At 47.4% G+C, this 114,370-nt stretch carries 119 protein-coding genes, 2 tRNA genes and 4 riboswitches (1 of these 125 cut by a window edge); of the genes, 43 read left to right on the top strand and 78 right to left on the bottom strand.

Features of this window, described 5'->3' with window-relative positions; all coding sequences use genetic code 11:
• The 25 genes from H6A12_RS03690 to H6A12_RS03570 form a co-directional block, all read right to left on the bottom strand.
• A protein-coding gene (locus H6A12_RS03690) for a hypothetical protein (protein ID WP_204444879.1) crosses the window boundary here: on the bottom strand, positions 1-595 show its 5' portion. 710 nt of this gene lie to the left of the window's left edge; the window shows 595 of its 1,305 coding nt (coding positions 1-595); it begins with the start codon at positions 593-595; the stop codon falls past the left edge of the window.
• A 43-nt stretch (positions 596-638) separates the two neighbouring features.
• Complete coding sequence (locus H6A12_RS03685; RefSeq protein ID WP_204444877.1) at positions 639-1,919, bottom strand: hypothetical protein; 1,281 nt, start codon at positions 1,917-1,919, stop codon at positions 639-641.
• Positions 1,920-2,417: 498 nt separating this feature from the next.
• Positions 2,418-2,930 (bottom strand): cob(I)yrinic acid a,c-diamide adenosyltransferase, encoded by a 513-nt coding sequence (locus tag H6A12_RS03680; protein ID WP_204444875.1) that lies wholly within the window; start codon positions 2,928-2,930, stop codon positions 2,418-2,420.
• A gap of 1 nt (position 2,931) precedes the next feature.
• Entirely contained in the window at positions 2,932-4,410 is a 1,479-nt protein-coding gene (locus tag H6A12_RS03675) for a cobyric acid synthase (RefSeq protein WP_204444872.1), read from the bottom strand.
• Positions 4,407-5,492: a pyridoxal phosphate-dependent aminotransferase gene (locus H6A12_RS03670; RefSeq protein WP_204444870.1), complete on the bottom strand. Its 1,086-nt coding sequence runs from the start codon at positions 5,490-5,492 to the stop codon at positions 4,407-4,409. The genes H6A12_RS03675 and H6A12_RS03670 overlap by 4 nt, the downstream gene beginning before the upstream one ends.
• 69 nt (positions 5,493-5,561) lie before the next feature.
• Positions 5,562-6,545: an adenosylcobinamide-phosphate synthase CbiB gene (cbiB, locus tag H6A12_RS03665; RefSeq protein WP_204444867.1), complete on the bottom strand. Its 984-nt coding sequence runs from the start codon at positions 6,543-6,545 to the stop codon at positions 5,562-5,564.
• Complete coding sequence (locus H6A12_RS03660) at positions 6,542-7,168, bottom strand: histidine phosphatase family protein (RefSeq protein WP_204444865.1); 627 nt, start codon at positions 7,166-7,168, stop codon at positions 6,542-6,544. The genes cbiB and H6A12_RS03660 overlap by 4 nt, the downstream gene beginning before the upstream one ends.
• Complete coding sequence (locus H6A12_RS03655) at positions 7,165-7,503, bottom strand: bifunctional adenosylcobinamide kinase/adenosylcobinamide-phosphate guanylyltransferase (protein ID WP_204444863.1); 339 nt, start codon at positions 7,501-7,503, stop codon at positions 7,165-7,167. Before H6A12_RS03655 ends, H6A12_RS03660 begins: the two co-directional genes overlap by 4 nt.
• Complete coding sequence (locus H6A12_RS03650; protein ID WP_204444861.1) at positions 7,491-8,276, bottom strand: adenosylcobinamide-GDP ribazoletransferase; 786 nt, start codon at positions 8,274-8,276, stop codon at positions 7,491-7,493. Before H6A12_RS03650 ends, H6A12_RS03655 begins: the two co-directional genes overlap by 13 nt.
• On the bottom strand, positions 8,273-8,803 hold the full coding sequence (locus H6A12_RS03645) for a bifunctional adenosylcobinamide kinase/adenosylcobinamide-phosphate guanylyltransferase (RefSeq protein WP_204444858.1): 531 nt from the start codon (positions 8,801-8,803) through the stop codon (positions 8,273-8,275). Before H6A12_RS03645 ends, H6A12_RS03650 begins: the two co-directional genes overlap by 4 nt.
• Positions 8,800-9,882 (bottom strand): nicotinate-nucleotide--dimethylbenzimidazole phosphoribosyltransferase, encoded by a 1,083-nt coding sequence (cobT, locus tag H6A12_RS03640; protein WP_204444856.1) that lies wholly within the window; start codon positions 9,880-9,882, stop codon positions 8,800-8,802. The genes H6A12_RS03645 and cobT overlap by 4 nt, the downstream gene beginning before the upstream one ends.
• Positions 9,883-9,932: 50 nt before the next feature.
• Positions 9,933-11,291, bottom strand: a complete 1,359-nt coding sequence (locus tag H6A12_RS03635) for a cobyrinate a,c-diamide synthase (protein ID WP_204444854.1) — start codon at positions 11,289-11,291, stop codon at positions 9,933-9,935.
• Positions 11,284-12,483, bottom strand: a complete 1,200-nt coding sequence (gene cbiE, locus H6A12_RS03630) for a precorrin-6y C5,15-methyltransferase (decarboxylating) subunit CbiE (RefSeq protein WP_204444851.1) — start codon at positions 12,481-12,483, stop codon at positions 11,284-11,286. Before cbiE ends, H6A12_RS03635 begins: the two co-directional genes overlap by 8 nt.
• Entirely contained in the window at positions 12,474-13,217 is a 744-nt protein-coding gene (gene cobK, locus H6A12_RS03625) for a precorrin-6A reductase (protein WP_204444849.1), read from the bottom strand. Before cobK ends, cbiE begins: the two co-directional genes overlap by 10 nt.
• Entirely contained in the window at positions 13,205-13,948 is a 744-nt protein-coding gene (gene cobJ / locus H6A12_RS03620; protein ID WP_204444847.1) for a precorrin-3B C(17)-methyltransferase, read from the bottom strand. The genes cobK and cobJ overlap by 13 nt, the downstream gene beginning before the upstream one ends.
• Before the next feature lie 27 nt (positions 13,949-13,975).
• Positions 13,976-14,965: a cobalt-precorrin 5A hydrolase gene (locus H6A12_RS03615; RefSeq protein WP_204444845.1), complete on the bottom strand. Its 990-nt coding sequence runs from the start codon at positions 14,963-14,965 to the stop codon at positions 13,976-13,978.
• A gap of 75 nt (positions 14,966-15,040) precedes the next feature.
• Positions 15,041-15,808 (bottom strand): precorrin-4 C(11)-methyltransferase, encoded by a 768-nt coding sequence (cobM, locus tag H6A12_RS03610; protein ID WP_204444843.1) that lies wholly within the window; start codon positions 15,806-15,808, stop codon positions 15,041-15,043.
• Positions 15,809-15,814: 6 nt separating this feature from the next.
• On the bottom strand, positions 15,815-16,513 hold the full coding sequence (gene cobI / locus H6A12_RS03605) for a precorrin-2 C(20)-methyltransferase (protein ID WP_204444840.1): 699 nt from the start codon (positions 16,511-16,513) through the stop codon (positions 15,815-15,817).
• A complete protein-coding gene (gene cbiD / locus H6A12_RS03600; protein ID WP_204444838.1) occupies positions 16,504-17,637 on the bottom strand; it encodes a cobalt-precorrin-5B (C(1))-methyltransferase CbiD in 1,134 nt (377 codons plus the stop codon). Before cbiD ends, cobI begins: the two co-directional genes overlap by 10 nt.
• Before the next feature lie 16 nt (positions 17,638-17,653).
• Positions 17,654-18,421, bottom strand: coding sequence for a sirohydrochlorin cobaltochelatase (locus H6A12_RS03595; protein ID WP_204444835.1), 768 nt, complete (start codon positions 18,419-18,421; stop codon positions 17,654-17,656).
• Complete coding sequence (locus H6A12_RS03590) at positions 18,418-19,242, bottom strand: energy-coupling factor ABC transporter ATP-binding protein (RefSeq protein ID WP_204444833.1); 825 nt, start codon at positions 19,240-19,242, stop codon at positions 18,418-18,420. The genes H6A12_RS03595 and H6A12_RS03590 overlap by 4 nt, the downstream gene beginning before the upstream one ends.
• 19 nt (positions 19,243-19,261) lie before the next feature.
• Complete coding sequence (gene cbiQ, locus H6A12_RS03585) at positions 19,262-20,167, bottom strand: cobalt ECF transporter T component CbiQ (protein ID WP_204444831.1); 906 nt, start codon at positions 20,165-20,167, stop codon at positions 19,262-19,264.
• Positions 20,164-20,508 (bottom strand): energy-coupling factor ABC transporter substrate-binding protein, encoded by a 345-nt coding sequence (locus tag H6A12_RS03580; protein ID WP_204444829.1) that lies wholly within the window; start codon positions 20,506-20,508, stop codon positions 20,164-20,166. The genes cbiQ and H6A12_RS03580 overlap by 4 nt, the downstream gene beginning before the upstream one ends.
• Positions 20,505-21,260: an energy-coupling factor ABC transporter permease gene (locus tag H6A12_RS03575; RefSeq protein WP_204444826.1), complete on the bottom strand. Its 756-nt coding sequence runs from the start codon at positions 21,258-21,260 to the stop codon at positions 20,505-20,507. The genes H6A12_RS03580 and H6A12_RS03575 overlap by 4 nt, the downstream gene beginning before the upstream one ends.
• A 142-nt stretch (positions 21,261-21,402) precedes the next feature.
• Positions 21,403-21,599: riboswitch (cobalamin riboswitch) on the bottom strand.
• Between the two features lie 68 nt (positions 21,600-21,667).
• Positions 21,668-22,291, bottom strand: a complete 624-nt coding sequence (locus tag H6A12_RS03570; RefSeq protein WP_204444824.1) for a precorrin-8X methylmutase — start codon at positions 22,289-22,291, stop codon at positions 21,668-21,670.
• A gap of 99 nt (positions 22,292-22,390) precedes the next feature.
• Positions 22,391-22,604, bottom strand: a riboswitch (cobalamin riboswitch).
• A gap of 164 nt (positions 22,605-22,768) precedes the next feature.
• Positions 22,769-22,973, top strand: a riboswitch (cobalamin riboswitch).
• A gap of 124 nt (positions 22,974-23,097) precedes the next feature.
• Here H6A12_RS03570 and hemA point away from each other — a divergent pair.
• The 6 genes from hemA to hemL are packed head-to-tail and all read left to right on the top strand — an operon-like array spanning position 23,098 to position 29,393.
• Entirely contained in the window at positions 23,098-24,297 is a 1,200-nt protein-coding gene (gene hemA, locus H6A12_RS03565) for a glutamyl-tRNA reductase (RefSeq protein WP_243415281.1), read from the top strand.
• Between the two features lie 15 nt (positions 24,298-24,312).
• Positions 24,313-24,762, top strand: coding sequence for a precorrin-2 dehydrogenase/sirohydrochlorin ferrochelatase family protein (locus tag H6A12_RS13385; protein ID WP_243415280.1), 450 nt, complete (start codon positions 24,313-24,315; stop codon positions 24,760-24,762).
• Complete coding sequence (gene hemC / locus H6A12_RS03560) at positions 24,759-25,637, top strand: hydroxymethylbilane synthase (protein WP_204444822.1); 879 nt, start codon at positions 24,759-24,761, stop codon at positions 25,635-25,637. Before H6A12_RS13385 ends, hemC begins: the two co-directional genes overlap by 4 nt.
• Positions 25,634-27,124 carry a uroporphyrinogen-III C-methyltransferase gene (cobA, locus tag H6A12_RS03555; protein ID WP_204444820.1) on the top strand — a complete coding sequence of 497 codons (1,491 nt, stop codon included), beginning with the start codon at positions 25,634-25,636 and terminating at the stop codon, positions 27,122-27,124. Before hemC ends, cobA begins: the two co-directional genes overlap by 4 nt.
• Before the next feature lie 2 nt (positions 27,125-27,126).
• Positions 27,127-28,110, top strand: coding sequence for a porphobilinogen synthase (gene hemB, locus H6A12_RS03550; protein WP_204444817.1), 984 nt, complete (start codon positions 27,127-27,129; stop codon positions 28,108-28,110).
• On the top strand, positions 28,110-29,393 hold the full coding sequence (gene hemL, locus H6A12_RS03545; RefSeq protein WP_204444815.1) for a glutamate-1-semialdehyde 2,1-aminomutase: 1,284 nt from the start codon (positions 28,110-28,112) through the stop codon (positions 29,391-29,393). Before hemB ends, hemL begins: the two co-directional genes overlap by 1 nt.
• 278 nt (positions 29,394-29,671) lie before the next feature.
• Here hemL and H6A12_RS03540 read toward each other — a convergent pair whose 3' ends face one another.
• From H6A12_RS03540 to H6A12_RS03415, 26 genes are all read right to left on the bottom strand, one after another.
• Positions 29,672-31,129, bottom strand: coding sequence for a lipopolysaccharide biosynthesis protein (locus tag H6A12_RS03540; protein ID WP_204444813.1), 1,458 nt, complete (start codon positions 31,127-31,129; stop codon positions 29,672-29,674).
• Positions 31,130-31,268: 139 nt separating this feature from the next.
• Positions 31,269-32,615 carry an O-antigen ligase family protein gene (locus H6A12_RS03535; RefSeq protein WP_204444811.1) on the bottom strand — a complete coding sequence of 449 codons (1,347 nt, stop codon included), beginning with the start codon at positions 32,613-32,615 and terminating at the stop codon, positions 31,269-31,271.
• Positions 32,616-32,623: 8 nt separating this feature from the next.
• Positions 32,624-33,724 (bottom strand): non-hydrolyzing UDP-N-acetylglucosamine 2-epimerase, encoded by a 1,101-nt coding sequence (gene wecB / locus H6A12_RS03530; RefSeq protein ID WP_204444809.1) that lies wholly within the window; start codon positions 33,722-33,724, stop codon positions 32,624-32,626.
• A gap of 93 nt (positions 33,725-33,817) precedes the next feature.
• Entirely contained in the window at positions 33,818-34,708 is an 891-nt protein-coding gene (locus tag H6A12_RS03525; protein ID WP_204444806.1) for a glycosyltransferase family 2 protein, read from the bottom strand.
• A gap of 2 nt (positions 34,709-34,710) precedes the next feature.
• Complete coding sequence (locus H6A12_RS03520) at positions 34,711-35,832, bottom strand: glycosyltransferase family 4 protein (protein WP_204444804.1); 1,122 nt, start codon at positions 35,830-35,832, stop codon at positions 34,711-34,713.
• A gap of 17 nt (positions 35,833-35,849) precedes the next feature.
• Positions 35,850-36,956: a glycosyltransferase family 4 protein gene (locus H6A12_RS03515; protein ID WP_204444802.1), complete on the bottom strand. Its 1,107-nt coding sequence runs from the start codon at positions 36,954-36,956 to the stop codon at positions 35,850-35,852.
• Positions 36,957-36,958: 2 nt separating this feature from the next.
• On the bottom strand, positions 36,959-38,281 hold the full coding sequence (locus H6A12_RS03510) for a nucleotide sugar dehydrogenase (RefSeq protein ID WP_204444800.1): 1,323 nt from the start codon (positions 38,279-38,281) through the stop codon (positions 36,959-36,961).
• A 36-nt stretch (positions 38,282-38,317) separates the two neighbouring features.
• A complete protein-coding gene (locus tag H6A12_RS03505) occupies positions 38,318-39,337 on the bottom strand; it encodes a glycosyltransferase family 2 protein (RefSeq protein WP_204444798.1) in 1,020 nt (339 codons plus the stop codon).
• Positions 39,330-40,079: a sugar transferase gene (locus tag H6A12_RS03500; protein WP_204444796.1), complete on the bottom strand. Its 750-nt coding sequence runs from the start codon at positions 40,077-40,079 to the stop codon at positions 39,330-39,332. The genes H6A12_RS03505 and H6A12_RS03500 overlap by 8 nt, the downstream gene beginning before the upstream one ends.
• Positions 40,076-41,281 carry a DegT/DnrJ/EryC1/StrS family aminotransferase gene (locus tag H6A12_RS03495; RefSeq protein ID WP_204444794.1) on the bottom strand — a complete coding sequence of 402 codons (1,206 nt, stop codon included), beginning with the start codon at positions 41,279-41,281 and terminating at the stop codon, positions 40,076-40,078. Before H6A12_RS03495 ends, H6A12_RS03500 begins: the two co-directional genes overlap by 4 nt.
• Before the next feature lie 3 nt (positions 41,282-41,284).
• Entirely contained in the window at positions 41,285-43,162 is a 1,878-nt protein-coding gene (locus tag H6A12_RS03490; RefSeq protein WP_204444997.1) for a nucleoside-diphosphate sugar epimerase/dehydratase, read from the bottom strand.
• Between the two features lie 56 nt (positions 43,163-43,218).
• Positions 43,219-44,319: an LCP family protein gene (locus H6A12_RS03485; RefSeq protein ID WP_204444792.1), complete on the bottom strand. Its 1,101-nt coding sequence runs from the start codon at positions 44,317-44,319 to the stop codon at positions 43,219-43,221.
• Between the two features lie 231 nt (positions 44,320-44,550).
• Positions 44,551-45,150 carry an AAA family ATPase gene (locus H6A12_RS03480; RefSeq protein WP_204444789.1) on the bottom strand — a complete coding sequence of 200 codons (600 nt, stop codon included), beginning with the start codon at positions 45,148-45,150 and terminating at the stop codon, positions 44,551-44,553.
• Positions 45,151-45,257: 107 nt separating this feature from the next.
• On the bottom strand, positions 45,258-45,623 hold the full coding sequence (locus tag H6A12_RS03475) for a sigma-70 family RNA polymerase sigma factor (RefSeq protein WP_204444787.1): 366 nt from the start codon (positions 45,621-45,623) through the stop codon (positions 45,258-45,260).
• Positions 45,607-47,322 carry a recombinase family protein gene (locus H6A12_RS03470; RefSeq protein WP_204444785.1) on the bottom strand — a complete coding sequence of 572 codons (1,716 nt, stop codon included), beginning with the start codon at positions 47,320-47,322 and terminating at the stop codon, positions 45,607-45,609. Before H6A12_RS03470 ends, H6A12_RS03475 begins: the two co-directional genes overlap by 17 nt.
• Before the next feature lie 113 nt (positions 47,323-47,435).
• Complete coding sequence (locus H6A12_RS03465; RefSeq protein ID WP_204444783.1) at positions 47,436-47,813, bottom strand: hypothetical protein; 378 nt, start codon at positions 47,811-47,813, stop codon at positions 47,436-47,438.
• A gap of 72 nt (positions 47,814-47,885) precedes the next feature.
• Positions 47,886-48,416 carry a DUF1643 domain-containing protein gene (locus H6A12_RS03460; protein ID WP_204444781.1) on the bottom strand — a complete coding sequence of 177 codons (531 nt, stop codon included), beginning with the start codon at positions 48,414-48,416 and terminating at the stop codon, positions 47,886-47,888.
• Positions 48,417-48,431: 15 nt separating this feature from the next.
• On the bottom strand, positions 48,432-48,734 hold the full coding sequence (locus H6A12_RS03455) for a DUF960 family protein (RefSeq protein ID WP_204444779.1): 303 nt from the start codon (positions 48,732-48,734) through the stop codon (positions 48,432-48,434).
• A complete protein-coding gene (locus tag H6A12_RS03450; protein WP_204444776.1) occupies positions 48,721-49,062 on the bottom strand; it encodes a hypothetical protein in 342 nt (113 codons plus the stop codon). The genes H6A12_RS03455 and H6A12_RS03450 overlap by 14 nt, the downstream gene beginning before the upstream one ends.
• A 304-nt stretch (positions 49,063-49,366) precedes the next feature.
• Entirely contained in the window at positions 49,367-49,537 is a 171-nt protein-coding gene (locus tag H6A12_RS03445; RefSeq protein WP_204444774.1) for a DpnD/PcfM family protein, read from the bottom strand.
• A gap of 197 nt (positions 49,538-49,734) precedes the next feature.
• A complete protein-coding gene (locus H6A12_RS03440) occupies positions 49,735-50,838 on the bottom strand; it encodes a nuclease-related domain-containing protein (protein ID WP_204444772.1) in 1,104 nt (367 codons plus the stop codon).
• 102 nt (positions 50,839-50,940) lie between these two features.
• The gene (locus H6A12_RS03435) at positions 50,941-51,831 is read right to left on the bottom strand and encodes an SHOCT domain-containing protein (protein WP_204444769.1); all 891 of its coding nucleotides are present in this window, start codon (positions 51,829-51,831) and stop codon (positions 50,941-50,943) included.
• Between the two features lie 61 nt (positions 51,832-51,892).
• The gene (locus H6A12_RS03430; protein WP_204444767.1) at positions 51,893-52,837 is read right to left on the bottom strand and encodes a lipocalin family protein; all 945 of its coding nucleotides are present in this window, start codon (positions 52,835-52,837) and stop codon (positions 51,893-51,895) included.
• Between the two features lie 15 nt (positions 52,838-52,852).
• Positions 52,853-53,926, bottom strand: coding sequence for a hypothetical protein (locus tag H6A12_RS03425; RefSeq protein WP_204444765.1), 1,074 nt, complete (start codon positions 53,924-53,926; stop codon positions 52,853-52,855).
• A gap of 10 nt (positions 53,927-53,936) precedes the next feature.
• Positions 53,937-54,230: a Mor transcription activator family protein gene (locus tag H6A12_RS03420; RefSeq protein WP_204444763.1), complete on the bottom strand. Its 294-nt coding sequence runs from the start codon at positions 54,228-54,230 to the stop codon at positions 53,937-53,939.
• Between the two features lie 604 nt (positions 54,231-54,834).
• Positions 54,835-55,473 (bottom strand): hypothetical protein, encoded by a 639-nt coding sequence (locus H6A12_RS03415; RefSeq protein ID WP_204444762.1) that lies wholly within the window; start codon positions 55,471-55,473, stop codon positions 54,835-54,837.
• Between the two features lie 105 nt (positions 55,474-55,578).
• On the opposite strand from H6A12_RS03415, the gene H6A12_RS03410 reads away from it, so the two are divergent.
• The 5 genes from H6A12_RS03410 (at position 55,579) to H6A12_RS03390 (ending at position 58,705) form a co-directional block, all read left to right on the top strand.
• The gene (locus tag H6A12_RS03410) at positions 55,579-56,097 is read left to right on the top strand and encodes a hypothetical protein (RefSeq protein ID WP_204444761.1); all 519 of its coding nucleotides are present in this window, start codon (positions 55,579-55,581) and stop codon (positions 56,095-56,097) included.
• 145 nt (positions 56,098-56,242) lie between these two features.
• Complete coding sequence (locus tag H6A12_RS03405) at positions 56,243-56,392, top strand: hypothetical protein (protein ID WP_204444760.1); 150 nt, start codon at positions 56,243-56,245, stop codon at positions 56,390-56,392.
• Positions 56,393-56,413: 21 nt separating this feature from the next.
• Entirely contained in the window at positions 56,414-57,880 is a 1,467-nt protein-coding gene (locus H6A12_RS03400; protein WP_204444759.1) for a DUF927 domain-containing protein, read from the top strand.
• A gap of 70 nt (positions 57,881-57,950) precedes the next feature.
• A complete protein-coding gene (locus H6A12_RS03395; protein WP_204444758.1) occupies positions 57,951-58,328 on the top strand; it encodes a hypothetical protein in 378 nt (125 codons plus the stop codon).
• A gap of 206 nt (positions 58,329-58,534) precedes the next feature.
• Positions 58,535-58,705 carry a hypothetical protein gene (locus tag H6A12_RS03390; protein ID WP_204444756.1) on the top strand — a complete coding sequence of 57 codons (171 nt, stop codon included), beginning with the start codon at positions 58,535-58,537 and terminating at the stop codon, positions 58,703-58,705.
• Between the two features lie 121 nt (positions 58,706-58,826).
• Here the strand turns inward: H6A12_RS03390 and H6A12_RS03385 are convergent, their stop codons facing one another.
• The gene (locus H6A12_RS03385; RefSeq protein WP_204444754.1) at positions 58,827-59,378 is read right to left on the bottom strand and encodes a helix-turn-helix domain-containing protein; all 552 of its coding nucleotides are present in this window, start codon (positions 59,376-59,378) and stop codon (positions 58,827-58,829) included.
• Positions 59,297-59,836 carry a sigma-70 family RNA polymerase sigma factor gene (locus H6A12_RS03380; protein ID WP_204444751.1) on the bottom strand — a complete coding sequence of 180 codons (540 nt, stop codon included), beginning with the start codon at positions 59,834-59,836 and terminating at the stop codon, positions 59,297-59,299. The genes H6A12_RS03385 and H6A12_RS03380 overlap by 82 nt, the downstream gene beginning before the upstream one ends.
• A 101-nt stretch (positions 59,837-59,937) precedes the next feature.
• Between H6A12_RS03380 and H6A12_RS03375 the strand changes: the two genes are divergently transcribed.
• From H6A12_RS03375 to H6A12_RS03365, 3 genes are all read left to right on the top strand, one after another.
• Positions 59,938-60,030: transfer RNA gene (locus tag H6A12_RS03375), tRNA-Ser, on the top strand.
• 888 nt (positions 60,031-60,918) lie between these two features.
• The gene (locus H6A12_RS03370; RefSeq protein ID WP_204444748.1) at positions 60,919-61,482 is read left to right on the top strand and encodes a zinc ribbon domain-containing protein; all 564 of its coding nucleotides are present in this window, start codon (positions 60,919-60,921) and stop codon (positions 61,480-61,482) included.
• Between the two features lie 351 nt (positions 61,483-61,833).
• Positions 61,834-62,823 carry a helix-turn-helix domain-containing protein gene (locus tag H6A12_RS03365; RefSeq protein WP_204444746.1) on the top strand — a complete coding sequence of 330 codons (990 nt, stop codon included), beginning with the start codon at positions 61,834-61,836 and terminating at the stop codon, positions 62,821-62,823.
• Positions 62,824-62,872: 49 nt separating this feature from the next.
• On the opposite strand, the gene H6A12_RS03360 is transcribed toward H6A12_RS03365, so the two are convergent.
• Together H6A12_RS03360 and H6A12_RS03355 are read right to left on the bottom strand one after the other, a co-directional pair.
• Positions 62,873-63,247, bottom strand: a complete 375-nt coding sequence (locus H6A12_RS03360) for a DUF1622 domain-containing protein (RefSeq protein ID WP_204444744.1) — start codon at positions 63,245-63,247, stop codon at positions 62,873-62,875.
• Positions 63,248-63,271: 24 nt separating this feature from the next.
• Entirely contained in the window at positions 63,272-64,390 is a 1,119-nt protein-coding gene (locus H6A12_RS03355) for an SLC13 family permease (RefSeq protein WP_204444742.1), read from the bottom strand.
• A gap of 188 nt (positions 64,391-64,578) precedes the next feature.
• On the opposite strand from H6A12_RS03355, the gene H6A12_RS03350 reads away from it, so the two are divergent.
• From H6A12_RS03350 to H6A12_RS03340, 3 genes are read left to right on the top strand one after another with little or no spacing between them, the layout of a single operon-like run.
• Positions 64,579-65,058, top strand: coding sequence for a DUF2975 domain-containing protein (locus H6A12_RS03350; RefSeq protein ID WP_204444740.1), 480 nt, complete (start codon positions 64,579-64,581; stop codon positions 65,056-65,058).
• 18 nt (positions 65,059-65,076) lie between these two features.
• Entirely contained in the window at positions 65,077-65,295 is a 219-nt protein-coding gene (locus tag H6A12_RS03345) for a helix-turn-helix domain-containing protein (protein ID WP_204444738.1), read from the top strand.
• Positions 65,292-65,750 carry a hypothetical protein gene (locus H6A12_RS03340; RefSeq protein WP_204444735.1) on the top strand — a complete coding sequence of 153 codons (459 nt, stop codon included), beginning with the start codon at positions 65,292-65,294 and terminating at the stop codon, positions 65,748-65,750. The genes H6A12_RS03345 and H6A12_RS03340 overlap by 4 nt, the downstream gene beginning before the upstream one ends.
• A gap of 36 nt (positions 65,751-65,786) precedes the next feature.
• On the opposite strand, the gene H6A12_RS03335 is transcribed toward H6A12_RS03340, so the two are convergent.
• Both H6A12_RS03335 and H6A12_RS03330 read right to left on the bottom strand, forming a co-directional pair.
• Entirely contained in the window at positions 65,787-66,596 is an 810-nt protein-coding gene (locus H6A12_RS03335; protein ID WP_204444733.1) for a prolipoprotein diacylglyceryl transferase, read from the bottom strand.
• An 80-nt stretch (positions 66,597-66,676) separates the two neighbouring features.
• On the bottom strand, positions 66,677-67,099 hold the full coding sequence (locus H6A12_RS03330) for a hypothetical protein (protein ID WP_204444730.1): 423 nt from the start codon (positions 67,097-67,099) through the stop codon (positions 66,677-66,679).
• Between the two features lie 170 nt (positions 67,100-67,269).
• Between H6A12_RS03330 and H6A12_RS03325 the strand changes: the two genes are divergently transcribed.
• A complete protein-coding gene (locus H6A12_RS03325; protein WP_204444728.1) occupies positions 67,270-67,986 on the top strand; it encodes an HAD family hydrolase in 717 nt (238 codons plus the stop codon).
• A gap of 31 nt (positions 67,987-68,017) precedes the next feature.
• On the opposite strand, the gene H6A12_RS03320 is transcribed toward H6A12_RS03325, so the two are convergent.
• Positions 68,018-69,454, bottom strand: coding sequence for an arylsulfatase (locus H6A12_RS03320; RefSeq protein ID WP_204444726.1), 1,437 nt, complete (start codon positions 69,452-69,454; stop codon positions 68,018-68,020).
• 73 nt (positions 69,455-69,527) lie between these two features.
• Here H6A12_RS03320 and H6A12_RS03315 point away from each other — a divergent pair, with 73 nt between their 5' ends.
• On the top strand, positions 69,528-70,211 hold the full coding sequence (locus H6A12_RS03315; protein ID WP_204444724.1) for an ABC transporter ATP-binding protein: 684 nt from the start codon (positions 69,528-69,530) through the stop codon (positions 70,209-70,211).
• On the opposite strand, the gene H6A12_RS03310 is transcribed toward H6A12_RS03315, so the two are convergent.
• Positions 70,192-71,100: a nucleoside hydrolase gene (locus tag H6A12_RS03310; RefSeq protein WP_204444722.1), complete on the bottom strand. Its 909-nt coding sequence runs from the start codon at positions 71,098-71,100 to the stop codon at positions 70,192-70,194. The two genes, H6A12_RS03315 and H6A12_RS03310, sit on opposite strands and share 20 nt — an antisense overlap.
• A gap of 163 nt (positions 71,101-71,263) precedes the next feature.
• On the opposite strand from H6A12_RS03310, the gene H6A12_RS03305 reads away from it, so the two are divergent.
• Positions 71,264-72,679 carry an MATE family efflux transporter gene (locus tag H6A12_RS03305; protein WP_243415278.1) on the top strand — a complete coding sequence of 472 codons (1,416 nt, stop codon included), beginning with the start codon at positions 71,264-71,266 and terminating at the stop codon, positions 72,677-72,679.
• An 18-nt stretch (positions 72,680-72,697) separates the two neighbouring features.
• Positions 72,698-73,204 carry an AAA family ATPase gene (locus H6A12_RS03300; RefSeq protein ID WP_204444720.1) on the top strand — a complete coding sequence of 169 codons (507 nt, stop codon included), beginning with the start codon at positions 72,698-72,700 and terminating at the stop codon, positions 73,202-73,204.
• A gap of 61 nt (positions 73,205-73,265) precedes the next feature.
• Here the strand turns inward: H6A12_RS03300 and H6A12_RS03295 are convergent, their stop codons facing one another.
• Both H6A12_RS03295 and H6A12_RS03290 read right to left on the bottom strand, forming a co-directional pair.
• Entirely contained in the window at positions 73,266-74,618 is a 1,353-nt protein-coding gene (locus H6A12_RS03295; RefSeq protein ID WP_243415277.1) for an MATE family efflux transporter, read from the bottom strand.
• Positions 74,587-75,060 carry a MarR family winged helix-turn-helix transcriptional regulator gene (locus H6A12_RS03290; RefSeq protein WP_204444715.1) on the bottom strand — a complete coding sequence of 158 codons (474 nt, stop codon included), beginning with the start codon at positions 75,058-75,060 and terminating at the stop codon, positions 74,587-74,589. Before H6A12_RS03290 ends, H6A12_RS03295 begins: the two co-directional genes overlap by 32 nt.
• A gap of 187 nt (positions 75,061-75,247) precedes the next feature.
• Here H6A12_RS03290 and H6A12_RS03285 point away from each other — a divergent pair, with 187 nt between their 5' ends.
• On the top strand, positions 75,248-76,309 hold the full coding sequence (locus tag H6A12_RS03285) for a branched-chain amino acid aminotransferase (protein ID WP_204444713.1): 1,062 nt from the start codon (positions 75,248-75,250) through the stop codon (positions 76,307-76,309).
• 70 nt (positions 76,310-76,379) lie between these two features.
• Complete coding sequence (locus tag H6A12_RS03280) at positions 76,380-77,003, top strand: epoxyqueuosine reductase QueH (RefSeq protein ID WP_204444710.1); 624 nt, start codon at positions 76,380-76,382, stop codon at positions 77,001-77,003.
• A gap of 66 nt (positions 77,004-77,069) precedes the next feature.
• Here H6A12_RS03280 and H6A12_RS03275 read toward each other — a convergent pair whose 3' ends face one another.
• From H6A12_RS03275 to H6A12_RS03225, 11 genes are all read right to left on the bottom strand, one after another.
• A complete protein-coding gene (locus H6A12_RS03275) occupies positions 77,070-77,792 on the bottom strand; it encodes an ATP-binding cassette domain-containing protein (protein ID WP_204444708.1) in 723 nt (240 codons plus the stop codon).
• A complete protein-coding gene (locus tag H6A12_RS03270) occupies positions 77,779-78,465 on the bottom strand; it encodes an amino acid ABC transporter permease (protein ID WP_204444706.1) in 687 nt (228 codons plus the stop codon). The genes H6A12_RS03275 and H6A12_RS03270 overlap by 14 nt, the downstream gene beginning before the upstream one ends.
• Before the next feature lie 71 nt (positions 78,466-78,536).
• Positions 78,537-79,310, bottom strand: coding sequence for a transporter substrate-binding domain-containing protein (locus H6A12_RS03265; protein WP_204444703.1), 774 nt, complete (start codon positions 79,308-79,310; stop codon positions 78,537-78,539).
• 106 nt (positions 79,311-79,416) lie between these two features.
• Complete coding sequence (locus H6A12_RS03260; protein ID WP_204444700.1) at positions 79,417-80,277, bottom strand: RluA family pseudouridine synthase; 861 nt, start codon at positions 80,275-80,277, stop codon at positions 79,417-79,419.
• Between the two features lie 14 nt (positions 80,278-80,291).
• Entirely contained in the window at positions 80,292-82,337 is a 2,046-nt protein-coding gene (recG, locus tag H6A12_RS03255; RefSeq protein ID WP_204444699.1) for an ATP-dependent DNA helicase RecG, read from the bottom strand.
• Between the two features lie 71 nt (positions 82,338-82,408).
• The gene (locus H6A12_RS03250) at positions 82,409-84,049 is read right to left on the bottom strand and encodes a DAK2 domain-containing protein (RefSeq protein WP_204444697.1); all 1,641 of its coding nucleotides are present in this window, start codon (positions 84,047-84,049) and stop codon (positions 82,409-82,411) included.
• A 30-nt stretch (positions 84,050-84,079) separates the two neighbouring features.
• Positions 84,080-84,436 carry an Asp23/Gls24 family envelope stress response protein gene (locus H6A12_RS03245; RefSeq protein ID WP_204444695.1) on the bottom strand — a complete coding sequence of 119 codons (357 nt, stop codon included), beginning with the start codon at positions 84,434-84,436 and terminating at the stop codon, positions 84,080-84,082.
• 101 nt (positions 84,437-84,537) lie between these two features.
• Positions 84,538-85,359 carry a TIGR00282 family metallophosphoesterase gene (locus H6A12_RS03240; protein WP_204444693.1) on the bottom strand — a complete coding sequence of 274 codons (822 nt, stop codon included), beginning with the start codon at positions 85,357-85,359 and terminating at the stop codon, positions 84,538-84,540.
• Complete coding sequence (locus H6A12_RS03235; RefSeq protein WP_204444692.1) at positions 85,356-86,693, bottom strand: hemolysin family protein; 1,338 nt, start codon at positions 86,691-86,693, stop codon at positions 85,356-85,358. The genes H6A12_RS03240 and H6A12_RS03235 overlap by 4 nt, the downstream gene beginning before the upstream one ends.
• A gap of 230 nt (positions 86,694-86,923) precedes the next feature.
• On the bottom strand, positions 86,924-88,060 hold the full coding sequence (locus tag H6A12_RS03230; protein WP_204444691.1) for a ribose-phosphate pyrophosphokinase: 1,137 nt from the start codon (positions 88,058-88,060) through the stop codon (positions 86,924-86,926).
• Between the two features lie 232 nt (positions 88,061-88,292).
• The gene (locus H6A12_RS03225) at positions 88,293-89,144 is read right to left on the bottom strand and encodes a MerR family transcriptional regulator (RefSeq protein ID WP_204444690.1); all 852 of its coding nucleotides are present in this window, start codon (positions 89,142-89,144) and stop codon (positions 88,293-88,295) included.
• A 78-nt stretch (positions 89,145-89,222) separates the two neighbouring features.
• On the opposite strand from H6A12_RS03225, the gene H6A12_RS03220 reads away from it, so the two are divergent.
• A complete protein-coding gene (locus tag H6A12_RS03220) occupies positions 89,223-89,879 on the top strand; it encodes a YitT family protein (RefSeq protein WP_204444689.1) in 657 nt (218 codons plus the stop codon).
• 55 nt (positions 89,880-89,934) lie between these two features.
• Positions 89,935-90,897, top strand: coding sequence for a D-2-hydroxyacid dehydrogenase (locus H6A12_RS03215; protein WP_204444688.1), 963 nt, complete (start codon positions 89,935-89,937; stop codon positions 90,895-90,897).
• A gap of 48 nt (positions 90,898-90,945) precedes the next feature.
• Here the strand turns inward: H6A12_RS03215 and H6A12_RS03210 are convergent, their stop codons facing one another.
• The gene (locus H6A12_RS03210; RefSeq protein WP_204444686.1) at positions 90,946-91,404 is read right to left on the bottom strand and encodes a GNAT family N-acetyltransferase; all 459 of its coding nucleotides are present in this window, start codon (positions 91,402-91,404) and stop codon (positions 90,946-90,948) included.
• Between the two features lie 16 nt (positions 91,405-91,420).
• Positions 91,421-92,785: an MATE family efflux transporter gene (locus tag H6A12_RS03205; RefSeq protein ID WP_204444684.1), complete on the bottom strand. Its 1,365-nt coding sequence runs from the start codon at positions 92,783-92,785 to the stop codon at positions 91,421-91,423.
• Between the two features lie 152 nt (positions 92,786-92,937).
• Between H6A12_RS03205 and H6A12_RS03200 the strand changes: the two genes are divergently transcribed.
• Positions 92,938-93,024 (top strand) — tRNA-Leu (locus H6A12_RS03200).
• Positions 93,025-93,158: 134 nt separating this feature from the next.
• On the opposite strand, the gene H6A12_RS03195 is transcribed toward H6A12_RS03200, so the two are convergent.
• The 3 genes from H6A12_RS03195 to H6A12_RS03185 are packed head-to-tail and all read right to left on the bottom strand — an operon-like array spanning position 93,159 to position 95,014.
• Positions 93,159-93,329, bottom strand: coding sequence for a hypothetical protein (locus H6A12_RS03195; protein ID WP_204444682.1), 171 nt, complete (start codon positions 93,327-93,329; stop codon positions 93,159-93,161).
• Positions 93,330-93,371: 42 nt separating this feature from the next.
• A complete protein-coding gene (locus H6A12_RS03190; RefSeq protein ID WP_204444680.1) occupies positions 93,372-94,721 on the bottom strand; it encodes a relaxase/mobilization nuclease domain-containing protein in 1,350 nt (449 codons plus the stop codon).
• The gene (locus tag H6A12_RS03185; RefSeq protein WP_204444677.1) at positions 94,721-95,014 is read right to left on the bottom strand and encodes a MobC family plasmid mobilization relaxosome protein; all 294 of its coding nucleotides are present in this window, start codon (positions 95,012-95,014) and stop codon (positions 94,721-94,723) included. Before H6A12_RS03185 ends, H6A12_RS03190 begins: the two co-directional genes overlap by 1 nt.
• Positions 95,015-95,611: 597 nt before the next feature.
• Here H6A12_RS03185 and H6A12_RS03180 point away from each other — a divergent pair.
• The 10 genes from H6A12_RS03180 (at position 95,612) to H6A12_RS03135 (ending at position 107,190) form a co-directional block, all read left to right on the top strand.
• Complete coding sequence (locus H6A12_RS03180; protein WP_204444675.1) at positions 95,612-95,797, top strand: helix-turn-helix domain-containing protein; 186 nt, start codon at positions 95,612-95,614, stop codon at positions 95,795-95,797.
• Between the two features lie 12 nt (positions 95,798-95,809).
• Positions 95,810-98,287: a UvrD-helicase domain-containing protein gene (locus H6A12_RS03175; RefSeq protein WP_204444673.1), complete on the top strand. Its 2,478-nt coding sequence runs from the start codon at positions 95,810-95,812 to the stop codon at positions 98,285-98,287.
• A gap of 15 nt (positions 98,288-98,302) precedes the next feature.
• Entirely contained in the window at positions 98,303-99,784 is a 1,482-nt protein-coding gene (locus H6A12_RS03170) for a recombinase family protein (RefSeq protein ID WP_204444672.1), read from the top strand.
• A 510-nt stretch (positions 99,785-100,294) separates the two neighbouring features.
• Entirely contained in the window at positions 100,295-101,485 is a 1,191-nt protein-coding gene (gene ilvA, locus H6A12_RS03165; protein WP_204444671.1) for a threonine ammonia-lyase, read from the top strand.
• Between the two features lie 23 nt (positions 101,486-101,508).
• On the top strand, positions 101,509-101,892 hold the full coding sequence (locus tag H6A12_RS03160) for a RidA family protein (RefSeq protein WP_204444670.1): 384 nt from the start codon (positions 101,509-101,511) through the stop codon (positions 101,890-101,892).
• Positions 101,893-101,941: 49 nt separating this feature from the next.
• Complete coding sequence (ilvB, locus tag H6A12_RS03155) at positions 101,942-103,609, top strand: biosynthetic-type acetolactate synthase large subunit (protein WP_204444669.1); 1,668 nt, start codon at positions 101,942-101,944, stop codon at positions 103,607-103,609.
• Between the two features lies 1 nt (position 103,610).
• On the top strand, positions 103,611-103,886 hold the full coding sequence (gene ilvN, locus H6A12_RS03150) for an acetolactate synthase small subunit (RefSeq protein ID WP_204444668.1): 276 nt from the start codon (positions 103,611-103,613) through the stop codon (positions 103,884-103,886).
• Positions 103,887-103,999: 113 nt separating this feature from the next.
• Entirely contained in the window at positions 104,000-105,823 is a 1,824-nt protein-coding gene (locus H6A12_RS03145; protein WP_204444667.1) for a hypothetical protein, read from the top strand.
• 37 nt (positions 105,824-105,860) lie between these two features.
• A complete protein-coding gene (locus tag H6A12_RS03140; RefSeq protein ID WP_430623628.1) occupies positions 105,861-106,967 on the top strand; it encodes a phosphotransferase enzyme family protein in 1,107 nt (368 codons plus the stop codon).
• Positions 106,968-106,971: 4 nt separating this feature from the next.
• Complete coding sequence (locus H6A12_RS03135) at positions 106,972-107,190, top strand: helix-turn-helix domain-containing protein (RefSeq protein WP_204444665.1); 219 nt, start codon at positions 106,972-106,974, stop codon at positions 107,188-107,190.
• Positions 107,191-107,256: 66 nt separating this feature from the next.
• Here H6A12_RS03135 and H6A12_RS03130 read toward each other — a convergent pair whose 3' ends face one another.
• On the bottom strand, positions 107,257-107,445 hold the full coding sequence (locus H6A12_RS03130) for a hypothetical protein (protein ID WP_204444664.1): 189 nt from the start codon (positions 107,443-107,445) through the stop codon (positions 107,257-107,259).
• Between the two features lie 93 nt (positions 107,446-107,538).
• Between H6A12_RS03130 and H6A12_RS03125 the strand changes: the two genes are divergently transcribed.
• The 7 genes from H6A12_RS03125 (at position 107,539) to H6A12_RS03095 (ending at position 114,234) form a co-directional block, all read left to right on the top strand.
• The gene (locus H6A12_RS03125; RefSeq protein ID WP_204444663.1) at positions 107,539-107,757 is read left to right on the top strand and encodes a helix-turn-helix domain-containing protein; all 219 of its coding nucleotides are present in this window, start codon (positions 107,539-107,541) and stop codon (positions 107,755-107,757) included.
• Positions 107,751-108,281 carry a helix-turn-helix domain-containing protein gene (locus H6A12_RS03120; RefSeq protein ID WP_204444662.1) on the top strand — a complete coding sequence of 177 codons (531 nt, stop codon included), beginning with the start codon at positions 107,751-107,753 and terminating at the stop codon, positions 108,279-108,281. Before H6A12_RS03125 ends, H6A12_RS03120 begins: the two co-directional genes overlap by 7 nt.
• A 92-nt stretch (positions 108,282-108,373) precedes the next feature.
• Complete coding sequence (locus H6A12_RS03115) at positions 108,374-109,684, top strand: glycoside hydrolase family 30 protein (RefSeq protein WP_204444661.1); 1,311 nt, start codon at positions 108,374-108,376, stop codon at positions 109,682-109,684.
• 35 nt (positions 109,685-109,719) lie between these two features.
• The gene (locus H6A12_RS03110; RefSeq protein WP_204444660.1) at positions 109,720-110,238 is read left to right on the top strand and encodes a nitroreductase; all 519 of its coding nucleotides are present in this window, start codon (positions 109,720-109,722) and stop codon (positions 110,236-110,238) included.
• Positions 110,239-110,413: 175 nt separating this feature from the next.
• Positions 110,414-112,141: an ABC transporter ATP-binding protein gene (locus tag H6A12_RS03105; protein ID WP_204444658.1), complete on the top strand. Its 1,728-nt coding sequence runs from the start codon at positions 110,414-110,416 to the stop codon at positions 112,139-112,141.
• Positions 112,134-113,912 carry an ABC transporter ATP-binding protein gene (locus H6A12_RS03100; protein WP_204444656.1) on the top strand — a complete coding sequence of 593 codons (1,779 nt, stop codon included), beginning with the start codon at positions 112,134-112,136 and terminating at the stop codon, positions 113,910-113,912. Before H6A12_RS03105 ends, H6A12_RS03100 begins: the two co-directional genes overlap by 8 nt.
• A gap of 33 nt (positions 113,913-113,945) precedes the next feature.
• Positions 113,946-114,021: riboswitch (Fluoride riboswitch) on the top strand.
• A 48-nt stretch (positions 114,022-114,069) separates the two neighbouring features.
• Entirely contained in the window at positions 114,070-114,234 is a 165-nt protein-coding gene (locus H6A12_RS03095; protein WP_204445010.1) for a hypothetical protein, read from the top strand.
• The last annotated feature ends 136 nt before the right edge of the window (positions 114,235-114,370 follow it).

Genomic DNA, 114,370 nt, shown 5'->3' with positions numbered 1-114,370 from the left:
GTTCATTTGGTTCCGGCAGCGAAAAATTCCATTGCTTTGCAAGTGTTTCTGTTGTCGTAAAACAATAACGTTCATATAATAACGGAATGATTGTCCACTGATTTTCTGATGCCAGTTCTTTATCAGAATTCACTCTTGTATATGTCGTCGTTTCAAGTTCTCCGTTTTCCTTTGCTAATGCGTTCAAATCTGCAAATGCACCGTTTTTCATCAATTTATGCCAATCGGGCGGTGTTGCTTCCGGCCAATTCAAATACAAAGCATCTCCCATCACAATGTCGCCCGCCTGATCTTTTCGCAAATCGGAAGTGATCTTGTCATAATACTCCTGAAGCGGTGTGATATCTGTATCTTTATACTCTCGCGAAGAGTACATGCCATACTGATCTGTGATCCACCAGTCTATATCCATTCCAATGTCCGGATATGACTCCAGTACCTTGTTTTTTGCAGCTGTATACCATGGTTCATTTCCGTTAGAAAGAAAATAGAACGAAAGCGAGTCATTTTTCTGCTCCACTGTTTTCCCGCCGCATCCGGTCAGCAAAATCGAAATTGTCAGAATAACCGCGATGATTCCCATTTGTTTTTTCATTGTCATTTCCTCCTTTCTTTCATCAAGCCGTTTGATTTTCTGTTTACTCCGTAATATACACTTCAAGGCGTTTTTGCACCTGATTCATAAATTCGTCTGTCTCCATATGTCCTGCATAGTAGTTATCAAACAAATCCGACAGCGCGTACTGCCATGTGCTTGGGATGACGATGTTATAACTTTTATAATTCGGATCTTGAAATTCAGGAGGCGTCTCCCTATAGGTATCTATAAGATTATCGCTATTTCCGCCGTTCACAGCCTTTTCATTCAAAAGCTCCTGAATATACGTATATGCGATCGTTTGATTCTTACTCGACGCAGGAATTGCAACCCAGCGTGATGCGTACATGCAGAAATACGTTTCATCTATGTTGAGCAAAGAAATAAACTTTCGCGTACCAACATCTGAAGGCAACCATTTATACAGCAAGTACCGTTTTTCCTCACACGCACGCTGTTCAAACTCATCCGTTCCCTGATCTCCGAGTCCGGAATCCTCAATATCGGTTGAGATCGTGCGCAGTGCTTCCAGAATCCGTTTCACCGTCGGATTATCAAAATCCACCTTTCCGGTCTCATAATCTGTAATTGTCAGTCCGCAGACATCAAATGCGACTGATTTCAGTTGCTGAAACCAAAAATCCGGCATAATAGAAGGCGCATTCGGATTATCACCATGTTTTTCCACCCAGTCCGCGCATTGCTCTAAGAAGTCTACGATACTCATGTTGCCATCGTCCACTATCGAAAAATCCCACTGCTGCGCCAATTCCTCTGTTGTGCAGAAAAATAATTTTTCTTCTAATATTGGTACAAACGTCCACCGCTCTTCTGAAGCTGCTGCCGAATCAGTATTGACTTTCATATACGTTGTAGTGTCAAGCTGACCGTTTTCCTCAGCAAGCGGATTCAAATCTGCAAACGCACCGCTTTTCATCAGTTTGTACCAATCGGGCGGCGCGGCTTCCGGCCACTCGAGATACGTAGCATCTCCCATCACAATATCGCCCGCCTGATCTTTTCGTAAATCGGAAGTGATCTTATCGTAGTACTCCTGAAGCGGGGTAATATCTGTATCTTGATGCTCCCGCGAAAAAAACATCAGATATTGTGACGCAGTCCACCACTTTAGATCGATTTTGATATCCGGATACGCTTCAAAAACCCTTTCTTTTGCAGCTTCATACCATTTCTCATTTGCATTGGAAAGAAAATAACAAGAGAGTGAATCGTTTTTCTGCTCTACCGTTTTGCCGCCGCATCCGGTCAATAAAATAGAAATTGTCAAGACGATTGTCATGATTCCCGTTCGTTTTTTCATCTCGATCACTTCTTCTTTTAAAAAACGATCATATTCACCATGTATTATATGAAATTCATTATCAAATCACATGAGTAAGGCAGCATTTCTTGTTGGTTAATTGATTCCCTCCATAATTCATCTCGATAAATATCACTTTTATCATACAGCTTTGTAATTTTAATATACAACATACCAATAATAATGTCAACAACCAAATGATTTTTTGTTTCATAAATCAAACGAGCAACAATATTTATCACAGTTAGATAAATAGACACTTATATTTATGTATAATTTTTAAAATCCCTGCCGCATACTGTGCTTTTGAATAACACCATATTTTATGTAGGCATCCACAACACACTGCTGCTCTTACGTTTATTTACAGAATATCACACGAAACCCCGTACATTTTCTGGTGCTGTGGATCTTCTCGCATTTTGATAAAAAAAGCAGCAAGCTGCAAAATTACAGCTTGCTGCTTTTTTCTTATCATAAAATTCACATAAATACGGCTTAGTACTCTACGCCTTTTCTTGCCGGAATCCCTTTTTCATAGGGATGTTTCCAGCAGTGCATTTCTGTAGAGTAGTCGGCGATCTCCGTCATCCAGTCTGCCGGATTCCGGCCGGTGAGAATCAGCTCCTGCTCTGCCGGCTTTTCACACACCGCTTTTTTGAGCATCGCCTCGTCCACCATATTGAGCTGCACGGCGGCACACGCTTCGTCCAGAATCAGAAGATCTGCCGGCTGCTGCAATGCGGCAAGCAGATTTTCGTCCTGCACCTTGCGGGCTTGCGCTTTTTCCTCTTCGGTCATCTGGAAAACAAACTTATGCCCGGCTTTTCCGCGATAAATCTGCGCGCCAAGCTCAGAAAGCAGTGTGATTTCCCCGCTTTCCTGTCCTTTTAAAAACTGCACAATCACCACTTTTTTCCCTGCGGCCAACGCACGCATTGCCACACCTATGGCAGCGGTGGTCTTTCCTTTTCCATCTCCCCAGTACAGGTGAATGAGTCCTTTTTCCATATTACCGCTTCCCTTCGATCAGTGCATAAATGGCGTTCATATCGAGTGCACGGCGAATTCCGTCTGCCAGCAGATCAAACTGCTGTTCCTGATACTGCGCATGAGAAACCGGTGCCGCCTGTTCGCATGAAATACCCTTGCGCTGACACAGGTATTCTGCCAGCTTTTGCGTAAGGCTTCCTGTATCAAACAAACCATGCAGATATGTGCCGAACACATTGCCGCTGACGCATCCGTCCGTCTGACCGTTTTCGAGCATACAGAATGCATCACCGCGCACGGTGGTCTTTCCGGTGTGAATCTCATAACCGTCGAGCTTTGCGCCTGCAAAGTCAGAGGCCAGCACCTCCGCCTGCATCCGTGTGCGGATCTTGCGGTCGCTGAACACGGTATCAATCGGCAGAAGCCCCATGCCGTGCATTTCACCGCCGCCTTCCGTTCCGTACGGATCGGAAAGCATTTCACCCAGCATCTGATATCCGCCGCAAATGCCAAACACCGGTGTGCCCGTATGCGCCAATTTGCAGACCGCCGCTTCGAGTCCGCTCTGCCGCAGCCACAAGAGATCGGAAAGCGTACTTTTCGTGCCGGGGAGAATGACCAAATCAGGCGTTCCGAGCTCTCTGGCGCTCTGCACATACCGCACACCCATTGCAGGATGCTCGTCGAGCAGAGAGAAATCTGTAAAATTCGAAATCCTCGGCAACCGAATCACCGCAATATCCAACGGTTTTTTCGCGTCCTGATTTTCAAGGCAAGGTGCCAGCGAATCCTCGTCATCCACATTCACGTGCAGATACGGCACGACGCCCAGCACAGGAATTCCCGTCTTTTCCTCGAGCATCGTCAGTCCCGGACGCAGAATCGCCTCGTCGCCTCGGAATTTATTGATGATCAAACCGCCGATCCGCGCACGTTCTTTCTCTTCGAGCAGCGCCACGGTTCCATACAGCTGTGCGAATACGCCGCCGCGGTCGATATCACCCGCCAGCAGTACAGGCGCGTCCACCAGCTCCGCCATGCCCATGTTTACAATATCGTCAGTGCGCAGATTGATTTCCGCAGGACTGCCCGCGCCTTCAATGACGATGATATCATTTTCTGCGGCAAGCCCATGATACGCCTCTAAAATATCCGGAATGAGCTGCCCCTTCATACGGAAATACTCGGTTGCACTCATCTGTCCGCGGATTTCGCCGTTAACGATCACCTGACTGCCGATATCACTCGACGGTTTGAGCAAAATCGGATTCATGCGCACATCCGGTTCCTTGCCGGCTGCCTGCGCCTGAACAACCTGTGCCCGTCCCATTTCCAAGCCATCGCGGGTCACATAACTGTTAAGCGCCATATTCTGGCTCTTAAAAGGCGCTACTTTCAGTCCGTCCTGCGCAAAAATGCGGCACAGTCCGGCACACAAGAGACTTTTTCCCGCACCGGACATGGTGCCCTGCACCATAATACATTTTGCTTGTTTCATCGTACCACCTCGTTTAACGCCTGGATCAGGCGGATATTTTCTTCATGGGTACGCACAGCGGTGCGGTACCAGTTTTCATTTAATCCGTGATAATTCGAACAGCTGCGCAATAAAATTCCGCGCTTACGCAAAGGCTCGATCAACGGAACCGGACAGTAAAACAGCAGATAATTGGCTTCACCCGGAATCACCCGACAGCCTAAACGGGTTAACTGCTCGCTCATCCACGGCCGTTCCTGCTTTACCATCTGCCGCACACGCTCCACATATGCCGTTTCTTGGAGTGCTGCTTCTCCGGCTGCCTGTGCCAAAGACGAAACTGCCCAAGGCTGACCGGTATTCCGCATATTTTCCACCAATTCGCCGTTTGCGCACAGCGCATACCCAAGCCGCACGCCTGCCATGGCATACAGTTTTGTAAACGCCTTTAAAATCACCAAATTGGGAAACGATGAAAGCGCAGATTTCATTGTGTGGTCTTCCGGCTCATCCAGAAAGTCACCGAAGCACTCATCCAGCATGAATAATGCACCGCAGTCACTGCACCGCTGTGCCACCTGCATCAAAAATGCACGGGGAGAGGACACACCGGTGGGATTATTCGGCTCGCAGACAAACACCATATCGATTTCCGGCGTGATTGCTTGCAAAAAGCCTTCATCCAATCGAAAATCATGTTCTTGACGCAAAAAATAATAGTCGACTTCACATCCGCAGGCGGTCAATGCCGCTTCATACTCGGCAAACGCCGGCGCAGTCAGCAACGCTTTTTTCGGTTTTTTCGCAAGTACTGCACGGAAAATTAAGTCGGCTGCGCCGTTGCCGCACAGCACATACGATTCCGGCACCTGCTCGTGAGCCGCCAGTTTCCGGGAAAGCGCGCGGCACAGCGGATCGGGATACCGGTCAGCCGTCTCCGCTGCCTCAGCAATCGCACGCTTTACACCCTGCGGAACGCCCAGCGGGCTGACATTCGCGGAAAAGTCGAGAGGCTGTGCACCGTACTCTTCCGAATATCCGGCCCAGTCTCCGCCGTGCACCAAAGGCGTTTTTACACTGCCGGTCTGATGATTTTCGTTCATGATGTCGCCTCCACTCAATCAAAACAAACATATAACAACGTGTATCTGCACATCGTCACGCATACTGTCTTACAAAATCCAATGCGGCCCAAACAGCAAAAAAACAACAGCCACATGAATTGCCACGCCGATGATCAGTCCAACCACACTCGAAACAATCATAATTCGGTTGGTTTTTAAAATATCTTCCGGCTCGATCTCCCGGACACGGTCGCCGATATACGGTTTTTCTACCAGTTTTCCAAAATAAGATGCCGGACCTGCCAGCTGTACGCCCAATGAACCGGCACATGCCGATTCCGTCTGTGCGGAATTCGGGCTCGCGTGGTTGCGGCGATCGCGCCGCCAGATTTTCCATGCGTTTTTGAGGTTTCCGCCTGCCAGCGGAGCGGACAAAATCCACAGCAGTGCCGCAATTCTCGACGGCAGATAGTTCGCCGCATCGTCAAGCTTTGCCGCCGCCCGTCCAAAATACAGATAGGTTTCATTTTTATATCCCACCATGCTGTCCATGGTGTTGATCGCTTTATACGCGAGTGCGAGCGGTGCACCGCCAATGAGCATATAAATCATGGGCGCCAATACACCGTCCGAAAAATTCTCCGCCACGGTTTCGACCGTCGCTTTGATGACACCCTCTTTTGACAGCGCCGCAGTATCGCGTCCCACAATACGGGCAACTGCTGTTCGGCCGGCATCCAGGCCCTCGGTTTTTAACGCGCGATATACATTCCGGCTCTCTTTTGCAAGACACCGCATTGCAAGCGCCTGCCAGCACCAGAGAATTTGCAGCGCTAAGCCAAGGAGCGGGTGAATCCACCAGAACAGCCAGCACAAACCGCCGCTGATGAGCAGCGTTCCCACCGGCAGCGTGATTGCCAGGATGATTCCGCCGGTGCGCTCACCCTTTGGCGTTTGCGGAAGACGGCGGCGCAGCCACTTCTCGAGCCGGGAAATGGCTTTTCCCATAAAGATCACCGGATGCGGCATTTTCATGGGATCTCCGAGCAGACAGTCAAGCAGAAATCCGCACAAAACGGCTGTAAAAATCATGCGTGATTCCTGCCTTCCTGCCCATCCTCCTTGCGGACATACTGCACTTCTTCGATCAGCTGCAAGGTGTGCTCGTTGTGCCAGGTATCGGCATCGACCTCGAGGACATAACCGCCTCCGTTGGGACCGCACCAGTGATAATAGTCATAGCGCGGCAGTCCGTACCGTTCCATAATTGCCATCTGGTTTCCGCCGTGCGCCATGATCACGAGCATTTCCTCTCCGTTTTCGAGTGCTTCTTCCAAAAGCGGCACAAAGGCGTCGCATGTGCGGTCACAAAACTCTGCTTTCCGCTCGCCGCCTGGACAGCATCCTTCACAGTTTTCGCCAACCCATGCGATATATTCGGGGTCGTGCTCCATTTCAATGTAGTTTCTTCCTTGGAAAATGCCAAAGCACATCTCCCGAAAATCATCGATCACGACCTGCTCTGCCTCAGGGAACAGGATATCCGCTGTACTCCGCGCACGAATGAGCGGGGAAACATATACTTTTTTCGGGAAGATATCCGCCTGAATCAGCTGTGCCCGTCCCTCCTCGGAGAGGGGAATATCCCGGGTTCCCTGATACCGCTTTTCTACATTATAGGTCGTTTGTCCATGGCGTAACAAATAAATTTTCACAGTCGTTCCTCTCCTTTTAACACGGTTGGAATGCCGCAGAATACCCGAATCACCGTATCGGCTTTTTTTGTAAGCAGACATGCAAGCCGGCCGGCAGCCTCACGCGATGCGCGGTCTTTTGCGTCGGCAGGTACAATGCCGCCGCCTATTTCTGTAGCGATCACCACTTGCTTTTTAGAAAGCGTTTCTGCAAGCGTTATCAAATCATCGCAGTCGGCAGCCAAGTCCTGCACATCCCAAACGGCATTCTCACGCATCGCTTCTTCGTCCCACTGAAGCCATTCTTTCACAAATGCCTTTTTTCCGCTGTAAAGCGGTCCTGTCACGAAAACCATTTCATTCCCTCCAACAGCTGCACTGCAGTCAACGCACCGAGCATCCAGATTTCGGCGCGCTGCAAAAACCAGCCTGCCAAATCACCCGTAATACCGCCGAACTGCTTGTTTGCGATACGGTAATACCGCCACAAAATCCATCCTGCCGCGAGCACCATTGCCGTTCCGGCAAAGCCGCCTGTGACAATCAAAACGACTGCCAGCACTGCTGACGATACCGCCAATATGACACATACTTTCTTTTTATCCGATGCCGCCGCAAACGTATGCGCAAGGCCGGTATTTTTCGCGAGCGGGAATGCTGCATTCGCAAATCCGGAAAGACAGCGTTCCAGCACAAAGGCGATGCCCATGCACCACAGCGCTCTTCCATCCCATTTAATAGACGCGCAGAGCGCAAAATATACAATAAACCAGGTGCAAAGCCGAATCACAGCAAATGCACCGCACCGCGGATCTTTTAAAATCTCCCGTTTTTTTTCAGGAGAGCCGCAGCTTCCCAATGCATCACTCGTGTCGGCATATCCGTCCAAATGAATACCGCCCGTCACGAGTACGGGAATCGCGCACATGCCGCCTGCCTGCAAAATGACAGGACCGCCCACATATCCCATCAGTGCAGACCATCCCCACCAGAGAAGTCCGCACACGACACCGATCAGCGGAAACGCACACAACGCATACCGCATATTCTTTTGCGTCCACACCGGCTGCGGACAGGGAATGGCGGAAAACATGGCAAATGCCACTGCAATCGTTTGAAAAAAGTTCATTCTGTTCTCCCCTTTCCCTTGTGGCACACGGGACAGCCGCAAACCACTTCATACACCGCGTCGGCTTCTTTCGCAAGCATCCGGTTAACATCTGCCAGCACCCGCAGATACCGAAGCGTATCGCCCTCATAGCAAGAGCCGCCGCTGAATACTTCGTTCGAAACAATGATCAGCTCTTCACACTGACTTTTCAACCGGCAAATTCCCCGCTGAATCGATGCCACTGTGTCATCTCCGGCGCCGTCGGGACTATATAGCTCATTGGCTGCCAAATTGCTCATGCACTCTAGGAGCACGACGCCTTTTTTCGGCAGTGTGACCTCTGCAAGATTTACAAAGCACTCGACCGTTTCAAACTGCTTTTTTGCACGCATCTCCCGGTGGCGGCGGATCCGTGCCCGGCACTCGTCGTCAAACGGCTGCATGGTCGCAATATAATAGCGCGGATGATTTCCGGCTTTTAGCACGAGCGCTTCGGCAAATTCACTTTTTCCGGAGGCGGCTCCTCCGATTACCAACGTCATCATTCCGAATCACCATACGGCACATAGTGTTCAATGCCGCCCTGTTCAAACGTATAACTCTCCTGATACACGGCACACGCCATATCTAAAAGCGGAATCGCCGCCACTGCACCGGTCCCCTCGCCTAAACGCATTTTCGCGGTAATCAGCGGCTCGCGGTGCAATGCGTCGAGCAGCATCCGTCCCGCAGGCTCTGCCGAAACATGGCTTGCAAAAATCGCTTTCTCAGCCTTTTTGCACATCCGAACGGCACAAACTGCCGCAACTGAGCTGATAAATCCGTCCGCGAGCACCGGCACGTTATAAATCGCACCGCCCAGAAACACACCGCAGATTGCCGCGATATCAAAGCCGCCCACCTTCGAAAGCACATCCAGCGGATCATTCGGATTTGGCTGATTGACACAAAGCGCTTGTTCAATGGCATGGATTTTCCGCTTCAGTCCCTCGTTTGAAAGGCCTGCGCCGCGTCCTGTCATTTCCTTGACCGGTCTATTAAACAACGCACACGCCACCGCGCTCGATGTGGTCGTATTTGCCACGCCCATTTCTCCGGTAGCAATCAGCCGCACGCCTTTATTTTTCTGTTCGCACACCAATTCAATACCGGTAAGCACGGCCTGTGCCGCCTGTTCTCTGGTCATCGCGGGACCTTTTGAGATATCACCGGTTCCGTTGGCAATCCGGCGGCTCAGTACCCCCTCAGTCGGCGGAAAATCAAAAACGCCCAGATCCACCGGCACCACCTGACAGTTGGCAACTGCCGCCATTCGGCATACGGAGGTTCGATTCATCGCCAGATTTTCGGTAACCACAGCGGTGACGTTGCGCGCCGACTGAGTGACCCCCTGTGCGATGACGCCGTTATCGGCGCACATCACGAGCACTGCGCGCGGAAACAGGGAAATTTCCGTACTGCCGGTGAGCGCGGCGATATTTTCGATGGCAGTTTCCAACAAGCCAAGACTTCCAAGCGGTTTTGCACAGTCATTCCATTTTTCATGCGCTTGACTGCGGGCTGTCTCGTCCGGTTCGGTAACGGTTTGCAGCAGCTGCTGCAGCTTCTGTTCGTTTTGTTCCATTCCGATTCCTTCTTCCTTCTCCTGTGCGGTACACAGGAGCGCGCCGTGTTTTATTCGATCATTTGATTCTGATATTCTGCTGCGGCGTTCACAAACCGCTCTCCCCACTGCGGATTTCCCCAGAAATACAAATGGGGAAACGCAGCATACAGATTTTTTTCGCCAAAGCCGCACGCCCAGCTTCTTGACGAAACCGGCTTTTTCGCGTGAAAGCTCTCGCCGTTTTCAGTCGAATCCCAGTAGTGAAATTCGTGCACCGGAATCTGCTCTCCTTTTGAAAACAGCAGGCTGTCGCTGTTTGCTGTCAGGTAAGCGTATCCAAACCGCACGAGTTTTTGTTTTTTGATTCCGTTTCCATTAAGTACGCCTGCCATCGGATAAGATGTACCGGTTTCGTCCTCTAAATTTTGTCCAAGGTACAAAAATCCGCCGCATTCCGCCACGGTAGGAAGCCCGTTTCGGATGGCTGATTGAACGGCCATTCGCATCGATTCGTTTTCGGAGAGCGCCTTTGCATACAGCTCCGGATAGCCGCCGGACAGATACAGCCCACCAATTTGCTGAGGCAAGTCGGTATCGTGCAATGGACTGAACTTCACAAGTTCGGCACCAGCATTCTCAAACACGTCCAGCGTTTCCGCATATGCAAAACAAAACGCTTCATCCCACGCCACGGCAATGCGCGCCTTTTTGGACACCTGTACCGGCGGCGCAGCACATGCCCGCTCTTTCCCTGCAAACAACGAAAGCAGTCGCTCCATATCGGTCGTTTCTTCGAGCTTTTGCGCCAAACGATCGATGCGCTGCTGCAATCCCTCGATTTCTCCGGCAGTATACAGTCCGAGATGACGGCTCTCAAAAGCCGCCTCCTCCATATGCGGAAGATATCCAAGAACCGGAAGACCGGTTTCTTTTTCGAGCATCGGTGCAAGACTTGAAAACAGCATCGGTGAGCAGTCATTGAGGAAGATGCCCTGAATGCGGCTGTTTTCCCGGAAGGTGCAAAGCCCTTTGATCTGCGCCGCCAGCGTCAAACTCGCTCCCTTAGGACGAATCACCAGCAAAACAGGAAGATTTAACGTACTGGCGACATGCCATGCGCTGGCCTCGGTTGTACTTCCGCCGACACCGTCGTAAAATCCCATAACACCTTCGCAGACAGCGGCACCATGACCCGAAATATGACGCTCATAAAGTTCTTCGAGCCGCTCTTTCCCGCAGAGAAACAAATCCAGATTGTGGCTCTCCACGTGAAGTACCGAACGGTGAAACATCGGGTCAATATAGTCCGGTCCGCATTTAAACGCACAAGGGGAAAGCCCGCGCTTTGCCAATGCTTCAAGCAGCGCGCACGTAACCGCCGTTTTCCCGCTCCCGGAGGCGGGAGCCGCCAGCAATAATTCAATCATTACAATTCCCCGCAATCAGAAAAATGGGATTATTCGCCATGAGCAAATGGAGCGAACCGGCAGTCTTTGCCCGGCTAATCGCAATTTGCGTCACTTCGGGTTCGATGCCGCGGTTTTGAAGCGATTGTACCGCCTGGTACAGCGTTTCAATGCAAATCGCAGAAATACAGATTCGCGCATGCGGATTCCGGTCAAGCACCAGATTCACGACCTCTTCCATCGAACCTTTGGTGCCGCCGATAAACACGGCATCCGGTGTTTCCAGTTCATGAAGCGCCTGCGGTGCTGCTCCTTCGATCAGCTTAAGATTCCATGCGCCCAGTTTTTCGCGGTTGATTCGAATCAAATCACAGGCTTTTTCGTTGTATTCTACTGCATAGGTACGTCCAAAACTTGCCGAAAGCGCCAGTTCAATGCTCACACTTCCGGTACCCGCACCGACATCCCACAGAATATCATCCGGTTTCGGCGCCAGTTTTGCCATCACTGCCGCCCGTACCTCCTGTTTTGTCATCGGCACTTCGCCGCGGGTGAACATGGTGTCCGGAAAGCCCGGTGTCCGGTGCGTCACACCCGGTGCAGGCTCTGCCAGCAGTACGCTGAGCGGTTCAAACTGCACATTTGCAAATTCTCCGGCAGTTCCCCGGTGAATGCGCTGATTCGGATACGAAAGGTTCTCGCCTACAATGACGTTTAATGCATCGAGTCCTGCTTCGGCAAGTTTATAACACAGCTGTGCAGGGCCAAGCGCGCCGCCCGTTAAAAAGAACACCGGTTTTCCCTGCATCACTGCGCCCACCGGATTGCAGTCGACGCCGTGTGCAGAAAGCAGCAGCCAATCCTGCCATGGCTGTCCGATCGATGCGGATAACAGCTGTACACTGGAAATGCCGGGATATACGATATAATCAATTCCCGCACTGCAAAGCATGGGAATGAGCGAACGGGTACCGGAATAAAAGCCGGTATCTCCGCTGTAAAGCACCACGCATCCTTCTTTGTTTTGTTTGATCGCGGTGAGGATTTCTTCCGGACGGGTCGCCGCAATGCGGTTATTCGTATAGGAATCAGGAAGTCCCGCCAACAGTCTTCTTGCTCCTATGATACAAGAAGCGTTCTCTAACGCCTGCCGGCAATCCGCAGTCATCGTGCCCGCATTTCCTCCGCCGGATGCTGCCAATATCACTTGCATTCCATCATCTCCCTACACCGTTTTACAATCATTTCATACGATTCGCCGCTCTCTTTCGGACGGCGAATCACCACCAGCCGCACGCCGGTTTTCTGTGCGGCCTGCGCTTTTTCGTCAAATCCGCCGGCTGCACCGCCGTCCTTTGTGACGAGCCACTGAATCGAAAATTGGCGAATAAGCGCGGCATTTAATTCGCTGGAAAACGGTCCCTGCATCGCGATCACATTGCCGCGCGGAATCTTGATCGCCTCGCAAGCCGCCAGACTTTCCTGCACCGGAAGCACACGCGGATACAGACGCTGCGGCTTAACCGCCGAAAAAACCGACAGCTCTTTTGCGCCGGTGGTAAGCAGGATGTTTCCCTCTGTGTGTTCCAAAAAGCGCGCGGCATCTTGTGCGGAATCCACCAAAATACAGTCTGCCGGCAATTCGCTTTCACGGCGCAGAAGCCTGTAAAACGGAACGTTTGCCGCTTCTGCCGCCGCACGGATATTCCGGCTTGCCTCTTTTGCATACGGATGCGTAGCATCGATGCACAAGTCGGCTTCTTTGAGCACCTTCACCATTTCGTCGGTATTCATCCTGCCCGAAAGCGTATGCGTGCCCGCTACGTGTTCCTGAATCGTTTTTCCGTATTCCGTGGCAACACATACCACCGTTTCAGCACCCATCGCCGCAGTTTCAGCCGAAAGTGCGCGTCCTTCGGTGGTGCCGCTGAAAATCACCACTCGCATTTTTTCTCATATCCTCGCGGTGTCACCATGCGACCGGAAATTTCCTGCGTCGTCGACGAACCGATAAACACGGTTGTAAACATATCAAGCTTTGCGTCCCGCAGTTCTTTGAGGGAAAGCACCTGCGCGCTTTGTCCATCTCTGCCGATATTGCGCACCCAGCCGCATACGGTATCCGGCGATTTTCCTTCCGCCAGCAGAATATCGCATGCCTTTGCCAGATAATCCGCACGTTTGTGCGAGCATGGGTTATATAGACACAGGCAGAAATCACCCCATGCGGCACAGCGCAGCCGTTTTTCGATCATTTCCCACGGTGTGAGAAGATCGGAGAGAGAAATGACACAAAAATCGTGTCCGAGCGGTGCACCGAGCACAGCGCCGCCGGAAAGTGCCGCAGTCACGCCTGCCACAACCTCAATTTCCACACCGGGATACTGCGGCGATAACTGAAGCAGAAGCCCTGCCATGCCGTATACACCGGCATCACCGCTGCAAACAAGCGCCACATCTTTTCCCGACTGTGCCGTTTCCATTGCCCAGCGGCAGCGATCCAGTTCTTTTTTCATCGGAGAGGTATACGTCTCTTTTTCAGGAAACAACGGCGCTACCAAATCGACATACACGGTATATCCGCACAGCACCTGTGATTGTTCGAGCGCTTTTCTGGCCTGTCCGGTGAGAAACTCCTCTTTGCCCGGGCCAAGACCTACTACATATAAAGTATTCATGGTCATCCTCATCTTTCTACCGGCTTGTTACCGGTCAACATTCCAGTCAAGCCGGAAAGGCTTTTCTGCTGCCGCCATCGTCACACCGTCAGCGGCGAATTTTTTCACCGATAAACTGCCGCCGCTGACAAACACGGCACTGCGTTCGCAGACATTATCGACGCCGGTGACCTGACTGACAAAGGCAGACGGCGTAAAAGTACCGGGGACACTGCGAAGCTCATCCGCAGTACACGTTTGAAACGGCCACCCATGTGCACGGCAAAAATCAATCAGTCCCGGCTCTTCTTTTTTTAAATCAATGCTGGCAGCCGCACAAATCGATTCGATGTGTAAGCTGTTTTCCTGCAAAAAGCGCCGAAACACTGCTTCAATGGTATCCTGCGGCGTTCCCTTTCTGCACCCTATACCGAGCACAACCGTGTTCGGCACGAGTGACAGCACCGCCTTCTCCTGCCGGACACTTACCGCCACATCGGCAGGAAGGTGTTCGGTTTGTGTGACACCCGGCGGACATGTTCCGTCGATTGGGTAGGCACTGTAGATGCTCACATTGCCGCCCGCCAGCAATTTGCCGGAAATATGCTTAATATGCATCGGATCGGCGACGCAAAGGTTCTGGCTTTTTGCCCATTCATCCACGGCAAACACGCCGTTTACATCGGTTGCGGTCGTGACGACTGCCTGTGCGCCGCACACTTGGCTGATTGCACGCGCAAGCCGATTTGCACCGCCCAAGTGACCGGAAAGCAGCGGAATCGCAAAGCAAGCGCATTCGTCCACAGCGACCACCGCCGGATCTTTCCACTTTTTTTCGATATAAGGCGCAATGGCACGCACGGCAATGCCCACCGCGCCCACAAATACGAGCCCGTCTGCTTCGGCAAAATGCTTTTTCGTCCAGTCTGACAGCGAATCGGGCTTTCCGCACCGCATCACACTGCCGCCCAACGTCTGCGCCAAAAAACCGGCAAGCGCAAAGCCTTTTTCGGTAAAGGCCAAAAACGCAAGATTCATCTGTTTCACCGCCAGTCTTTTTTGTTGTATGTGATTTCCCCGGAAAACACGATGGTTTTTTACCGGGAAACGGGATTATTGCTGCTTAGCTGCGCTTGCCTCACGGAATTCCGTGGTGAACGTCGGGTCATACAAGCGGCTGCGCTCATAGCACGAATCGAGAAAATCGCCAATCAGCAGCAATGCCGTTTTGCGGATGCCTTCCTCTGCGCCGCGCTGTGCCAATGTGCCCACAGTACAGCGGATCACCTTTTCATCCGGCCAAGTTGCCTTATACACAATCGCCGCCGGCGTATCTTTCTGGTAACCGCCCAAAAGCAGTTCCTCCTGTACCTCCTCGAGCAGGCCGGAGGACAAAAACAGCACCATGGAAGCCTGATGCTTTGCCATTGAAGAAAGTTTTTCTTTTTCAGGCACCGGCGTACGTCCTGCCATACGGGTGATAATCAAGCTCTGGCTTACACCGGGCAGTGTATATTCTGCATGAAGCGCCGCTGCTGCACCGCAAAAGCTCGAAACACCGGGTGTGTCGTCATACGCGATGCCTTTTTCGTCGAGTGCATCCATCTGCTCGCGGATTGCACCAAACAGGCTTGCATCTCCTGTGTGAAGGCGTACCGTCTCTTTGCCGGCTGCCTCCATGCGGTATATCACATCCAGCACCTGCTCTAATGTCATGGTCGCACTGTTGTGAATCTCACAATCCGCTTTCGCCATTTCCAACAGCGCCGGATTGACAAGGCTTCCGGCATAAATAATACAGTCTGCTTTTTTGAGCAGCTCAGCACCCCGCAGTGTAATCAGATCCGGTGCTCCGGGTCCTGCTCCTACAAAATGTACCATCGTCTCTCACTCCTTTACGATCACGGTTGCAAAATATCCGGTGGAGTCTTCGGGCTGTTTCTCTGCGAGATTTTCAAACACCCGCTCATCCGGCAAGCCGCAGTTTTGAATCATTGCACTCTTTTCAAGGCTTGCGTGCTCTGCAATCGCCTTTAATACTTCCGGCATCTGGCTGCCGGATTTCATCAGAATTTTATTTCCCGGCCAGTGGAGCACTTCCTCCAAATCAGAACTGCCGGGCGCAATATGAAGCGGGCTTTTCATCTCTGTAAGGCTCACACCAAGCCGTGCCGCAATCGCGCAAAAGCTCGGCACACCGGCCACCATCTGTGTCTGAAAGCCTCTCTCCCGCACCAGTTCCATCAAATAGCAGTAGGTCGAGTAAATCGATACATCCCCCAAATTAGGCATTGCCACATCCTGTCCCTGCGCAAGATAACGGCATACCTCGTCGGCCGCTTTTTCATGCGCCGCTCTCTGTACTGCCGCATCGCGTGACATGGTGAAATGCAGCGGCAAAATCGTCTTATCGGAAACATCCATCGCCTGCCGGACGATATCCAGCGCGAGCATTTCGCCGCTCTTTGTCTGCGGGCATGCCAGCACCGGGCATTCGCCCATAATCCGCAGCGCTTTTACCGTCAAAAGCTCCGGATCACCCGGGCCGACGCCTACACCATAAAAAATTCCTTGTTTCATTTCCATGATCCTATGATCTCCTTTGCCATTTGGGTTTGCCCTAACAGGCCGTATTGATTGGAAAACATCACCGCACCAATCCGGTATTTGTTGAAAACCCGGTGCTCGAGATGCTGCTGAATGGCTTTGAGCAATCGCTCCAATACCGCTTCCCGCAGATGGGCGTGGTCTAAAATTTCGATGCATGCATCCGTGGTGGCAGCTTCTAACAGTGCCGTGCATACCTCTTTGGAAGCGCCGCACACAGCGGCATGTGCGCACACAAGTTCGGTGCGGCAGTCTGCATATCGAGAATGCGTGTTCATCACGCCGCCTGCAACTTTGACAAGCTTTCCGATATGCCCCACCAACAGAATGCTTTCAAACGGATAGGTTCCCGCAATATCGAGCGCATCACCGATAAAATTCGAGCACTTCACCACCGGCACCGATTCGTTTGCAATATGCGCTTGACGCAAAAAATCCTCGCCGTAATTGCCCGGTGTGAGAATCAGCTGTTTTACGCCCAGTGCTGCCGCCTGCCGCAGTTCCACCGCGATGGTATCCACCAGTGCCTGCTCGCTCATCGGTTCCACAATGCCGGAAGTCCCCAAAACAGACAGGCCGCCTTCCACGCCAAGCATCGGATTAAACGTCTTTTGCGCCACTTCCCTGCCGCCGGGAATGCAGATAAGCACCTCGATTCCGCCGTCATAGCCCAGCGTATCGCACACCTTTTGCACCTGCTCTTCGATCATCTGCCGCGGTACACGGTTGATCGCGGCAAATCCCACAGGCTGATCGAGTCCCGGTTTCGTCACCCGGCCAACACCTTCTCCGCCGTCAATCAAAATGCCCGGACGGCGGCTTTTTTTCACATGTGCTTCGATGATTAAACGATGCGTCACATCGGCGTCATCGCCGCCGTCCTTCATCACGCCGCAGACGGCTGTATCCTGTTCCTGCTTTAAAAACGCGGGCGCGGTTGTTACCAAAATTCCCTTCGGCGTCATGAGAGAAAGCTCGTCCGGTGTTTTTCCCGAAAGCAGAAGCGATGCGGCACCTGCTGCTGCCAACGCCGCGCACGTGCCTGTTGTATATCCGCAGCGCAGCTGTTTTTGCCCGCTTCGGATGTAATAGTCCAATGCCATCCTGTTTCCTTCTCTCTTAGTTCAAAAGCGCCGAAAGATGCTGACAGTACAGTTCCTGCACGCCCGGGAGCACGCCCAGACCCTCTAAGACACACTCCACGTCATATCCTTTTTGGGTGAGGATGCTCTTCCAGCTGTCCTCTTCATCTCCGGCCATATCGTTAAGCGCATGATCTCCTGCCACCAGCATAAACGGTGCGGTACGCACATACGTATATGTTCCGGCACACAGCTGACCGCAAACTGCATCGATCTCCGGCCATCCTTCTACCGTACCCACATAGACGTCCGTTCGTCCCATCATGTGAAATACGGCCTGCATCGCAGGATACACCACATTCGAAAAGTGCGTTGTACCGTGTCCCATGAGCACCAGCGCGGTATTTTCCTTTTGCGGAAATTCCGCTGACAGAACGTGCGCGAGTGATTGCAGATCATCTGTGCAGGAAAGAAGCGGTACTCCAAGCAGCAGTGCGGGGAACTGTTTTTTTGCCTCCTCCACACTGGCTTTTAAGCTCTCATATTCCAATCCATATAAAAAGTGGGTCGGCTGGATCACCACACGGTCATAACTGCCGTCTGTCAGATGTGCAAGCGCCTCGTCCATGCTCCACACGGTTTCGCCTTTCTGCGCCAGAATCCGCCGAATGGTTTTGCTCGTAAACACGCGGAAAAAATCAGCGTCCGGCATTTGTGCGTGAAGCGCTTCCTCCACAGCCGTAATACTTTTTCTGGCAGCCGGCACACTGGTGCCGAAGCTGACGCAGAGCAATGCAGTTTTCATTCCGTTTTCCTCCCGATTTGATCATTTGCAAGTTCTTCCGGACATTTGGGCACCGGAATGTTCAGCGCTTTTGCCACACGCCACAATAACGGCTGTTCGAGTCCGCAGCGGCAAAGCAGTTCTTCCTCTGCAAACACAGCCTCCGGTGTATCATCCCGCACAAGCTGTCCGTCATGAAACACCAGTACCCGGTCAGCCCATCGCCATGCAAAATCCACATCATGCGTGGCAATCACCAACGTCATTCCCTTTTGATGAAGATCGTCAAGCGTATCCTCCAAACGCTGACGCCCTGCGGGATCGAGATTGCTGGACGGTTCGTCGAGCAGCATCACCTGCGGTTCCATGGCCAGCACGTCGGCAATGGCGACCCGGCGCTTTTCTCCGCCGGAAAGATACTGCGGACCGCGGCTTCGGTGCGCCGTTAATCCTAAATAACTGAGCGCCATTTCCACCCGGCGGCGCACCTCTTCTTCCGGCAGCCCTAAGTTGATCGGACCGAAGCTGATTTCTTCCTCAACGGTACCGGCGAGCAGCTGAACGTCCGGATCTTGAAAAACAAGTCCCACACTGCGGCGCAGCTGCATGCGCTGTTTTTCTTTTTTGCCGATTGCTTCGCCGCACAGCCGGATGGTTCCGCTGCGCGGTGTGAGAACACCGTTTGCAAGCAGGAAAAAGGTGGATTTTCCTGCACCGTTGCTCCCCAATACTGCAATTTTTTCTCCCTCATATAAACGCACAGAAAGCGGAAAAAGTGCTTCGCGCTCCCCGCCGCTGTCGTAATGATAGGAAACCTGCTCAAACGCAAGCAGTTCTTTCATACGCTATTCTCTTCTCCTTTTACAAAAGCCATATGCCGACGAGCATCCCGATTACCGGAAATCCCAGCAGACAAAGAATTTTGTATGTGACTTTCTTTTTTTGCGTCAAAAAAATCATTTGCCCGGTATAACAGCGGCTTTCCATCGCATCAAAACAAGCACCCGCCCGCTTAAAACTGTTCGCAAGCAGTCCGCCGTACACCATTCCGGTGGTATGAAGGCTTCGCTTGATGCCCTGATAGCCGAGCCGGCTCGCGGCGGAATCTTTCATGTTCCGAAACGTTGCCAACAAGATGAAAATGTACCGGTAAATCAATACCGCAAGCATCACAACGACAGACGGGACACGCACACGGCGAAGCACCTGCAATATTTCCGGCAAAGGCGTCGACAGGCTTATAAAATACAAACAGCTCACCGCGCCAAGCGCCCGGGATAATACGAGCATGCTCAAAGACTGCGCGGCGGGAACCACCGCCAGCCATCCGCCGAAAAACGGTATCATCAGCACCGCCTCACTGGGCAGCTGCTGATAAAAATCCCACAAAAGGGTAAGTCCCGACAGCAGCAAAAACACCGCAGGCAACCCTAACAGCGAGAGATATTCCCGCAGTTTTACTCCGCCTGCCGCCACAGTGACAACCGATAAAAAAACAAACAAGCCAATCGGCAGAAACGGCGATCCGCTGCAGATGCATAAAATCAGCAGCAGTACACTCACAGCTGTTTTAAACACCGCATTTTCTTTGCAAAGCTTAGAACGTCTTGCATACACGTCCATGGTCAGCACACCGTCATGATGATGCCCGCTTCCAACCAAAAAGAGAATCATTGCCAAAAGGCAGACTGCCGCCAGCCAAACTGGCGGCAGATGCCCGGCAAACAGGCTTAGAAAAATCAGCCCCGCAAGCAGTGCCGCAATCACGCCTGTTCCTCCTTATCGGAGGATTTTTCCTGTGAATTTCCGCTGTATTTCTTGCGTGCAACCAGATAGCCAAAGCTATATGCCAGTATACCGACACCCAAGCCGGTCTGAATGCAGAAAATCAAGCTTTCCACTTCACCCGGCAGTTCGCCGCCGAGCATTTGTTCGAGCACTGGCGTAAACCATGGCTCATATGCTTCTCCGGTTACTTCTTCTACCTTTTGGCTTCCTGCATCATCACTGCCGCCAAATTCTGCTCCTTTGAGCGCAAACAGCGGCAAAAATGCCAGTACAATCACTGCAAGCAGTGAAACAAGAACAATTTTTGTTTTCCGGCTCATTTGAACAGCCCCCTTTTTGCACAGCCGAGCTCATGCAGTTCTGTTTTGGCGTATGTTTCGAGTCCCATCACCACAAGCATGGTGAGAATGCCTTCAATGACTGCCAGCGGCAGCTGTGTTGGTGCGAACACGGCCAAAAACTCCGCCATACTTGCCCAGATACCGCCCTCTGCACTCGGATATGCCAGTGCAAGCTGAACACTGGTGATGCAATAGGTGAAAAGATCACCAAGCATCGCCGCCAAAAATACGTTGAACAGCTTCGGAAGCTTGCATTTTTTGCCGATCTGATACACACCCCAGGTCACAAGCGGTCCTGCAACAGCCATGCTGAACGTATTTGCGCCAAGCGTTGTAATACCGCCGTGTGCAAGCAAAAGCGCCTGAAACAGCAGTACGATGACACCGAGCACCGAAGTTGCCGGCACACCAAACAAAATCGCGCCCAGTCCGGTGCCTGTCATATGACTGCAGCTGCCGGTGACCGACGGGATTTTCAGCGAAGAAATGACGAAAATAAAGGCACCGGCCATCGCGAGCAGCAAAACAGATTTCCGATGCTGCTGTACCAGCCGCCGAATGAAAATGATGCCCGCCGCTAAAAACGGGAGGCAGACAGCACCCCATCCAATACAAAACGCCGGGGGCAAATAGCCTTCCATAATGTGCATCGCTGACACGGTCTGGGGTACACAGAACATGAGCGCCAACACTACGGAGATGGACATAAGTTTCTTTTCTCCAGTTGTCATGTGAATTCCTCCATTTGATGAAAAATAAGAAAACCTTCCTCAAACAGTTTTGAGAAAGGTCAGCATAAATCAGAGCGCATTCGCCCTCTGATCCATCATGGAAACGTTTCGTCCGTCCGTGCCCATGATTCCTGCCCTTTCGGCAGTATAAAAACAAAAGGCAGGTCTTCCGGCTCAGACGTCATCGCTTTGGTTTTGCCTTCCCATATGTACCCTTACAGTGGCATTCACAAACCAACGCTCTGTCTTTACGGCGGCGGTCCCGCACAGGCATTTCACCTGTTTCCCTATTATACCGGCTCAAAATAAAAGCCGGTCACCTTCTGTTCTTTTCCTTGTGAGAATACCACATTCTCGCAAGGATTTCAAGGGCGAAATCCATATAAAGTGATTATTTGTCTTTTCATTTAACGCATAATCTGATACAAAAGCGCGTTGCAGACGGCAGCCGCCACATTGCTGCCGCCTTTGCGTCCTCTGGCAACAATATGAGGTACCGAAGAATCAATAATCAGTTCCTTGCTCTCCACCACATTCACAAATCCCACCGGCACGCCGATGATCAGCGCCGGATGGAGCAGTCCTTTTTCCATCTGTTCATGCAGAGAAATCAGCGCCGTCGGCGCATTGCCGATTGCAAAAATGCAGGGCTTTTTAAGCTTTGCCGCCCGTTCCATCGAAACGATGGCGCGGGTAATGCCGCGTTCTTTTGCTTCTGCGGCAACATCGGGGTCAGACATAAAGCAGTGCACTTCGCCGCCAAGCTTACCAAGAATCGTCTTGTTGATGCCGGCTTTTGCCATCTGCGTATCGGTGACGATATCACAGCCGCCGCGAAGCGCTTCGATTCCTTTCTGCACGGCATGCGGTGAAAAAACGAGGTTATCCGCATAGTCAAAATCGGCGGAGGTGTGAATCACACGCTTGATGACCAGCTCATTCTCCGGATCAAGGTTCCGGTCTCCTAACAGCTCGGTGATGATGGCAAAGCTGCGTTTTTCAATATCCATTGGTTTGATCTGTTCGATCATAGCGTGTAGACTTCCTTTCCTTTTTGAAAAATGAAAAGCCGCGGCAGCTTAATCACTGCCGCAGCCGTTTTTCTGCAACATTTGCTTTCCCATGCAGCATGGAAAAAGCACATTTGAGCAGGTCTTCTGACTCATACATGTTAGGAAAATCCCAAAATTCTGCCCTGCCTTCCCGATTGCTCAGTGACTGATTTTCATCAACGGACAGAATTCATGTACATACAGCGGCGGTACCGTCCGGGAATCACACCCGGTTGTCTATTCTCCCTCTTTCCCATACGGAACACAGGGCACTCAAATTTTCTTTTATTTTAGGCACAGAATATCTTTTTGTCAACCATTATTTTGACGCTTTTCTCGATTGCACAAGTTTTTGTCTTTACATTCCCATAAAAAGCTGATAAAATAGATTCGATCATTGGTTTCGGGAAAAACAAACGCCGATTGACAGCGTTTTTCCCCATTTCCATCATCATGACAAATTGATACCGCTTGAGTGCTGCTGAACCCGTTCAGGCTCAGCAGAGAATAGGAAATCCGGTGAAAATCCGGAACGGTACCGCCACTGTATATGCGTAGGCTTCACACGCGGCGAAAGCCGGTCATTGGGAAACTCCCGAGAAGGCTGTGTGCGGGCTGACGAGGCATAAGTCAGGAGACCTGCTCAGCGTGATTTCTTTGCCGTCCGGCGTATATCGGAATGGCAGAGTTTTTGTGCGCGAAAAACGGCTGCGGCAGTATTGTGACTGCCGCAGTTTTCTTTTTCAAATTATAACAATGATAAAAATCAGGAGCGTGAATCATTGATGAATATTATCATGTCGGGTCTGGAGCACAGTTTGGCTCCCATCAGTCTGCGGGAACGGCTTTCCTTCACAAAACAGCAGACGGCTGAAATGGTGCAAAAAATCCGATCGTTTCCCCATATTTTAGGCTGTGTGCTCATTTCCACCTGCAACCGCACGGAATTGTATCTCTCCTGTTTAGAAGAACAAAACCCCGGCGAGCTATTGTGTCAGGCGGCAGGAACGGAATACGCCCCTTACCGGGATGTTTTCGTAACCCGTTCCGGCAAAAAAGCGGTCAAGCATCTCATGGAAGTCGCGTCCGGACTTCGCTCCCGTATTTTTGGAGAAGACCAGATTATCTCTCAGGTAAAAGATGCAGTGGCGATTGCGCGGCAGGCCGGCACTGCGGATTCCATTTTGGAAACGCTGTTCCGCTCCGCTGTTTCCGCCGGAAAAGAAGTCCGCACAAAAGTGCGGCTAACCTCCGTGCCCGCATCGGCTGCCAGCATGGCAGTGGCGCTTTTGCAGGAAAAACTCGGTGAGCTAGGCGGCAAAAAGGCACTCGTCATCGGAAACGGAGAGATGGGACGGCTGTCCGCATCACTTCTTGAACGGGCAGGCTGTCGGGTGTCTGTCACCCTGCGTACATACCGCCACGGCGAAACAATCGTCCCGCCCGGATGCGGCGTGGTTCCCTATGAGGAGCGTTTCGTTCACATGGACGGATGCGATATTCTGCTCTCGGCAACCACCAGCCCGCACTATACGGTCACAGCAGAACAGCTGTCCTCGTTGACCTCCGTTCCGCCTGTACTCATTGACCTGGCGATTCCGCGGGATATTGAAGCCGAAGCAGGACAGCTGCCGGGCGTTACGCTTTATAATATTGATGATCTGGGAAGCCGGTTGGAAAACCGGACGGTTCCGCCGGAAGTGACAGACATCTTAAAAGCACAGATGGAAAACTTCTACCGCTGGCTCAATTACAAAGACTGTATGACCTCCGTCGAAGGCCTCAAACAGGCGCTTGTCAACCGGATTCTCACTGCAAAAGAGTTAAACGAAGGACTGACGGAAGCAGAAATCATTGAATTGTCTGTCGATAAGACAGTAGATCTGATGATTTCAGGACTCGCAGAACGCATTACGTCTGAGAATCTGATCAAATGTGAAGGTAAAATTCGTCTGCACACCACCGGACGCCCGGTGGTATCCTGAGAAAGAAGGTCGCATATGGATCATATGGGATATCGGTTTCCCCTGTTTATTGATCTGAACGGGAAAAAGGCGGTCGTTATCGGCGGCGGAACCATTGCGCTGCGCCGGGTAAACGTTCTCCTTTCGTTCGGCGCACAGGTGACCATCATTGCACCGGAATGCAATGACGTACCAAAAGGTGCCGTGTTTTTAAAACGCCCCTATCAACCGGGCGATCTTGCGGGTGCGTTTTTGGCGGTCGCCGCCACCGATTGCCGCGCGGTCAACTACCAGGTCGGGCAGGAAGCAAACGCCGCAGGAATTTTTGTAAGTGTTGCCGACCGAAAAGAAGAAAGCACGTTCTTTTTCCCTGCAATTTGTACCGGGAACGGTCTTGTTGCCGGCGTCGTTTCCCAAGGTGAGGAACACAAAAAAACTGCCGCCGCCGCCCGGAAAATCCGTACCGTATTGGAGGAGTTTAAATGAAACAGATACGCATTGGCAGCCGGGAAAGCCGCCTTGCTGTGATTCAATCTGAGATGGTGATACAGGCTATTCATGACTGTGACCCGGACATGGATACAAAACTGATTACAATGAAAACGACAGGCGATAAAATATTGGACAGAACGCTTGATAAAATCGGCGGCAAAGGATTGTTTGTCAAGGAACTCGATGCCGCACTGCTCGACGGTCGTGTGGACATCACCGTACACAGCAGCAAGGATCTGCCGATGGAGATTGACCCGCGTCTTCCTTTGGTGGCGTTCTCCAAAAGAGCCGATCCGCGGGATGTGCTCGTTCTCCCAGAGGGAAAAGACAAGATTGATTTTACAAAACCCATCGGCTGTTCTTCTCTGCGCCGCCAGTTACAGCTGAAATCACTGTTTCCGGAAGCGACTGTTGCGCCCATCCGCGGAAACGTGCTCACCCGGCTTCAAAAGCTCGACAGCGGTGAATTTTCCGCACTGGTACTGGCAGGCGCGGGACTTGCACGCCTTGGACTCGAACACCGCATCAGCCGGTATTTTTCGACGGAAGAAATTCTTCCTGCCGCCGGTCAAGCGATTTTAGCCGTACAGGCGCGTGAAGGCGTGGATACCGCCTGCTTACACACATTCGCCGATGAGGAGAGCCGCGACTGTCTGCTGGCAGAACGCGCTTTTGTCCGGACACTGGACGGCGGATGCTCTTCGCCGGTCGCGGCATTTGCAACGCTTGCAGGCGACACACTCACCTTAAAGGGAATGTATGTGACCGCAGAAAATGATCTTTATTTTGAAACGATCTCCGGTCCGCGGACACAGGGAGAAAATTTAGGTGCCGCACTTGCAGAAGAAATGAGGAGGAAATACGAATGAAAAAGGGACAGGTGATTCTGGTCGGTGCAGGTCCCGGCGATCCGGAACTGCTGACCATTAAAGGACGAAAAGCCATCGAATCCGCTGAGGTTGTCGTATATGACCGGTTGGTGGGACAGGAAATTTTCAATCTGATTCCCGAAGATGCTGAACGTATCAACGTGGGAAAAGAATCCTCCCATCACATCGTACCGCAAGAGGAGATCAATCAAATTTTGCTGCAAAAAGCACTGGAGGGCAAACGGGTTGTCCGGTTAAAAGGCGGCGATCCGTTCCTGTTTGGCCGCGGCGGCGAAGAACTCGAACTGCTGAGTGCACATGGTGTTCCGTTTCAGGAAATCCCGGGCATTACCTCGGCAATCGCCGTGCCTGCCTATGCCGGTATTCCGGTGACGCACCGCGACTGCTGTTCTTCTCTGCACATCATCACCGGCCATCAGCGCGCCGGCAAACCGCTTGACATCAACTTCGAAGCACTCGTACAGACAAAAGGAACGCTCGTGTTCTTAATGGGCGTAAGCGCGCTCGAAGAAATCTGCAAGGGATTGCTAAGCGCCGGTATGGAGCCCGATATGCCTGCCGCTGTCATTGAAAAAGGCACCACCCCTTCTCAGCGGCCGATTCTCGCAACGCTTTCGACACTGCCCGAAACTGCCAAAGCAGAGCATGTGAAAAGTCCGGCCATTATCATTGTCGGCAAGGTGTGTGCGTATGCGCAGCAGTTTGACTGGTTCGATCACCTGCCGTTAAAAGGGAAAACGGTTGTCGTGACCCGTCCGAAAGAGCGGGCAGGCACACTGTCTGATCGGCTGCGCGCTTTGGGTGCAAACGTCGTGGAATTCCCCTGTATTGAAACGCATCCGTTCATTCCCTGTCCTAAAATGGAAGAAGCGGTGGACAACATCGGCCGCTATGAGTGGCTTGCTTTTACAAGTCCTGCCGGCGTGTCTGCGCTCATGGATCTGTTAAACCGCACCGGACGGGATGTCCGGGCCTTGGGTGCAATCAAACTGGCGGCGATCGGCACCGGTACAGACAGAGAACTTCGAAAATACGGACTGCGCGCGGACTTGATTCCGTCTGTTTACGACGGCGCACATCTGGGCGAAACGCTGTGCAATGCAAATCCGACCGGAAAAGTGCTCATTCTCCGCGCAGAGTGGGGTACAAAAGCCTTGACAGATGCGCTCGATGCGCGTACCATTTCCTATGACGATATTCGCTGCTACGAAACCCGGTATACGGCTGCTAACACAGAAGAAGTGCGAAAGCTGCTGATCCCGGGCACTGTCGTCACGTTTACAAGTGCTTCGACCGTCACCGGCTTTGTCCGCGCTTTGGGAGAAGACACAGACTTTTCTGCCATTACTGCCGCATGCATCGGCCAGCAAACCGAAGCAGAGGCATTAAAATACAGCCTGCATACCATCACCGCCGAAAAAGCCACCATGGATGCACTGATTCAAAGAATCGTGGAAGGAGAATAACCATGGAACTGATTCAAAGACCTCGCCGCCTGCGCGGCGGCGATACGATCCGCCGGATGTGCCGGGAAACCCGGCTCTCTGCCGACAGTCTGATTTATCCGATTTTTGTGGACGAAACGCTCAGCGGAAAACGCCCCATTGATTCTCTGCCCGGACAATACCAGTATGGTCTGGACACCGTAAACGAAGCCATTGCCGAATGTATTGCTGCCGGCGTTCGCAGCTGCATTCTCTTTGGCATTCCTGCATATAAAGACGCAGTCGGCTCTTCTGCCTGGGATGCCGAGGGTGTGATTCAAAAGGCAATCCGGACAATCAAAGCCGCATATCCGGATTTTTATGTCATCACCGACGTATGCATGTGCGAATATACCGATCATGGACACTGCGGCGCGCTGTGCGGACATACGGTCGACAATGACGCCACACTGGAACTGCTCTGCAAAACTGCGCTTTCTCATGCACAGGCAGGCGCTGACATGGTGGCGCCCTCCGATATGATGGACGGCCGTGTCGGTGCAATCCGCCGCACACTGGACGCAGCAGGATTTGAAGATGTGCCGATTATGGCATATTCCGCGAAATACGCTTCCGCTTTTTACGGTCCTTTCCGTTCCGCTGCCGGTTCGGCGCCTTCTTTCGGCGACCGCAGAGGCTACCAGATGGACCCCCACAACCGCAAAGAAGCGATGAAAGAATGCGCTTTGGATGTGGAGGAAGGCGCAGACATTATCATGGTCAAGCCTGCGCTCTCATATCTTGACATCATCCGGGAGTGTTCTGATGCGTTTGACGTGCCTATGGCTGCATACTCCGTTTCCGGCGAATACGCGATGATCAAAGCGGCAGCACAGGCAGGACTCGTGGATGAATACCGGATTATGTGCGAATCTGCCCTGTCTATTTTCCGGGCGGGTGCAAACATGCTCATTACGTACTATGCAAAAGAACTGGCGCAAGCCATTCAAAAAGGAGATATCGGATAATGGACACTTCTGCTGCTCTGTTTGAACGGGCAAAAAAAGTACTTCCCGGCGGCGTCAACAGTCCTGTACGCGCATATCGTGCCGTTGGACTCACACCCCGCTTTATCGCCAAAGCTGACGGCGCATACATCTGGGATGCAGACGGCAATCGGTATATTGACTACGTCTGCTCGTGGGGACCGATGATTCTGGGTCATAACCATCCTCTGATTCGCGAGGCAGTGGAAAAAGCCGTGAAAGACGGTCTTTCTTTCGGCGCTTCCACCGAGCGCGAGGTCGAAATCGCAGAACTGATGATCAACATGGTACCAAACATCGAAATGGTTCGCATGGTCAATTCCGGCACGGAAGCGGTAATGTCTGCGCTGCGTCTTGCAAGAGGTGCTACCGGCCGCGATAAAATCATCAAATTCGAAGGCTGCTACCACGGTCACAGCGACGCAATGCTGGTCAAAGCCGGCTCCTCCGCAGTAGCGGAAGGCGGTCGTCCGAGCTCTGCGGGCGTACCCATAGATACCGCAAAAGATACGCTGACTGCACAATACAACAATCTCGACAGCGTAGCTTCGCTGTTTGCCCAGTATCCCGGTGAAATCGCGTGTGTAATCGTGGAGCCTGTCGCTGCCAACATGGGTGTTGTGGGACCGAATCCCGGATTTTTGGAAGGATTGCGCGCGCTCTGCGACAAAGAAGGCGCTCTGCTGATTTTTGACGAGGTCATCACCGGATTCCGCCTCGCAAAAGGCGGTGCACAGGAGTATTTCGGCATCAAAACGGATATTGTTACATTCGGCAAAATCATTGGCGGCGGCATGCCTGTAGGCGCTTACTGCGGAAGCCGTGCGCTGATGGAGCATATTGCGCCGTGCGGTTCTGTATATCAGGCTGGTACACTCTCCGGAAACCCGGTGGCTATGGCGGCTGGACTTACTCAGCTTTCCTATTTGAACAGTCACCCGGAGGTCTATACTGACATTTCTGCAAAAGCAGATCGTCTGGCCGACGGAATGCGGCAGGCAGCAGCGGAATCCGGCGCCAACGTCAGAATCAATCAGGTTGGCAGTCTGGTGGCTCCTTTCTTCACGCCGGATTCTGTCGAATCCTTTACGGATGCAACAAAAAGCGATCTGAACAAATATGCCGCTTATTTTGAAAAGATGCTGGCAAGCGGAATCTATCTGGCTCCTGCACAGTTTGAAGCGATGTTTCTTTCGAGTGCGCACACCGATGCAGATCTTGAAAACACCATCACAGCAGTAAAACAGGTCTTCTCCGCTTTATGAGAAATGAGAGCACGACACCTTTTCGTAAATAATGACATATATTTTGTGACGGTTATTTTTAACCGTCACTTTTTTTATGAAATAATTGCCAAAAATAAAAAACATGGTTTGTGTTTCTCTTGAGATTAAATTCAGCTTCAATCTCAAAAGCGAATACAAACCATGTTTAAAAAAACTATATCATAAAACAAAATATATCAAAAACAAAGACGTTTATATATTATATCGTTTTCAATAGACAATTATATTTGCATCAAAGCACTTAAAATCTCTCTATTTCAGATAGCTGTATTTTTGTTGAATTTTTTTAGAACTTGTCTTAATATCCACCGATACAATGAGCAAACATATTTGCGATAAATGGCAAGAAGTAAAAGAACAAAAACCAGCATCATTACAATATTATACAAAATAGGTATTTCAACAAATGTATTGATCGCTGCATATAGATAAAACAATATTGTGACAATGGAGAATCTGTTCAATTCAAATTTTACGGGAAAAACCTTATTGGCAAAAACAGTTCTTAACGCAAAAAAGGCCGTATAAGAAATAGCAGTTGCTAATGCTGCACCTTTAGATGAAAAAATAGGGACAAACGCAAAATTCAAAACAACATTTATTCCACAGGATATCAACATTATAACAGTATGATACATCGTTTTTTTCTTGAAATTTATTCCGTAAACTGTTGTTTCCGAAATTGTAGTCATAATCGGGTTAAACAATAAAAACGGCACTACCGTAGAAGATAACCGATAATCTTCTCCTAAAAATAAAATAATAATATCTTTAAATCCAATTATGGCCGCTCCTATTCCAAACATAGCAATTGTTATATACGCGTTTGCTCTTACAAAAAAAGACGTTTCTTCGGGATCTTTGCTATAATGCTCCATCGCCATCGGCGCCCACAATAAGCAAAATGTTGTATTCACAACTGAAGTTAATGCTACAATAGTAGCAGCAGCAGAATAAATACCAACTTCATGAAGATTGGTGAGAATATTCAAAGACCATTTATCCGCTGCATTAAAAACGTCACCAGCCAACATCGCCCAAATGAATGGAATACCATATAGCATTAAATCTTTTATTCTAATCTCACAAGAATCTTTTTGGATGTCATAAAATTTCCAATATTTTTTTGTCATCCATATTGCTGCGATTGTTATAACAGCCTGTGAAACCATAGATGAGATAGTTAAAATAATAAAATTGTTTATTTGTGTTGATGTAATAAGCCCTATCGCCATCACTGCAAATACAATTTTATTTAGTACAATGAGTGTTGAATACGCTTTTCCTCTTTGCTCCATCCTAAGAACTAGTTGAGAAATACGATTTACAATTAATATGATAACATTTATCATTGTAAGTATATAAGGCAAGAGACCTTCATACCCAAACAAATCTAAATTTTGTATCCAACTAAAACTGCACAACGAAAATACAACACAAATAAAAAATGGAATCTTTATTGAAGTAAAAATTAGAAAACGTTTATAATTGATAGAATCATCTCTATAATAAAATCGAATAAACGCTTGATCCAATCCAATCATTACAATTGCATACAACACCGTAGAATAAGATGTGAATAATGACCATTGCGCATAGTCTTCTGGAACAACTAGTCTTGTAATCAATGGTGTTGTTACAAAGCTAATAAGAATATTTAGACACGTTCCCGCAAACATCGCAATAATATTTTGAAGCGTCGATTGTTTCTTCATTTATATACCATCCATTCAATATTTCCAAAGATACTCATCTATGTATCGCATATACACTTAAAGTACTTTACATTTTTATCTTATAACTTGACGGTTGCGATAATAATTTTAACATGAATCATTACCGCAACCGCCCTATTCATATTGTATCAGAGTCGCACTTTTTTACTAATAAAAAGGATGACAAAATCAGTATAAAATACATGATATTAATATAATTATAATAGTAAAACGTTGAGTTAAACATTCCTACTGCAACAAAATTTCCTACTATACTGAGTAATAAAAAGCTTTTATAGTCTTTTCGATTAATAATGCAAAAATATCCACATTTCAATAATCCGATTATTACAACCAGCAAAAATACTCCGCCAGCTAGCAAGCCATAGTCATATATTACTTGTATAAAAGTATTGTGTGCAGAAATAGATTGAAATGTTTCATCTTTATAACCTACTGTAACCGTAATATCCGTTGTATCTTTATGTCCTGTTAAATTAAAATGGGAAACATACTCTTTCCAAATATCAATCCGCCCAGCAGAAATTTGATTTAGATCTTTTCCATCAATTCCAATCCTATCTTCAAAAATATCCAAACTATCATCTGGACTTATTTCATCATCCGGAATGGAAGGTTGTGATTGAAAAGAAAAAATTTGATTTGCATATTTATAAACATGATTGTGAATCGTTAAAATTGTATTTAGACAAATAAAAATACAAACTGCCAAGAAAATAATTTTCAAAATTGTTTGTATCACTTGTCCTTTAAGATTAAAAATCAAATATACTACCCAAACACCAATAATGCAAATAGCACACACCAATCCGGTTCTTGAAGCACTATACACAATATATGTCAAATTGACAGCAACAAATAAAATCAAAAGATATTTTAACAGCATATGTCTTATCTGCTCAATCAAATAAAACACAAAAGGTAATAAAGTTGTAATATACATGCATAAACCAATCGGACTATTCAGTTTGCTGTAATATTGCGCAGACTGGATCGGCATACAAACCATATTTATAATCCACAAAAGAAGAAGAGAAATTGTAGCAGCTATACTAATTGGCTTTAAACACTTTATCAATTCATTTCCTGAATAAATATTAAAAAATAAGAAGAATACCAATGGTACTGTAGCAATAACATTCAATGATACATTTATAACACATGAAACAATTGATATTGCGATAAACAACATCCACAAAGCAAAAGACAAATTCTTTCTGATTTTAGGAATCTCAATCCTATTTTGAGGTTTAAGAATAAAAACCAAACCCAAAACTAAAATGAAATGAATCACTACTTTGTAGGCTGATCGCATTTGTATCATATTGGACATAATTATAAAATAATACAAATTAAAGATGATCATATATATGCACAAAATGAGATCTTTCGCCTTTTTCTGAACATTAAAGATTTTCCCGTGCAAAAAAAATATTTTATCAAATATACTCTGTATCAAATTCATCTTTCTCCTCATAAGCAAGTATGCAACACTTCATAAATTTGATGGCATGCTGTACCATCGCCGTATGGATTAGAAGCTTGAGACATCCGATTGTACAACTGATCGTTTTTCAGCAGTTCATCAAAATTAGTATATATATCTTCTTCTTTTGTTCCAACCAATTTCAGCGTACCCGCTTTAATTCCTTCTGGACGTTCCGTTGTATCGCGCATCACCAGCACTGGCTTTCCTAATGATGGTGCTTCTTCTTGAATTCCTCCGCTATCTGTTAAAATCAAATAACTTTGATTCAAAAAATTATGAAAATCTAAAACATCAAGCGGCTCAATAATATGAATGCGATCGCATCCTCCCAATTCTTGTTTAGCAGCTTCACGTACTACAGGATTCATATGAATGGGATAAATCGCTTTTACATCCTTATGCTCTTCAATAATCCTTCTAATAGCACGGAACATGTGGTGCATTGGTTCTCCGAGGTTTTCACGTCTGTGCGCAGTAATCATAATCAGTTTTGAATCTTGTGCCCATTCCAATTCTGGATGAGTATAATCTGCTTTTACCGTTGTTTTTAATGCATCAATTGCAGTATTTCCTGTTACATAAATTGTTTCTGGGTTCTTTCCTTCTCGCACCAAATTTTCTTTGCTTTTTTCCGTTGGCGCAAAGTTAAAATCCGCAATAATTCCAACCGCTTGTCTATTAAACTCTTCCGGAAATGGAGATTTAACATTGTACGTTCTCAGCCCAGCTTCAACATGTCCTACTGGAATCTGCAAATAAAAACATGCCAAGGCTGTTACAAAAGTTGTAGATGTATCGCCATGCACAAGTACAATATCCGGTTTTTCTGTCTCTAAAATTTCTTTTATTTTATTCAAAATACTAGTCGTTACATCAAACAAGGTCTGTTTCTCTTTCATAATCGAAAGATCATAATCAGGGTGCACATTAAATGCATTTAACACTTGATCCAACATTTGGCGATGCTGTCCAGTTACACATACTTTTACATCAAATTCATCTTCATGCTTTTTCAATTCATTTACAAGTGGACACATTTTTATTGCTTCAGGTCTAGTGCCAAAAACCAACATTACTTTTTTCATTTTTCTCACTCCGAGGTAAATATATTTGAAGTACGATAAAAACTATTCCAACACATCGTTTCACTCAAACAGAAAACATGATGTTTATGTATGCTACTTTAAAAGACGAATAACCGGATAAGCAACTTTTGTAATACAGCCCAAAAAGGAAATTCTTTTGACACGGATTTCGCTGTTGTTAGCATTCATTTTCTGAAAATTCCAATAATCATACCAATATGATATTTTAATTTTTAACCTAATTCCTTTTGTGTGTGGGAAAATGTACTCTAGTTTTGAAATAACATTATACAAATATCCTAAGGAATTTTTTTGTACAAAATTGTCACGATTTCTCGTAATACCATCACTTTGATATTCAATAATCTTTACGACTTCATTAAAGCACATCATTTGATATTTCAAACCAATTTGATCTGTAATATATGCTTCTGGAACAAAACGCACCCCTTCAACAATAGGAAAACGATATCTTTTTAAAATCTCTGTACGCAAACATTCGCAACAATCACCATATCCGCCATTTTTCACACCAGAAACAAAGTGGAAATCCACATAGTTAGAAATAAAATAGTTTTTTGGAAATAAATTTCCGTGAATCTGCTCTTTTCCGATTTCTCTGCAACGCATCATGATTCCGCAGAAATGGTCTTTATCCTTTATTTCATTCCAGTGCATATAAAATTGTTTTAATGCGTCTTCGGTGAAATAATCATCAGAATCCAGAATAATAAACATTTCTCCGGCCGCATTTTCAATTCCTAAATTGATAGCAGTATGCTTACCACCATTTTCTTTCCAAAAATAACGGATGGGTAATTGATGTTGATATTTATTTATTATCTTCTGTGTATTATCTGTAGATCCATCATCCACTACTACAACTTCAAAATCCTTAAATGACTGATTTATAAGTGAATCCAAACAACGATTCAACGTATATGCTCGATTATATGTAGGGATAAAAACAGTAAAAAAAGGCATTATTATTCACCTGCTACCAGTTGAATTTCTTTTGTAATTGTTTTTTCATAACCACATTGTTCCTGAATTTCTTTTGATATCTTTTCAGATAATTCAGTATAAAGAGAGGGGTGATTATACAAATACACGAATTTTTGAACCATATCATCTGTATCACAGGACAAAATTTCCTGTTCTTTTACAAATTCAGGGATGGCAGTATTATTCAATGTGAGAGGAACCAAGCCACTCGACATAGCTTCGCACATCGAAACGCCTTGCGCATCTTGACGTGTAGGACAAAGAAAAATTCCATATTCATCGTGATAAGATTTAATTTGCTCCTGATTCAAAAACCTATTTTCAATTAAAACATTCGGAAACATACTAACTTTCGATGTTAACTCAGCAAACATATTTCCTTTTCCAACAATCTTAATTTCCAACTGGCTAAAAAAATCATACTGGCTTAATTTTTGTATAAAGTCCATACTCATATCATTTGCATATTTCGAACTACTATATGGACGAATAGATAAAATTTTAAGCCGATCAGCCTCCGATTTCCTTTTTGAAAAAAATACTTCCTCATTAATATAGTTCGGAATAATTGTAAATCTAGATTCATCGACCTTCCAATTCTTGCATGTCTTCCTCATCATCCATTCAGATACAGTGATAAAGTGCAGACAATTTTTTGTTTTTCTTAAGAATCTGCGAATGTTAAAAATCGAAAGTGTGTTAAATACTGCATTATGGCAATATACTAAAAAATTGTGGATGGAAGACGTAGTTGAACGAAATAGCCGTTCATACCAGAACAACGCTTCATTTCCATGAACAAAAATAAACAAATCAAACTGCTTTTTAACACGATCCATTCCTTTGATCATTTCCGGAGAAAGAAAATGTATGCAGATTTTCTCTACTTGATGTTCCTCTAAATATGTTTTTAAGTCATTTGCACTGCCGGTAACAACACTAACGCCTTGATATGTATAAGTTGTTTGTCCCATATTTTTTTTACAGACAAACACTTCTACCTCTATCCCTTTTTTCAGATATCCCAAAACCCTTGTGTGCACAAAACCATTTGCATATAAATTGTCTTCGGAAGGATAATTATTCGTTAACACTAAAATCATTGAATCAATCTCCTTTCTTACTCAAGCAGCAAATTGTAAATTGCATCATATTGTTCCGTAATGAAGTCCCAATTAAATTTTTTACTTAGACTTATGCAATTATTAGAAAGTTCCTTATAATTATCCAATATACTGTGAACCGCTTCGATCACTTCTTCTGCTGAATCAGAAGAAACTGCATATCCAACCTGACCATTTGGAAATTGGTTGTCAAATCCTTGACCTTTTGTATAGATCACCGGAACACCTTGCGTCATCGCTTCAACATACACTAATCCAAATGTTTCAGTAATTGACGGCATGATAAAAATATCCGCATTTCGATAATAAGAAATTAAAGTTTCCTTCTTTTGAGGCGAAATATGCTTGACAAAATCATAGGCAGAAACAGTTTGATATATTTTTTTATCTGTAATCTTTCCAACCATTGTAAACGTGCATTTTCCCTCATGATTGAGTTTATCGATACATTTTGCTGAAAACAATACATTCTTATTTTGATTGATCTCTCCGACATATAAGAAATCAATTGCATCTTCATGCGGTATTTTCGGTGTTTTCAGCGCATGATCAATATAATACTGATCTACACCGTTCGGGAGTACTACTGATTTTTCAAGAAATTCTTTCTCAAATTGTTTAGGAATATATTTTGAACGCGTCAGTTCTAAATAGTTTTGAGATATAAATATGATTCTTTTTGCATTTTTAAGAATATTTACACCCATTTTGCGCAAATGCAGCATTTTCTTAAAAAACACATTTACATCTGTATTTCGCACAGCTACAATATAAGGGATATTATACTTTTTGTATAATTTATAAGCAATATATCCATTTGAAAATAATGAATGGGCATGAATTAACGAAATATTGCTCCAATCATATCTTTTTTCAATGCTAGAAAATATTTTCCCATGCTTTAGATGAAAAAAAATCCGATCATAAGAATTAAAACAATTATCAAGAAGCGCATATGAACCATAATCAAACGAATTGTTGTCGTTTGATGAAACCGGAACATATACTGCAATATTCTGTGCTTTTTGAAATTGTCGATCATATAAATTTTTATAAAAGCGACTATGCTGATAATAAGAATTGATATGGAGGATTTTTTTCATTCTTAAAGTCTCCAAAAAGTATATCCCAACTTACTCAAGTCCTCTATTGTGAAAGAGTTTTTCACGTCAATTAAGACTTTTTCATTATTAGGAATATCTTTATACAATGCATCGATTTCATCCAGTTTCAGATTTTTGAATTCATTATGTGCTACTGCAATAATAATGCAATCTGCATCATGTACATCTTCGAGTTTTGTCAGCGTTACGCCATATTCATGCATTGCATCTCGTTCGCTTGCCCATGGGTCAACAACAATAGGTTCTATTCCATATTCATTTAATCTCTTAATGATATCATTTACTTTACTATTCCGAGTATCCGGGCAGTTTTCTTTGAAAGTTAAGCCAAGAATCACCACTTTTGCTTTCTTTGGAGCCTGACCAACGGAAATCATATTTTTAATGGCTGCATCTGCTACAAATTTACCCATACTGTCATTTACAATTCGGCCATTTAAAATAATTTGGCTGTGATACCCAAGTTTTTCAGCTTCATATGTAAAATAATAAGGGTCTACGCCGATGCAATGACCGCCAACAAGTCCCGGACGGAATCCAAGTGCATTCCATTTGGTATTCATGCCGTCAACAACTTCATTAGTATCAATGCCCATACGGTCAAATACCATCGCTAATTCGTTCATGAACGCAATATTAATATCTCTCTGACTGTTTTCAACAACCTTGATCGCTTCAGCTGTTTTAATGGTTGACACAGGATATGTTCCAATTTCAATGACGATATCATAAACATTTTTAATTACTTCAAGGCTTTCTTTATCCATGCCAGATACAATTTTTTTAATATTCTCAAGTCTATGCACTTTATCGCCTGGATTGATTCTCTCCGGAGAATAACCCACTTTAAAATCAATTCCACATTTTAACCCAGACTCTTTTTCCAAAATCGGAATGCACACATCTTCAGTAACACCCGGATATACGGTAGATTCATACACAACGATAGAACCTTCTGTCAGATTTCGTCCAACAATTTCACTTGCACCAATAACCGGAGTCAAATCAGGAGTATGGTCCAGATTGACTGGTGTTGGCACTGCTACAATATGAAATTTTGCTTTTTTTAAGTCTTCTGCGTCAGATGTAAAATAAACTGTAGAGTTTTTTATTTCTTCATCGCCAACTTCTTTTGTTGGATCAACACCGGATTGATACAACTCGATTTTCGCCTTATTTAAATCAAATCCAATGACATCAATTCCTTTTTTTGCAAACGCAACTGCAATGGGCATTCCTACGTATCCCAGACCTACAAGGGACAATTTCTCTTCTTTGTTTACCAGTTTTTCATAAAGTGACATTTTAGTTTCCTCCTTAGAATGTATTTTAGTTCCTTATTAGATTTTTTTCGGCTGATATTGATTGGATGGATATTTCCTCAAAAGCAACTTTATAATTGCTGCAATCGAACCGCAACCATAAGAGACATGGAAAATCGGAAATAAAACGATTAACAAAAATATCTCTTTTACCGAAGACGCCTGTTTTATCGAAAACAACACATCAAGTCCAAAATATAAAATCAATTCTGCGCCCAGCGCGATCCAAAATATAGGATGAAAAAAGCCCAAGACCAAAAGAACTACAATAGACAATACAAATGCAAACGGAATAAAATGTCGAATTCCCATTGAGCCTGGACACAGCTTCATCGTAATCAAATTCCACATTCCATTTTTATTTGCCATTTTTGCAATTCCTTTAATCGTATCTCTGCAATAATACGATAGATGAATATCGTTAGACAAATAGATTTTTCCACCGCCTTTGCGAATTCGATAATTCATTTCATTATCCTGATTGCGTACAAGGCGCTCATCATATCCACCATACTTTGTAAACACTTCTCGTTTAAAAGCACCGAAGGGAACAGTGTCTACATATCCGCTCTCTCCATTCGTGCGAAACTGAGAATTTCCTACTCCGAATTTTGAAGAAAGCATTTTTGCAATTGCATTTCCCATCATTCCATTTGCCTTTGTTTCCGCTACACCGCCAACATTCTCGGCGTCTGTATGCTCAAGATAATACACACACTTTGAAATATAATCATACGCATAATCTGCATGTGCATCCAAGCGTACAATATATCTTCCGCATGATTCAGCGATTCCTATATTCATTGCATATGGAACAATTTTATTTGGATTGCTGTAAATTCTAATTAATTCAGGATATTTTTCCTTGTAATCATTTAGAATTTTTACGGTATTGTCATTGGAGCATCCATCGACAAAAATCCATTCCATCTGACTGATAGGATAATCTTGATGCAGCAATGACTCGACACACTTTTCAATATAGCGTTCTTCGTTATACACTGGCATCACTACAGATACAATAACATCTTTATTCATTGTTTTTCTGATTAACCTCTGTCTTTCCTGAAGCAATATCGACTTCCATATTTTCCTTTCCCAGCATTGCGAGTATTGTTATAAACAATACTTTTATATCATTCCAAAAACCGAATGTTTTGATTGCTCTTAAATTATAACGCATTTTCCCCGGCAAAACCAATTCAGTATATGTTCTGTCTGCATCTTCGGTATTATTTAATAGTTCTGCTTCATCTTTATAATACACGCTTGCAAGACTAGTCACGCCGGCGGGCAAAAGCAGCGTTGCCATCATTTCAGGTGTATAGCGTGCTACATATTTCTCCACTTCCGGGCGCGTGCCGACAAAGCTCATTTCGCCGCGCAGAATGTTTAACAGCTGCGGCAGTTCATCCAGCCGGCACTTGCGCAGACGGTGACCCATTTTTGTGATACGGCTGTCGCCGCCGACTGTCACCTGTGTACCGAGCTGTTCTGCATTTGTCACCATTGTGCGGAATTTGAAAATGCGAAACGTCTTTCCGTACTGCGTCACACGCACCTGCCGAAACATCACCGGTCCTTTGGAATCAGCTTTGATCATGATGCTGAGCACCAAAAAGACAGGCGACAGCAAGATAAGCAAAAACAGCGAAACAACTATATCAAACAAACGCTTCAGAATCAGGCTCAATGTTTTGCGTTTGAGCGCATCATAGTACGGCTTCACCGCTTCCGTCTGCATGGATACGGGGAGTGCCTCCCATTTTTTTAGAATCATTGATTCAGCTCCTTGATAATCTGTGAAAACGTACGAACAATGTATGCAACCTGTTCGTCTGTCAGGCAGGTATGAAGCGGAAGCGTCATTTCGTTTTGATACATCGAGAACGCATTCGGATAATCTTTGATATCGAAGCCCAGATTTTTATATGCAGTGAGCAGCGGCAGCGGTTTATAGTGCACATTCGTTGCAACACCGGCCTCTGCCATCTTTTCTACCACACGATTGCGCATCTGCTCGTCTGCTCCATGCAGGCGTACAAAATACAAATGTCCGCTCGATTCAAAATTGTCACCGTAGTGGCACAGCACACTGACCGGCAGATCTGCAAACGCCTTGTTATAGACAGAAATGATTTCTTTTCTGCGTGCAAGCATCGACGGATACCGAGTAAGCTGCACCAGTCCGATCGATGCCATAATATCGGTCATATTACATTTATAGCCCGGGAAAACAATATCATATTCCCACGCACCAGCTTTTGTTTTCGCAAGTGCGTCTTTCGACTGTCCGTGCAGCGAATAGAGCATAAAGAACCGATAGATTTCCTCGGAGTCAATGCCCGGAATCTCTCTCCAAGTAACAGCGCCGCCTTCTGCGGTGGTCAAATTTTTGACCGCATGGAACGAGAACGAAGTGAAGTCGGCAATCTGTCCGCACATTTTTCCGTCTTTCTGTGCACCGAATGCATGCGCGGCATCCGCAACGACTGCAATGCGTCCCATTGCTTTTTGTATGTCGTTTGCCGGACAAAACAGTCCTTGTTTCTCCTCTACAACACGGTAAATCGTATCATAATCGCAGATGATTCCGGCAAGATCCACCGGAATGATCACTTTTGTTTTCTCTGTAATTTTTTCTGCAAGCTGCGCATAGTCCATCTCAAACGAGCCCGGTGCTGTATCGACAAGCACGAGTTTGGCGCCGACATGGCATACAACGCTTGCAGAAGCGGTGTATGTGTATGCTGTTGTGATGACTTCATCGCCTGCACCCACGCCCAGCAGCCGCAGCACACCTTCTAAGCATGCTGTTGCAGAATTGAGACAAACCGCTTTATTCGTATGACAAAACGATGCAATTTCCTTTTCAAACTGTTTTGTTTTCGGCCCTGTTGTGATCCAGCCGCTTTTTAACGTATCGGCTACTTCGGCAATCTCCTCATCCGTCATATCGGGTGGTGAAAATGGAATGTTCATCGATTAGACTTCCTTTCTTGCAAAACCGGAAGAAGACACGCTTTTTTCCGATTCATGTTTATATAAACTTACATTCAGCAGGCGGGAACATGAAAATGTAGGTACCAGTTCCTGCAAACAACAAAGCATTTGATTGATCTGCCGTGCCTCGATTGTTTGATGCAGTTTTTCAATCATCTCGTCAAACTCTTCGCGGTTAACCGGAATCTGTTTTCCGATAAAGATTTTATGATTGAGCGTCGATTTGAGTCCTTCCTCATCCATCAGAAGCTCTTCAAACAGCTTCTCACCCGGACGCAGACCGGTAAATTTAATTTCAATATCTTTGTACGGCTCTTTCCCGTACAGGCGAATCAAGTTTTCAGCAAGCGTTGTGATTTTCACCGGCTCGCCCATATCAAGTACGAAAATTTCGCCGCCTTTTGCCATTGCACCAGCCTGTAATATCAGCGAAACAGCCTCAGGAATCGTCATGAAATAGCGGATAATATCCGGGTGTGTAACGGTAACCGGGCCGCCTTCCTCAATCTGTTTGCGGAACAGCGGAATGACCGAGCCGTTCGATCCAAGCACATTGCCGAACCGAACTGCAACAAACTCAGTGCCCGTAGAGATTTCGGCCATATACTGTGCAATCATCTCGCAGCAGCGTTTCGTTGCGCCCATGACATTCGTTGGATTGACCGCTTTATCTGTCGAAACCATGACGAATTTTTTGACATGGAATCGATTCGCAAGCTTTGCAACGTTAAAGGTACCGAAAACGTTGTTTTTGACTGCCTCATCGGGATCTTCTTCCATCAGCGGGACATGCTTGTGCGCCGCCGCATGAAACACCAGATCCGGATGATACTCTTCAAACAACTGCTCCATCTTATCGAAATCACGCACAGATGCAATGCGCACCTGAAGCGGCAGCTCCTGCCCATATTTGCGCAAAAGCTCCTGCTGAATCGCATATGCGTTATTTTCGTAGATATCGATCAAAATAAGCTGTTTCGGCTGATACTGCACAATCTGCCGGCAAAGCTCCGAACCGATCGATCCGCCGCCGCCGGTGACCATGCAGACACTTCCGCAAATCAGATTTGCAACCTGAACGTTATCAAACTGTGTCGGTTCTCTGCCCAGAAGATCTTCAATACGGATGTCTTTTGCCTGCGAAAGCAGTTCTTTTTCAAAAATCAATTTGTGCAGGTAGGGAAGGATTTTGACTTTGCACCCCGTTGTAGAACACAGGTGCAGAATGCGTTTTCTGTCCTCTTCATCACAAGACGGAATCGCAAAAAAGATCGCTTCAATTTGCTGTTCTTTGCAGATTGCCGGAATTTCGTCCGTAGGACCGTAAATCTTAATACCATGAATGCTTCGGCCAATTTTTTCGCGGTCATCATCCACCACGCAAATCGGCTCATATCCGCAGCCTGAAATGCTGAGCATTTCACGCAGAATACTCTGGCACGCCTGTCCGCCGCCGACAATCATTGCACGCTGTTTACGCACTTCTTTTGATTGCGCGTCGGAAGAATCGAGCAGATACAAATATAAAAAGCGTGCACCGATAATCGCCAGAATCGAAATACCGCATGCGAGAAGCGGATACAGCACTGTTTCCAGCTGACGTGCCACAATTAAGATGACACCTGCCGCCGCTGTTCCGGACAGTACGCTGAACACACAATATACCATATCGCCCACCGCCGCATAGCGCCAAACTTTTTGATACGTACCCCATGCGACCAAAGAAAGCACATTGCACACAATAAATATGGTTGCATTCCAAAAAACGCCTTTTGGTGTCAGTGGAATCTTCGTTGTAAAGATCACCAAGAAATAAGCGATCAAACACGAAATCACAAGCACCAGGCAATCAATACCCATCAGCAGTAATTTTCTCTGTCCAAGATTTTTCAATTTACCTTCCCCACATTTCGTTTTTATTCTTCTTCAGAAAAAGCAGATGAAGACTCAGTCGATTCGTCTTCGTAAATAAATGTATGCAGCCTGTCTGCCGCTGCATCTAAATCAAAGTTCCAAACCCACGGATTTCCGCCGCCCACAGCATGATCCTCTTCACTTGGAATCGAATGCTGCACAAGCGGCAGTTCATTTAAGAGCATCGGTGCAAAACCGATAATATCAGTATAGCTGAGCGATGTTTCCACCAACGGAAGCACTGTACGCAGCAGATTCGGATATTCTGTTACGCTGAGTGTTTTCACATTCTCGAGCATGCATGCAAGCACTTTCTTCTGGCGGTCTGCACGTGCATTGTCACTGTCAATGTTGCGAATACGGGCATATGCCGTTGCCTGCGCGCCGTTTAAGTGCACAAGTCCCGATGATGTCACCACCTCTGCATGCAGTCCGTCACTGTTCGCGTTGAGGTTGATTTGCTGGCGTTCTGCTTCTGTGATCTCAATGTCAATGCCGCCGACTGCGTCAATAACGTTCGCAAGTCCTGCAAAATTGACCGTTGCGTAATCCTGAATATCCAAGTGGAAATTGTCATTGAGCGTTTTGATCGCAAGCTCCGGACCGCCGTATGCATAGGCATGCGCGATCTTTTCCTCACCATAGCCGTCAATATGCACCTTGCTGTCGCGCAGAATCGATGTGAGCTTGAGTGTATTATTTTTTTGATCGACAGACAAAATCATGATGGAATCGGATCTTCCTTCATTTTTGTCGTAATCTCTGCTGTCCACGCCGAACAGCGCAATATTGATGATTTTATATTCCTTCGATTTTTCAGCGACAGAAGAATCCACCTCAAGCTCCTGCGGCTGTGCAGTAATCGGCTTTGTTTTGAGTCCGGCAAGCAAATATTGAAATATGAAAAAGCCGGCAAGAATCAAAACCAGCACAACCGAGACAGACGCAGTAACGATCTTTCGTTTCAGCGACCATTTTTTTCTGTTCTTTGTTTGCATTGTGCAGTCGGTTGGTTCTTCTTGTCGGCAGCTACAAAGTTCTTGATCTATAGGCTGTGCTTGTACTGTATTCTTTTGTTCTCCAAGAGAATTCCGTTTTTTCATGTTGTCTGTGTCCTCACAATCTGAATGGAAACGTACTCCTTACACATCTTTTGTACTATAGCATACATTAATTATATTACCACCTACTCCTATAAAAATCAATACATCTGGCTTTTTTCAGCAAAAAAACGGAATCTGTTTCCGATTTTGTCACAATAAAAATCCCCCTGCCGCCGCACAATATCTGTACGTTAGCAGGGGGATTTTGTAATCTGTTGATGTGAGCCGCATTTATGCTCTTAAGTCGACGTATTTGATAATCAGATCTGCTGTTTTTTCAAGCCCAAGTTTTGTGGTATCAATGCACAAATCATAATTTTTCGCATCGCCCCACTTTTTGCCTGTATAGTAGTGATAGTACGACGCACGCCGCTTATCAATTTTCTGCACTTTTTCCTTTGCGCCTTCCGGCGGGAAATCGCGCATCCGAATTGCAAAATCGGTCCGTGTATCCAGGTCAGCATGCAGATAAAAATTCACGACATTCGGCATATCGCGCAGTACATAGTCGGCACATCGTCCAACAATCACACAGCCGCCTTTTGACGCCACTTCCTTGATAATATCTGATTGAATCAGATATACTTTATCATTTAGCGGCATTTCAAAACTTGCCATACCGCCAAACATGGAGAGAGAAAACAGCAAACTACCCGTCGGTTTTTGATCGGTATGCTCAAACATTTCCTCCACAAAGCCGCTTTTCTTTGCTGCAAGCGTGATGAGTGCATTGTCATAGTACGGAATCGAAAAATGATCTGCAATCATTTTGCCGATTTCACGTCCACCGCTGCCAAATTCACGGCTGATTGTAATAATAGGTTGCTTCATAAAAATCCCTCCTGTTTGGCTTTTTCTTTTATTATGCGCCGTTCTGTTCATTTTGTCAATATTTTTTATTTATTTTTATTAAAACAGTATAAAATAAATAACATGTTTTATTTGAGCGCACTTCTAAGCTTGCTCAATGCTTTTTTCTCAATGCGGCTGACATAACTGCGCGAAATATTCAAATACGCTGCAATTTCCCGCTGTGTAAGCGGTCGTTTTCCGTACAGCCCGTAACGCAGGCTCACAATCTGCTTTTCACGCTGATCACACACCTGCTCTACCGCACGATACAGACGATCTGCCTGCATTTTCAGATCAATCTGTTCGATCATGCAGTCCTCACCGGAAAACACGTCCATGAGTGTGAGCGGACTGCCGTCTCCCTCGGCGTCAAGCGGATCACTGATCGATACCTCCGCGGCATTTTTCCGGATGGCACGAAAATGCATCAGGATTTCATTTGAAATCCTCACCTTGCGGCTCTTCCATTTCTGACGCAGGATTTGAAAAGTCGATTCCCTTATCATCCGCCCCAAACAGGAAGATATGAACGGTTTCTCCGTCCCATACAATCCTTTTAACAAAGCTGCGAAGCGCTGACCGCTTTTGTTCAACGCTCATTGTATCAAAGGAACTGGAAAAGTTTTTAAGCATTTCTTTTAAGATATCAAACTCCAAATCGGTCAGGGATTGCCCCATTGTCAGGTTTTCCATGTTCTCAATCTGCTCTTTCAGCGATTCATTTTCTTTGTCCAGTTCGTTGATTTGCTCGGTGATATATTTTGCGGCGGAACCTGCCGTATCCGCTAAAGTTTCCACCAGCGATTGAATTTTACGTTCAGTTTCTTTCTGCGCTTTTTTCAGTTCGTCCAAACGCTGGTCGAAATCCCCCTGATGTTCTTCCAGAGATTTTCTCGCCTGTTCCAGTTCTTTCAGGAATGCGGAATGGTCTTCCGAAAGGGCTTTGATCTGCTCGCAGACCAACCGGTCTAACTCATTGCCGTTGGGACGTTTCATTTTGCAATCCTGACTTCTTGTTTTTTCCTTGGTTTCACAGAGATAGTCATAAATCCGTTCCCCATTCGCATTCAATCGACTGCTCAGTTTGGGACGCATATACGCCCCGCAGTCACCGCAGAACAACAGCCCGGAAAGCAGAGCAACATTGCTTTTTGGCTTGTGATAGGACTTGGATTTATTTTGGTCTAGCATTTTCTGTACCTGTACCCACTGCGCCCCGGAAATCAAGCCTTTATGTTTGCCGACAGCGATAATCCAGTCTTTCACATCCTTTAACTGGTTGGATTTTCCAGTTGTCTGGATGGTCTTGCTGTATGCCATAATACCATGCACTCCGTCAAAAGCGGATTCCTCCGAAAACAGCTCCACTCCCAGACGTTCAAAATAGTTCCACGCTTCTTTGTCGGCAATCATATAAACCGGATTCCGCAAAATATTGCTGATAGAAAAACGGCTGAAATCCCGGTTGTTTTTTGTCTTGATATGTTGTTGCCGCAGATAAGTTTCCGTCTTGGTAAGGGAGTTGGTTTCGATAAATTTATCAAAAATCAGCTTCACCAGTTCCGCTTCCTGTTTGATGATATCCAGCTTAAACGCTTTTCTCACCTTTCCGTCTACAGTGATACTCCCCACCAGTTCCTTGCTTTTATATCCGGTCGGCGTTGTTCCGCCGAGCCACCGCCCGGATTTGGCAAGTTCCCGCATATTGTCCCGGATACGCTCGGCAATCGTTTCCCGTTCCAGTTGAGAGAACACCGAACAGATAAACATCATGGCACGCCCAATCGGAGAAGAAGTATCAAACTGTTCGTTGATAGAGACAAAAGAAATATTCAGTTGCTGCAATTCCTGAATCAGTTCCGCAAAGTCCTTGATATTACGGCTCACCCTGTCCAGACGGTAACAGACCACCGCATCGAATTTGTGATGTTTTCCGTCGTTCATCATCTTTTTAAACTGCGGGCGCTGTGTGTTCTTTCCGGAATAGCCCTCGTCCTCATAAACCAAAATATCTTCTTCCGAAAATCCCGGATAATGCAGACGGATATAATTCTTGCACATTTCAATTTGGTTTCCAATGCTTTCGCCTTTCCCGGTAAACTTGGATTTTCGGGAATAGATTGCGATTCGATGGGGTGCGTTTGTTTCCATAGGTTTTCCTCCGCTTTATGTGATGATATTGTTCGTTTTCTATCATTTCGGCTTACAGAAATATTATACCACAATCATTCCAAAAGACAACCTGCCCTTAAAAGAATGCAGTTTTATTTCCTGTTTAATATTCCCCGTATGTTTTTCTCTGTATCATAGCAAACTACATAATCTCCGACGGCTGTATGAACCAGCGAAAACGAATCTGCATATTGGGGGATTGTTTGCTTGAAAATAAGGTCTTCCGGTGGTTGCTCCCCGCAATAGCGAAGATAGCCGCAGATTTCGTCAAAGTCTTCCTGCCCGTAATGCGCATAGCCGAACAGGGGATTGATGATATATTCCAAATCCTTTTGACTGGAAGCGGATAAAAAGCCACTGATAACCGACCATAACTCTTTCTGCGTGATAAGCAGGGAATAGAGGGCAGTGTTTTGAAAATCCTCGTCTTCCATCGGTTGAAGCAAGGTGTTTGATGATTCCTGACTCATAAAAATTTCCTTTCTGTGATATAAAAATGCAAGGCGCTGTACTTCCCTTAAGAAGCACAGCGCCTTTGTCAGTTATTCTGCTGTTTCCGATTGATATAAACTTAAATTCCATTCATTGCGGATGGATGGCGTGAGGGGATGAAGATTTTCTCGTCCGGCGCAGTCGGAGATCGTCTGCACTTTATCCATATAGGGTTCTAACAGTTCCAGCACTTCTGCTTCCCTTGCCTGAAACGCTTTATTCATCCCGGCGATCCGTCCCCATGCCAATATGGTGAGCGCTGTTCGTTTGACGCTTTCTAAAATATAGCGGTCGGTTTCCTCACCGATATCATCAATCAGGCTTTTCAGTCTTTTTGCTTCTACTCCTACTTTGGAAATAAGATTAACCAGTTCCACACCGCCGCAGCCTAACGCTTCCAGATTATTTTGAATCAGCATAGTTGTTGTGTCGCAGGTTACATTGTAAAAGGTGCTTGGGCTAATGGAAATCACCGTTGCAATCGGTCTGTTCTTGTCCCAGACTTTGGATAACAGATAACGGTATTCTTTATCGTCAGAAAAAATCGCTTCACAGCGGATGGTTGCTTTTTCGTTTGTCATTGTAGTTCAATCCTTTCAATATTCGTCCGCCAATAACATGGTGGAGTGGGTTTCATCGTCAATACAGAATATTTTGGCCCGAACGGGATTTTCACATGGGAAACAGAGTGTTTTCTGGTAGGGCGGCTGTTCCTGTGTATGAATGACCTTTTGCATAGTAACGCCCTGTTCATGGGCGGGATATAGCCGGAATACCTGCAAATAGTCAAGTGGTGTTTCCCGTCGTGCTGTTTCAATCATTTCCCATAGAATTATTGTTGTGAATGCGGGGATTTCCGCTTGGATTCCCCGTGTAATATAGCGGCTATTTTGAAACATCAAACCGCACCTCCTTAGATGTAGAATCTTCCAGTAAAATTTGTTCCGTTTCCGGTTCCAGAATCCCCGGTTCCATAAAAACAGAAATTGCATAGCTGTCGTTCAACACAAAACAGCTATGCAATAAACGGATTTCCTGAATTGGACTGCGGAGAGTCAAAACTTCGGTAAATTCCGCAAAACAGGCGGATTGTTTCAGCGGAAGGGACAGTCCCATATCTGTATGGTGCAAGCTGTCCTGTCTGTTTTCCAGCAGAAAAAACGCCCCGAACTCTGTCATGTCGGGGCAGTGGTATTCTCTCAGGAAAAAATACAGATAGTCGGTCAAATACCGAACAATCAGAGGGTGGATTTTTGGTTTGTCCCGAAAAATACACAGGTCTTCCGGGCGTTCTATTTTTATCATCTGCGTTTCCTCACTTTCGAGCCGGTACACAACAGTGTAACTGCCGCACCTGCACCGGATAAAAATAATTCGATAGAAGCCTTTGCAGTTAGTCCCGCAATCAGTCCCAACACCATTTTTATCACCTCTTTTCACGTTTTCTGCAACGCTCTGTTACTTCTTCCGTTGCCACAATCGCAACGAGTGTAGCGACAAAGCCGAAAATAAACCAAAATGATTCCATCGCTTAATCCCTCCTCATCGAAAATAAGACTTCCTTAAAATCGTCTGCGTCCAGCAAATAATCAGCGTTTTTCCAGCCTGTTTCGGCTATCCTTTTCGCTTCTTCCTTACTGTCGGCAGATACGGTCACGGTCTTTTGCAAAACCTCTGTAATCACAACTTGAAATTCTTGCATATGCTCACGCCTTTCTGAAATATAGTTATATATAAAAAAGCCTTACAAACGACCTTTCATCGTCTGTAAGGCTTTCTTTACCTTTATTTTGACAAGCAAAATAATAAAAGGCACTTCTTATGAAATGCCCTTTATTACTTTGCTTGCGTTATAAAATATTTTTGTCAAAGTTGATACAGAAACACCATTAGCTATATTTATAAATTTCTAAAAAAGTTTAAAAGAATCCCTGCCCCCATACCGATCGCTTCGTCTCTATTTCGATCTATCTCATTAAGAGCTTTTTTTGATTTTGAAATTTCTTTTTTGATACGCTTTTCCTCCATATTAGCGACTTGCAGCGAAATAAACGCTGCAAGCGCTTCGTAGAAAGATGATTCTGTAATTGATAAGGGGTATGTGCGTTCTTCGATTCCTCCACATTCATACTCTAGCAAGGAACGAAGGGAATATATTTCTTCTTTAGATAAACAAATAGGACGTTTTTCGTCTAAAATAATATTTTCAATTCCCGTTCGATAGCAAGTACAAAGATTCGATTGGTCGAGTTCTTCATCATAGACGGTACATTTATCGTTAGAATAAACAAAAACAGGATAAACAGGAACGGATTCAAATTCCGTATTTTTAAGCAGTCTTCGCAAAGAATGTTTATGTCGTTGTGCTTGTTCAATAACATTTTTAGGACGTTTTTTGTGTAAACCTCTATCGCCCATAGAAGTGTCACCTACAAAATCTTTACCAATCGAAACCAATCCCTGTTTTGTTATCGTCACAAACCGAGCGGAGAAATACTTAATTTCAAGAGTAAAAATTCCTCGTGTAGTAATAGCAATGATATCGTGTTCTTCTGTACTGTTTTGAAATGGGACGCATAGGTTTTGAAACAGTTGAATCTCATCGTCTAATACCTTGATGGTTTTATATGCTTCATATTCACCCCTTATCCCATTCTCTAGTCCCTTTTTTAATCGCAACACAGATTTATATAGTTTTGAAAAAATTTCAAATTCTTTAGGAAGACTTTTAGCTCTTTGAGACTTTTCTTTCGGGGTACTGCTTATCTCTGAAAAAAATCTTACTAAGTCTATACCATATTTTTTGCTGTATTTTTCAGCGGTTGAGATCATCTTATCATATATTGCAATTTGCCCTTTTCTAGTAAACTCGCTGTCATCTGAACAAATTGTTTCGTTTAAAATCTCTTGTTTTATTTTCAATTTTACTTTATTAGGATAGGATTCTAATTGTTTCTGTAAAGAATCAACTTGTTGGCAGATCCTTTTTCTTTCCTTGCTCATGTTTTATCCTCCATATAAATCTAAATCCATGGCTTTGGTTTGGTACTACTCTTACATTTTCAGAATGTTTTTTCAAATGTGACGAGGGGGAAGTGGGAGACGTTACATTTTTTTGAGCATTTCCTGTTTCTTCGCCGTAAATTCATCGTCTGTAAGGATTCCCGCTTCTTTCATCTCAAACAGCTTTTTGAGCAGTTCCATAACTTCTTCCGGGTTTTTATTTTCCTCTGTCTGCATAACAGGGGCAGGGGAAACAGGCACGGAAGCGGTCTGGATAGCAGGCTGTGCTTGCGGCTGCTGCGGAACAGGCTGAGAAACGGGCGGCGTCTGCTGAACCGTTCCCTGCTGGTTGTTTGCCGCAGAAGCTGGTTTGTTTGCCATGCTTTCTGCGATGTTTTTAATCTGTCCACTGACTGTCCCGGCTACATTCTGCGCAAAACCGGTGATTTTTTCGGTATCGATATGGGGCATTGTCATTCCCTGTCCGCTTGCCGTATTATCAGAAGCATTCACCGCTTCAAAGACCTTATTGCCTTTCAGATTGAAAAGCTGAATTACAGACAGCGCAACAAGGGCAATCAGGAATACTAACATCAGCCAAAAGCCGATTTGATAGCTGGTATCTACATCCACCTTGGCTCCTGAAGATTCCGCAATTCCCTGTGCCGCATTTGCACCGTATGCCAATTGACCGGGAATAATAAATAACAGAACCGTTCCGATAATAGACGCACCCAGACAGATATATTTCTTAAAGGCTGCCAGCGGCGGAAGGTAACAGGCAACCAAAATGAGAATTGGCATAAGGAAAAATAAAATGCCAACAAAACCTCCGTCCGTGACAATGTTGATTCCTTTGAGAACAGGGGCTTCTACCGATACACCTTCGGTCGATGTACCAAACTTTACAAAGGGCAACAGCATAGAGAGAATCAATGCGCCGCAAAAGATACCGGTTAGATTTTTGAGTAAGATACTTTTATCAAATTTCATTTTCATTTCCTCCTGAAAATATTTTCGCAATAATTCCTATGAAGCAAAAATTCTGTTTTCATTATTCAGTATAAAAAACGATTGTTTCCAATGAATTGAGCGGCTCACCGCCAGTATAGCGCAAATTTAATATTGTATCTTGTATGCTTTCTACTACGTATATACTTTCATTGCTACCTGATGAAAAATGAAGATTATTTCCCTCAAGGCGATACGAATAGGTCGTTTCTTCAAACGGTGTATAGACGAAATCACCACCGAAGTCCACATAATATCCCGCCTGATATTGAACTGTTCCGTTTGTATCAAAGCTAAGTGTATAATACACTTTATCTGTGGACGGCATGGGATCTGTATAAATAGATGAAATGGTATACCAGTGTCCTAATAATAATTCCGTATTAAATGCAGGAGGTTCCGGTTTGGATTCAGGCTTTGGCTCGGATGAAGCAGTACTTTCAGGCGGTACGGATGATTCTGCCGACGCAGTAGATTCCGGTTTGGAAAAACTGCTCTCCGGTGCGCTGGACGGCTCTTCCTGCTGTTCTGAACGCTTATAATCTCCCGCAAAAAAACCGGACTGTTCAGACGTTGCTTTTAAAATCAGACCATCTTTGGATAATACTGCTTCACAAGTTTCCGTTACAGTATCGCCGTCAGCGGTAACGGAGATTGTCACTTTGTTGCCGGAAATCTCGTAGGAACCGTCTGTGGAGGTCAGCGCCGCCGTATCGCTTCCATTTTCAAACCTTTCATACGTCAGCTTTTGGTTGTCCGAAAAGGTAAGACGGTGTACGGTGGTTCCGTCCGTGTGTTCCCATATTCCTTTTATATTTTCACCATTCAGTTCTATCGTGTCGCTGACGGTTGAAGCATTGGAAGAAGTTTCCTCACCGCCTTTTCCCGTGCCAACCGCTTGCCAGATACCGTACCCTGCAACCGCAAGCACGATTACCCCGACCACGATTAAAATAATCAAACTGCTTTTGTCCATCTTTTTGTTCAATGAATGCTCCCCCTTTTACCAATTTGCGATTTTTGTAATAACTTCGCTTTTTGTAATCATTGCTTCATACGCTGCTTTGCCTGACCCTACCTCTTGATTTAGTTTTTGGTCGTATTCCGCTTTCAAAATCTGCTTGCCGTCCCAAGTGTATTGATAATTGGTATCGTTCTCCTCATAGGATGTCCCATAAGGATCCCGCAGTTCAAATTGTCCGCTGTGCAGTTGCATAAAGGCTCCATTTTGAATGCTGTAGATCGTGTCAAAATAAAGCCCCATATTTCCGCTGCGTACATGCAACCGATTACTGCCCTCATTATATTTCGTAATACCGCTTCTGAGATTTTCTGATACCATTTTCCCATTGGAGTAGGTGCAAATTAAGTTCCCCTGCGCCGTTGTACTTCCCTCGATATATAGTTCCGGTATGGAATCTCCGTCAAGGTTAATCAGCTTGAAATTCTGCCATTCATCGCTGTGAAGCGATTCGATATATGAAATATATACCGGTTTCCACTGATCGTTTTGCGGTTTTGACGATGATTCCAGCGGGGAACTGCTTTCCGGCGACGCAGATGATTCCGGTTCAGAAAGATTGCTCTCGGCGGTGCTTGAGGATTCTTCCGGTTCTGTTCTGCGATAGGTTCCCGCAAAATGTGACGGACTTTCACCTGTTCCGGTAAGAGTCAGAGTATCTTTTGTTAAAGAAGCCTGACAGGTTTCTGAAATATCCCCGGTTAAAACGGAAATCGAAAGGGTAAGGGTATTCCCCTCAATTTTGTAGGTATCATCTGTTGTAGAGAGAACGGGCATTTCATTTCCCGTTTCAAATTTTTGATAGGATAGCTTCTGTTCTTTGGAAAAGGTAAGTTCATGGGCAACGGTTTCTCCTGTGCAAATCCACCGACCTTCCAGATTTTCTTCGTTCAACTCCAATGCGCCGCTTACTGTTAAAGCGGAAGAGGAAGACGAGCCGGTTCCCTTTCCCATCGTCTGCCAGATTCCATAGCCTACAACCGCTAAAACAATGACTCCAACAATGATTAAAATAAGCAGACTGCTTTTATTCATCTTCTTTGAACCGTTTTCCAAAGATGTCACCTCATTCTTTTCTCTTTTTCTTGGCACTGATATCGTCGATATGGTCTTTCAAAATTTTTCGTATCCATTTTTCGCTGTAGCCAAACTTTGTGGCTAATTGCTTGATATTGTATCCGTCGTATTCTTCTACAATCTGGCGGATAATAAAGTCCTTGCTGAACAACTGAACAGGCAATGTCAGTTGTTGACCTCGATAGGTATTGTATATTTTCAAAACAGCTTCAATGCCTAGGAGGTTGGCAAGTTCATTGTATGCGCCGTTTAAGTATTCACCTTTGATTTTGCTTGGATCCATAGGCATATTCACCTCCGTCAAGATATACTTTCCCTCCTTACATTATGACTGATTTCGACGGAACAGTATAGAGCGACAGTGCCCTAGAACAATTCCTTGTAAAGTTCCACCATTCTATATTCACTGCATTTATCATACTGATTGTGATACCCACATGCCGTCCATCAGCCGAAAAAATCAGAAGCGCCGCATGATTCATGACGAACCATGCGGCGCTTCTATTCAAAATAATAATATATATTTAAAAAATGAAATATTTCCTTACGAGTCCTTTTGTTCAGATGTTTATGACGAGAAAAAACAAAAAACGATTTCTTATAAAATAAACGGTTATTTCATCTCAAGGTTTCGGCTAAATTGTCCTCATCAATTACAGCTTTATTTGCCATAAAACTATGCGGCTTCGTTTTTTTTGCGAATTTACCAAAGGTTAAAACCTTCGTCAATGCCAAGCTCTGCCTTTTGGTGGCAGAGCAGGCATTTCCTCTGGTAAATTCGCAAACGCTCCGCCGCTTCCTCTGTTCATTATCCTAGAAAAATCAGGCGAAAAAGAATTACATAATTTTGTAAAAAACATCGGATCATAGAGATTTTTCATTTCCAGTTATTTGAGCTGTTGACGGCACATCTCATCAACATACTCTCCAAACGAACGTCCATCAAGCACATCATCTTCCCAATATTTTCTTGCATATTGATAAAATGTATCATATGAAATGGGAATTCGTTTGAAGATTTCTCTGTCACGGAGAAGCTCATAGACTTCTTTATAATTCTTCACGCCGTTATGATACGCTCGAATCCTTCTGATGTATTTAAAATATTTTCTTTTCCGCTCATAAAAATCTTTCTCGTCCACTGGCACTTCAATACGTTCCGGAGAATAGCAGATGATGTCTGAAAACTTCACATCATACTGAGCGCACAAGTTACGTATATACTCCTCTGGCTTCTTTTTCAATCGTTGACAGTTGAGGTGTTCTTTACAACACGCTGCTATTTCCTGTTGATATGCTTCTGTCACCTTTCGAGTGCGTGGTTCAATTTTTTTCGTAAAAGTACGTTTTGCTTCCTCTTCTTCGGCTAAAACACACTCTAACTCTTTTGCTCTATACTTATATTTTTTACAAATATTATAAACAGTGTTCCAGTGCATTTGATAGTCAGCCGCTGTCTGTGTTTTGGTTTTATGCTCAATATATACAGCTTGCAAAACGGCTACAATCTCTTCATTCGAATACATTTTTCCATTCTCTCAATCCACAAATTTAATAAAAAATGCCGCTCCGGACAAATCATTATCGGACATAAACGCTATGTCCGAAATTTATTTGTTAGGAGTTTTTTTATGCACAAGCGTATAAACCCTAATCACGGCGGTATAGACCATTTGCAGCAGGAAAGAAGTCCATGGAAGAGAAATCAGTTTTTCTCCGAGAACGCAATTATTCGTAGAGAGCATGACGTAAAAAAAGGAAGAGCGCCTGATTCATTTCTAGACAGACAAGACTATGAGTTTGAGCTTTCTAATTTTTTACACCATGAACGACGGATACTCAACCAGTGTATAGCTAACCTAAAAATAGAGATAGCTCCTACAGTATACAACGGAAACGGCTATTCGTTTTGCCTTCTGGATGCAGAGTTCTGTTATTTTCTTCTAACCAGTAATCGTAAAGCAGGAAGTTTTTTCAGCAGATTAAAATGTGGTAAACTCCTTAAAAAAGAGGAGGTAAAGCAGTTCCTCAAAGATTTCTCAGCGTACCTTATAATGCAACACAACTGTCCCCTAAAAAGTGCCTGTGAAGATCCCACCATGTGCGAGGGTTCTTTTTTTTTGCCCTTTTTAAAAAAAACAATTGAGTGAATGCCCCTGTTGGCAACCTCTCTAAGCCGGTATAATAAAGTCAACAAAGCAAGAGGTCATCCGGAACCTCATTCCATGTGGGGTGGGGTTCCTCTCAAAAAACTTGGTTTCTTGGTTTGTAATAATCTGAAAGGAGGAAAAAGAGATGAAGCCTTTTTCCAGCAAAAAAATCTCTGATGATGAAGCGAAGAAGCTTCGTAAAGGCAATCCCACATATCCCTTTGTTGCTGATGACGACTCTGTCAATTGCATAGTTCGAAACAAGGACGGGGAGAAGCACATTGATTGGGGGTGAACGCTGTTTAGAGTTTCGGCGGTGGTTTACGATGAAGAGTCTCAGACCATTTCTTTGGAGCTTGCCATTAAGACACGCTTTGGTGAGAGTATGGTGTCCGTTGACAAAAGTACTTTTACCAGCAGACGTGTAGACGAGCTAAAAAGGTACGGTATCGACTTTAACCCAAAACATCTAAGCCGACTACTCAAATATGTACTTCTGTCCGAACAAAACGCTCCAATACAGAGACGGTCATCCATATGTGGCTGGAGTCGTGACGGAACCGTTTTTGACGGGTTCGATGATGGCTATACAGGGAACATGGATTTATCCGTGCAAAAGGCATCAAGCAATTACATTACCGAGCTAAATAATCTTATTGATAAAAGCATCGGTTGTCAGCTTGCAATCATGTTGAGCCTTTCATCAGCCACATTAGCACTTTTGGAGCAGTACCTGCATACGGGCAGTCCGATTTACCATTTCTATGGGGATAGTTCCAGAGGAAAGACAACGGCGTTACAGTTGGCGGCTTCCATGTGGGGTAATCCCGAACAAGGAAGAGGTCTTCTCCACAGTTGGAACGCAACGGATAATGCGATACTCTCTCATCTGAACGGCAATTATGGTATTTGCGTTTGTTTGGATGAGTCTGGATCGGCTCGAAAGAAAGATTTCACCAACACGATTTACTGCGTGAATCAGGGTATTGACCGGGCAAGGTTAAATAAAGATTCACAGCAAAAACCAGCCAAACACTGGAATACTGTTGTATTGTCATCCGGAGAACATTCTCTTCTTGACATGAGTAACCAAGCCAGCGGGCTTCGTGCAAGGCTAATCGAGTTTTTAGACACTTCTATCACCTTATCCGCTTCTCACGCAGAAAATGTTAAAAACTTTTCTTACGGCAATTATGGGATTTTAGGAAGAAGATGGGTGACTGTCCTTCAATCCATGCCCATAAAAGACCTGTTAGAGTTACACAACGAGTGGAAAGATTATTTTCTTGATGAGATTGATTCAGATAAAAGTATAGTTAAGCGCTTGGTCTGTTTGATAAGCATACCGATGATTACCGCACAACTGGTGCGTGAACAACTGGGAATTGCTCTGGATATTGAGGGCTTAACAGATTTTTGGGTGGAATATCTAAAGCAAGTAGAACACGATTCCCTGTCTTTGGCAGACCGGGCGTATGATATTCTCATTGATTGGCTCTCTCAAAACTCTCATACCATCCAAAAGCAAGGCGAATGCGGGTTCTCCGGGATGAATGCCAAAATGGTGAAGCCAAACGAAGTAGCTATTCGGTCAACCGTATTCAAGAAAATTTTGGAAGACAATGGTTTTTCAGACGTAAAGGTAGTAGCAAAAGCGCTGAAAGACGCCGATTTACTACATCCTGAAATGAAAGATGGTCTCCAATGCCGCATTGTATTCGGCAACATTAAAGTCCAGACTTACCGGCTCATCTTGAAAAATGAGTCGATAGGAATGTACTAATAAAAAGGTGTACAAATCGGACGCACTTAAAATAGTCCGAAAAATTTTAAAAGAAAGAGAGGTAGCTATTATGCTACACTTTATACAAACACCTGTGGTGAAAAAATTAAAAACCACAGATGATTTTTATCATGGTATTATACTCAATATGGAGTCTTACGTTGCGAAAGGTATAGAGTACCTATCAGTGTCAATCGGCATGGAAGAGCATATCTTCAAGACTTCCGTTCGTGCCATCATCGATACAGATCATCCCTTATACAAAATTGGCTTGGATTTGTTGTTGAACGAATTTCCGGAAGGAACTGAGCTATCGGAAGATGACTTTCTTAATCTCGCAATCCGCTTCAAAGTTGCGGATGTTAATGACATGTACTCCCGACTCACTGTAGTTGAGTATGACGAGGGTATTGATGCCGAATCATGCAAGCGTTATAAACGCCACTAATGCATACACGGCAGAAACGGCTTTCGGGCTGTTTCTGCCCCTTCCATTATAACATTTTTTTGGCTTGTTGCAATAATAAGTATTTTTGAAATATGGTAAAACGCAAAGTGAAAATGTTTCTACATGTAAGTCGTCATAACGTACAAGCTGAGTCTCATACACTTTTTGTATGAGGTTCGATTTGAAGTTAAGGAGGGTAGCCATGGGTGAAAGTAGTGGTGTATTACCCAACGGCGGAGGAGGATATTGCCGCCTTACAGCAAAAGATATCTGAGGTTCATGCACAGGCAGTTGCAAGTTATCTTCAAAACTTAAACTGTCCAAAAGAAGAAAAAATAAGACTGTTGAATGATATAAAGAGCAATACTGAAAAATAATTTTTGAAAATAAAGGTTTGAAAAAGACTATCATATAGAGAGCAGCCGGGAACAGCCGTTTTCCTGACTGGTAATGAAAAAAATAATAAAACTCAAAGACAAAAAACGGATAGAAAAGCTGTTACGCCTTTCTATCCGTTTTTTGTTCCCTGATTGTATGCGCCAAATGGACAAGTTTTTCCCAAGTTGACTTAAAAATCACGACACGGTCATTTTCCCACCGCTTCACTGCCCCGGCGCTTACCCCCATCCGTTTTCCAAACTGGTATTGCGTTAAGCCCATACTTTTGCGCAGCTTCCGTATCTGTTTGCCTTGCCCGTCATACAGGAAGCGGTTGTAATCATCTAGCAATTCCAATATATCCACATCAAACAGATTGGCAATCCGTTTCATCTTATCAATGGGATAGTAGTCCCTGTCGCCGGATTCATAAGAAAGATAGGTACTTGTATTGATTCCGGCATAATCCGCCACTTCCGATTGAAACAGCCTTTTCCCACAGCGGTAATAGCGAAGCTTATCGGCAGTGCTTACCAGTTGTTCTGGGTGTTCCGTCCGTTCAAAATACCATTTCGTCTGCTTGACGTTTATCACCTTATAGAAAGGGAACCGCAGAATGTAGAACGGCGCATAGGCGACAGAGCCAAAGAACGTGCGGTAGAGGATAAACAAACGGTCGTTTTCCTGTTCCCAGACCTGCCAGCGCAAAGGAGAGGGGTCACGGTTTCCCTGTTTGATATGGAATAGAGCCGTTGTGTGAGTATTACATTTTCTATACATCTGGCTGCATACGTCGCAAAGCGAATCCCTTTTTCTGCGTTAAATGTGCTGACCGCTTTAATCAGCCCGATCGTGCCAATTGAAATGAGATCGTCCTGATCGTTCGTAATCGAGTAGTATTTTTTGGCGATATGCGCCACCAGCCGAAGATTGTGCTCAATCAGCAGATCGCGTGCGCCGCTGTCTCCTGCCGCCATTTTTTCAAAGCACTCCCGCTCCTTTGCGGCAGACAGCGGTTTTTTAAATGAGCTTCCTTCAATATGCAGTGCAAACCACAGCATTTTGGATGCCAACAGCGAAAACAATTCAAACAACAAAACACTCGCCCCTTTATATGAATCTTTCTTCATTCGTATCACCAGACAAGGCCGCTTATTCCTAAAAAACAGCAGGAACCGAAAAATTTCTCTTGACAAATCGCCAGACTGCCTTTATAATAGTAAAGGTATTCGGAGAGGTCGCCTAGTCCGGTTTATGGCGCACGACTGGAACTCGTGTATGGGTTGAAAGCTCATCGAGGGTTCGAATCCCTCCCTCTCCGCCACACCTGCGGTGAGCAATTCGCTCTCCGCAGGTTTTTATTTTGTAAGAAATTAAAAGCCCGCGTCGAAAGTTAACAAATTAAACGGGCTTAGCCTGCACCTGTGGTGAGCAATTCGCTCTCTGCAGTTTTTTTATTTTGTAAGGAATTAAGAGCCCACATCGAAAATTAACAAATCAAACAGGCTTAGCCTGCACCTGCGCGAAATCAAAGCGGCTTAGCCGCCCGCAGTTTTTTGACGGAATATGTTTATAAATCTCCTTTTTCAATTTAAAAATCCTTAAACCCTGGCTTTTCCATGTTACAGGATATACTGTTTTATTAGGGATTTCTGTATAAATAAGTCGAAAACACGGGAATTTTGACTCATCCTGCGCGATCAATTCTCTTTTCTCATGCTCATCAACAGCAATCGTTCGTAAAACTGCAGAAAAAGAGTATTCGTATCTGCAAAAATCCTCCTACCGTATCAAAAAGATTGAAGCATATACGCTAAAAAATTTTTTTAATTTTTTTGAAAATATAAAACCTTTTTGCAAGTTCATCTGTCATAGTCCTGTAAGAGAGGTGAGATGAACGAAAAACAGCATGATTCAATGGTTTGTGTGTCTGTTTAAAAAAGGAATGGACGAATATACGGAAAATCAGCGGCTGAAGAAAAAAATATTCCGCTGTATCAGAAAGCAGCAATCGGGAGGGAACGAACAAAAATGAACTATAGTCAGGCGGTAGCACTCGCGAAAGAGGGAAAGGAGATCGGATTTCAGTTTTTATACGAAAGCACCTATAAAAACAAATATTATCTGGCGTTAAAGTAGGATTTCATTACAGCAAACACACTGTAATCATCAAATAAACAATATAATATCAATGGATTATCAGGAGGAATTTATGATGTATTGTCCAAATTGCGGAGCAAATATCAAAGAAGGCGCAACATTCTGCGACCAGTGCGGCGTATCGCTGCAAAACGCACAGCCGACACAGACAACAGACTACGCGGCACAAACTGTCATGCCGCAAGACAATTTTACTGCACCGGCACAGCCGGAAAATCAAAACCAGGGATTTTACGACGCACAGTACGCACAAAACACCTGGCAGGCACCCAATCAGTACGCACAGCCGCAACCGCAGCCGATGAATTACGGCCCGGGAAATCAGCCGCCTTACGGTGCCGGAAATCAGCCCTTCCATATTCCGATCAGAAACTATGATCCGTCCAAAGACTATACACCGATCGGTATGTGGGGATATTTCGGATATCAAATTCTGTTTGCAATTCCGATCATCGGGTTCATTCTGATTTTGATTTTCTCGTTCGGCGGAACAAGAAATATCAACTTAAGAAACTATGCACGCTCTACGTTCTGCCTGTGGATTATCGTACTCGGCGCGGTATTGCTGATTGCGCTGTTTGCCGCCATTACTTCGATGTCAGTGGCAGGGCATTAAAGCCAAACAGACGAAGATGTTCTTCCGATACCCAAGAACATCTTGTAAGCGGCTCTGCGTTAAAAACAGCGGCAGTATCAAACGCGTCGGAGATTATTCTCTCCGAATGGTCGCGTCTGCTGATACTGTAACAATACACACAAGCAATTTGTAAAAAACGAACCTGTCCGTTTGGACAGGTTCGTTTTTTATTTTACATACAGCTTTTTCGCTGCCGTTTCCCGATTTTACCCGTTTTGCAACCTCGAATTTACAAATTGACAGCTTTACATGGTAGCACGCAACCGCCCGCTATGCTATACTAAACGCAAACGAGGAGCTCTCCTCTATCAAACAAACGGGGTGAATCTAATGATTTTAGCTGAAAAGATTATCAAGCTCAGAAAAAAGAACGGCTGGTCACAAGAGGAACTGGCAGAGAAATTAAACGTGTCACGTCAGGCTGTTTCCAAATGGGAAGGTGCACAGACGGTTCCCGACATCGGAAAAATTCTTCAGTTAAGCGAGCTGTTCGGTGTATCCACAGACTACTTGTTAAAAGATGAAATGGAAGCCGAAGAATTCACCGAGCAGGTATCTGATTCTCCGCTGCCGCGCGTCACACTCGAACAAGCCAACGCCTATCTTGCACAGCGAAAAAAAGCCTCTGTCCAGATTGCGCTCGCAACGTTTTTGTGTATTCTATCGCCAATTCCGCTGCTTATTTTGAGTGCGGCATCCGAATCTCCTGCTATAAAAATTTCCGAAAGTGCCGCAGCTGCAATCGGTGTCCCGCTTCTCCTTGTGATCGTCACGATTGCAGTGGCACTGTTCATCTTCTGCGGATTTCAAAACGCACCGTTTACCTTTTTGGAAAAAGAGCCGTTTGAAGCCGAATACGGTGTTACCGGCATGGTAAGTGAACGTAAAGCTGCCTATTTCCCCACATATGTCAAAGGAAACATCATTGGCACCTGTATTTGCATCCTGTCGCCGATTCCGCTCTTGGTGGGCGCTTTTTTGGAAAACGTATTTCTGCTCATCTGCTTACTGTGTGTCACCATGTTCATCGCCGGCATCGGTGCCTCCTGCTTTATTGTAGTGGGTGTTCGGTATACAAGTATGCAGAAACTGCTCAAAGAAGGCGAATTCCAGCCTGAGCAGACAGAAAACAGTAAACAAGAAGAATGCAGCAAACAGGAAGAAGCACTTTCTTCCGTCTACTGGCTGCTGACCACTGCGCTGTATCTCACCGTCAGCTTCCTCACGGGCAGATGGGGACAAACATGGATTATCTGGCCGATTGCAGCCGTCTTATACGCCGCAATTCTTTCCGTTTATCATCTGGTGTTTAAAAAATGAAGATTTGCATAGCGAAACGAACCTGTCCGTTTGGACAGGTTCGTTTTTATTATTCCGATGTGCTCTCTTTCTGCTTTTTGGCCGTCTCTTCCGCCTCTTTTTCCACGGCAACTTCCTTTTTCACGTTTTTGATCTCCCAGTGAATCAAGAACGTCAGCGCCGCACGCAGCAGAATAATCGCACCGACAATTAAGATTTCACTTAAATCACGCACCACCACAGTACGCAGAATCTCACTGCCAAGCTTAAACTCAAGTCCCATTGCCATGCCCTCCGCAAGCTTTAGCCGCGTGAGCGGATCCCGTTTTATATAGTGAATCACACCCTGAATGCCTGTCACAACAAGCACCAGCACACCAATCAGCTCAAACAGAATAATCGCCGCGTTGCCGATCACCATGAGCGCATTATGCATCCATTCCATTGATTCATCCTCCTGTAGTGTGGTTTAGATTGCGTGTATAACAAACGAAAGCAGAATCATCACTGCCAAAAACAGCACGTTGAGCGCAAAAAACAGTCCTGTAAACCGTTTGGCATTGGGCGATTCGCTCTTTAAGTACAATTTAAATGAAATCAAGCTTGCAAGCGATGCAATCGGTGTGCCGAGTCCGCCGATATTGGTGCCAACAAGCAGCGCCGCGCCGTTTTGCGTGAATCCCGAGAGCAAAACAGCCGCCGGCACATTGCTGATGATCTGGCTTGCAGCCGCAGCAGTGAGCATCGGATTTGCAGAAAGCATGGAAGAAAGCAGGTCGCGCACTGCCGGAATCTGTCCCATATTGCCCGAAAAAATAAAGAAAAAGATAAATGTCACAAGCAAGCTGTAGTCGATCTGCTTGAAGGTCTGCCGCGAAAAAATGAGCAGGCACAGCACCATAATTCCCACCAGCACATCCGTACGGAACAGCCGCAGCACACACAGCAGACACAGCACAAACAGTACCAAAAACAAAAAGAGCGACCGTTTTTTAAGCGGTTCGGGCGATGTGCCGACCGAAACCGACACCGGCTGATTTTTAATCACAAACACACCCGCCATCAAAAGCAACAGACTGCACACACCAAACGGAAACACCGTTTTGAAAAAGTCCCAGAACGAGAACGAATACGATGCATATAAAAACAGATTCTGCGGATTGCCGAACGGAAGCACCATACTGCCGGTGTTGGCGGCAATCGTCTGAAGCACAACAACATACGGTATCGTCTGTCTGGCTTCACACAGCGACAAAATCAGAATCGCAAACGGTACAAACGTGATGAGTGCAACATCGTTTGTAATAAACATGGACGTGAAAAACGGCAAAAGCACCAGACTCATGCACATCAGCCGAATGCTCTTCTGCCCGCTTAACAGTACCTGCGCCATTCGATTGAATAACCCACTCGCCGAAAGACCCGCTACCACCGCCATCAAACAAAACAGCAGTCCAAGCACGGACCAGTCAATATATGCAAGATACGCTTTGCTCGGCGGCACAAACAAGCACGACACCGCCGCACACAGAAACGACAGCACCAAAATCAGTTCCTTTTTCACCCACGCTGTGATCCGCTGCCCCATACGCTTCACCCCAAATTAAGTTCTTTCGCGTTTGAGTATAACACAAACGCAAAGAAAAATCCACAGCCGATGCGGAATCATCTTGCTTTGTTTTTTGTATTGCGAAAATTATTTATCGTAAAACAATAAAATTATATTGACAAACGAAAAAACTCGGCTATAATAAAAATCAAAAGGAGGTCATGTTTATGAAACCCAAAACCATGGCACTGTGGCTGTTTGCCGTTATCATCGGCATCGGCTTTTGCGGAACTGCCGTTTTGTTCTACGTCATTCCTTCACTCGCATCCTCTGTCTGCCGCGAATTTCCGGAATTTGCAAACGCGTTTTGGCCTTGGATGATCTTTTTGTGGATCTCTGCGCTTCCCTGCTACGCCGTGCTCTGCTGCGGCGGTGCGATTGCCGCGGCAATCGGAAAAGAAAACGCCTTTTCCCATCAAAATGCGCGCCGCCTTTTGACGATTGCGCACCTTGCCGCCGCGGATACCGTATTCTTTTTTGCAGGGAACGTGGTGCTGTTCCTGCTTTCTATGAGCCATCCGTCCGTTTTCCTTGCCGCAATGGGAATTTGCTTTGCGGGCATCTGCGTCATCATCGTTGCGCGCACCCTGGCTTATTTTACGCAGAAAGCCGCCGTTTTACACGAAGATGCCGCGCTGACAATCTGAAAAAGGAGGCGTTTTGCGATGATTCAAATCAATATTGACGTGATGCTCGCCAAACGGAAAATGAGTGTCACCGAACTTGCAAACCGCGTCGGCATCACGCTTGCAAACCTTTCGATTTTAAAAAACGGCCGCGCTAAGGCAATCAAGCTCGAAACACTCGATAAAATCTGCGCCGCACTCGACTGTCAGCCGGGCGATATCCTCACATTTCTCCCCGAAAGCGAGGAATTCGAATGAAACGGCTGTGCACACTCTTTTTCTGTCTGCTTTTGTGTCTATCGATAACCGGATGTGGTATCGTTTCCTCGAGTAATTCGTTTTTATTGCTTCAAAAGAGCCTGACCGAACATGGCACCGTCGTGCGTCACATCGACACACACGGCGGATTCCATGGCGACGGCATCGAATACACCTGTATCACCTATGACGAAGCCGCGGCAAGCACCGTCGAATCCAGCATCAAGGCTGACCCGCGCTTTTCACCTATTTCGACGGATGATGCACTGCTTTCCTCCTGTGACAACGCGGTCGCATATGAAAAAGAGATTCCGCTCCCCTCATCTGTCCGATCATCCGGATGGTATGCCTATGTTGACCGTTCGCCGGCGGACAGTGAACATGTTTTAAACTTCACGCTCATTTTGTATATAGCGCCGACACACACGCTCCATATCTGGCGGGCAGATGCATAAAGCGAAAAAACGCACCGGAAAACCGGTGCGTTTTCTTTAGATTTTCAGTTTTCGCTCCAAAAATGAAACGATTGCGTCGCCTTTTATAAACAGCAGGATTCCTGCCGCAAAAATAAACAGGCTGATGAACTGCGAGGTGGACAAAAAGCCGATGAACCCGCGTTCTGCATCGTCATAGCGCAGATATTCAAGCAGAAAACGCACTACGGCATAATAGCAAAGATAAAACGCCACACCGTCTGACCGCTTGCACTGCTTTCTGTTCGTAAGCCACAGCAGCAGGACAAACAACAGCAGGTTTGTGCACACTTCCAAAAGCTGCACCGGGAAAAGCGGTATCCCGTTCGGTGCAATCTGTGACTGTGAAAACGCAATCCCGAGCGGCGGATCGCACGGAATGCCATAACAGCAGCCTGACAAAAAGCAGCCGATTCTGCCGATGCCGTGAAATACGGGGATAATGACAATCAGGCGGTTTGCATAGTCGAACAGATGAAGCTTAAACTGCCGGCAATAGATCATCGCACCCGCAATACCGCCGATCAGTCCGCCGTAAAACACAAATCCACCCGAAAGATACCGCGCCGAAAACGTCTGCACATCGGAAAACAACAGCGGCAGATCACGAATCAATGCAGGCGACACCTGAATTAAATAGAGAAGCTTTGCACCGACCAACACACCGACCATGCCATACAAAAGCATGAACATCGTATCTTCAGCTGAATGTGCGGACGATTTTCGCACCCGCAAAAAAGCGATCAAAAACGCGGCACCCACGCCAATCAGCGCACAGATTCCGTATGTCGGAATGGAATAGCCGAACAAGGACAATGAAGGGCACATGAAAAAATCTCCTTACTCATACAAGAAAAAATAAGGCATACGTGCGCCGTATGCCTTATTTTTCATTGTTTGTTTCTCAATCAATAATACAGCGGAAGACTGCTTGCTGCACAGCCGATCGAACCGATGACCACTGCACAAGCGACAAATACGATGCCGCCGACAACAGTGCCGATGATCGACAATACAAGACCTGCGGTCAGCATACCGCCGACAAAGCCCTGTTTTTTCGCATTGACTGCCAGAATGATACCTGCGATACCTGCCAGCAGAGAAATGAAAGCAGAAACGCCAAACCAGAAGAACACGCATGCTGCAATGCCGCAAACGAGCGAAGCGATTGCCAAACCTTTGCCCGGCTGGTTCATCGGCGGCTGTCCATACGGCTGCTGGTACTGCGGCTGCTGGTATTGCGGAGCCTGCTGATACTGCGGCTGCTGGTACTGCGGTGCCTGATACTGATTGTTATTGTTGTTGTTATTCGGAAATTGTTGATTATCCATCGTAAATTACCCTCCTCTTATCCTATAATTTATTTTATGATAGCGCACCAACATGAAATTGTCAATAGGATTTACATAAAATATGAATAAAATATGTCCTTACAAAAGCATGCTTGCGGGCTTTTAAAAACTGTGCTACACTGAAAAACAAAAACGATTGGGGAACCACCATGAAAACCACGATTTTATTTGACTTAGACGGCACGCTTCTGCCAATGGATCAGGAATTTTTCATGAAAGCGTACTTCGACGCATTGGGGAAAAAATGTGTGTCACTTTCGCTCGATGCACAGGCGATGACCGGTGCAATCTGGGCGGCAACGAAAGCCATGATGAAAAACGACGGCAGCATGACAAACGAAACACGCTGCTGGAATGTGCTGGGCGGCATCATGGGCGATGCCATCGCCGGCAAAAAAGAACTCCTCACATCCTTTTATGAACACGAATTCTGCAAAATCGGCGATTTTGTCACACCCGACCCGCGTGCAAAACAATGTGTCACACGCTTAAAGGAAAAAGGATATACTCTCGTTCTGGCAACGACGCCGCTGTTCCCGCGGGTGGCAACGCTCGAACGCATCCGCTGGGCAGGTCTTTCGCCGGATGATTTTTCGCTCATTTCCACCTATGAGGATTTTTCGTTCACAAAGCCGAACCCGGAATATTACCGCGAAGTACTGAAAAAATGCAATAAACAGCCGGACGAATGTTTGCTTGTGGGCAACGACACGGTCGAAGACATGGCGGCGGCAAAAGCCGGCATCTCGCTGTTTTTCCTGACAGAACATCTCATCAACCAAAACAACACCGATCTTTCCGCATTCGCACACGGTGATTTTGATGCGCTGTGTGCGTTTGTGGAATCGCTCCCCGATGTAAACTAAACGATATTTGCAAAGCAAAAGCGTTTTGACGTCACCGCGTCAGGACGCTTTTTTGCATTTGTCCTGCAATGAGCCGCTCACCGTCGGAATAGCCCTCTTCTCTGCCGGCAAGCTCCTGCACAAGAAGTGCGCGCAGTTCGTCAATCCGGTCTTTGCACGAAGGATCATCGATTCGGTCATGCAGCTCATGCGGGTCTTCGCTCAGCACGAAATACTGCTCTTTTCCGCTCTCCATAAACCAGATGAATTTGTCCGTTTCGGTGACAATGTACTGGTTGCCGATTGCACCGCCGCTGTGCTCGCCGTGCAGATATGGATGCACCGCATCCGTTTCCCCGCGCAGAACAGGGACAAGTGACCGGCCGTCGAGTGTATCGGGAATCTGTCCGCCCGCAAGATCAATGAGTGTCGGCATGATATCCTCGAGGCACATGACACCTTTGTGCGTCTGCGGTGTACCAAGTCCCGGCACCCGAATGAAAAACGGAATGTGCGTACTGCCCTCATACGGACGTGTTTTCCGATAGGTATGATGATCACCGAGCAGTTCGCCGTGGTCGGATGTAAACAGGATGATCGTATCGTTTAACAGACATTCCCGTTCAAGCGCCTGCAAAATCCGCCCGATCTGATGGTCAAGATGGGTGATGCATGCATAATATCCGATCTGCGCCTGCCGCATCAGTTCCGGATCTGCCGGACCCTCTGCGCTGTCATACACACGTCCCGTGCGCAGATATGTTTCAGTATCCGCCCAATCGCCAACAACAGGAGGTATAATCTCCATATCTTTATACATATCGAAATAGCAAGCCGGTGCATCAAACGGCGGATGCGGCCGCACAAACGATGCAAACAGGAAAAACGGCTTGTCGCGGTCACGCTGTCTTAAAAAATCAAGACAGCCGCGTGCCACCCAGTTTGTGGGATGGCTTTCCTCGTCATAAATCCACGGACGGGCAACGAATGAATTACACTCGACACCGGTTGCCGTCACATCGGCGTCGATGCCCTTTTCGTTTTTGAGCCAGTGGAAATAGTCGTCGGCATTCTCCTGTGTCATACACGACGGCGTGTCAAACCGGCGGTAATAGGCAAGATAGCCGTCATGGAGCTGCACGTTTTCAAAGCCCATGCGGTTACGGGGCGGATGGACGTGCATTTTTCCGACACACTGCGTCTGATAGCCGGCTTTTGTGAGCTCGCCGGCGAGTGTTATGGGAAAATCAAAGCGCACGCCGTCCTGATAGCCGACGCGTCCGTTGTGAGCGGGGTACAGTCCTGTCATCAGCGCCGCGCGTGCCGCAATACACGACGGACAGGTGGTATATGCGTGCTCAAAAAAATGACCCGTCGACGCAATCGAATCAAGATACGGCGTTTTGACGTTCGGATGTCCGGCAAAGCCCATGCAGTCACCGCGCATCTGATCGGTCATCAAAAAGAGAATGTTCGGCTGTTTGTTCATTGAATAAAAACCTCCTTCGTTTTATGCATAGCAGAAAAATCCGGGGAAAAATAAGCAAAAAGGGGGAACCGTCATGAAACCATTGCTTTTACTTTCTCATGTGCAAAAACGGTATACATCACACGGCTTGTCGGTGCCGGTGCTTCACGATTTAAACCTCACGATCGATCCGGGTGAATTTGTGACGATCTCGGGCAGCTCCGGCTCGGGAAAAACGACGATGATGAACCTGCTCGGCTGTCTGGACACGCCTGACAGCGGCACATATCTGCTCGACGGCGCGGACGTATCTGCGCTGTCCGAAAAAGAGTTAAGTCACATCCGAAACGAAAAAATCGGCTTTGTGTTTCAGGGGTTTCACCTGATTTCGTGTTTGACTGCGCTCGAAAACGTTGAGCTTCCGCTTCGGTACCGCGGTATTTCCAGGGAAAAGCGGCACAAACTCGCGCAAAACGCACTAGAGCGCGTGGGACTTTCCGCGCGCATGCACCATCTGCCTGCGGAGCTTTCCGGCGGACAGCAGCAGCGTGTGGCGATTGCACGTGCCGTTGCAGGTGCACCGCCGCTCATCTTAGCGGACGAGCCGACCGGCAACCTCGACAGTGCGTCCGGCGCAGAGGTGATGAAGCTATTGACCGAGCTTTGGAAAAACGGTGCGACGCTCATTCTCATCACGCACGATCCGGCTGTTGCTGCGGCGGCACCGCGTCAGATCCGCATCTCTGACGGCGCGGTTATCAGCGACCTTCGGCTGTGATGCACGAAAGAATCAGCTTGCACAGCGTTTCGCTCTCGCCGCTTTGAATCAGTGTGACGTTATTTCGGCGGTCGGTGATCTGCGTTTTGCCGTATCGTTCGCCGCAGTCGACCGTGATGCCGCACTGTATGGTTTCAAAATATTCAGGGAACAGGTAATAAAGCACGGCGGTCGAATCGTGCATGGTGGAGCCTTCCTCGCCGTAGCGCGTGCAGTTTTCGTAATTTGCCGTCAAGATTTTTTGCATCAGCGATGCAAGCGGTGTATTTACGTCTGCCAAAGCGTTAATCTGTTCCATCGAAAATGCGACGTGGTTTGTTGTATCAAGCGGCACGAGTGCCACGGGCAGTCCGGACGCAAACACTTGGTCGGCGCTTTCCGCATCGCAGTGGATATTGAACTCCGCATGCGGCGTCACATTCCCGCATGCAATGCCGCCGCCCATTGTCACAACGCGTGCAATGTGAGACGCGACATCGGGATACCGTTTTAACAGAAGCGCTAAGTTTGTAAGCGGTCCCAATGTGATATAATCGACTGTGCCCGCTTCTTTGATCGTTTCATAGAGCGTTTTCAAAAAATCATCGCTTGCAAGCGGCTTCTTTGTCACGGTACCGAGCGCCATGCCGCCTAAACCGTCTGCGCCGTGAATATGAGCGGCGTCCTCATAGCCGCGCATCTGCGGCACAACCGCACCCGGCAGAACGGGGACATCCATATCCAACAGCTCGCACATCATCAAGGCGTTTTTGACTGTCTGCTCCGCTTTGATATTGCCGTATCCCGCCACAATCAGCCGGACACGTTCTTTGCAGAAATGATGCAGGACAATCATCGCAACGGCATCATCAATGCCGGGATCTGTATCTAAAATAATCGGATTTTTCATAAAAACCGCTCCTTTTTTGTTTCTATTGCCATCATATCATACCCATTCGGTGTTGTAAACCGCTTGTTGGTTTCTCTTTTGTGTGTTACAATATTGTTAAACAATATTTGCCGCTCGTTAAAAAAGAGAGACAGATGCGGCCACAAAAGGGGATTGAGTTTTTATGATGATGAAAAAGCTGCTTGCGCGCGTTTTCTCTGTCCGCTACATGTTAAAGCCTTCACAGCGGACGGACAAACCGCTTCCGCCTTCCAAAGACGTGTATGCACGGCAGTATCGGATGTCATGGCCGTGCGCGCTCGAGTCGATTCTTGTCAGCCTCATTGGTTCAATCGACACGATGATGGTAGGCGGCATCGGCCCTGCGGCTATCACAGCCGTGGGTCTTACGAATCAGCCGAAATTCATTCTGCTGGCGGTGATTTTTTCGCTCAACGCAGGTGTTACGGCAGTATGCGCACGCAGAAAAGGACAAAATGACCACGAAGGCGCAAACCGGTGTTTAAGACAGTCGTTTATTCTCAGTTTGTCGCTGTCGGTTTTGATGGCGATTCTCGGCACAATCTTTGCAGAGCCCATTCTGCTGTTTGCCGGTGCGGCTTCCGACACGATTGCCGACGCAACCGCATATTTTCAGATTCTGATGATCAGCATTGTGTTTATGTCTGTAAGCCTTACGATCAACGCGGCACAGCGCGGTTGCGGCAACACAAAGCTTTCGATGCGCACAAACGTCGTTGCAAACGTGGTAAACGTTATTTTCAACTACTTCTTAATCAATGGCATCTGGATTTTCCCGGAGCTCGGTGTACGCGGCGCGGCGATTGCAACCGTCATCGGCAACATTGTCGGATGCGGGATGTCGGTGCTCTCTGTTGTCCGGCACACGCATTTTCTCGATCTGCGCGGCAATGTAAGCTGGGGATTTGACCGCCGCACAATGAAATCACTCGTTTCCATCAGCGGCAGTGCCATGGTGGAACAGGTATTCATGCGCATCGGCTTTTTCACCTATGCGAAAATCGTTGCAGGCCTCGGCACCATCCCGTTTGCGGCGCACCAGATCTGTATGAACATCATCAACCTCTCGTTCTCGGCTGGTGATGGTCTTGGCGTTGCGGCATCGTCGCTTGTGGGACAGAGTCTCGGTGAAAAACGTCCCGACATGGCGATTATCTACGGAAAAACGGGACAGCGCATGGCATTTTGCGTATCGACTGTGCTGTTTTTCGTCTTCATCTTTGCACGCCACTTCCTCGTTTCGCTGTTTACAAACGATGCAAGCGTCATCGCTATGGGCGGTGTCATTATGATTATCATTGCGTTCACCACCCATATCCAGACGGCACAAGTCGTCTATTCCGGCTGTCTGCGCGGTTCGGGTGACACAAAATTTGTAGCCCTTTCCTCGTTTGTGAGCATCGGCATCATCCGCCCGCTCCTTTCGTGGGTATTGTGTTTCCCGTGCGGCTTAGGATTGGTCGGTGCATGGCTTGGCCTGTTCGGCGACCAAACGATGCGGCTGTTATTCTGCATGACACGTTTTTGCGGCGGAAAATGGACGAAAATTGAAGTGTGACGCACATGGAGAAATCAAATGAAAACAATCTATCTCATCGGCGGAACCATGGGTGTTGGAAAAACAACCGTATGTAAGCAGTTAAAGCAAGAGTTATGTCACAGCGTGTTTTTGGACGGTGACTGGTGCTGGGATGCCAGCCCGTTTGTCGTAACCGAAGAAACAAAGGCAATGGTGCTCGATAATATCTGCTATCTGATCAATAATTTTTTACATTGCTCGGCTTATGAAACGGTCATTTTTTGTTGGGTCATGCACCAGCAGTCCATCATTGATTCGATCATCGAAAAGCTTGACCTCTCGCATTGCGAACTGAAGTGTGTTTCCCTGATTGCAGATGAAATTCATTTGCGTGAGCGATTAACCGCAGATGTCGAAAAAGGAATCCGTACTGCTGATGTGATTGAAAGAAGTATCGCAAGAATCCCGCTGTATCAAGCGCTTGACACGATTAAAATTGATACCAGCAACAAAACGGTTCCAATGATTGTCGATGAAATAAAGGGACTCACATCCTGTAAATGATCGAAAACAAAATGAGGCACGCTCCCCAAGGAGCGTGCCTCATCTGTTTTACATAACGTTTTTATTCGTTTCTTTTCTCTTTTCCATAGTGGTAGACCGCACGGTATTTCCGGTAGCAGATCACACCGACGACGAGTGCCAATGCCTCTGCCACGGGAACGGCAATCCATGCGCCGTCCACGCCAAGCCACAGCGGGAGCAAAAGCAGTGTGCCCACCAAAAAGACAAGCGTGCGCAGAAACGATAAGAGTGCGGAAACGGCGCCGTTTCCAAACGCGGTGAACATCGCCGAAAGGAAAATATTGACGCCCATAAACAAATACGCAGACGAGAAAATCAAAAACCCGCGCTTTGTGAGTGCATAAACGGGACTTCCCGGCCGGATAAACAGTGATACTGCCAAATCTGCGCCAAACACTGACAGAATAATCACCAAAACAGAACAGCCAAGCAAAAACCACAGGCTTGTTTTCACCACATAACGAAGCTGCTGTTTGTCGCCTGCACCGTATTTATAGCTGATAACCGGCGCGATGCCCTGTGAATAGCCGAAATAAATCGCCGCCTGAATAAACTGGACATACAAAATCACAGTGATTGCCGCAACGCCGCCTTCGCCTGCATAGCGCAGCATCGTGAGATTAAAAAGCATCGTCGTAATCGCAACCGAGAGGTTGTTTACAAGCTCAGACGAGCCGTTTGTACAGGTATGAAGCAGTTTCCCGCCCTCAAATTCCGGTTTTGCAAACCAGAGCGTTCCTTTTCGGCTTACAAAGAAATAGCAGACACCGTAAAGTCCCGGAATCATATAACCGATGCCTGTGGCAAGTGCCGCGCCGGCGATTCCCATATGAAACACGGCGATAAACACATAGTCTAAAACGATATTCGTAATGCCGCCCAATGCCGATACCAACAGTCCGACGCCCGGTTTTCCCTCGGTAACAAAAAAGTTCTGTGTTCCGACCTGCAAAAACAGCATCGGCGCAAACAGGCAGAGCACGGTGAGATATTCTCTTGCATAGGAATAAAGCGTTTCGGTCGCACCGAGCAGCGAAAGCAGCGAATCCATGAGCAGCAGGGTAATCGCTGTGGCGGCAATGCCCATCAGCGTTCCCACAATGTAAACAAGCGAGAAAAACCGCCGTGCTTTTTCCGGCTGTCCCTCACCGAGCATGCGGGCGATGATGGCGTTTGCACCGGAAGTAAACATCAGCGAAAGTGCGAGCACCACGCTCATCACCGGATAGACGACGTTAACGGCCGCCAGTGCATCCTCGCCAATCAGCCACGACACAAACGCGCCGTCGACCGACGTATAAAGCGACATGAACACCATCATCACGATGGTTGGAAATACAAACAAAAGCAAGCGCGGCAGATTAAACTTCTGTGCCAGTTTTGTCGATTGCATGGGTTTTGATCTCCTTTGCATAAAGTTCGTCTAAATCGGAAAGCATCGTACAGAACGTTTCGATTTCCTGCGGGGAATATTTCTCGCACATCCGCTGTGCCACCTTTTTGCCCATTTCATCGTAAAACACATATTCCGGAAGTGTTTCTTCGTTGACATACAGATAGTGCACGCGTTTATCCGTTTCGCTCTGTTTTCGGTAAAGATAGCCCTTGCGGATGAGTTCATTCACCTTCATAATAACCGCCGGTTTTGAAATATGAAGCACATCGGCAAGCGATGACGCCGTATAAAATCCGGGGCGTCCATAAATCAAGTCTACATACAAAAGGCTTCTGTATGTCAGTCTTGATTCCGGACCGTATCGGTTCATCATATACATTTCATTCAGCGTATAATCATGAAAAAAACGGCTGACGGTCTTGATGAGCTTCTGTTTCATGCGTTCCACCTCAAAATAAGTTCAATTTGCTTATATAATATCGCTTATCTTTTTGAGTGTCAACATCTTTTTTGCGGTTTTTCGCATTCTTTCTCTTGTCATCGCTTTAAAGGAGTGATATAATATATAGTTAATAACCGGATTTCACCGGCATTTTATTATCCTGACGGAAAGAAGGCTGTTGTTGATGGAAGAGATCAAAGTGACCCTCACCGAAACACCAAAGCAAAAACCCGCCGAAGACGCACTGGGATTCGGCAAATATTTTACCGACCACATGTTCATGATGGACTACAACGAGGAAAAAGGCTGGCATGACCCGCGCATCATTCCTTACGGACCGATTGCGCTTGATCCGTCTGCTTCCGTGTTCCACTATGCGCAGGAAGTATTCGAAGGCTTAAAAGCATACCGCACCGCTGACGGCACCATTCAGCTGTTCCGTCCGGAGGAAAACTTCAAACGCTTAAACAGCTCGAACGATCGCTTGTGCATTCCGCAGGTGGACGTCGATTTCTGTATCAAAGCACTCTCGAAACTGATCGAGGTCGAAAAAGACTGGGTTCCGCACGCAGAGGGCACTTCCCTTTACATCCGCCCGTTCATTTTTGCATGCGAGCCGGTTTTGGGCGTTCATCCGTCGAAAGAATATAAATTCATCATTATCCTTTCGCCGTCCGGCTCTTACTACGCAAGCGGTTTAGCACCGGTCAAAATCTATGTGGAACCCGAATATGTCCGCGCGGTCCGCGGCGGCACCGGCTTTACAAAAACAGGCGGCAACTATGCTTGCTCCTTAAAAGCACAGCAGGAAGCAAAAGGCTATTCGCAGGTACTGTGGCTCGACGGTGTTGAGCGCAAATACATCGAAGAAGTCGGCGCAATGAACGTGTTCTTCGTCATCGGCGACGAGGTTGTCACACCGGCACTGCTTGGAAGCGTACTCCCGGGTATTACAAGAAAATCGTGCATCGAGATCCTGCGTTCGTGGGGATACACCGTAAACGAGCGCCGTCTGTCGATCGACGAAGTCGAAGAAGCGGCGAAAAACGGCCAGCTCAAAGAGATGTTCGGCACCGGTACGGCGGCAGTCGTCTCTCCGGTCGGTGAGTTAAAATACAAAGACGACGTCATCGAAATCAGCGGCGGCGAAATCGGCGAACTGACCAAACGTCTCTACGACGAACTGACCGGCATTCAGCTGTCAAAACGCGAAGACCGTTTCGGCTGGATTACAAAAGTCTGCTGAGATTGCGCACAAACACAGCAAAAAACGGCACCGGATGGCGCCGTTTTTTCTTTGCGGAAAGGAAGCTTTCATGAACAAACGAAACTATCAGCGTGAGTTGGACGCGTGCATTGCGCGCCACGAAGCTGCCGGTGAACGGCCCACACTTCTGCTCCATGCATGCTGCGCACCGTGCAGCAGCTATGTGCTCGAATATTTGTCGAAATACTTTGCGATTACGCTGCTTTTTTACAACCCGAACATCTCGCCGACAGCGGAGTACGAAAAACGCGCGGCAGAACTAAAACGGCTGGTGGACGAAATGGCACTTTCCTCACCGGTACAGATTGCGTCCTGCAATTATGATGCATCGGAATTTTTTGAAGCTGTCAAAGGGCTCGAACAGGAACCGGAGGGCGGTGCACGCTGCACGGTTTGCTACACGCTCCGGCTCAAAGCGGCGGCAGCATACGCCAAAGCGCACAGTTTTGACTATTTCACGACGACACTGTCGATCAGTCCGCTAAAAGATGCGGTACGGTTAAACACGATCGGCGAAGCGCTCGGCAAGGAAGTGGGCATCCCCTATCTCTGCTCCGATTTTAAGAAAAAAGAGGGCTACAAACGCTCGATTGTACTCTCAAACGAATATCATCTCTACCGGCAGGACTACTGCGGCTGTATTTTCTCAAAACAGCAAAGACACAACCCATAAAAAAACGAACCGGCGTTCTGAATATCAGAACGCCGGTTCGTTTTGGATACCGTGTATCCAAATTTATCACAGCACTTTAGACAAGAAATCTTTCAGTCGCTCGTTTTTGGGGTTTGTAAAAAATTCTTCAGGTGCAGCCTGCTCGAGCACTTTGCCGCCGTCCATGAACAGGATGCGGGTGCCAACCTCGCGGGCAAAGCCCATCTCGTGCGTGACAACGACCATCGTCATGCCGTCATCGGCAAGCTCTTTCATGAGCTCGAGCACTTCGCCGACCATCTCCGGGTCAAGCGCACTCGTCGGCTCGTCAAACAAAATCACATCCGGATTCATCGCCAGCGAACGCACGATTGCGATACGCTGTTTCTGTCCGCCCGAGAGCATGTTCGGGTAGATATCCGCTTTGTCAATCAGTCCGATTCGTGTGAGCAGCTCGCGTGCACGCGCTTCGGCCTGTTCTTTTGTCTGGAGTTTAAGCATCACCGGTGCCAATGTGATATTCTGCAGCACGGTCAGATGCGGGAAAAGATTGAAATGCTGAAACACCATACCCATCTTCTGACGGATGCGGTTGATGTTGCATTTTTTCGTGTTGATCTGCTCGCCTTCAAACCAGATTTCACCGCTGTCCGGCGTTTCAAGCAGATTTAAGCAGCGCAAAAACGTACTTTTTCCGGAACCCGACGGTCCGATCACGACCACTTTTTCACCTTTTTGAATCGTTTCGGTAATCCCGTCAAGCACGACGTTGCCGTCAAAGCTTTTTACAAGATTTTTAACCTCGATCACTGCGTGCCAGCCTCCTCTCAAGCAATGCAAACAATTTCGTCAGTCCGAATGTGATGAGCAGATAGATCACTGCAACAGTAATCAGCGGAATCCATGCATTGTAGGTGGCATTTCGGATCAGATCGCCTGCTTTGTTCAAGTCGGCAACTGCGATAAAGCTCAGCACGGATGTCTCTTTGATGAGTGCGATAAACTCGCTTGTATAAGTCGGCAGCGCCGTTTTGACTGCCTGCGGAATGACAATGCGCCACATCGTCTGCGCACGGCTTAAACCAAGCGAACGGCCGGCTTCCGTCTGACCGATATCAACGCCCTGAATGCCGGCACGGAAAATCTCGGTGACATATGCACCGGAGTTGATGCCGCATGCGATGATTGCAACCAGATGACGGTCCATGCCAAACGATGCAAAGATGACAAAATAGAAAATCATCAGCTGGGTTGCAAGCGGAATGCCGCGGATGATGGTTGTATATATATTTGCAACGGCACGGAGCACTTTTGATTTTGAAATTTTGCAAAGCGCTAAAAGGCAGCCGATCACGGTACCGATGAGCACGGCGCAGACGGCGATATAGATCGTGTTCCAAAGGCCTTCCAGGAGCAGTACCCAGCGTCCGCCTTCAATCATGACCCGATAAAAATCGTTGAAGATCCCGACAAAAAAGTCCATGCGTTTCCCTCCTTATGACACGGAATACCGGACGGTAAATGCCGGCCGGTACTCGCTTTGATGTTTCTTAATTATTTTCTGACAATGACAACCTGCTCGGAAGCGTAGTATGTATCGGAGAATGCAACCTCTTCTTCACGCTCCGGTGTAACGGACATGCCAGCTGCGATGAAGTCGATGCTGCCTGCCTGCAGTGCTGCGATCAGGGAGTCAAACTCCATGTTGATGATTTCGAGCTGTTTGCCCATGCCTTTTGCAATGTACTGCGACATGGTGATGTCAAAGCCAACGATGTCGCTGCCCTCGGTGTACTCAAACGGCCAGAACGCTGCGTTTGTACCCATTTTCACGGTTTCGCCGCTTGTCGGTGCAACATTTTCCGGAATGACGATGTTGCCGTCTGCCGGCATGAACGCGCCGGTCAGTTTGTCGTAATCGCCGTTTTCTTTCATCTCAGCGATTGTTTTGTTGATCGACTCAAGCAGTGCGGTGTCGTCTTTTCTGACTGCGATTGCGTATTCCTCTTTGGTGAAGCGCAGATCAAGGATTTTCAGATCGTCGTTCTGCTCAACGATACGCTGTGCCGGCAGTTCGTCGATGACAACTGCATCAATGCCGCCGTTTTTTAAGTCGAGTGCAGCATCCATGCCGGATTTGAATGTGATAACCTCGGAATCGGTGTTTTCTTCACACCAGGTCTGTCCGGTGGTACCCGACTGCACGCCGATTTTTAAACCGTTTAAGTCTTCTGTGGAATTGATGGTGACCTGTTTTTTCTCAGCGCAGCCTGCAAAGGTCAGTGCACAGAGAACAACGGCCATGAAAAGTGCTGTGATTTTTTTCATAACGTGAGTTCCCCCTCAACAAATTTGTTCCCGTTAGGGATGATGGTACTTACTGTACCACATCTCTTTACAAAATGCAAGCATTTTTTGTATTTTTATAACACGTTTATTCATTTTGCATGAGAATACGCCATGTTTTATTCATTTCTATGCAAAAAGTCACCGGTTTTCCGCTGATCGGATGTATAAAATGCACACGGCTGCAGGTGAGCGCCTGCCTGCCCGGCTCGCCGCCTGTGCCGTACATCGTATCACCGGCAAGCGGATGCCCGATATATGCCATGTGTACGCGGATCTGATGTGTACGTCCCGTTTCAAGCGAAAGTTCAAGCAGTGTATAGTGCTTACTCCGCGCTTTGACCCGATAATGCGTGACGGCACGCTGTCCGTCGGCGCGCACGCCGCGTTTCATCTGGTGGGGAACAAGCTGCACGATCGGTGCATCCACGGTGCCCTCATCCTGCCCGACCGTTCCGCAGACAAGCGCTGTATACGTCTTTTCGATCTTTCCTGCCAGAACAGCCGCCGCATGGGTGTTTTTTGCACAGACACACAGTCCGTCCGTATCGCGGTCAAGCCGGTAGACCGGACGGAACACGGCGTTTTCTCCCATATGCGCCGCATACACATTGGCAAGCGTATCGACCTGGTGCAGCTTGGACGGATGCGTCGCTAAAAACGGCGGCTTGTTATAAATAATCAGATCATCATCCTCATAGACGATGGGAACCTGCATATCGGACGGCGTGGTCGTCGCCGTCGTGTCCGCAAGCGTAATGGCAATCCGGTCGCCTGCAAAGATGGAATCGACCATGCGGATATGCACGCCGTTTCGCTGCACACACGCAGGCTTTTGCTTTAAACTGCGGATCGTCCGCCTCGAAAAGCCGTGCTCTCCCATTAAAAATCGTTCAAGCTTCATGCCGTCGTGCGTGTTGTCAATCGTATAGCAAAGCGTTCGTTCCATGTCTCCCCCCTTGTTCAGTTGAGCGTTGTCTGTCCGCTCTGCAAAAACATCCGCTGCACGCTTTTGCGCAGACCGCGGTGTTCATCCGATGAAAGCGGCGGGTCCTTTGCCAGAATCTGTTTGGCGCAGTCCTGTGCCTTATGCAGAAGGCTTGTGTCGTTTACGAGGTTTGCAATCCGCAGCTTCGGCAGTCCGTGCTGACGGCTTCCGAAAAAGTCGCCCGGGCCGCGCAGACGCAAATCCTCCCTTGCAATCACAAAGCCGTTTGACTCACGCTTCATGACATCAAGCCGCGCTTTTGTTTCCTCGCTTTGGTTATCAGAAACGAGAATGCAATAGCTTTCAAACGCGCCGCGTCCGACGCGTCCGCGCAGCTGATGCAGCTGGGAAAGGCCGAACCGTTCGGCGTTTTCGATCATCATGACGGTGGCGTTCGGCACATCGACGCCGACCTCGACGACCGTGGTCGACACAAGCACATTCGTTTCGCCGCTTGCAAACGACTGCATCAGCGCGTCTTTTTCCTTTGGCTTAAGTTTTCCGTGCAATAAGCCGATTTTGACATCGGCAAGCGGCGACTCCGCGAGTGATTCGACATACTGCTTGACCGACGAGAGCGCCAGCGTTTCGTTTTCGTCAATCAGCGGGCACACGATATACGCCTGTCGTCCTGCTCTGATCTGCTCGCGCACAAACGAGAGTGCGCGGCGGCGCTGTTTTGAGGGAATCACCGTCGTTTTGATCGGTTTTCGGCCGCCGGGCAGCTCGGCAATCTGCGAAATGTCAAGGTCGCCGTAGATGAGCAATGCGAGTGTGCGCGGAATCGGTGTCGCCGACATGACAAGCAGGTGCGGATGATTGCCCTTTGCGCACAGTGCCGCCCGCTGCGACACACCGAAGCGATGCTGTTCGTCTGTCACGACAAGTCCGAGCGCGTGAAACGACACTTCCTCCTGCAAGAGTGCGTGCGTGCCGGCGATCACCTGAATCTCACCGGACGCGAGCCGTTCCTTTTGGTCGCGGCGGGCGGCTGCGCCCATGGAACCTGTCAGCAGTCCGCACGAAATGCCGAGCGGTGCGAGAATTTTTTCGAATGTGCGCGCGTGCTGTTCGGCGAGAATCTGCGTCGGTGCCATCACGGCGGTTTGCAGTCCGTTTTTTGCGCACACATACGCGAGCGCCGCCGCAACCATTGTTTTGCCGCAGCCGACGTCGCCCTGGCACAGCCGGTTCATCGGCACATCGCCCTGCATGTCCGCAAGCGATTCGCGGATGGCAGTCATCTGCCCGTTTGTGAGCGAAAACGGCAATGATTCAAGAAACAGCGCAAGCGACACATCAGACACAGAAACGGACGTCTGCACGCGGTTTTTCTGACGCAGTAAATGCATCGAAAGCGACAGGGTCAGCAGTTCTTCGAAGATAAGCCGCTCTCTTGCAACCGCGAGCGCATGGCTGTCCGGCGGGAAATGAATCGTTTCGAGCGCATAGCGAAACTGACAAAGCCCGTATTCCCGACGCACACCCTCGGGCAGTTTATCGCTTAAGCAATCACCCCAGACGTGCAGTGCTTCCCGCATATGCGACTGTACCTGTTTATTTGTAATGCCCTGCGTGAGCGGATAGACGGGATACATCTGCGATGACTGCGCGTCGGAGAAGATCTGCGGCGAGCGCATCTCTTTTTTTAAGAATGTGCCGTCCATTTTGCCGTAAAAAAGGTACGTCTCTCCCTCCTCGAGCATAGCAAACTGATAGGCGGAGTTGAAAATCGTGACCGTCATGGCTCCGCTGTCATCCGACACGAACACCCGGAAGATCGAAAGCCCTTTGCGAATACGCTGTTCGCCCTGCTTGCGCATGACGGTTGCCCGCACAACATACACTTCGCCCGGCTGTGTTTCCTCAATCGGAATCGGGTGCGACAAATCGAGATATTCGCGCGGAAAATGAAGCAGCAGCTCACCGATGGTGGTAATGGACAGCTTTGCGTACAGCTCTGCCCGCTTTTTGCCGACACCTGCAAGCTTTTCGACCGAATCGCGCAGTGTAAGCGCCATACTTTTCCTCCTTTCCCGCATACAAAAACAGGCAGGAATCCCCCTGCCTGTTTTTTCGCTTTTAAAAAGCGTTATTCGACTGAAATCATGTAGTAATAAACAGGCTGACCGCCGTTTATCAGGTTCACTTCAAAATCAGCGCCGTATTTTTCCGCCACAGCGTCACGCGCACGCTCTGCCTGCTCATCGGTCACGTCGCTGCCGTAGATGAGCGTGATGAAGCTTGCTTCACGTTTTTTAATCAGGTGCTTGACCAGACGCATGAGCGCTTTCGTCAGATCACGGTCGGTAAAGTCGAGTTTGCCGTTATCGAGCGCCAAAATCTCACCTTTTTTGATCGAATGACCGTCAAATTCACTGTCGCGTGCCGCAAACGTGATAAGACCTGTCTGAACCTGATCAAACTGCTTTGTCATTGCAACGCGGTTGTCGCTGTAGCTCTGCTCCGGGTCAAATGCGAGCATTGCGGAAATGCCCTGCGGAACGGTGCGTGTCTGGAGCACGCAGACGTTGCGGTCTGCAAGTTTGACTGCCTGCTCTGCCGCCATGATGATGTTTTTATTGTTCGGCAGAACGAACACGGTTTCCGCCGGTGTCAGCTCAATCGCACGCAGAATGTCGTCGGTGCTCGGGTTCATGGTCTGACCGCCCGAAACAACCTGATCTGCGCCAAGATCGGTGAACAGCTCGCGCAGTCCGGCACCTGCCGCAACTGCCACAAAGCCAAACGGTTTTTCCGGTTCCACCGGTGTGTAGCCGGCTTTTTCCGTTTTTTCCGCTTCTACGACTTTCGACTGATGCTGCACGCGCATATTGTCAATTTTAATATTCACAAGCTGGCCGAATTTTAAGCCCGCCTGAATGGCGTTGCCCGGGTCGTTTGTGTGGACGTGGACTTTGATGATATCGTCGTCATCGACGCAGACCACGCTGTCGCCGATCGACTCAAGATATGCACGCAGTTTCATCGGATCTGCTGCATCCGGCTTTTTGTCAACGATGAACTCGGTGCAGTAACCGAATGTGATCTCGCCGTCTGCCTCTGCGACAACGCTTGCAGGCGATTTTGCCTTCGGTTTTTCCTCGTTTGCCGACTCGATCACCTCGCCGGTGCGGAAGGTGTGCGCCATACCTTCAAAAATCACGACAAAGCCTTTGCCGCCTGCATCGACGACGCCTGCTTTTTTGAGCACCGGAAGCTGCTCTGGTGTTTTGTCGAGCGCTTCTTTTGCCGCACGGATAATCTCATCCATCACGATCTGCGGATCGTTTGTCGAAAGCGACAGCTCTTTTGCCGCCTCTGCCGCCAGCCGTGCAACCGTCAAAATAGTGCCCTCGGTCGGTTTCATGACAGCTTTATATGCCGCCTGCACGCCGATCGACAGCGCTTCTGCCAGATCCTGGCCGTCTGCTTCCGTTTTGCCCTTTAATCCCTTGGAAAAACCGCGGAATAAAAGCGACAGAATAACACCCGAGTTGCCGCGTGCACCGCGTAAAAGTGCGCTTGCCGCCACGTCAGCCGCTTTTTCGACCGTCGGGTTTGTGAGCAGTAAAAGCTCACGCTTGCCTGCGCTGATGGTCATGGACATATTGGTTCCCGTGTCGCCGTCAGGAACCGGAAAGACGTTTAATTCGTCAACCATTTGCTTCTGGTTTTGAATATTGTTTGCGCCGGAAATAATGGCTTTCGCCAAAAGACTTCCATCTATCACAATCAAACACTCCTTGTTTCGTGATTCTCGTTATTCCTGTGCAGTCATGCCGTCGACAAAGACATTGACCCGCGCCACGGAAAATCCCGTGTTTTCCTCCACCGCAAAACGCACCTTGTGCGCAATGCTTTTGACAATTGCCGAAATGTTCATTCCATACGAAACGATGATATGCAGATCGATAACGAGCTTTTGCTCCTTGACCCGCACGGTTACCCCTTTGTTTTCAGGTTCTTTTCCGAACAGCTTTGAAAGAAACGTCTCTTTCCGTGAACTGTGGGAAAGTCCTGCAACACCATAGCAGCTCACCATTGCGCTTTTGACGAGACTGACAAAGTACGCCTGAGAAATGTCAATCACACCAAGATGATTTTCATATTTCACCATACCGATCTTCCTTTCCTGCCGCCCTTGCGGTCACGTTTCTCTGATTCCTATTATAATGCAGCCGGCCAAAAGCCGCAAGCGTTTTTCACCGTTTGGTCCGATTATGAACGCTCTGCTGTTGTCTGCACCGTTATTTTGTGCGTTTGCGCATCAATTCTTGCAAGAAACGAAACAATTCCCGTACTGCGTCCTGTTTTCTTATCGAGTGTGACGCACACGCCGCCCATCACGCACGGTTCTTTATCGTCCACTTCAAACCGCACCGGCAGATTCGTGCGAAGCCGCTCAATCACGCGTTCCGGCTTTACGCCGAGCGCCGAATGTTCGGGACCCGTCATGCCGACATCGGTGATATATGCCGTGCCGTTTTTTAAAATCTGCGCATCAGCTGTCTGCACATGTGTATGCGTGCCGAACACGGCGCTCACACGGCCGTCCAAATAAAATCCGAGTGCACGTTTTTCACCCGTTGCCTCCGCGTGAAAATCGACAACCGTATACGTCGCGTCATACTGCTTTAAAATCTCGTCCATCGTATCAAACGGATTTTTAAGCGGGTCTAAAAACGATGTGCCCATCAAATTGACGACGAGCAGAGAAAACGATCCGCCGTCATACAGGTAAACACCGTTTCCCGGTGCGTCCGGACGGTAGTTTGCGGGACGGATGATCTGCTCGTGCGAAGCAAGATAGTCGTACATCTCAAACCGGCGGAACACATGATTGCCTGTAGTGATGACGTCCGCTCCGCTTGCAAACAAATGCTCCGCCGAACCGGGCAGAATCCCGTTGCCGATGGCTGCATTTTCGCCGTTTACAATCGCAACATCTGCGCCAAACTGCCGTTTTAGCTGCGGCAGACACGTCCGCACCATCTCGCATCCGCACTGCGACACCACGTCGCCGATCATCAGGATTTTCATGCTTCCTCCTGTGTTGTTTCTTCTTCCGGAACACGCTGTGCGAGAATCCGCACAATGCGGCGCTCTTCAATTTTTGTCACGGTGAACAAAACGCCGCCCACGGTGACTGAGGGTTGTTCGCCGTCCCCTGGAATCCGTCCAAGCAGATTGATGACCAGTCCGCCCAGTGTGTCGGTATCCTCGTCGGCATCTAAATCAATATCAAACAGCTCTTCGACCTTTTCAATCGACACGCCGCCGTCAAACGAAACACTTCCGTCCTCAAGGCGTGCGATTTCTTCCTCTTCGCTGTCATATTCGTCCTGAATATCGCCCACGATCGATTCAATCAAATCCTCCATCGTGGCGATGCCTGCTGTGCCGCCGTATTCGTCCACAATGACTGCCATATGCTGTTTCGATTCTTTGAATTGTTTAAACAGCATCCGACAGCGTGTCGATTCGGGCACATAAATCACAGAATGCATGTGTTCAGCAAGCGGCTTATTCGAAAAATCACAGTCCCCCACAAAACACAGCAAATCTTTTGCGTATACGACGCCGACAATGTCGTCGATGTCGTCTTTGTAGATCGGAATGCGCGAAAATCCCTCTTCGATGACGAGTGAAAGCACATCCGAAAGCGACTGGTCGATGCGTGCCGCACAAATTTCGGTTCGGTGCGTCATGACGGCGTCCACCGTGCGGTCGTCAAACTCAAACACGTTGTTGATCATCTCACGCTCCGACATTTCGATGGTGCCCATTTCGTTGCCGGTGTCCACCATCAAGCGGATATCCTCTTCCGAAATACCCTCTGCCGCTTTGTTCGGGTCATGGCCTGCCATGCGCACAAACAGCCGCGTCAGCGCTGTCAGCGGCCACACAACGACACGCATAATGCCGCCCAAAACCGGGAAAAGCCGCAGCATGAAATATCCGAATGATTCTGCGTGATAGGAAACAAGCTTTTTGGGGAACAGATAGCCGAATGTGACAAGAATCACCCATTCAAATAGAATGACACCCGCTGTGCCGAGTCCTTTAGCCCATGCGTCTGCCTCTGAAAGCCAAAGCGTCTGCACCGCATGCACAAATGTACCTGTGGAAATCAAAGCCGCCGCAATCAGCAGTGTGAGCGTACTTGCGCCCGCATACAGTGAAAAATCAAACTGTTTTTTCTTGATGGCGTAAAGCTTCTGCGCTTTTTCGTCCTCTTCCTCTTCCGCAAGCCGCTTTAATGTACTGCCGCTCAAAGACGCAACAGCCGTTGCTGCCGCCGAAAAAAACATAGCGATCAAAACAAGCAGCACAAATCCTGCTGCCGTCCAAATATATCGCCCTATGTCGTCCATGCATAAACTCCTTTCAAGGAAGGAAGCCTCCCGCGGTTTCCCGGCCTGCGCTCTGCCCTTCCTGCAAAGCTCTGCACGCTTTAGCACGCACAGTGACCGGCACCCGACAAAGTCCGGATGGCGGATATATAGAATGATACAGTATATATCATATCGTTTTTTTGCATGATTGTCAAACAAAGGCGCAAAAAAAGCAGGATTCCAGAGAATCCTGCTTTTTTGAATACCGATTATTTTTCTGCTGCTGCAAGCTCTGCTTCGTGTTTTGCAAGGAGTGTTTTGATCTTTGCAAACGGATCGATGAGGCTGCTGGTCGAATTGTCGTGGTTTAATTCCTCGATGATATATGCCACATATTTGGTCATATCTACTTCGTGATACCACGGTTTTGCACGGAGTGCATCGCTTCTGTAGATCAGGTTTGTTGTGAAGATGCCGTCGAACATTTTTTCTTCGTACATTTTGTCGAACATCTCAAGGCCGTGTGTGAACAGACCGAACGAAACGAATGCATAGATGCGGCGCGCACCGCGTGCTTTTAAGTTTTTGAAGATGTCGAGCATCGAATCACCCGAAGCGATCATATCGTCGACGACGATGATGTCTTTGCCCTCAACGCTGTTGCCGAGATATTCGTGCGCTTCAATCGGGTTTCTGCCGTTGACAATCACCGAGTAGTTACGGCGTTTGTAGAACATGCCGACGTTGACACCCAGCACCGACGAATAGTAGAGGCAGCGCGACACACCTCCCTCGTCCGGGGAAATCATTGCAAGCGACTCGTCCTCGATGCGGATATCCGGTACGACTTTGGTGAGTGCTTTGATCATCTGATAGGTCGGCTGGAAGCTGTCGAATCCGGACATCGGGATTGCATTCTGTACGCGCGGATCGTGTGCATCGAATGTGATGATGTTGGAAACGCCCATGCTCACGAGCTCCTGCAGTGCGAGTGCACAGTCAAGCGATTCACGCGACGAGCGTTTGTGCTGTCTTCCTTCATACAGCATCGGCATGATGACGGTGATGCGTTTTGCTTTGCCGGAAGCTGCGGAAATCATACGTTTTAAATCCTGGAAATGATCGTCCGGACTCATCGGGACGTCCATTTCGTACATTTTATAGGTCACGTTATAGTTAAAGCAGTCGGTGATGATATACAAATCCTTGCCTCTGACCGACTCGCGGATCAAACCTTTTGCCTCACCCGAAGCAAAACGGGAAATCACGGTGTTCACCACATAGCTGTGGTCTTTTTCATTGTGCCATGTGCGCAAGTAGTTCTCCACCTGCTCGACAAATGCTTCGCAGCCCGGCATGCAGATAATGCCGAGATCGCCAATCGTTTCACTGTGCAAACGTTCCATAGTATCCTCCTGCTTTCACAAAGTGATAGTTTCCATTTCAACACGCCCAAAACGAACAAAGGGCGCAAAACTCTATCTTTATCATAAGAAAACCGTCGCATTTTGTCAATGTAAACGCCTCATTCCGTTTGTTTTTTCTCCGTAATGCAAAAAACAAGCGTTTTTTTTCGTTTTTTGTGTGTCGTTGTCCACAAAGCCCGGATTCTTTTGCGCATTCCCTTTTTCCTTTTCTTTACTCTTTTTCACAGCTTGATTTCTCAAACGGCAGATGGATCTGCGTCACATATTCCTGCGGCGAACGGGAAGTAAAGCTGTCGAGCACACAGTATTCATACGAATATCCGCACGGCGAAAGCCCGTTTTGATGCAGAAATGCAATCATCCGCTCATATGTTTCGCCGATTGTTTCGTATGTTCCCTTGTGATAGCCGCACAGATATTCGCCTGCCGGCTTTTTATGCACCAAAAACGCACCGTGTGTGTTCTTCGGCCGTTCACAGAGCGGCAAAAATGCACATTCGGCGGCTGTATATGCACCGCGCAGAATCGAAGATACCGGAACCGTCACGCCAAGCAGATATTCATAGCCGACCTGCGCGTCTGCACAGCGCAAAAGCAGCTGCTTGGTCGCAAGATCGACGTCAAACAGCGTGTACGGCGGCGTCACCGGCTGCATCGCCAGATACTGGGCATGCGGCTGTGTATAAAACGTAATATCGTCCGCACCGGTTTGCAGCGCGCGAAGCGTTTCGATTTTTTTCGAAAGCCGTTTGACGATGCGCTTTTTATGCGCAATCTCATCTTCGAGCAGACGTTTTTGCTCCTCCATATACACGGCGGTGCCCACGCCGTTTCGTCCGTCCAGATATACACGGATTTCCGAAAGGGAAAGTCCGATTTCCTTGAGCATCAAAATCGTGTCGAGCGTGGGAAGCTGTGCGGCGCTGTAGTACCGGTATCCGTTTTTAGAATCGACATACGCCGGCGAAAACACGCCTTTTTTATCATAAAACAAAAGCGTCTGCTTCGAAATGCCGTGAAGCTGCGCCATCTCACCGGCAGTAAAAAAGTGTTTGCGCGTCATTTTTTAAAACCTCTTGACTGTATAGTTACTATATCCTTTATACTATCGGAAGAGGCGAAAAAACACAAGGAGGAAATCATGCATCTTTTTTCACGGTATTCGCACTTTTTTTGCCGGCGCACACTGTTTCGCATTTTGACGCTTTGTCTTGGCGCCATGATTTTAGCGTTCGGCATGTTTCATATTCACAACCGCACCCACATCACAGAGGGCGGCATTTTAGGGCTTACGCTGTTTATTCAGCACTGGACCGGCATTACTCCCGGTGTATCGGGCATTGTACTCGACAGTCTTTGCTATCTCATGGGGTTTAAACTGCTCGGCAAATCGTTTTTGGTGTTTGCCGCATGTTCCAGCGTCTTTTTTTCGATGTGGTACAACCTGTTTTCGATGATCGGCTATATATTCCCCGATTTAAGCGACCAGCCGCTGCTTGCAGCACTGATTGGCGGCCTATTCGTCGGTGTCGGTGTCGGGCTCATTGTACGCGCAGGCGGCGCTTCGGGCGGCGATGATGCACTCGCACTTATTATTCACAAAAAAACGCCGTTAAAACTCGCACAGGCGTATTTTATCACCGATTTTATCGTGCTCATGCTCTCGCTCTCGTATATTTCGCTTCATAAAATCGCGTGCTCGCTTCTGACTGTGACGCTTTCTTCTTTTTTGATTGGGAAAATTCACGGACTGAGTTTCCCGAAGAAAAAATCACAAGACAACCAAAGCCAAACGTGATATAATACGATGTGCGGCACAATCGCCGCATTCGTAAAAAGGAGTGAACCATCTCATGAAACTGGTCGTTTTGGACAGCTATGCAGCCGTTTCCACCGACTTATCGCTTAGCAATTTTCACGCGCTGTGCGATGAAATGACCGTGTATGACCGCACCCCTGCCGACAAAATTGTTGAACGCATCGGCGATGCGGAAATGATTCTCATCAACAAAACCATCATCACCCGTGCAGTCATGGAATCGTGCCCGAATTTAAAATACATCGGTCTGTTTGCTACCGGATATAACGTCGTCGACATCGAATGCGCGAAAGAGCGCGGCATCGTCGTTTCAAACGCGCCCGCCTATTCGACAAACGGTGTTGCACAGCTGACATTTGCATTTTTGCTTCACTTTTTCTCGCTTGTGACAAAACACAACGATGAAGTGCACCATGGCGCATGGTGTGAAAGCGAAGATTTCTGCTTCTATGACCCGCGCATCCGCGAGCTTGCCGGCAAAACCATCGGTCTGATTGGATTCGGCAACATTGCAAAGAAAGTCGCACAGATCGCGCAGGCGTTTGACATGAACGTGCTCGTCTACTCCCGCACGGTATATCCGCAGTACGAGTCGGACACGCTTCACTTTGTTTCCCTCGACACACTGTTAAAAGAAAGCGATGTCATTTCCCTGCACTGCCCGCTCTTTAAAGAAACGACGCGGCTTATAAACAGCCAAACAATCGCCAAAATGAAAAAAGGCGCACTGCTGATTAACACGGCGCGCGGCGGCGCCATCGACGAACAGGCAGTTGCCGATGCATTAAACAGCGGTCATTTGGCAGGCGCAGGACTCGATGTTGCAACCGTCGAACCGATCAACGAGGATTCGCCGCTGCTGACTGCGAAAAACTGCGTAATTACACCGCACATTGCATGGGCATGCAAGGAATCCCGCGAACGCCTGATCGACATCGTCTACGAAAACACAGAAGCATTTATAAACGGCACACCGAAAAACAACGTTGCGGTTTGAATGAACAAAAGCACCAGCCAAATTGACTGGTGCTTTTTTATGTTCTCTTTATTCGTTCAGCGTCCGCCGCATTACATAGACCTCTACGGTATAGGCTTCGTTTCCGGGCATTTGTCCTGTTTCCTGTCCGGACACACGAAATCCGAGCCGTTCATAAAACGCGCGTGCCGGTTCATTTCCTTTGAGTACCTCCAAAACACAAATCTGCGGAAACACCGAAATCATGTGCCGCCACAGACTGCTGCCGACACCTTTTCGCATATGCTCCGGCGCGACATACAGCCATGCCAGTTCCTCTTCTGTACAGGCGGCAAAGCCCAGCACTTCGCCGTTTTCCTCCGCCACAAACAGTCCCGGATAGTCAAACAGCTGCTCGCGCGCGGCCGCAATGCAAAGCGGCAAAAACGCCTCGTGAAGTCCTGCATGAGAGAGTTCCATTTTCCGTGCGCTGTCGTGGATTCGCTCGATTGCCGGCCAATCAGCGCGCTGATATGTTCGAACGTTCATCAACATTCTCCTTTGTTTAAGCGATTATGTTTGTTTTTTGCTTCGGACAGATTTTTCCGATGCGCCAATAGTACGCAATCATCAAAAGGACTGCCGCGCCGATCCACGCGCCGACTTCCGCAAAATAAACACCGTATTTTCCGGCGACCGCACTGAGCAAAAGCACCATGCCGATTCGCATGAACAGCTCCATGATTCCTGACACCATCGGAATCAGCGTATCGCCCATGCCCTGCAGCGTTGTACGGTAGACGAACAGCGCATACAGCACAAACAGGCAAAGTCCCATAATCACCAGATACGGATATGCAGCATCGACCACCTGTGCCACGACCTCCGGTTCATCGGAGATAAAGAAGCGCACAATATAGCGTCCGAATGCAATGACTACCGCGGCAATGGAAAATGCAATGATAATCGAAATGAGGAGTGCCTTTTTGATTCCCTCACGGATACGGTCATATTTTTTCGCACCGAGGTTTTGTCCGGCAAACGTACCCATTGCCGCCGCAAACGACGAGCCCGCCTGCTCCATCAGGCCGCACAGCTTATGCGCCGCTGTCACGCCTGCAACAAAGATGTATCCGAATCCGTTTACAATATACTGCACAACGAGTCCGCCGCCGCAGATGACGGCGTTCTGGAGTGTTACCGGCAGTCCTAAACGCAAAAGCTCCTTGCAGACGGCACCGTCAAACCGCCAGTCCTCTTTTTGAAACCGCAGAATCGGAATGCGCACAACGGAAAACAGGCAGAACACACACGAACAGCACTGCGCCATCACCGTTGCAATCGCTGCACCCGCAATTCCCCAGCCGAATCCCATGACAAACAGCACGTCCAAGCCGATATTGATGATCGACGCGATAACCATGGCAATCAGCGGCGTTTTGCTGTCGCCGAGCGCGCGCAGAATTGCTGCGAGCAGGTTATACGTCATGATGATCGGGATGCCCATGTAAATGATGCTGATATAAAGATGCGCGCCGTCGATGGTCTGTGCAGGTGTATTGAGAAATTCAAGAAGCGGCCGCGCAATCAGCAATGCTGTCACTGTAAATACCACGATGGTTACAGCTGAGAGCAGCATCGACATTGTGACCGATTTGCGCAGTCCCTCATAGTCCTCCGCGCCGAATCGCTGGGAAATGAGAATCGCAAATCCCTGTGTCAGACCGATGACCATGCCGAGCACCAGCCAGTCAAGCCATCCTGCCGCACCCACCGAAGCGAGCGCTTCCACGCCGACGCCGCGTCCGACGACGATCGTATCCACCATGCTGTAAAGCTGCTGAAACAAGTTGCCGAGCAGCATCGGCAGCGCAAATCCAACAAGCAGACGCGCAGGCTTGCCTGTTGTCATGTCTGTAATTTTTGCCATAAATATCCCCTTTTTCTGATATATCTTTATATAAACAAACAATATCATATCAAACAAACAGCGTCAACCATCTTTTTCGAAGAAAAAACAGAATTTTTTTAAAAAAACACTTGCAAAGTGATTTTTCGTGTGATATAATACCATTCGTACTCGCGGATATGGCGGAATCGGCAGACGCGCTAGATTCAGGTTCTAGTCGGGGCAACTCGGTGGAGGTTCAAGTCCTCTTATCCGCACCAAACAGTATAAATCCGAACCTTCTCATAGTTGGAGATGGGTTCGGATTTATCTTTTCTATTGAATATCCAAACTTTAACAGCAAGAAATAAGCCACAGGGGCAGAGAACTTTTACTCCCTGCCCTTGCATGCGTTTTAAGCCGTTTTATCGGCTTGTGGTGGTGCTTTCTGTTCTTTCTCCGACTCGTATTCTTCAAGGTATTTCTTGCCCTCATCGGTGGCAAAGAACTCTTGAATGTCGGGTAAGAAACATTTTACTATTGCTTCTAATTCATAATCCGGAATATCCCATTTGCCTCTTTTCATAAGGCATCACGGAACTTATGGGATTATAACGATCATTCCTCCTTACATTTTCATTTGCATACCGCCATCGTCGTGGCTGTCTTGTGTATGCTTTTTCTTCTGCCCGCGTTTGCGTTCACGGACATATTTCGGATTGTGCTTATCATTATCATTGCCTCCGATCATCGCAAGATCAGCTGCAAGATACAGGCTATTAACGGCAATATCGATCCAATCGCCGCCCATTTCAGCCTGAATCTCCAGGGTGTCAAGTCCCGTGCTTTCAGCTCGTCCTTCATATTCTTCAGTTCGGTATGCATCATTTCCCTCAATCGGTCGGTCAGATTCGATGATTGTACCTCTACTGAATATCGTATCGAGTTCATTCCCTCGGATACAATTCTCCGAGCCTGAAACAGGTTGTCCTCGACCGTCTTGGTCATTATATTCTTCAAGCCTTCCTGCGTCGGTAGCTTGGATATCAAATCCGTGTTCTGCACAATGGCGTTCCCAGTCTGTGAGATATGCTCCGCCAATAGATTGTATTGCTCGGGCTTGAGCATCAGGTAGATTGGCTGTATCGGTTCGGTCAAAGTTCCTACCGTCTGATCGGTTATCGTTTGTATTTGGTTGATTTGTTTTAACTGCTCCATATTCATAAGCAAATAATTCCTCCATATTGGTTTTCAAATATTTATCATCAAGTAATCGGTTGTCCCGAAAACGCTGACCGTCCGGTGTGGTGTAGGTGATATACTTGTAATGGTCTATCCAATTAACACCGTATCCGAGTTTTTGCATCTGCTCGATAAACTGATTTTTGTTACGGCTCTTGGCTACCGCATAGTCTATAGCATTTGTCAGCCTCAGCTTTTTACTGTTGCCGCGTAATGCGGCACGGTACTCCCGCTGATTTAAAGACCGCTGTTTAGGCTTTTGATACGGTTTCAGTATCTCTAACCCAAACTGCTGACAGATTTCATCAGACTGGTGCCGAAGTTCTTCCAACCCTTTTTCATTTATTTGGATTTTTAAGCCTGTTTCACAGTTTACCGAGTTGACAACGAAATGATTGTGCCAGTGGTCGCGGTCAATGTGCGTTGCCACAAGAACTTCGAATCCGTCAAAGGCTTTCGCCATCTCCAAGCCGATTTGGTGTATCTGCTCAGGCGTCGCACCGCAGTCCGGCTTGAAGGACTGCACATACTGCTTGAAGAATACACCGTTTGCCTTACCGTACTGATGCTTGGTAGCCATAAATTCTTCAAATGCTGATTCGGGAACACAGTTCTGACCGCTGACAAGCTTGATGCCGCCTAACACGGTTTTCTTATCCTGCATCACATAATCAAGCACCCGCTTCATAGCCGTGGCAGTTTGTGTTTTCTCGGGAATTGCCGTAAAGGTAGCCATCAGCCACACCTCCCGACTATCTCGTTAAGTGTAGTCAGAACCTCGGTATATTGCTCTTTCAGCTCTCGTAGATCGGGACAGACAATTTTGCCCATATTGCAGAGGGTTGTGAGCTGATTGATATTTCGACCGATGGCTTTCTGCTCTTTCAGCACATTTTCCAGACCGTTAATAACGGTGACGGGTTTGTTCATTGCCGCTGCCGTTACAAACTCGGTGAAGTTCATATTTGCTTTTTCAGCTTTTCTTTTGATTGCCGCGTAATCGCTCTCACGAAAACGCATGGCAATCATTTTTGTTTTGTTGTCGGTTTTAGTGTTGTCCTCTCTTTCTGCGGACGGCTATTGCCGCTGACAACTCGCACCAGCGGTATTCATCCGCTGTATTTTATTCCCCACTATCGTTCTCTTTGGGGTTCGGGGTTCGCCCCGACAAACTGTTTGTATTGCGGCGGCCGTAAGGCCGACGTATATACAAACAATATGCTTGCCTATCCCAAGGGGATAGAAATCTTTTGTGACATCCATATTTATCGTCAGCTCCTTTCAATTGATATGTAAAAATCCCTGCGTGAAAACTGTATGGATATACCTTGACAGTTCCCGTGCAGGGATTGCATTTTTCATTATGCTTATGTCAAGGAACATACCGGCAGAGAATAAAATAAGTCCTATGCTGTCAAGCCGCTCACTTTTGACTATGTTCCGCAATAAGACTTATATATGTTTTATTCTGTTGGAATGCTATTGTACCGGAGAACAATTGTTTTGTCAAGGCCTTCGCAAGACACAAAAAATGTGCCAAACGGAATCGTACGATATCGTGCAATAACTTTACAAATCAGATGATTTATGGTATACTATAAAAAATATAACTTCGAGGTGCTTGTTATGGCTGAAATAGGAGATCGCTATTATTCTATGCCGGAGATTATGAAATATCTCGGCATCAGCAGAGATACCGCATTGCGCTGGATTGCGACAAAAGAAATGCCAGCGCACAAGGTCGGCAAGAAGTGGAAATTTAAGGTTTCCGAAATTGACGAATGGGTAAATAGTGGTAAGGCTGAAGAATAAGGAGTTGATATTATGGGTTTTATTCAAACAATAATTGATAAGCACAAAGAAAAAGTAAAGCTCCGAAACGATATATGCGATAATCTAATCATGAAAATTGATACAGCCTTACAAGAAATAAATATATTATTTTTGGATTCTTATTCTTTTGTTGAGCCAAGCGAAGAAATTGAATGGAACAATCGCAATGTTTCTCTAATTGCAGATGTGAGTATAACAAACATTCAAAAATTGAAAAAAGCAATACACTATAAAAGTCTATTGGAGAAACAAGCGGAACTATATCACAGTGCGAACTCGCTTAAACAACAAATAAGCGTTCACAATGATAGAGTTGCTGATGCAAAAATACAAAATGCATATGCATTGATTGGAAATGTCGAGGGACGAAAATTAGACAAACAACAAATGACTTGTATTGTCAAAGATGCTCACAACCATCTTGTAATTGCTGGGGCGGGAACGGGCAAAACAACTACTGTGGTTGGTAAAATTAAATTTCTGTTAAAATCGGGGAGATATAAACCGGAAGATATTTTGGTATTGTCTTTTACAAATGCTTCTGCAAGTGAGATGAGCCAACGAATCAACCAAGAAACCGGTTGCAACATAGATGCATCTACATTTCACAAACTTGGGTTGAATATTATTACTAAGGTAAATGGTATCGTCCCTAAAATAACGCAATTAAATCTACGCACGTTTGTTAAAGAACAGTTGTTGCTGAATATGCAATCAGATGCATATTTAAATTTATTGAGTTCGTATTTATTGTATAATCGTGTTGTTTCTAAATCCGAGTTTGAGTTCAAAACGCAAGCGGAATACGAAGAATATTTGCGATTGAATCCGCCAACAACAATAAGCAATGAAACCGTAAAAAGTTATGGCGAAATGGATGTAGCAAACTTTTTAACACAAAACGGAATACAATACATCTATGAACATCCTTATAAAGTCGATACACGCACAAGCGAATATGGGCAATATAATCCGGACTTTTATTTACCTGAATATGATATTTATATTGAATATTTTGGTATAAATAAGAACGGCGAAGTCCCTTCCTATTTTAAAGGTGCTAATGGAATGACAGCTACCCAAACATATCAAGCATCTATGAAATGGAAACGAGAAACCCATAGTGCTAATAACACTATTTTAATTGAGTGTTATGCTTATGAAAAATTCGATGGTGTTTTGCTTGATAATTTAAAGGAAAAACTTGTCGCAAAAGGTGTAAAACTAACTCCCAAAACCACAAAAGAGTTATGGGAACAAGTATCGGTTGACAGTGATTCTATTCTCGATGGTGTTATAGAGTTGTTTGAAACCGTTATCAATCTTATAAAAAGCAATGGATACACTATCGCTACTATGCGGCAATTAAACATTGGGAATAGCAATGCTCAAAATAATAATACAGTTCTGTCACTTCTTGAACCTATATTTAATGCATATTGTGACTATTTGAGTGAACATAAAGAAATTGACTTTAATGATATGATCAATATGGCAACACAGTATGTGGAGCAAGGAAAATATATCAGTCCTTACAAATATGTTATTGTTGATGAGTATCAAGATATTTCCAAAGCTCGTTTCTCGTTGCTAAACAGCATGAGAAAATCCAAAGATTATGATCTGTTTTGTGTGGGCGATGATTGGCAAAGTATTTATCGTTTTGCAGGTAGTGACATCGGATATATTTTGAACTTTGAGCAATATTGGGGTTCTACTGAAATCAGTAAAATAGAAACCACTTATCGTTTTACTCAAAAACTCATAGAAATTAGTGGCAATTTCATAATGCAAAATCCCGTTCAAATCAAAAAATCTATAAAAGGAAAAAATGACACTGTTGGATTTGCTTTAGGTGAAATCAGCGGATACACTGATAAATTCTCGATTGAGTTTATGGCTAAAAAACTTGAAGATTTGCCAAGGGATAGTAGTGTGTTCTTCATCGGAAGATACTCGTTTGATGCAAAATTGTTGAGTGATAGCGGATTATTTGAATGTCAGTACAACAATGTTAGTGGATTTATGGAAGTAAAATATCGCAAGCGAATCGATTTAAAAATGAGTTTTATTACTGCACACAAGTCCAAAGGATTACAGGCAGATTATGTTTTCATCATTAATAACAAAAAGTCAAGAATGGGTTTTCCTAGTAAAATACAGGATGCAGCAATCCTAAATCTATTGCTTGATAATTGTGATCAATACCCCTACGCAGAGGAGCGCCGCCTCTTCTATGTTGCATTGACAAGAGCGAAGAAAAAAGCATTTCTTGTTACTGTCAGCAATCAAGAATCTGAATTTGCTATGGAACTCAAAGAACGCTACGGCGAGGAACTCAAACGAGAACAATGGGAATGTCCGTTATGTGGCGGAAAATTATTAAAAAAGTCGGGACCGTATGGGGAGTTTTTCGGATGCTCAAATTATAGGAGTTCCGGTTGCACTTATAAAAGAAAAATTAAGTAAAGAAGGTGATTGCGAATGACAGGTGTAATCTATGCACGATATTCAAGTGATAATCAGCGCGAGGAGTCTATTGAAGGTCAGTTGCGCGAGTGCAAAGCTTTTGCCGAAAAGAACGGTATTCAAATCGTTGGCACATACATTGACCGTGCACTATCTGCGAAAACGGATAACCGTCCCGACTTTCAGCGAATGATTAAGGACAGCGGCAACGGTTTGTTTGATACTGTCCTCGTATGGAAACTTGACCGTTTTGCTCGTAATCGTTATGACTCGGCACACTATAAAACCACACTTCGTAAAAATGGTGTTAAGGTTATATCTGCAACTGAAATTATTTCCGATACTGCCGAGGGCGTTTTGCTTGAGTCCTTGCTTGAAGGTATGGCTGAATATTATTCTGCCGACCTTGCGGAAAAGGTTATTCGCGGTCTAACTGAAAATGCACTGAAATGCAAATATAACGGTGGTACGCTTCCTATCGGCTATACTGTTGATTCTGAGCAGTTCTTCCAAGTTGATCCGCTTACCGCCCCTGCTGTATTGCAAGCCTTTAAGTCTTATGCAGAAGGCGCAAGTATGCAGGAAGTTACCGACCAATTAAATATAAAAGGTATTCGCACTAAGCGTGGCGGTAAAATCAGCATAAACAGCGTTACCCGTATGCTGCACAACCGCAAATATATCGGTGAATACAAATACCGTGATATTGTTCAGCAAGGTGGCATCCCTGCTATCGTTCCGCAAGATTTGTTTGACCGAGTTCAAGAGCGTATGGCAGCTAATAAAAAAGCTCCGGCGAAACATAAAGCCGAAGACGAATATCTGCTTACCACTAAACTGTTCTGCGGTAAATGTCAGTGCCTTATGGTTGGCGAAAGCGGTACAAGCCATATGAAGAAAAAGGTTCACCGCTATTATAAATGCGTGAGCGTTAAAAACCATAAAGGATGCGACAAGAAAACCGTCAGAAAAGAATGGATTGAAGATGCAACTATCGCATTTATCCGCAAAATAGTGTTTGATGATGACTTGGTAGCAATGCTCTGTGAAACGGCTACTAAGGTACAAAACCAAGCAAACACCACCTTGCCGTTACTGAAAAAGCAATACGGAGATACACTTAAAAGCATAGATAATCTGCTTAATGCCATTCAGCAAGGTATTCTGACTCCATCTACAAAACAGCGTATGGAAGACTTAGAGCAACAGAAAACGGAACTGTCTATCCAAATTATAAAAGAGGAAATGACAAAGCCGACAATATCTGCGGAAGATGTTGAAGCCTATTTCAACCGACTCCGTAAACTTAATTTTAAAAGGCACGATCACCGCCGCCGTTTAATTGATACCTTTATAAACAAAATTATTCTTTGGGATGACGGACGAATTTATTTCGGCTGTAATTATAAAGACTGTTCAAGAGAAATGACATTTGCCGAGCTTGAAGAAGCAGGCATTTTAGGTTCGGATATCAGAGCACTCGGTGCACCAGCGTGACGCTGGACCCAATTCGTTTTGGGTTCAGCGTTATTTTTTGTTTTATTGCCCGACAATTCGTTTGGCATCTTGTTTGGTCCGCACCAACCCTACGGTTTAAAGCCGTATGGTTTTTTATTTTTCAAAAAAGTGATTGACTTTTATTTTTTAACATGATAAAATAATCATCAATTTCATACAAAACAAAAGCTGTGATGAAGACGGTCGTGGCAGAAACATTTTCAGAGAGCCGGTGGATGGTGCAAACCGGTATTGTTCTTCCTTTTGTGACCCATCGCTTCTGAGCTGGTGACCTGAACAATCAAAACGATTCAGTAGGGAATCCCGTGGATGCTGCGTCAATGCATAGAGGTTTTCTGACCTCGAAGAGGTGGCGGATCGTTTGAATCCGCAATTTGAGTGGTACCGCGAGTGCAACAAGAGAGCTGCACCCGTCTCAAAGCAAACAAACTGCTTTGAGGCGGGTGTTTTTTGTTTTTCGCCCGCGTAAAAGCGAAAGGTGGAAGTGATATGTTAACGTTAGACAAAGTGTTCAACGCACAATCCGTACTCAAAAAAATCATCCGTGAAACGCCGCTTGTCCGCGCATACGGCATTGCGCCCGACTGTGAACTATATTTAAAGCCGGAAAATTTGCAGATTACCGGCTCGTTTAAAGTCCGCGGCTCGGCATATAAAATCGCGATGCTCTCCGACGAGGAAAAGCAAAAAGGTGTTATCGCCTGCTCCGCTGGAAACCACGCACAGGGCGTTGCACTTGCCGCTACAAAAAACGGCATCTCCTCGCTCATCTGCCTGCCGGACACGGCGCCGATCTCGAAGGTGGAGGCCACCAAAGGCTTCGGCGCACAGGTTTGCCTGGTACCCGGGTGCTACGACGACGCATACGAAAAGGCGCTTTCGCTCAAAGAGCAGGAGGGTTACACATTCGTACATCCGTTTGACGATGAAAACGTCATCGCCGGTCAGGGCACGATTGCGCTCGAAATTTTAAACGATCTTGACAACATCGACGCGATCGTTGTACCGGTGGGCGGCGGCGGACTCATTTCCGGCATCGCCTATACAGCAAAACAGATTCGGCCGTCCGTCAAAATCTACGGCGTACAGGTGGCGGGTGCTGCCAGCATGTATAACTCTGTTAAGCACAGCCAGATCGAATGCCTCGACAGTGTGCACACCATCGCAGACGGCATTGCCGTGAAACAGCCGGGCGAAAACACATTCCGGTATGTAAACGACTATGTGGACGACATCGCACTCGTCACCGACGACGAAGTGTCCTCTGCAATTCTTGCACTGATCGAAAAGCAGAAAATGATCGCGGAAGGCGCAGGCGCTGCTGCTGTTGCCGCTGTGATGTTCGACAAGTTTGCGCTCAAAGGCAAGCGTGTGGTGAGCATCGTTTCCGGCGGAAACATCGATGTGACAAGCCTGTCCCGCGTCATCGAACGCGGCCTGTTCCAGTCGGGACGCTCCTCGAGCCTGCTGATTGAACTGCTCGACAAGCCCGGCCAGTTAAAAGACATCTCGCGCATCATCGCAGACTGCGGCGCAAACGTCACCGGCGTGCACTACGAAAAGGGCAACACCGAAAGCGTCAACGGCTGTTTTTTACGCATCGAAATGGAAACAAGAGATTACGCACACGTCCATCTGATTATGGAGTCGCTCCGCGCAGAAGGATTTAAAATCGTATAGCAACCAAAGAAAGGAACCGTACTATGAGAACCATTATTCATACCGAACATGCACCAGAAGCCATCGGCCCGTATGCACAGGCAGTCACTGCCGGAAATCTCGTATTTACCTCGGGACAAATCGCACTCGACCCGCAGACAGGTACAATCTGCGGCGATACCATCGAAGAACAGACCCACCGTGTCTGCCAAAACCTGCGCGAAGTGCTTGCTGCCGCAAACAGCAGTCTGTCCGACGCAGTCAAAACCGTCTGCTATTTAAGCGATATGGAGAACTTTGCCGCATTCAACGCAGTCTATGCGCAGTATTTCACGACCACACCGGCGCGCTCCTGCGTACAGGCTGCACGGCTTCCAAAAGACGTACTCGTCGAAATCGACGTGGTTGCACTCACCAAAAACGCATAAGCCTGCGGCAGACCTGCCGCCTGATTTTTAAAACGGAGGGATTTTTACCATGATGTTATCCGGTGCGGATATTGTTGTAAAAACACTGATCGAGCAGGGGTGCGACGTCGTTTTCGGCTATCCCGGCGGTCAGATTTTAAACGTCTATGATTCGCTGTACCGCTATCAATCGGAAATCACACACATTTTGACGGCGCACGAGCAGGGCGCGGCACACGCCGCCGACGGCTATGCCCGTGCAACGGGAAAAGTCGGCGTTGTGATTGCAACGTCCGGCCCGGGTGCGACCAATCTCGTCACCGGCATTGCGACGGCATATCTCGATTCCATTCCGATGGTTGCCATCACCGGAAACGTGATGACCTCGCAGACCGGCACCGACAGTTTCCAGGAAATCGACATCACCGGCGTAACACTGCCGATTACAAAGCACAACTTCGTCGTCAGCCGTGTTGAGGAGCTCGCCGATACCATCCGCGAGGCGTTCTCGCTCGCCGTTTCCGGCAGACCGGGACCGATTCTCATTGATATTCCAAAAGATATTCAGGTGGCGTCGTGCGAATATGAGCCAAAACCGGCGGTACAGCCTGAGCCTCGCATGCCTGCAAAGGATATCCGCATTGAAGAGGCAGTCGCATGCCTCAAAGAATCGCGCCGGCCGTTTTTGTATTTCGGCGGCGGACTCATCCAAGCGGATGCCGAAGACGAACTGCTTACATTGGCAGAGAAGCTGGATGCGCCGATCGGCTGTTCGCTCATGGGTATTTCCGGCGTATGCACCGATCATCCGCGTTTTCTCGGCATGCAGGGCATGCACGGCCACTATGCGTCGTCGATGGCGATGCATCATGCCGACTGCATTCTGTCGCTCGGTGTGCGCTTTAACGACCGTGTGACCGGCAACCGCGAAAAATTCGCAAAAGGTGCAAAGATCATTCACATCGACATCGACGGTTCGGAGCTTTGCAAAACGGTATCGCCTGCACACGCACTGCGCGGCGATATCAAGCTGACACTTCAGAAAATGATCGCGATGCTCGACAAAACGACGCATCCCGACTGGTGGGAAACAATCCGTGCGCTGCGCGAAACAGAGGAAGAAACACTCGACCACCGCGAAGGCATGACGCCGCGCAATGTGATGCTCACGGTAAACCGTCATCTTCGCGCAAATACGCCGGTTGCCACGGACGTCGGCCAGCATCAGATGTGGGCGGCGCAGTCGCTCCGGTTCCAGCATAAACGCCGGTTTATCTCGAGCGGCGGCCTCGGCACGATGGGATTCGGCATCGGCGCGGCAATGGGCGCGCAGATCGGAACAGGGGAACGCACGGTACTCGTCACCGGTGACGGAAGCTTCGGCATGTGCTTGCAGGAGCTCGCAACCGCTGTGTCCTACCGTTTGCCGGTCGTGATTGTCCTGCTCAATAACGGTGTGCTCGGCATGGTGCGTCAGTGGCAGACGCTGTTTTTTGACCGGCACTATTCAAACACCGTCTTAGACCGGAAAACCGATTTTGTAAAACTCATTCAGGCATTCGGCGGCGACGGCATGCGCGTTAGCACACCAGAAGCGCTCGACGAAGCGCTCACAAAGGCATTTTCTGCGGACGGACCGTATCTGATTGAATGCATGATCGACAAAGACGAATTTGTGCTCCCGATGCTGCCGCCGGGCGGCTCGATGGACGATATTATTGTGAAGGCAGGGGTGTAAGATGGAGAAATTTACGATTGCCGTTTTGGTACACAACCGGTTCGGCGTGCTCAACCGTGTCACAAGCATGTTCCGGCGCCGCCGCTTCAACATCCGCGCTCTGTTCGTAAGTGAAGCCGCGTCCACCGAATATTCGCAGATCGTTTTGACGTTTGAAGGCGATGTGCAGGCAAAAGAACAGCTTGTAAACCAGTTATACAAGCTCATTGACGTCTGTGCCATCAAAGAACTCGACGCATGTGAGCTTCCCGCGATGCCGGTCATTTCGTTTGATTGAATTTTTTTAAAACAGGTGAATCATTTCACCTGTTTTTTTATCGTCTTTTTTGAAAAAATGCGCTATAATGAAGCCAACAAACCAATGTTTAAAGCGAAAAAGGAGGTATTTTCATGGACGAAAAGCTGCTTCCCCGCTATGTCGGAACGGTGCATCCGGACTGTGACGAAGTCCACGGTCGGATTCCGCCTGCGCGCGGCGTCAAATGCTATCAGGTGACGCGTGCAAACGCCCGTCATCCCGAATGGGACGACAACACCGGATACACCTACAAACACGCACCCGACCTGTGCCTGTTTCACGGCAGATACTATATTCAGTACCTGTGCAATCCCGAAAGCGAGCACTTAGGCGCCGGACAGTCGATTCTCGCTTCGTCGGCAGACGGTGTGCACTGGGACCGCTTCACGGTTTCATTTCCGCCGTATCGGATTCCCGCCTGTACCATCACCGACTGCGACGGCAAACAAACCCAGTTTTCCGGTGATACGTTTGCTGTCATGCATCAGCGTATGAGTTTTTATCAGACGAAAACGGGCAGAATGCTCGTATCCGGATTCTACGGCTTTACACCCGAAGCATGGATTTGCCCGTGGGACCGCCGCGGCATCGGCAGGGTGGTGCGCGAGCTGTATGAAGACGGCACGCTCTCCGACATCTATTTTATTTACCCGAACTGGCAGGCAGGCTGGTCGCGCGATCAGCTTTTATATCCGCTGTTTGACGAATGTCCGGATGAAGGCTTCAAAAACGCCTGCAGAGAGCTGCTTTCCGATCGGCTGGCTACCCAGCAGTGGGCAGAGGAAAACGGCGACAAAGACGATATCATCACGATAAAACACGGAAAAAATCAATCGTACCAGGCGTTTTGCTGGTATCACACTGCGCCCGAAACGGTTATCGGCCTGTTTAAGCACTCGTTCTGCGCACGCAGTGACGACAACGGAAACACCTGGTCGCCTGTGCAGAAATCGTGGTCACTCGTGATGAGCGGACAGAAGGTGTGGGGATGCCAGACACCCGACGGCGCCTATGCAATGGTCTATGATCCGACCCTTGAAACACAGCACCGCTATCCGCTGTGCATTACCACCTCAAAAGACGGGCTCGCCTTTGACAACATGCGCCTTGTATGCGGTGATTTAACGCAAAAACGCTATCCCGGTCTGTTCAAAGACTTCGGCTTTCAGTATATGCGCGGCATCTGCGAAGGCATGGACCGTCCGGATGACCGGCTTCTTATCGCCTATTCCGTCAACAAAGAGGACATCTGGATTGCGCATATTCCGACACCGGTCTGCGGCGAAGAAACAGCGCCCGTTCTGCATGAAAGCCTTGCACAGGCGGACACACTTGCAAACTGGAATCTTTACTGTCCGAAATGGGCAAGTGCAGAGCCGCACACAGACGGCCTTTTGATGCGCGATGCAGATCCGGCCGACTACTGCCGGGCAGAGCGTTTGCTTGCATCTTCGGCACGGTGCAGCATCACCGTCGAACTCACACCGAAGCAGGACACGCACGGCTGTCTGTATCTGACGCTGTGCACGGCACAGGGTGCCGATGCGGTTCGGATCGTTCTGCGCGATGACGGCACCGTTTATCTGCGCACAACAACCGAAATTCCTGTCGGCACTTACCGTGCAGACGAAGTGCTGTCGCTCACTGTGCATGCCGACTGCCGCACGTTTTGCTGTACCCTCGAAATAAACGGCGTACCCCTGTGCGAACCGGACGGCACCGTCCGCACATTCCGGTTCATGCGTGCGGCAAACAGCATCTCCCGCTTTGTGCTGCGCACCGGCGCCTATCCGCACACACCGACACTCGACATGGACCCGGAAGAATATCCGAAAGAGGTTCTGCCCGGCATCGACGAACCGGTTTTGGAATCGTCGTACCTCATTCACCGGTTCGATTTTTCTAAAACAGACTGATACTTACCGAATCAACGAAAGGACTGTTTTCATCATGATGGATTTTCAAACGATTGCATCCAAATTTCAGGTGAAGGGGACGTTCATCTTCGGCGAGCCGTTTGGCTGCGGACATATCAACGACACGTATGTGCTCTATTTCAAGCGCGAATTTGAACATCCGCTCCGCTATATCGTTCAGCGCATCAACCATGAGATTTTTAAAGACGTTCCCGCACTGATGAAAAACATCGATGCCGTCACATCGTTCTTAGACAAAAAAGTCACCGAAGCAGGCGGCGATCCTGCGCGTGAAGTTTTAAAGATCGTCAAAACAACCGACGATCAGCTGTTTTACCACGACGAGGACGGCAGCTATTACCGCGCCTATGTGTTTGTCGATGACGCCGTTTGCTTACAGCGTATTGAACAGCCGGAGCATTTTTATCAGTCCGCCAAAGCGTTCGGACGGTTCCAAAAACGATTGAGCGATTTTCCTGCCGAAACGCTCACCGAAACCATCCCCGATTTTCACAACACGCGTGCGCGCTATGAAGCATTTCTCGCCGCGGTTGATGCAGATCTTGCCGGACGGCGCGCATCGGTACAAAAAGAGATTGATTTCGTCAAAGCCCGTGCACAAGACACCGGTGTTTTGCTCGATTTACTGGCATCCGGACAGATTCCGCTCCGCGTCACCCACAACGACACGAAACTCAACAACGTCCTGCTCGACATCGCCACCGGCAATGGCATCTGTGTGATCGATCTTGACACGGTTATGCCGGGACTTGCACACTATGATTTCGGCGACAGCATTCGGTTCGGTGCAAGCAGTGCCGCCGAGGATGAAACCGATCTGTCCAAGGTATTTATGCGGCTTGATTTGTTCGAGCTTTTTTGCAAAGGCTTTTTAGAGGAATGCGGCAAAAACCTCACCCAGACAGAGATCGATTTTCTGCCGTTCGGCGCAAAGCTCATGACATTTGAATGCGGCATGCGCTTTTTGACCGACTATTTAAACGGCGACACCTATTTTAAAATCCACCGTCCCGATCACAACTTGGACCGCTGCCGCACACAGTTTACACTGGTGTTGGATATGGAGAAAAAATACGACGAGATGATGTCGATCGTCAAACGCTGTCAGGCAGATTGCAGGTGACCGCATGGAAATCGATGTATTGGCCAAACGACTAAGGCAATGCAGACGCGAACGAGGACTTACACAAAGTGAAGTGTCCATTTTTTGCGATATCACGGAAAAATCATATCAATACTACGAATTAAAACGGCGCGAACCAAAGCTTTCGATCCTTGTACGCATCGCCGATTTTTACGGCGTTTCGCTCGACTATCTTGTCGGCAGAACCGATCAAAAATGCTGAGTACTTAAAAAACGTACAAACCGCCGCCTCTTAATAAAAAGAGGCGGCGGTTTTTGCGTATTGATTTTACAAAATTTTTTCGTCATCAAAACCATAAGTCAAAAGCGCGTCAGGAAAACACTCCAAATAATAATCGCACTCATCGCAGCAGCATTCTATTCGATTTCCTTGCTCATCATCATGCGTTCCATTTCCTAAACAATTTCTGCCTTCATTTCCCGGTATAAGAACGGTTCCTGTTGTATCGACAATCATCGTAACGCCTCTTTTTCACACTCACAATTGTTAGTATATCTTAAATTGTAATCACCTATACTGTTTGTGTCAAGAACAATTGTAGGTGATCTCATGGAAAACGAAGAATTGGCCAACCGCCTCAAACAGTGCAGAACCGAACGGGGACTCACACAAAACGAAGTTGCCATCTTCTGTGATATTACAGAAAAAGCATATCAAAATTACGAACGAAACCGCCGTGAACCAAAGCTTTCGATCCTTGTACGCATCGCCGATTTTTACGGCGTTTCGCTCGACTATCTTGTCGGCAGAACCGATCAAAAATGCTGAGCGTTTGTACAGACATTCTGCCCGACTTGATCGACGAAATCGTGTCGTTTGACTGCAAAGCGCATCCGATTGTGCGGGCGGTGTTTAAAGCGATTGACGCGGCGATTGCCCGCGGAAAATCCTCTGCCGAACCGCTTGTGTCATCGCTTTCCGAGGTGCTTTTGACGTATGCCGACCAGTGCGGCGTCATTCGCAAAAACAGCAAAGGGCTCGGGCTGGCCGTTTCGTATATTGCATCGCATTTTTCCGAGGAAATCTCGGTCGAAACGCTCAGCGCCTTATGCGGCTATCACGAAAAATATTTCATCCGGCTCTTTTCCGAGGTGTTCGGCCGCTCGCCGTATCAATATCTGATTCACTACCGGTTAAACCGTTCGTGCTACCTGCTCAAAGCAGGTGTTTCTGTGACCGAAACATCATATGCCTGCGGCTACAAGGATGCAAAATCATTTTGCCGGGCGTTTCACCGGATGTTCGGCATCACACCCGGCACCTACGGCAGTTCAAAATGGATTGTCCCGTGATGGTTTTTCGTTGACACGCAAAAATACGGGTGCTATACTGCTCTTAATAAGATGTGCCCGTACACAAATTCAAGAGAAAAAGAGGAATAACAATGAATTTTACCATGTACACGACGACAAAGGAAACGCCGTGGAAGCATGTCGAATCGATGGAAAAAGCGCTCTGTAACACGACGCTTTCGCTCACCGGCGAGACCGATCAGGTCTTTGAGGGATTCGGCGGATGCTTCAATGAGCTTTCCCAAATCGCGATTGAAACACTTCCGAAAGAGGCGCAGGAGGAAATTTACGACGCGCTGTTTTCAAAAGACGCAGACGGCGTGCAGTTTGACTTCTGCCGCCTGCCGATCGGTGCATCCGACTATGCAGAGCGCTGGTATTCGCACAACGAAACAGAGGGCGACTACAAAATGGAGCACTTTTCGATCGAACGCGACGAAAAATATCTGATTCCGTATATTCAGGCGGCAAAAAAACGCAATCCGGCGCTTAAACTGTTTGCGTCGCCGTGGAGCCCGCCGACCTGGATGAAAACACACAAGGCATGCAATTTCGGCACGCTCATTCAGACGGATGAAAACCTCTCCGCGTATGCGCTCTACTTTTTAAAATTCGTCAAAGCCTACGAAGAAAAAGGCCTGCCGATTGCACAGGTGCACGTGCAGAACGAGCCGATGTCGACACAGAAATTCCCGTCCTGCATCTGGACCGGCGAGGAGTTTGCCCGCTTTATCGGCAAATATTTAGGCCCGCTGTTTGAAAAAGAACACGTGGACACGAAAATCTGGCTCGGCACTTTAAACGGCCCGGAATCGGATCACCGGATGCTGTACACCCGCTTTAACGACTATGCAAATCTCGTGCTCCACGATCCGGATGCGGAGCGGTTTGTTGAAGGTGTCAGCTATCAGTGGGCAGGCAAAGCGGCTGTCGCGCAGACCCGCCGCGCATTTCCTGAGAAAAAATACATCCAGAGCGAAAACGAATGCGGTGACGGTCAGAATACATGGGAATATGCACGCTATATCTTCGAGATGTTCGTGCACTACATCACAAGCGGCGTATGTGCCTACACCTACTGGAACATGGTTCTCCCGAAAGAGGGCGAGAGCACCTGGGGATGGAAGCAAAACAGCATGATCACTGTTTCGGCGGACAAAACCGTGTCGTTTGAGCACGAATACTATGTGATGAAGCATTTTTCGCGCTTTGTGGTACCGGGTGCAAAACGGCTCGTATTATCCGGACATTTAAGCTCCAATGCGGTCGCATTCAAAAATCCGGACGATACCATCGTTTTGACGGTGCAAAACCCGTTTGCACGGCCGCTCACATTTACATTCGGCGGGGAAGTCATCACACTCTCGCCCGATTCGTTCAATACAATCGTACTGAATGCATAAACAACCGATCAATCAAAGAAACGGAGGAACGCACAATGGATGCAATGGAAAATTTACTGACCCGCAGAAGTGTCAGAGCATATAAGCCGGATATGATTCCGGACGAAGTGCTCTCAAAAATTCTCGAAGCCGGCACATATGCTGCAACGGGAATGGGCAGACAATCGCCGATTATTCTGGCCGTCACCGACAAATCCACCCGCGACAAGCTTTCAAAGATGAATGCCGCTGTGATGGGCAGCGACAGCGATCCGTTTTACGGCGCACCGGTCGTGCTTGTTGTACTCGCAGACAAGTCGGTCGGCACATACCTGTATGACGGAAGCCTTGTGATGGGCAACTTGATGAATGCCGCACATGCACTCGGCGTTTCAAGCTGCTGGATTCACCGCGCCAAAGAGGAATTTGAAAGCGCAGAGGGCAAAGCGCTGCTTTCCTCACTCGGTATCACCGGCGAATATGAAGGCATCGGTCACTGCATTTTGGGCTATGCGGCAAACGGAGAACCTGCGCCGCGTCCGCGCAAAGACGGCTATGTGCACTGGGTTAAATAACTGAATCGATGTCAAAACCGGAAGGAAATTCTCCTTCCGGTTTTTGCTGTATCCGCCGCTTTGATCTTCTGATTGTGTAAAGCGGCAAAGCGTAGTATAATAAAAATACCAGCTGCCTGTTGTCTTGATACAGACAGGCAGCTTATTATTTTTCTGTTTTCGGGAGGTGTGCGTCATGCGGTCGCTCATGAAATATATCCGTCCGTTTTTCGGCTATATTGCCGCGACGCTCAGCATCAAATTCATTGCTTCGATTGTCGAACTGTTTATCCCCCTCATTCTCGCAACCATCATCGACGACATTGTGCCGACCGGTGATGTGCGTGCAATCTTTTTGTGGGGCGGCATGATGGCACTGTGCGCCGTGACTGCGCTTGTGGGCAACGTGGTCGCAAACCGGATGGCTGCCAAATCGTCCGGCAGTATCACCGAGCACATCCGGCACGATCTGTTTTACAAAATCTCGTTTTTGTCTGCCCGTCAGCTCGACCAGTTCACCATCCCGTCGGCGGTGTCTCGCCTGACCACCGATACATACAACGTAAACCAAATGCTTGCACGCATGCAGCGTCTTGGCGTGCGCGGCCCGATCCTGCTCATCGGCGGCATTATCATCACGATGATTATGGATGCGGGACTGACGATGATTTTGCTGTTAACACTGCCGATCATTGCCGTGCTCGTCTATGCGGTCACGAAAAAGGGTATCCCGCTTTATACCAAACAGCAGGGTGTACTCGACCGGATGGTTCGCGTTGTACAGGAAAACATCACCGGCGCACGCGTCATCAAAGCGCTGTCAAAATCGTCATACGAACGCGCACGCTATGACCGTGTCAACAACGACCTTGCAGACGTGGAACAGCATGCAGGCAATGTCATGGCGATCACAAACCCCGGTTCGACGCTGATTTTGAATCTGGGACTCACACTCGTTGTTGCAGTCGGCGCATTCCGGCTAAATGCAGGGCTCACAAGCTCCGGCGTCATCATCGCATTTTTAAACTATTTTACGATCATCCTAAACGCCATGCTCGGCATCACGCGGATTTTCGTGCTCTGTTCAAAGGGCGAGGCATCCGCAAAGCGTATCGCCGAAGTCCTGCGCACGCCGCAGGATCTGACAGTTGAGCCGGCGGACGAGAAAGAATCCGAAGTGCCCACGCCTGCACACATTGTCTTTGATCATGTGTGTTTTTCATATGAAAAGGTCAAAGCAAACGTCAAGGATTTAAGTTTTTCACTCCGGCGCGGGCAGACGCTCGGCATCATCGGTGCCACCGGCAGCGGCAAAAGCACCATCATCAATCTGCTCATGCGGTTTTACGATGTCGACAGCGGCTGTATCCTGATTGACGGCAAAGACATCCGCACAATCGAACCAACAGCGCTTCAGAAAAAATTCGGCGTTGTATTTCAAAACGATTTTCTGTTCGCCGACACAATCGAAGAAAACATCCGCTATTTCCGCGCGCTTTCCCGCGAGGAAATTGCCGACGCGGCACAGGCGGCACAGGCACAGGAGTTTATTGACACCGTCGGCATGGACTACGGTGTGCTTGCGCGCGGCAACAACTTAAGCGGCGGACAGAAACAGCGTCTGCTCATTGCGCGCGCACTGGCGGCAAAGCCTGAAATCCTGATTCTTGACGATGCATCGTCCGCACTCGACTACAAAACAGACGCCGTTTTGCGCCGGGAACTTTCCCGCCGTCATTTCGGCACAACCTCGATCATTGTCGCACAGCGTATCAGCTCCATCAAAGGCGCGGATATGATTCTCGTACTCGAAAACGGCAGTGTGATCGGCTGCGGCACGCACGATACACTCATGAAGACCTGTGCGGTCTATCAGGAAATTGCAGAAAGCCAGATGGGAGAGGGGGCGCACACAGATGCTTAAAAAGCAGGGCGAAAAGCAGAAAAAAACGATTCTGATCGGCCGGCTGTGGCAGTATTTAAGCCGTCATAAGCTGCTCATCCTCTTAGCGCTTATCTGTATGTTTTCAAGCAACATTTTAGCGCTGTTCGGCCCGAAGCTTTCCGGCAGTGCCATCGACGCCATGGGCATTGACACCGGACAAGTCGATTTCCCTCGTGTCCTTTACTATGTGGGACTCATGACGGTGTTTTACATTGCATCGGCGATTTTATCATATGCGCTGTCACTGCTGATGATCCGGTTGAGCCGCCATGTCATCTACGACATGCGCAAAGACGTATTCGAAAAGCTCTCCGCACTGCCGGTCAGCTTTTTTGACCAATATCAGACAGGTGACATCATCAGCGTCATTTCCTATGACATTGACACGGTGAACCAGTCGTTTTCAAACGACCTCTTGCAGGTATTGCAGAGCATTGTCATCGTCGTATTTTCGCTTGTGATGATGCTGAGCATCGCACCTGTGCTTGTGCTGGTGTTCGTCGTGACGATTCCGCTCTCGATTGTGTTCACAAAATTCATCACAAAGCGCGTGCGGCCGCTGTTTCGCGCCCGTTCGAAAAAGCTCGGCGAATTAAACGGCTTTGTCGAGGAGATGATCGGCGGCCAAAAGACGACAAAGGCATACGGTCAGGAGCAGAAGGTCATCGAACGGTTCGACAAAAAGAACCGCGAAGCCGTCTCAGCATACAACAAAGCCGAATATTACGGCACGCTGACCGGTCCGTCCGTCAACTTCATCAACAACCTCTCGCTTGTGTTTGTGAGCGTATTCGGCGCGCTGATGTATTTAAACGGCAGTGTCGGACTCGGCAACATCTCGTCGTTTGTGCAGTATTCGCGCAAATTCTCCGGCCCGATCAACGAGATCGCCAACATCATCGGTGAACTGCAGTCGGCGTTTGCCGCGGCGGAGCGTGTGTTCCGGCTGATGGACGAAGCACCCGAGATGCCCGACCAATCGGATGCGTCGGTACTGACCGATGTACGCGGCGAAGTGGATGCCGAACATATATCGTTTGGCTATGTTCCGCAGAAAACAATCATCCATGATTTTAACATGCACGCCAAACCCGGCAGTCTTGTGGCAATCGTGGGCCCGACCGGTGCGGGAAAAACGACGCTCATCAACCTGCTCATGCGGTTTTACGATGCAGACAGCGGCACCATCTATGTCGATCAAAATGACATCTATCATGTGACCCGCAGCAGTCTGCGCGGCGCATACTCGATGGTATTGCAGGACACCTGGCTGTTTTACGGCACGATTTTTGAAAACATCGCATACGGAAAAGAAAACGCCACGATGGAAGAAGTCATAAAAGCGGCAAAGGCGGCGAAAATCCACGACTATATCGAAAGTTTGCCCGACGGATATCAGACCGTTTTAAGCGACAACGGCATCAATATTTCAAAGGGACAAAAACAGCTTCTGACCATTGCACGCGCCATGCTGCTAAACGCCCACATGCTGATTCTCGACGAAGCAACCTCAAACGTGGACACCCGCACCGAACAGCAGATTCAGTCGGCAATGCGCGAGCTGATGCGCGGCAAAACGTGCTTTGTCATTGCGCACCGGCTGTCCACCATCAAAAATGCGGACAATATTCTGGTGATCCGAAACGGCGATATTGAAGAACAGGGCACGCATGAAGAGCTGATGGCAAAAGGCGGATTTTACGCAAAACTCTATTACGCACAGTTTGAAACGTACGAAAAAGCGGAATAAACCGGTTGACAAACGAGCAAAAACCGCATACAATAAACGGCAGGGAATGAAGTACTCCCCCGGGAAACCGAAACCGCTTGTTTTTTAAGCTGATGACTTCTGTGATTTTGATTGTCGCAGAAATCATCGGCTTTTTTGCGGCATAAGGAGGATTTTCATGTTAACATCACTCGCACTCATCTTTTTGGTCGGTCTGTCGATGGCGGGCATCTGCCAGTTTTTAAAACTGCCGCGCATCATCGGCATGCTCATCACCGCACCGCTCGGTGCGATCGGCATCGACGCTTCTTACAAACGCTGTCTGCAAAAAGAATCCGCATAACGAAAAACACACGATGCATCAACACGCATTGCACTTGTCAAGAGAAAGTAGACAGTAAAAAGAATATTTATCAGAAGCCCCGTTCGGTTTTAAACTGAACGGGGCTTCTGTAACCCAATGCAGCGGCCGGACGGTG

Origin of the sequence: Merdimmobilis hominis (genome assembly GCF_016901855.1) — a bacterium.
Classification (GTDB): Bacteria; Bacillota; Clostridia; order Oscillospirales; family Ruminococcaceae; genus Paludihabitans.
This window is presented reverse-complemented; position numbering and strand designations above follow the sequence as displayed.

Coding starts and splice junctions, on each gene's coding strand:
- H6A12_RS03685 (WP_204444877.1), bottom strand. CDS start 1,919: ATGAAAAAACGAACGGGAATCATGACAATCGTCTTGACAATTTCTATT.
- H6A12_RS03680 (WP_204444875.1), bottom strand. CDS start 2,930: ATGGAAAAAGGACTCATTCACCTGTACTGGGGAGATGGAAAAGGAAAG.
- H6A12_RS03675 (WP_204444872.1), bottom strand. CDS start 4,410: ATGAAACAAGCAAAATGTATTATGGTGCAGGGCACCATGTCCGGTGCG.
- H6A12_RS03670 (WP_204444870.1), bottom strand. CDS start 5,492: ATGAACGAAAATCATCAGACCGGCAGTGTAAAAACGCCTTTGGTGCAC.
- cbiB (WP_204444867.1), bottom strand. CDS start 6,545: ATGATTTTTACAGCCGTTTTGTGCGGATTTCTGCTTGACTGTCTGCTC.
- H6A12_RS03655 (WP_204444863.1), bottom strand. CDS start 7,503: ATGGTTTTCGTGACAGGACCGCTTTACAGCGGAAAAAAGGCATTTGTG.
- H6A12_RS03650 (WP_204444861.1), bottom strand. CDS start 8,276: ATGAACTTTTTTCAAACGATTGCAGTGGCATTTGCCATGTTTTCCGCC.
- H6A12_RS03645 (WP_204444858.1), bottom strand. CDS start 8,803: ATGATGACGTTGGTAATCGGAGGAGCCGCCTCCGGAAAAAGTGAATTT.
- cobT (WP_204444856.1), bottom strand. CDS start 9,882: ATGGAACAAAACGAACAGAAGCTGCAGCAGCTGCTGCAAACCGTTACC.
- H6A12_RS03635 (WP_204444854.1), bottom strand. CDS start 11,291: ATGATTGAATTATTGCTGGCGGCTCCCGCCTCCGGGAGCGGGAAAACG.
- cbiE (WP_204444851.1), bottom strand. CDS start 12,483: ATGCAAGTGATATTGGCAGCATCCGGCGGAGGAAATGCGGGCACGATG.
- cobK (WP_204444849.1), bottom strand. CDS start 13,217: ATGCGAGTGGTGATTTTCAGCGGCACCACCGAAGGACGCGCACTTTCG.
- cobJ (WP_204444847.1), bottom strand. CDS start 13,948: ATGAATACTTTATATGTAGTAGGTCTTGGCCCGGGCAAAGAGGAGTTT.
- H6A12_RS03615 (WP_204444845.1), bottom strand. CDS start 14,965: ATGAATCTTGCGTTTTTGGCCTTTACCGAAAAAGGCTTTGCGCTTGCC.
- cobM (WP_204444843.1), bottom strand. CDS start 15,808: ATGGTACATTTTGTAGGAGCAGGACCCGGAGCACCGGATCTGATTACA.
- cobI (WP_204444840.1), bottom strand. CDS start 16,513: ATGGAAATGAAACAAGGAATTTTTTATGGTGTAGGCGTCGGCCCGGGT.
- cbiD (WP_204444838.1), bottom strand. CDS start 17,637: ATGGCATTGGACTATTACATCCGAAGCGGGCAAAAACAGCTGCGCTGC.
- H6A12_RS03595 (WP_204444835.1), bottom strand. CDS start 18,421: ATGAAAACTGCATTGCTCTGCGTCAGCTTCGGCACCAGTGTGCCGGCT.
- H6A12_RS03590 (WP_204444833.1), bottom strand. CDS start 19,242: ATGAAAGAACTGCTTGCGTTTGAGCAGGTTTCCTATCATTACGACAGC.
- H6A12_RS03580 (WP_204444829.1), bottom strand. CDS start 20,508: ATGAGCCGGAAAACAAAAATTGTTCTTGTTTCACTGCTTGCAGTGATT.
- H6A12_RS03575 (WP_204444826.1), bottom strand. CDS start 21,260: ATGACAACTGGAGAAAAGAAACTTATGTCCATCTCCGTAGTGTTGGCG.
- H6A12_RS03570 (WP_204444824.1), bottom strand. CDS start 22,291: ATGATCGAACAGATCAAACCAATGGATATTGAAAAACGCAGCTTTGCC.
- hemA (WP_243415281.1), top strand. CDS start 23,098: ATGAATATTATCATGTCGGGTCTGGAGCACAGTTTGGCTCCCATCAGT.
- H6A12_RS13385 (WP_243415280.1), top strand. CDS start 24,313: ATGGATCATATGGGATATCGGTTTCCCCTGTTTATTGATCTGAACGGG.
- hemC (WP_204444822.1), top strand. CDS start 24,759: ATGAAACAGATACGCATTGGCAGCCGGGAAAGCCGCCTTGCTGTGATT.
- cobA (WP_204444820.1), top strand. CDS start 25,634: ATGAAAAAGGGACAGGTGATTCTGGTCGGTGCAGGTCCCGGCGATCCG.
- hemB (WP_204444817.1), top strand. CDS start 27,127: ATGGAACTGATTCAAAGACCTCGCCGCCTGCGCGGCGGCGATACGATC.
- hemL (WP_204444815.1), top strand. CDS start 28,110: ATGGACACTTCTGCTGCTCTGTTTGAACGGGCAAAAAAAGTACTTCCC.
- H6A12_RS03540 (WP_204444813.1), bottom strand. CDS start 31,129: ATGAAGAAACAATCGACGCTTCAAAATATTATTGCGATGTTTGCGGGA.
- H6A12_RS03535 (WP_204444811.1), bottom strand. CDS start 32,615: ATGAATTTGATACAGAGTATATTTGATAAAATATTTTTTTTGCACGGG.
- wecB (WP_204444809.1), bottom strand. CDS start 33,724: ATGAAAAAAGTAATGTTGGTTTTTGGCACTAGACCTGAAGCAATAAAA.
- H6A12_RS03525 (WP_204444806.1), bottom strand. CDS start 34,708: ATGCCTTTTTTTACTGTTTTTATCCCTACATATAATCGAGCATATACG.
- H6A12_RS03520 (WP_204444804.1), bottom strand. CDS start 35,832: ATGATTTTAGTGTTAACGAATAATTATCCTTCCGAAGACAATTTATAT.
- H6A12_RS03515 (WP_204444802.1), bottom strand. CDS start 36,956: ATGAAAAAAATCCTCCATATCAATTCTTATTATCAGCATAGTCGCTTT.
- H6A12_RS03510 (WP_204444800.1), bottom strand. CDS start 38,281: ATGTCACTTTATGAAAAACTGGTAAACAAAGAAGAGAAATTGTCCCTT.
- H6A12_RS03505 (WP_204444798.1), bottom strand. CDS start 39,337: ATGAATAAAGATGTTATTGTATCTGTAGTGATGCCAGTGTATAACGAA.
- H6A12_RS03500 (WP_204444796.1), bottom strand. CDS start 40,079: ATGATTCTAAAAAAATGGGAGGCACTCCCCGTATCCATGCAGACGGAA.
- H6A12_RS03495 (WP_204444794.1), bottom strand. CDS start 41,281: ATGAACATTCCATTTTCACCACCCGATATGACGGATGAGGAGATTGCC.
- H6A12_RS03490 (WP_204444997.1), bottom strand. CDS start 43,162: ATGGGTATTGATTGCCTGGTGCTTGTGATTTCGTGTTTGATCGCTTAT.
- H6A12_RS03485 (WP_204444792.1), bottom strand. CDS start 44,319: ATGAAAAAACGGAATTCTCTTGGAGAACAAAAGAATACAGTACAAGCA.
- H6A12_RS03480 (WP_204444789.1), bottom strand. CDS start 45,150: ATGAAGCAACCTATTATTACAATCAGCCGTGAATTTGGCAGCGGTGGA.
- H6A12_RS03470 (WP_204444785.1), bottom strand. CDS start 47,322: ATGGAAACAAACGCACCCCATCGAATCGCAATCTATTCCCGAAAATCC.
- H6A12_RS03465 (WP_204444783.1), bottom strand. CDS start 47,813: ATGAGTCAGGAATCATCAAACACCTTGCTTCAACCGATGGAAGACGAG.
- H6A12_RS03460 (WP_204444781.1), bottom strand. CDS start 48,416: ATGACAAACGAAAAAGCAACCATCCGCTGTGAAGCGATTTTTTCTGAC.
- H6A12_RS03455 (WP_204444779.1), bottom strand. CDS start 48,734: ATGTTTCAAAATAGCCGCTATATTACACGGGGAATCCAAGCGGAAATC.
- H6A12_RS03445 (WP_204444774.1), bottom strand. CDS start 49,537: ATGCAAGAATTTCAAGTTGTGATTACAGAGGTTTTGCAAAAGACCGTG.
- H6A12_RS03440 (WP_204444772.1), bottom strand. CDS start 50,838: ATGAGCAAGGAAAGAAAAAGGATCTGCCAACAAGTTGATTCTTTACAG.
- H6A12_RS03435 (WP_204444769.1), bottom strand. CDS start 51,831: ATGAAATTTGATAAAAGTATCTTACTCAAAAATCTAACCGGTATCTTT.
- H6A12_RS03420 (WP_204444763.1), bottom strand. CDS start 54,230: ATGGATCCAAGCAAAATCAAAGGTGAATACTTAAACGGCGCATACAAT.
- H6A12_RS03415 (WP_204444762.1), bottom strand. CDS start 55,473: ATGTATTCGAATGAAGAGATTGTAGCCGTTTTGCAAGCTGTATATATT.
- H6A12_RS03410 (WP_204444761.1), top strand. CDS start 55,579: ATGCACAAGCGTATAAACCCTAATCACGGCGGTATAGACCATTTGCAG.
- H6A12_RS03405 (WP_204444760.1), top strand. CDS start 56,243: ATGAAGCCTTTTTCCAGCAAAAAAATCTCTGATGATGAAGCGAAGAAG.
- H6A12_RS03395 (WP_204444758.1), top strand. CDS start 57,951: ATGCTACACTTTATACAAACACCTGTGGTGAAAAAATTAAAAACCACA.
- H6A12_RS03380 (WP_204444751.1), bottom strand. CDS start 59,836: ATGAAGAAAGATTCATATAAAGGGGCGAGTGTTTTGTTGTTTGAATTG.
- H6A12_RS03370 (WP_204444748.1), top strand. CDS start 60,919: ATGATGTATTGTCCAAATTGCGGAGCAAATATCAAAGAAGGCGCAACA.
- H6A12_RS03365 (WP_204444746.1), top strand. CDS start 61,834: ATGATTTTAGCTGAAAAGATTATCAAGCTCAGAAAAAAGAACGGCTGG.
- H6A12_RS03360 (WP_204444744.1), bottom strand. CDS start 63,247: ATGGAATGGATGCATAATGCGCTCATGGTGATCGGCAACGCGGCGATT.
- H6A12_RS03355 (WP_204444742.1), bottom strand. CDS start 64,390: ATGGGGCAGCGGATCACAGCGTGGGTGAAAAAGGAACTGATTTTGGTG.
- H6A12_RS03350 (WP_204444740.1), top strand. CDS start 64,579: ATGAAACCCAAAACCATGGCACTGTGGCTGTTTGCCGTTATCATCGGC.
- H6A12_RS03345 (WP_204444738.1), top strand. CDS start 65,077: ATGATTCAAATCAATATTGACGTGATGCTCGCCAAACGGAAAATGAGT.
- H6A12_RS03340 (WP_204444735.1), top strand. CDS start 65,292: ATGAAACGGCTGTGCACACTCTTTTTCTGTCTGCTTTTGTGTCTATCG.
- H6A12_RS03335 (WP_204444733.1), bottom strand. CDS start 66,596: ATGTGCCCTTCATTGTCCTTGTTCGGCTATTCCATTCCGACATACGGA.
- H6A12_RS03330 (WP_204444730.1), bottom strand. CDS start 67,099: ATGGATAATCAACAATTTCCGAATAACAACAACAATAACAATCAGTAT.
- H6A12_RS03325 (WP_204444728.1), top strand. CDS start 67,270: ATGAAAACCACGATTTTATTTGACTTAGACGGCACGCTTCTGCCAATG.
- H6A12_RS03320 (WP_204444726.1), bottom strand. CDS start 69,454: ATGAACAAACAGCCGAACATTCTCTTTTTGATGACCGATCAGATGCGC.
- H6A12_RS03315 (WP_204444724.1), top strand. CDS start 69,528: ATGAAACCATTGCTTTTACTTTCTCATGTGCAAAAACGGTATACATCA.
- H6A12_RS03310 (WP_204444722.1), bottom strand. CDS start 71,100: ATGAAAAATCCGATTATTTTAGATACAGATCCCGGCATTGATGATGCC.
- H6A12_RS03305 (WP_243415278.1), top strand. CDS start 71,264: ATGATGATGAAAAAGCTGCTTGCGCGCGTTTTCTCTGTCCGCTACATG.
- H6A12_RS03300 (WP_204444720.1), top strand. CDS start 72,698: ATGAAAACAATCTATCTCATCGGCGGAACCATGGGTGTTGGAAAAACA.
- H6A12_RS03295 (WP_243415277.1), bottom strand. CDS start 74,618: ATGCAATCGACAAAACTGGCACAGAAGTTTAATCTGCCGCGCTTGCTT.
- H6A12_RS03290 (WP_204444715.1), bottom strand. CDS start 75,060: ATGAAACAGAAGCTCATCAAGACCGTCAGCCGTTTTTTTCATGATTAT.
- H6A12_RS03285 (WP_204444713.1), top strand. CDS start 75,248: ATGGAAGAGATCAAAGTGACCCTCACCGAAACACCAAAGCAAAAACCC.
- H6A12_RS03280 (WP_204444710.1), top strand. CDS start 76,380: ATGAACAAACGAAACTATCAGCGTGAGTTGGACGCGTGCATTGCGCGC.
- H6A12_RS03270 (WP_204444706.1), bottom strand. CDS start 78,465: ATGGACTTTTTTGTCGGGATCTTCAACGATTTTTATCGGGTCATGATT.
- H6A12_RS03265 (WP_204444703.1), bottom strand. CDS start 79,310: ATGAAAAAAATCACAGCACTTTTCATGGCCGTTGTTCTCTGTGCACTG.
- H6A12_RS03260 (WP_204444700.1), bottom strand. CDS start 80,277: ATGGAACGAACGCTTTGCTATACGATTGACAACACGCACGACGGCATG.
- recG (WP_204444699.1), bottom strand. CDS start 82,337: ATGGCGCTTACACTGCGCGATTCGGTCGAAAAGCTTGCAGGTGTCGGC.
- H6A12_RS03245 (WP_204444695.1), bottom strand. CDS start 84,436: ATGGTGAAATATGAAAATCATCTTGGTGTGATTGACATTTCTCAGGCG.
- H6A12_RS03240 (WP_204444693.1), bottom strand. CDS start 85,359: ATGAAAATCCTGATGATCGGCGACGTGGTGTCGCAGTGCGGATGCGAG.
- H6A12_RS03235 (WP_204444692.1), bottom strand. CDS start 86,693: ATGGACGACATAGGGCGATATATTTGGACGGCAGCAGGATTTGTGCTG.
- H6A12_RS03230 (WP_204444691.1), bottom strand. CDS start 88,060: ATGGAACGTTTGCACAGTGAAACGATTGGCGATCTCGGCATTATCTGC.
- H6A12_RS03225 (WP_204444690.1), bottom strand. CDS start 89,144: ATGACGCGCAAACACTTTTTTACTGCCGGTGAGATGGCGCAGCTTCAC.
- H6A12_RS03220 (WP_204444689.1), top strand. CDS start 89,223: ATGCATCTTTTTTCACGGTATTCGCACTTTTTTTGCCGGCGCACACTG.
- H6A12_RS03215 (WP_204444688.1), top strand. CDS start 89,935: ATGAAACTGGTCGTTTTGGACAGCTATGCAGCCGTTTCCACCGACTTA.
- H6A12_RS03210 (WP_204444686.1), bottom strand. CDS start 91,404: ATGAACGTTCGAACATATCAGCGCGCTGATTGGCCGGCAATCGAGCGA.
- H6A12_RS03205 (WP_204444684.1), bottom strand. CDS start 92,785: ATGGCAAAAATTACAGACATGACAACAGGCAAGCCTGCGCGTCTGCTT.
- H6A12_RS03195 (WP_204444682.1), bottom strand. CDS start 93,329: ATGAAAAGAGGCAAATGGGATATTCCGGATTATGAATTAGAAGCAATA.
- H6A12_RS03190 (WP_204444680.1), bottom strand. CDS start 94,721: ATGGCTACCTTTACGGCAATTCCCGAGAAAACACAAACTGCCACGGCT.
- H6A12_RS03185 (WP_204444677.1), bottom strand. CDS start 95,014: ATGATTGCCATGCGTTTTCGTGAGAGCGATTACGCGGCAATCAAAAGA.
- H6A12_RS03180 (WP_204444675.1), top strand. CDS start 95,612: ATGGCTGAAATAGGAGATCGCTATTATTCTATGCCGGAGATTATGAAA.
- H6A12_RS03175 (WP_204444673.1), top strand. CDS start 95,810: ATGGGTTTTATTCAAACAATAATTGATAAGCACAAAGAAAAAGTAAAG.
- H6A12_RS03170 (WP_204444672.1), top strand. CDS start 98,303: ATGACAGGTGTAATCTATGCACGATATTCAAGTGATAATCAGCGCGAG.
- ilvA (WP_204444671.1), top strand. CDS start 100,295: ATGTTAACGTTAGACAAAGTGTTCAACGCACAATCCGTACTCAAAAAA.
- H6A12_RS03160 (WP_204444670.1), top strand. CDS start 101,509: ATGAGAACCATTATTCATACCGAACATGCACCAGAAGCCATCGGCCCG.
- ilvB (WP_204444669.1), top strand. CDS start 101,942: ATGATGTTATCCGGTGCGGATATTGTTGTAAAAACACTGATCGAGCAG.
- ilvN (WP_204444668.1), top strand. CDS start 103,611: ATGGAGAAATTTACGATTGCCGTTTTGGTACACAACCGGTTCGGCGTG.
- H6A12_RS03145 (WP_204444667.1), top strand. CDS start 104,000: ATGGACGAAAAGCTGCTTCCCCGCTATGTCGGAACGGTGCATCCGGAC.
- H6A12_RS03140 (WP_430623628.1), top strand. CDS start 105,861: ATGGATTTTCAAACGATTGCATCCAAATTTCAGGTGAAGGGGACGTTC.
- H6A12_RS03135 (WP_204444665.1), top strand. CDS start 106,972: ATGGAAATCGATGTATTGGCCAAACGACTAAGGCAATGCAGACGCGAA.
- H6A12_RS03130 (WP_204444664.1), bottom strand. CDS start 107,445: ATGATTGTCGATACAACAGGAACCGTTCTTATACCGGGAAATGAAGGC.
- H6A12_RS03125 (WP_204444663.1), top strand. CDS start 107,539: ATGGAAAACGAAGAATTGGCCAACCGCCTCAAACAGTGCAGAACCGAA.
- H6A12_RS03120 (WP_204444662.1), top strand. CDS start 107,751: ATGCTGAGCGTTTGTACAGACATTCTGCCCGACTTGATCGACGAAATC.
- H6A12_RS03115 (WP_204444661.1), top strand. CDS start 108,374: ATGAATTTTACCATGTACACGACGACAAAGGAAACGCCGTGGAAGCAT.
- H6A12_RS03110 (WP_204444660.1), top strand. CDS start 109,720: ATGGATGCAATGGAAAATTTACTGACCCGCAGAAGTGTCAGAGCATAT.
- H6A12_RS03105 (WP_204444658.1), top strand. CDS start 110,414: ATGCGGTCGCTCATGAAATATATCCGTCCGTTTTTCGGCTATATTGCC.
- H6A12_RS03100 (WP_204444656.1), top strand. CDS start 112,134: ATGCTTAAAAAGCAGGGCGAAAAGCAGAAAAAAACGATTCTGATCGGC.
- H6A12_RS03095 (WP_204445010.1), top strand. CDS start 114,070: ATGTTAACATCACTCGCACTCATCTTTTTGGTCGGTCTGTCGATGGCG.